This is a genomic window from Sphingomonas sp. BK036, assembly GCF_004216825.1.
Lineage (GTDB): Bacteria > Pseudomonadota > Alphaproteobacteria > Sphingomonadales > Sphingomonadaceae > Sphingomonas.
Genome location: NZ_SGXR01000004.1, coordinates 454,843 through 565,994 on the forward strand (window position 1 = coordinate 454,843; position 111,152 = coordinate 565,994).

114 protein-coding genes, 2 tRNA genes and 2 other RNA genes (2 of these 118 only partly in view) are annotated in these 111,152 nt (G+C 67.0%); 76 read left to right on the top strand and 42 right to left on the bottom strand.

The window, feature by feature from the left end; genetic code table 11:
- From EV283_RS09160 to EV283_RS09175, 4 genes are all read right to left on the bottom strand, one after another.
- Window positions 1–1,692, bottom strand: the 5' portion of a protein-coding gene (locus EV283_RS09160; protein WP_130324614.1) for a xanthine dehydrogenase family protein molybdopterin-binding subunit. The gene continues 513 nt to the left of window position 1, outside the view; the window shows 1,692 of its 2,205 coding nt (coding positions 1–1,692); its start codon is at window positions 1,690–1,692; its stop codon lies beyond the left edge, outside the window.
- Between the two features lie 299 nt (window positions 1,693–1,991).
- Window positions 1,992–4,223, bottom strand: coding sequence for a xanthine dehydrogenase family protein molybdopterin-binding subunit (locus EV283_RS09165; RefSeq protein ID WP_130324616.1), 2,232 nt, complete (start codon window positions 4,221–4,223; stop codon window positions 1,992–1,994).
- 2 nt (window positions 4,224–4,225) lie between these two features.
- Window positions 4,226–5,206: a xanthine dehydrogenase family protein subunit M gene (locus EV283_RS09170; RefSeq protein WP_130324618.1), complete on the bottom strand. Its 981-nt coding sequence runs from the start codon at window positions 5,204–5,206 to the stop codon at window positions 4,226–4,228.
- A complete protein-coding gene (locus EV283_RS09175) occupies window positions 5,203–5,766 on the bottom strand; it encodes a 2Fe-2S iron-sulfur cluster-binding protein (RefSeq protein ID WP_130324620.1) in 564 nt (187 codons plus the stop codon). Before EV283_RS09175 ends, EV283_RS09170 begins: the two co-directional genes overlap by 4 nt.
- 139 nt (window positions 5,767–5,905) lie before the next feature.
- On the opposite strand from EV283_RS09175, the gene EV283_RS09180 reads away from it, so the two are divergent.
- Both EV283_RS09180 and EV283_RS09185 read left to right on the top strand, forming a co-directional pair.
- Window positions 5,906–6,922 (top strand): glycerophosphodiester phosphodiesterase, encoded by a 1,017-nt coding sequence (locus EV283_RS09180; protein WP_130325090.1) that lies wholly within the window; start codon window positions 5,906–5,908, stop codon window positions 6,920–6,922.
- Window positions 6,923–7,201, top strand: coding sequence for a hypothetical protein (locus EV283_RS09185; RefSeq protein WP_056417775.1), 279 nt, complete (start codon window positions 6,923–6,925; stop codon window positions 7,199–7,201).
- A 214-nt stretch (window positions 7,202–7,415) separates the two neighbouring features.
- Here EV283_RS09185 and EV283_RS09190 read toward each other — a convergent pair whose 3' ends face one another.
- Window positions 7,416–8,081, bottom strand: coding sequence for a TIGR02117 family protein (locus EV283_RS09190; RefSeq protein ID WP_242615885.1), 666 nt, complete (start codon window positions 8,079–8,081; stop codon window positions 7,416–7,418).
- Window positions 8,082–8,103: 22 nt separating this feature from the next.
- On the opposite strand from EV283_RS09190, the gene phhA reads away from it, so the two are divergent.
- Window positions 8,104–8,982, top strand: a complete 879-nt coding sequence (gene phhA, locus EV283_RS09195) for a phenylalanine 4-monooxygenase (protein WP_130324622.1) — start codon at window positions 8,104–8,106, stop codon at window positions 8,980–8,982.
- Between the two features lie 242 nt (window positions 8,983–9,224).
- On the opposite strand, the gene EV283_RS09200 is transcribed toward phhA, so the two are convergent.
- From EV283_RS09200 to EV283_RS09215, 4 genes are all read right to left on the bottom strand, one after another.
- Window positions 9,225–10,172, bottom strand: coding sequence for a 50S ribosomal protein L11 methyltransferase (locus EV283_RS09200; RefSeq protein WP_130324624.1), 948 nt, complete (start codon window positions 10,170–10,172; stop codon window positions 9,225–9,227).
- Complete coding sequence (locus EV283_RS09205) at window positions 10,162–10,866, bottom strand: SDR family oxidoreductase (RefSeq protein ID WP_130324626.1); 705 nt, start codon at window positions 10,864–10,866, stop codon at window positions 10,162–10,164. Before EV283_RS09205 ends, EV283_RS09200 begins: the two co-directional genes overlap by 11 nt.
- 79 nt (window positions 10,867–10,945) lie before the next feature.
- Complete coding sequence (ggt, locus tag EV283_RS09210; RefSeq protein ID WP_207223067.1) at window positions 10,946–12,685, bottom strand: gamma-glutamyltransferase; 1,740 nt, start codon at window positions 12,683–12,685, stop codon at window positions 10,946–10,948.
- 149 nt (window positions 12,686–12,834) lie between these two features.
- On the bottom strand, window positions 12,835–13,866 hold the full coding sequence (locus EV283_RS09215; RefSeq protein ID WP_130324628.1) for a quinone-dependent dihydroorotate dehydrogenase: 1,032 nt from the start codon (window positions 13,864–13,866) through the stop codon (window positions 12,835–12,837).
- A 158-nt stretch (window positions 13,867–14,024) separates the two neighbouring features.
- Here EV283_RS09215 and EV283_RS09220 point away from each other — a divergent pair, with 158 nt between their 5' ends.
- From EV283_RS09220 to mtnP, 10 genes are all read left to right on the top strand, one after another.
- A complete protein-coding gene (locus tag EV283_RS09220) occupies window positions 14,025–14,546 on the top strand; it encodes an SUF system Fe-S cluster assembly regulator (protein WP_130324630.1) in 522 nt (173 codons plus the stop codon).
- The gene (sufB, locus tag EV283_RS09225) at window positions 14,546–16,036 is read left to right on the top strand and encodes a Fe-S cluster assembly protein SufB (RefSeq protein WP_130324632.1); all 1,491 of its coding nucleotides are present in this window, start codon (window positions 14,546–14,548) and stop codon (window positions 16,034–16,036) included. The genes EV283_RS09220 and sufB overlap by 1 nt, the downstream gene beginning before the upstream one ends.
- Window positions 16,036–16,410 (top strand): hypothetical protein, encoded by a 375-nt coding sequence (locus EV283_RS09230; protein WP_130324634.1) that lies wholly within the window; start codon window positions 16,036–16,038, stop codon window positions 16,408–16,410. The genes sufB and EV283_RS09230 overlap by 1 nt, the downstream gene beginning before the upstream one ends.
- Complete coding sequence (gene sufC / locus EV283_RS09235; RefSeq protein WP_130324636.1) at window positions 16,397–17,140, top strand: Fe-S cluster assembly ATPase SufC; 744 nt, start codon at window positions 16,397–16,399, stop codon at window positions 17,138–17,140. The genes EV283_RS09230 and sufC overlap by 14 nt, the downstream gene beginning before the upstream one ends.
- 2 nt (window positions 17,141–17,142) lie before the next feature.
- Window positions 17,143–18,213, top strand: a complete 1,071-nt coding sequence (locus tag EV283_RS09240) for a SufD family Fe-S cluster assembly protein (protein ID WP_130325096.1) — start codon at window positions 17,143–17,145, stop codon at window positions 18,211–18,213.
- A 146-nt stretch (window positions 18,214–18,359) separates the two neighbouring features.
- Entirely contained in the window at window positions 18,360–19,538 is a 1,179-nt protein-coding gene (locus EV283_RS09245) for a cysteine desulfurase (RefSeq protein ID WP_242615886.1), read from the top strand.
- A complete protein-coding gene (locus EV283_RS09250) occupies window positions 19,535–19,996 on the top strand; it encodes an SUF system Fe-S cluster assembly protein (RefSeq protein ID WP_130324640.1) in 462 nt (153 codons plus the stop codon). The genes EV283_RS09245 and EV283_RS09250 overlap by 4 nt, the downstream gene beginning before the upstream one ends.
- A gap of 118 nt (window positions 19,997–20,114) precedes the next feature.
- Complete coding sequence (locus EV283_RS09255) at window positions 20,115–20,468, top strand: iron-sulfur cluster assembly accessory protein (RefSeq protein WP_130324642.1); 354 nt, start codon at window positions 20,115–20,117, stop codon at window positions 20,466–20,468.
- 287 nt (window positions 20,469–20,755) lie between these two features.
- Window positions 20,756–22,147, top strand: a complete 1,392-nt coding sequence (locus tag EV283_RS09260) for an amino acid permease (RefSeq protein WP_130324644.1) — start codon at window positions 20,756–20,758, stop codon at window positions 22,145–22,147.
- Window positions 22,144–23,016, top strand: coding sequence for an S-methyl-5'-thioadenosine phosphorylase (gene mtnP, locus EV283_RS09265; RefSeq protein WP_130324646.1), 873 nt, complete (start codon window positions 22,144–22,146; stop codon window positions 23,014–23,016). The genes EV283_RS09260 and mtnP overlap by 4 nt, the downstream gene beginning before the upstream one ends.
- A gap of 131 nt (window positions 23,017–23,147) precedes the next feature.
- Here mtnP and EV283_RS09270 read toward each other — a convergent pair whose 3' ends face one another.
- On the bottom strand, window positions 23,148–23,483 hold the full coding sequence (locus EV283_RS09270; protein WP_055878170.1) for a DUF6481 family protein: 336 nt from the start codon (window positions 23,481–23,483) through the stop codon (window positions 23,148–23,150).
- Between the two features lie 295 nt (window positions 23,484–23,778).
- Here EV283_RS09270 and EV283_RS09275 point away from each other — a divergent pair, with 295 nt between their 5' ends.
- Together EV283_RS09275 and EV283_RS09280 are read left to right on the top strand one after the other, a co-directional pair.
- Window positions 23,779–25,377: a hypothetical protein gene (locus EV283_RS09275; RefSeq protein ID WP_165391736.1), complete on the top strand. Its 1,599-nt coding sequence runs from the start codon at window positions 23,779–23,781 to the stop codon at window positions 25,375–25,377.
- Between the two features lie 85 nt (window positions 25,378–25,462).
- Window positions 25,463–28,168, top strand: a complete 2,706-nt coding sequence (locus EV283_RS09280; RefSeq protein WP_130324648.1) for a TonB-dependent receptor — start codon at window positions 25,463–25,465, stop codon at window positions 28,166–28,168.
- Between the two features lie 69 nt (window positions 28,169–28,237).
- Here the strand turns inward: EV283_RS09280 and EV283_RS09285 are convergent, their stop codons facing one another.
- Complete coding sequence (locus EV283_RS09285; RefSeq protein ID WP_130324650.1) at window positions 28,238–28,894, bottom strand: 2OG-Fe(II) oxygenase; 657 nt, start codon at window positions 28,892–28,894, stop codon at window positions 28,238–28,240.
- Window positions 28,895–29,073: 179 nt separating this feature from the next.
- Between EV283_RS09285 and EV283_RS09290 the strand changes: the two genes are divergently transcribed.
- The 20 genes from EV283_RS09290 to EV283_RS09385 all read left to right on the top strand — a co-directional run bounded on the left by EV283_RS09290 (window position 29,074) and on the right by EV283_RS09385 (window position 46,651).
- Window positions 29,074–29,847 (top strand): type II secretion system protein N, encoded by a 774-nt coding sequence (locus EV283_RS09290; RefSeq protein WP_347400214.1) that lies wholly within the window; start codon window positions 29,074–29,076, stop codon window positions 29,845–29,847.
- Between the two features lie 10 nt (window positions 29,848–29,857).
- Window positions 29,858–32,065: a type II secretion system secretin GspD gene (gspD, locus tag EV283_RS09295; protein WP_130324654.1), complete on the top strand. Its 2,208-nt coding sequence runs from the start codon at window positions 29,858–29,860 to the stop codon at window positions 32,063–32,065.
- Window positions 32,062–33,699: an ATPase, T2SS/T4P/T4SS family gene (locus EV283_RS09300; protein ID WP_130324656.1), complete on the top strand. Its 1,638-nt coding sequence runs from the start codon at window positions 32,062–32,064 to the stop codon at window positions 33,697–33,699. Before gspD ends, EV283_RS09300 begins: the two co-directional genes overlap by 4 nt.
- Before the next feature lie 189 nt (window positions 33,700–33,888).
- Window positions 33,889–35,115 carry a type II secretion system inner membrane protein GspF gene (gene gspF, locus EV283_RS09305; RefSeq protein WP_056418524.1) on the top strand — a complete coding sequence of 409 codons (1,227 nt, stop codon included), beginning with the start codon at window positions 33,889–33,891 and terminating at the stop codon, window positions 35,113–35,115.
- Window positions 35,116–35,123: 8 nt separating this feature from the next.
- The gene (gene gspG, locus EV283_RS09310) at window positions 35,124–35,564 is read left to right on the top strand and encodes a type II secretion system major pseudopilin GspG (protein WP_031395041.1); all 441 of its coding nucleotides are present in this window, start codon (window positions 35,124–35,126) and stop codon (window positions 35,562–35,564) included.
- Window positions 35,539–36,009, top strand: a complete 471-nt coding sequence (locus tag EV283_RS09315) for a GspH/FimT family pseudopilin (RefSeq protein ID WP_130324658.1) — start codon at window positions 35,539–35,541, stop codon at window positions 36,007–36,009. Before gspG ends, EV283_RS09315 begins: the two co-directional genes overlap by 26 nt.
- Entirely contained in the window at window positions 35,999–36,385 is a 387-nt protein-coding gene (gene gspI, locus EV283_RS09320) for a type II secretion system minor pseudopilin GspI (RefSeq protein ID WP_130324660.1), read from the top strand. The genes EV283_RS09315 and gspI overlap by 11 nt, the downstream gene beginning before the upstream one ends.
- Entirely contained in the window at window positions 36,385–37,065 is a 681-nt protein-coding gene (gspJ, locus tag EV283_RS09325; protein WP_130324662.1) for a type II secretion system minor pseudopilin GspJ, read from the top strand. Before gspI ends, gspJ begins: the two co-directional genes overlap by 1 nt.
- On the top strand, window positions 37,052–38,059 hold the full coding sequence (gene gspK, locus EV283_RS09330; protein ID WP_278044208.1) for a type II secretion system minor pseudopilin GspK: 1,008 nt from the start codon (window positions 37,052–37,054) through the stop codon (window positions 38,057–38,059). The genes gspJ and gspK overlap by 14 nt, the downstream gene beginning before the upstream one ends.
- Window positions 38,056–39,144: a type II secretion system protein GspL gene (gene gspL, locus EV283_RS09335; RefSeq protein WP_130324664.1), complete on the top strand. Its 1,089-nt coding sequence runs from the start codon at window positions 38,056–38,058 to the stop codon at window positions 39,142–39,144. Before gspK ends, gspL begins: the two co-directional genes overlap by 4 nt.
- Entirely contained in the window at window positions 39,141–39,617 is a 477-nt protein-coding gene (gene gspM / locus EV283_RS09340) for a type II secretion system protein GspM (RefSeq protein ID WP_055878142.1), read from the top strand. The genes gspL and gspM overlap by 4 nt, the downstream gene beginning before the upstream one ends.
- Window positions 39,614–40,339: a type II secretion system protein N gene (gene gspN / locus EV283_RS09345; protein WP_130324666.1), complete on the top strand. Its 726-nt coding sequence runs from the start codon at window positions 39,614–39,616 to the stop codon at window positions 40,337–40,339. The genes gspM and gspN overlap by 4 nt, the downstream gene beginning before the upstream one ends.
- A gap of 64 nt (window positions 40,340–40,403) precedes the next feature.
- Window positions 40,404–40,480: transfer RNA gene (locus tag EV283_RS09350), tRNA-His, on the top strand.
- 112 nt (window positions 40,481–40,592) lie between these two features.
- Window positions 40,593–41,642, top strand: coding sequence for a Glu/Leu/Phe/Val dehydrogenase dimerization domain-containing protein (locus EV283_RS09355; protein ID WP_107957423.1), 1,050 nt, complete (start codon window positions 40,593–40,595; stop codon window positions 41,640–41,642).
- Between the two features lie 227 nt (window positions 41,643–41,869).
- On the top strand, window positions 41,870–42,595 hold the full coding sequence (gene ccmC / locus EV283_RS09360) for a heme ABC transporter permease CcmC (protein ID WP_130324668.1): 726 nt from the start codon (window positions 41,870–41,872) through the stop codon (window positions 42,593–42,595).
- Window positions 42,596–42,692: 97 nt separating this feature from the next.
- Entirely contained in the window at window positions 42,693–43,139 is a 447-nt protein-coding gene (gene ccmE / locus EV283_RS09365) for a cytochrome c maturation protein CcmE (RefSeq protein ID WP_056417840.1), read from the top strand.
- Window positions 43,136–45,049, top strand: coding sequence for a heme lyase CcmF/NrfE family subunit (locus tag EV283_RS09370; RefSeq protein ID WP_130324670.1), 1,914 nt, complete (start codon window positions 43,136–43,138; stop codon window positions 45,047–45,049). The genes ccmE and EV283_RS09370 overlap by 4 nt, the downstream gene beginning before the upstream one ends.
- On the top strand, window positions 45,046–45,573 hold the full coding sequence (locus EV283_RS09375) for a DsbE family thiol:disulfide interchange protein (RefSeq protein WP_130324672.1): 528 nt from the start codon (window positions 45,046–45,048) through the stop codon (window positions 45,571–45,573). The genes EV283_RS09370 and EV283_RS09375 overlap by 4 nt, the downstream gene beginning before the upstream one ends.
- A 41-nt stretch (window positions 45,574–45,614) precedes the next feature.
- A complete protein-coding gene (locus EV283_RS09380) occupies window positions 45,615–46,010 on the top strand; it encodes a cytochrome c-type biogenesis protein (RefSeq protein WP_130324674.1) in 396 nt (131 codons plus the stop codon).
- Entirely contained in the window at window positions 46,010–46,651 is a 642-nt protein-coding gene (locus tag EV283_RS09385; protein WP_130324676.1) for a tetratricopeptide repeat protein, read from the top strand. Before EV283_RS09380 ends, EV283_RS09385 begins: the two co-directional genes overlap by 1 nt.
- 51 nt (window positions 46,652–46,702) lie before the next feature.
- On the opposite strand, the gene EV283_RS09390 is transcribed toward EV283_RS09385, so the two are convergent.
- Both EV283_RS09390 and ald read right to left on the bottom strand, forming a co-directional pair.
- Window positions 46,703–46,921, bottom strand: coding sequence for a DUF3072 domain-containing protein (locus EV283_RS09390; RefSeq protein ID WP_130324678.1), 219 nt, complete (start codon window positions 46,919–46,921; stop codon window positions 46,703–46,705).
- 50 nt (window positions 46,922–46,971) lie between these two features.
- Entirely contained in the window at window positions 46,972–48,078 is a 1,107-nt protein-coding gene (gene ald, locus EV283_RS09395) for an alanine dehydrogenase (protein ID WP_130324680.1), read from the bottom strand.
- A gap of 126 nt (window positions 48,079–48,204) precedes the next feature.
- Here ald and EV283_RS09400 point away from each other — a divergent pair, with 126 nt between their 5' ends.
- The 4 genes from EV283_RS09400 to EV283_RS09415 all read left to right on the top strand — a co-directional run bounded on the left by EV283_RS09400 (window position 48,205) and on the right by EV283_RS09415 (window position 51,543).
- On the top strand, window positions 48,205–48,648 hold the full coding sequence (locus EV283_RS09400; RefSeq protein WP_130324682.1) for an Lrp/AsnC family transcriptional regulator: 444 nt from the start codon (window positions 48,205–48,207) through the stop codon (window positions 48,646–48,648).
- A gap of 171 nt (window positions 48,649–48,819) precedes the next feature.
- Complete coding sequence (locus tag EV283_RS09405) at window positions 48,820–50,718, top strand: potassium transporter Kup (protein ID WP_242615901.1); 1,899 nt, start codon at window positions 48,820–48,822, stop codon at window positions 50,716–50,718.
- 154 nt (window positions 50,719–50,872) lie between these two features.
- Window positions 50,873–51,400, top strand: a complete 528-nt coding sequence (locus EV283_RS09410) for a 2'-5' RNA ligase family protein (RefSeq protein WP_165391737.1) — start codon at window positions 50,873–50,875, stop codon at window positions 51,398–51,400.
- 66 nt (window positions 51,401–51,466) lie between these two features.
- A tRNA-Met gene (locus EV283_RS09415) sits at window positions 51,467–51,543 on the top strand.
- A gap of 15 nt (window positions 51,544–51,558) precedes the next feature.
- Here EV283_RS09415 and fdhD read toward each other — a convergent pair.
- Genes fdhD through EV283_RS09430 form a run of 3 tightly spaced genes read right to left on the bottom strand, consistent with a single transcriptional unit; the run spans window position 51,559 to window position 55,150 of the window.
- Window positions 51,559–52,353 (bottom strand): formate dehydrogenase accessory sulfurtransferase FdhD, encoded by a 795-nt coding sequence (gene fdhD, locus EV283_RS09420; protein ID WP_130324686.1) that lies wholly within the window; start codon window positions 52,351–52,353, stop codon window positions 51,559–51,561.
- On the bottom strand, window positions 52,350–52,838 hold the full coding sequence (locus EV283_RS09425) for an NTP transferase domain-containing protein (protein WP_130324688.1): 489 nt from the start codon (window positions 52,836–52,838) through the stop codon (window positions 52,350–52,352). Before EV283_RS09425 ends, fdhD begins: the two co-directional genes overlap by 4 nt.
- A 23-nt stretch (window positions 52,839–52,861) precedes the next feature.
- The gene (locus EV283_RS09430) at window positions 52,862–55,150 is read right to left on the bottom strand and encodes an FdhF/YdeP family oxidoreductase (RefSeq protein WP_130324690.1); all 2,289 of its coding nucleotides are present in this window, start codon (window positions 55,148–55,150) and stop codon (window positions 52,862–52,864) included.
- 126 nt (window positions 55,151–55,276) lie between these two features.
- Here EV283_RS09430 and trxB point away from each other — a divergent pair, with 126 nt between their 5' ends.
- Window positions 55,277–56,245, top strand: coding sequence for a thioredoxin-disulfide reductase (trxB, locus tag EV283_RS09435; RefSeq protein ID WP_130324692.1), 969 nt, complete (start codon window positions 55,277–55,279; stop codon window positions 56,243–56,245).
- A gap of 59 nt (window positions 56,246–56,304) precedes the next feature.
- Here trxB and EV283_RS09440 read toward each other — a convergent pair whose 3' ends face one another.
- From EV283_RS09440 to EV283_RS09450, 3 genes are read right to left on the bottom strand one after another with little or no spacing between them, the layout of a single operon-like run.
- Window positions 56,305–57,111: a hydrolase 1, exosortase A system-associated gene (locus EV283_RS09440; protein WP_130324694.1), complete on the bottom strand. Its 807-nt coding sequence runs from the start codon at window positions 57,109–57,111 to the stop codon at window positions 56,305–56,307.
- The gene (locus EV283_RS09445; protein ID WP_130324696.1) at window positions 57,108–57,764 is read right to left on the bottom strand and encodes a hypothetical protein; all 657 of its coding nucleotides are present in this window, start codon (window positions 57,762–57,764) and stop codon (window positions 57,108–57,110) included. The genes EV283_RS09440 and EV283_RS09445 overlap by 4 nt, the downstream gene beginning before the upstream one ends.
- 11 nt (window positions 57,765–57,775) lie before the next feature.
- On the bottom strand, window positions 57,776–58,054 hold the full coding sequence (locus tag EV283_RS09450; RefSeq protein WP_107957435.1) for an acyl carrier protein: 279 nt from the start codon (window positions 58,052–58,054) through the stop codon (window positions 57,776–57,778).
- Window positions 58,055–58,148: 94 nt separating this feature from the next.
- Here EV283_RS09450 and EV283_RS09455 point away from each other — a divergent pair, with 94 nt between their 5' ends.
- The 12 genes from EV283_RS09455 (at window position 58,149) to EV283_RS09510 (ending at window position 73,391) form a co-directional block, all read left to right on the top strand.
- Complete coding sequence (locus EV283_RS09455) at window positions 58,149–59,675, top strand: acyl-CoA ligase (AMP-forming), exosortase A system-associated (protein WP_207223069.1); 1,527 nt, start codon at window positions 58,149–58,151, stop codon at window positions 59,673–59,675.
- Window positions 59,672–60,898, top strand: a complete 1,227-nt coding sequence (locus tag EV283_RS09460) for a pyridoxal-dependent decarboxylase, exosortase A system-associated (protein ID WP_130324698.1) — start codon at window positions 59,672–59,674, stop codon at window positions 60,896–60,898. Before EV283_RS09455 ends, EV283_RS09460 begins: the two co-directional genes overlap by 4 nt.
- Before the next feature lie 159 nt (window positions 60,899–61,057).
- The gene (locus tag EV283_RS09465; protein WP_130324700.1) at window positions 61,058–61,702 is read left to right on the top strand and encodes an XrtA/PEP-CTERM system exopolysaccharide export protein; all 645 of its coding nucleotides are present in this window, start codon (window positions 61,058–61,060) and stop codon (window positions 61,700–61,702) included.
- A gap of 10 nt (window positions 61,703–61,712) precedes the next feature.
- A complete protein-coding gene (locus tag EV283_RS09470; RefSeq protein WP_130324702.1) occupies window positions 61,713–63,236 on the top strand; it encodes an XrtA system polysaccharide chain length determinant in 1,524 nt (507 codons plus the stop codon).
- A gap of 5 nt (window positions 63,237–63,241) precedes the next feature.
- Window positions 63,242–64,234 (top strand): AAA family ATPase, encoded by a 993-nt coding sequence (locus tag EV283_RS09475; protein ID WP_130324704.1) that lies wholly within the window; start codon window positions 63,242–63,244, stop codon window positions 64,232–64,234.
- Complete coding sequence (locus tag EV283_RS09480; protein ID WP_130324706.1) at window positions 64,231–65,865, top strand: hypothetical protein; 1,635 nt, start codon at window positions 64,231–64,233, stop codon at window positions 65,863–65,865. Before EV283_RS09475 ends, EV283_RS09480 begins: the two co-directional genes overlap by 4 nt.
- Window positions 65,866–65,878: 13 nt before the next feature.
- A complete protein-coding gene (locus EV283_RS09485; RefSeq protein WP_130324708.1) occupies window positions 65,879–66,949 on the top strand; it encodes an AAA family ATPase in 1,071 nt (356 codons plus the stop codon).
- A gap of 34 nt (window positions 66,950–66,983) precedes the next feature.
- Window positions 66,984–67,811, top strand: a complete 828-nt coding sequence (locus EV283_RS09490) for an XrtA system polysaccharide deacetylase (RefSeq protein WP_130324710.1) — start codon at window positions 66,984–66,986, stop codon at window positions 67,809–67,811.
- Entirely contained in the window at window positions 67,808–68,848 is a 1,041-nt protein-coding gene (locus EV283_RS09495) for a FemAB family XrtA/PEP-CTERM system-associated protein (protein WP_130324712.1), read from the top strand. Before EV283_RS09490 ends, EV283_RS09495 begins: the two co-directional genes overlap by 4 nt.
- Window positions 68,845–70,032 carry a TIGR03087 family PEP-CTERM/XrtA system glycosyltransferase gene (locus EV283_RS09500; protein WP_130324714.1) on the top strand — a complete coding sequence of 396 codons (1,188 nt, stop codon included), beginning with the start codon at window positions 68,845–68,847 and terminating at the stop codon, window positions 70,030–70,032. The genes EV283_RS09495 and EV283_RS09500 overlap by 4 nt, the downstream gene beginning before the upstream one ends.
- A complete protein-coding gene (gene xrtA / locus EV283_RS09505; protein WP_130324716.1) occupies window positions 70,029–71,504 on the top strand; it encodes an exosortase A in 1,476 nt (491 codons plus the stop codon). The genes EV283_RS09500 and xrtA overlap by 4 nt, the downstream gene beginning before the upstream one ends.
- Window positions 71,505–73,391: an XrtA/PEP-CTERM system amidotransferase gene (locus EV283_RS09510; protein ID WP_130324718.1), complete on the top strand. Its 1,887-nt coding sequence runs from the start codon at window positions 71,505–71,507 to the stop codon at window positions 73,389–73,391.
- Here EV283_RS09510 and EV283_RS09515 read toward each other — a convergent pair.
- The 5 genes from EV283_RS09515 to EV283_RS09535 all read right to left on the bottom strand — a co-directional run bounded on the left by EV283_RS09515 (window position 73,384) and on the right by EV283_RS09535 (window position 77,824).
- Window positions 73,384–73,581 carry a hypothetical protein gene (locus tag EV283_RS09515; protein WP_056417909.1) on the bottom strand — a complete coding sequence of 66 codons (198 nt, stop codon included), beginning with the start codon at window positions 73,579–73,581 and terminating at the stop codon, window positions 73,384–73,386. The two genes, EV283_RS09510 and EV283_RS09515, sit on opposite strands and share 8 nt — an antisense overlap.
- Before the next feature lie 69 nt (window positions 73,582–73,650).
- Entirely contained in the window at window positions 73,651–74,655 is a 1,005-nt protein-coding gene (locus EV283_RS09520; RefSeq protein WP_130324720.1) for an alpha/beta hydrolase, read from the bottom strand.
- Window positions 74,656–74,740: 85 nt separating this feature from the next.
- Entirely contained in the window at window positions 74,741–75,166 is a 426-nt protein-coding gene (locus tag EV283_RS09525) for an MAPEG family protein (RefSeq protein ID WP_130324722.1), read from the bottom strand.
- 208 nt (window positions 75,167–75,374) lie between these two features.
- On the bottom strand, window positions 75,375–76,436 hold the full coding sequence (locus tag EV283_RS09530) for a deoxyhypusine synthase (RefSeq protein ID WP_130324724.1): 1,062 nt from the start codon (window positions 76,434–76,436) through the stop codon (window positions 75,375–75,377).
- 152 nt (window positions 76,437–76,588) lie between these two features.
- Window positions 76,589–77,824: a type III PLP-dependent enzyme gene (locus EV283_RS09535; protein ID WP_130324726.1), complete on the bottom strand. Its 1,236-nt coding sequence runs from the start codon at window positions 77,822–77,824 to the stop codon at window positions 76,589–76,591.
- 137 nt (window positions 77,825–77,961) lie between these two features.
- Between EV283_RS09535 and EV283_RS09540 the strand changes: the two genes are divergently transcribed.
- The gene (locus tag EV283_RS09540) at window positions 77,962–78,924 is read left to right on the top strand and encodes a threonine/serine dehydratase (RefSeq protein WP_207223071.1); all 963 of its coding nucleotides are present in this window, start codon (window positions 77,962–77,964) and stop codon (window positions 78,922–78,924) included.
- Complete coding sequence (locus EV283_RS09545; protein WP_130324728.1) at window positions 78,921–79,100, top strand: hypothetical protein; 180 nt, start codon at window positions 78,921–78,923, stop codon at window positions 79,098–79,100. Before EV283_RS09540 ends, EV283_RS09545 begins: the two co-directional genes overlap by 4 nt.
- Before the next feature lie 149 nt (window positions 79,101–79,249).
- Here the strand turns inward: EV283_RS09545 and EV283_RS09550 are convergent, their stop codons facing one another.
- Window positions 79,250–79,906 carry an alpha/beta hydrolase gene (locus EV283_RS09550; protein WP_031395613.1) on the bottom strand — a complete coding sequence of 219 codons (657 nt, stop codon included), beginning with the start codon at window positions 79,904–79,906 and terminating at the stop codon, window positions 79,250–79,252.
- 81 nt (window positions 79,907–79,987) lie between these two features.
- Here EV283_RS09550 and EV283_RS09555 point away from each other — a divergent pair, with 81 nt between their 5' ends.
- From EV283_RS09555 to EV283_RS09590, 8 genes are all read left to right on the top strand, one after another.
- On the top strand, window positions 79,988–81,031 hold the full coding sequence (locus tag EV283_RS09555; protein ID WP_278044210.1) for an aminotransferase class V-fold PLP-dependent enzyme: 1,044 nt from the start codon (window positions 79,988–79,990) through the stop codon (window positions 81,029–81,031).
- Entirely contained in the window at window positions 81,028–82,113 is a 1,086-nt protein-coding gene (locus tag EV283_RS09560; RefSeq protein WP_130324730.1) for a cysteine desulfurase family protein, read from the top strand. The genes EV283_RS09555 and EV283_RS09560 overlap by 4 nt, the downstream gene beginning before the upstream one ends.
- Window positions 82,110–82,415: a 2Fe-2S iron-sulfur cluster-binding protein gene (locus EV283_RS09565; protein ID WP_130324732.1), complete on the top strand. Its 306-nt coding sequence runs from the start codon at window positions 82,110–82,112 to the stop codon at window positions 82,413–82,415. Before EV283_RS09560 ends, EV283_RS09565 begins: the two co-directional genes overlap by 4 nt.
- Window positions 82,416–82,525: 110 nt before the next feature.
- Window positions 82,526–82,858: a hypothetical protein gene (locus EV283_RS09570; protein WP_207223072.1), complete on the top strand. Its 333-nt coding sequence runs from the start codon at window positions 82,526–82,528 to the stop codon at window positions 82,856–82,858.
- Between the two features lie 78 nt (window positions 82,859–82,936).
- Window positions 82,937–83,176, top strand: coding sequence for a hypothetical protein (locus EV283_RS09575; RefSeq protein ID WP_130324734.1), 240 nt, complete (start codon window positions 82,937–82,939; stop codon window positions 83,174–83,176).
- A gap of 44 nt (window positions 83,177–83,220) precedes the next feature.
- Window positions 83,221–83,318, top strand: an RNA gene (gene ffs, locus EV283_RS09580) — signal recognition particle sRNA small type.
- Between the two features lie 277 nt (window positions 83,319–83,595).
- Entirely contained in the window at window positions 83,596–85,254 is a 1,659-nt protein-coding gene (locus EV283_RS09585; protein ID WP_130324736.1) for a DNA polymerase III subunit gamma/tau, read from the top strand.
- Entirely contained in the window at window positions 85,251–85,574 is a 324-nt protein-coding gene (locus tag EV283_RS09590) for a YbaB/EbfC family nucleoid-associated protein (protein ID WP_055878059.1), read from the top strand. Before EV283_RS09585 ends, EV283_RS09590 begins: the two co-directional genes overlap by 4 nt.
- Before the next feature lie 80 nt (window positions 85,575–85,654).
- Here the strand turns inward: EV283_RS09590 and mtgA are convergent, their stop codons facing one another.
- The 4 genes from mtgA to EV283_RS09610 are packed head-to-tail and all read right to left on the bottom strand — an operon-like array spanning window position 85,655 to window position 89,519.
- Window positions 85,655–86,329, bottom strand: a complete 675-nt coding sequence (gene mtgA, locus EV283_RS09595; RefSeq protein ID WP_130324738.1) for a monofunctional biosynthetic peptidoglycan transglycosylase — start codon at window positions 86,327–86,329, stop codon at window positions 85,655–85,657.
- Between the two features lie 9 nt (window positions 86,330–86,338).
- A complete protein-coding gene (locus tag EV283_RS09600) occupies window positions 86,339–87,610 on the bottom strand; it encodes an NAD(P)/FAD-dependent oxidoreductase (protein WP_130324740.1) in 1,272 nt (423 codons plus the stop codon).
- A 1-nt stretch (window position 87,611) separates the two neighbouring features.
- Window positions 87,612–88,514 carry an RNA polymerase sigma factor RpoH gene (rpoH, locus tag EV283_RS09605; protein ID WP_056417940.1) on the bottom strand — a complete coding sequence of 301 codons (903 nt, stop codon included), beginning with the start codon at window positions 88,512–88,514 and terminating at the stop codon, window positions 87,612–87,614.
- Window positions 88,515–88,571: 57 nt separating this feature from the next.
- Window positions 88,572–89,519, bottom strand: coding sequence for an RluA family pseudouridine synthase (locus tag EV283_RS09610; protein ID WP_130324742.1), 948 nt, complete (start codon window positions 89,517–89,519; stop codon window positions 88,572–88,574).
- A 17-nt stretch (window positions 89,520–89,536) separates the two neighbouring features.
- Between EV283_RS09610 and EV283_RS09615 the strand changes: the two genes are divergently transcribed.
- The 10 genes from EV283_RS09615 (at window position 89,537) to EV283_RS09660 (ending at window position 99,374) form a co-directional block, all read left to right on the top strand.
- Entirely contained in the window at window positions 89,537–89,929 is a 393-nt protein-coding gene (locus tag EV283_RS09615) for a M67 family metallopeptidase (RefSeq protein WP_130324744.1), read from the top strand.
- 235 nt (window positions 89,930–90,164) lie between these two features.
- Window positions 90,165–90,809 carry a histidine phosphotransferase family protein gene (locus EV283_RS09620; RefSeq protein ID WP_130324746.1) on the top strand — a complete coding sequence of 215 codons (645 nt, stop codon included), beginning with the start codon at window positions 90,165–90,167 and terminating at the stop codon, window positions 90,807–90,809.
- Between the two features lie 90 nt (window positions 90,810–90,899).
- Entirely contained in the window at window positions 90,900–93,185 is a 2,286-nt protein-coding gene (locus EV283_RS09625; protein WP_130324748.1) for a chemotaxis protein CheA, read from the top strand.
- Window positions 93,182–93,610, top strand: a complete 429-nt coding sequence (locus EV283_RS09630) for a chemotaxis protein CheW (protein WP_130324750.1) — start codon at window positions 93,182–93,184, stop codon at window positions 93,608–93,610. Before EV283_RS09625 ends, EV283_RS09630 begins: the two co-directional genes overlap by 4 nt.
- A 75-nt stretch (window positions 93,611–93,685) precedes the next feature.
- Window positions 93,686–94,051, top strand: coding sequence for a response regulator (locus EV283_RS09635; RefSeq protein ID WP_056417956.1), 366 nt, complete (start codon window positions 93,686–93,688; stop codon window positions 94,049–94,051).
- Window positions 94,052–94,064: 13 nt separating this feature from the next.
- Complete coding sequence (cheB, locus tag EV283_RS09640; protein ID WP_130324752.1) at window positions 94,065–95,213, top strand: chemotaxis-specific protein-glutamate methyltransferase CheB; 1,149 nt, start codon at window positions 94,065–94,067, stop codon at window positions 95,211–95,213.
- Window positions 95,214–95,239: 26 nt separating this feature from the next.
- The gene (locus EV283_RS09645) at window positions 95,240–96,091 is read left to right on the top strand and encodes a protein-glutamate O-methyltransferase CheR (RefSeq protein WP_207223093.1); all 852 of its coding nucleotides are present in this window, start codon (window positions 95,240–95,242) and stop codon (window positions 96,089–96,091) included.
- 107 nt (window positions 96,092–96,198) lie between these two features.
- On the top strand, window positions 96,199–96,888 hold the full coding sequence (locus EV283_RS09650) for an N-acetylmuramoyl-L-alanine amidase (RefSeq protein WP_235516951.1): 690 nt from the start codon (window positions 96,199–96,201) through the stop codon (window positions 96,886–96,888).
- Window positions 96,889–96,899: 11 nt separating this feature from the next.
- Window positions 96,900–97,288: RNase P RNA component class A (gene rnpB / locus EV283_RS09655), an RNA gene on the top strand.
- Between the two features lie 49 nt (window positions 97,289–97,337).
- Window positions 97,338–99,374 (top strand): hypothetical protein, encoded by a 2,037-nt coding sequence (locus tag EV283_RS09660; RefSeq protein WP_130324756.1) that lies wholly within the window; start codon window positions 97,338–97,340, stop codon window positions 99,372–99,374.
- Between the two features lie 46 nt (window positions 99,375–99,420).
- Here the strand turns inward: EV283_RS09660 and EV283_RS09665 are convergent, their stop codons facing one another.
- Window positions 99,421–100,059 carry a carbonic anhydrase gene (locus EV283_RS09665; RefSeq protein ID WP_130324758.1) on the bottom strand — a complete coding sequence of 213 codons (639 nt, stop codon included), beginning with the start codon at window positions 100,057–100,059 and terminating at the stop codon, window positions 99,421–99,423.
- Entirely contained in the window at window positions 100,056–101,636 is a 1,581-nt protein-coding gene (locus EV283_RS09670) for a SulP family inorganic anion transporter (protein ID WP_130324760.1), read from the bottom strand. The genes EV283_RS09665 and EV283_RS09670 overlap by 4 nt, the downstream gene beginning before the upstream one ends.
- Before the next feature lie 217 nt (window positions 101,637–101,853).
- On the opposite strand from EV283_RS09670, the gene EV283_RS09675 reads away from it, so the two are divergent.
- Together EV283_RS09675 and EV283_RS09680 are read left to right on the top strand one after the other, a co-directional pair.
- Window positions 101,854–102,393 carry a J domain-containing protein gene (locus EV283_RS09675; protein ID WP_130324762.1) on the top strand — a complete coding sequence of 180 codons (540 nt, stop codon included), beginning with the start codon at window positions 101,854–101,856 and terminating at the stop codon, window positions 102,391–102,393.
- On the top strand, window positions 102,390–102,689 hold the full coding sequence (locus EV283_RS09680; RefSeq protein ID WP_130324764.1) for a (2Fe-2S) ferredoxin domain-containing protein: 300 nt from the start codon (window positions 102,390–102,392) through the stop codon (window positions 102,687–102,689). Before EV283_RS09675 ends, EV283_RS09680 begins: the two co-directional genes overlap by 4 nt.
- A 110-nt stretch (window positions 102,690–102,799) precedes the next feature.
- On the opposite strand, the gene EV283_RS09685 is transcribed toward EV283_RS09680, so the two are convergent.
- The 9 genes from EV283_RS09685 to EV283_RS19130 form a co-directional block, all read right to left on the bottom strand.
- The gene (locus tag EV283_RS09685; RefSeq protein ID WP_056417969.1) at window positions 102,800–103,207 is read right to left on the bottom strand and encodes a SufE family protein; all 408 of its coding nucleotides are present in this window, start codon (window positions 103,205–103,207) and stop codon (window positions 102,800–102,802) included.
- A gap of 71 nt (window positions 103,208–103,278) precedes the next feature.
- Window positions 103,279–103,518, bottom strand: a complete 240-nt coding sequence (locus tag EV283_RS09690) for a hypothetical protein (RefSeq protein ID WP_130324766.1) — start codon at window positions 103,516–103,518, stop codon at window positions 103,279–103,281.
- 12 nt (window positions 103,519–103,530) lie between these two features.
- On the bottom strand, window positions 103,531–103,779 hold the full coding sequence (locus tag EV283_RS09695) for a hypothetical protein (RefSeq protein ID WP_130324768.1): 249 nt from the start codon (window positions 103,777–103,779) through the stop codon (window positions 103,531–103,533).
- Window positions 103,776–104,081, bottom strand: a complete 306-nt coding sequence (locus EV283_RS09700; RefSeq protein WP_130324770.1) for a hypothetical protein — start codon at window positions 104,079–104,081, stop codon at window positions 103,776–103,778. Before EV283_RS09700 ends, EV283_RS09695 begins: the two co-directional genes overlap by 4 nt.
- Window positions 104,082–104,093: 12 nt before the next feature.
- Window positions 104,094–104,390, bottom strand: a complete 297-nt coding sequence (locus EV283_RS09705) for a hypothetical protein (protein WP_130324772.1) — start codon at window positions 104,388–104,390, stop codon at window positions 104,094–104,096.
- Between the two features lie 37 nt (window positions 104,391–104,427).
- Entirely contained in the window at window positions 104,428–104,811 is a 384-nt protein-coding gene (pspC, locus tag EV283_RS09710) for an envelope stress response membrane protein PspC (protein WP_130324774.1), read from the bottom strand.
- A gap of 1 nt (window position 104,812) precedes the next feature.
- Window positions 104,813–105,109, bottom strand: coding sequence for an envelope stress response membrane protein PspB (gene pspB / locus EV283_RS09715; protein ID WP_056417988.1), 297 nt, complete (start codon window positions 105,107–105,109; stop codon window positions 104,813–104,815).
- Window position 105,110: 1 nt separating this feature from the next.
- Entirely contained in the window at window positions 105,111–105,776 is a 666-nt protein-coding gene (gene pspA / locus EV283_RS09720; RefSeq protein WP_055878009.1) for a phage shock protein PspA, read from the bottom strand.
- Between the two features lie 52 nt (window positions 105,777–105,828).
- Complete coding sequence (locus EV283_RS19130) at window positions 105,829–105,972, bottom strand: hypothetical protein (protein ID WP_165391738.1); 144 nt, start codon at window positions 105,970–105,972, stop codon at window positions 105,829–105,831.
- A gap of 172 nt (window positions 105,973–106,144) precedes the next feature.
- On the opposite strand from EV283_RS19130, the gene pspF reads away from it, so the two are divergent.
- A complete protein-coding gene (pspF, locus tag EV283_RS09725) occupies window positions 106,145–107,185 on the top strand; it encodes a phage shock protein operon transcriptional activator (protein WP_130324776.1) in 1,041 nt (346 codons plus the stop codon).
- Between the two features lie 99 nt (window positions 107,186–107,284).
- Here the strand turns inward: pspF and EV283_RS09730 are convergent, their stop codons facing one another.
- Window positions 107,285–108,493: a cation:proton antiporter gene (locus EV283_RS09730; protein WP_130324778.1), complete on the bottom strand. Its 1,209-nt coding sequence runs from the start codon at window positions 108,491–108,493 to the stop codon at window positions 107,285–107,287.
- Window positions 108,494–108,732: 239 nt separating this feature from the next.
- Between EV283_RS09730 and EV283_RS09735 the strand changes: the two genes are divergently transcribed.
- Window positions 108,733–109,653, top strand: a complete 921-nt coding sequence (locus tag EV283_RS09735; protein WP_130324780.1) for a right-handed parallel beta-helix repeat-containing protein — start codon at window positions 108,733–108,735, stop codon at window positions 109,651–109,653.
- A 142-nt stretch (window positions 109,654–109,795) separates the two neighbouring features.
- On the opposite strand, the gene EV283_RS09740 is transcribed toward EV283_RS09735, so the two are convergent.
- Window positions 109,796–111,152, bottom strand: partial view of an alkaline phosphatase family protein gene (locus EV283_RS09740; RefSeq protein WP_130324782.1) — the 3' portion only. Its footprint extends 287 nt past the window's final position; the window shows 1,357 of its 1,644 coding nt (coding positions 288–1,644); its start codon lies off the right edge, out of view; it ends in the stop codon at window positions 109,796–109,798.

The following is a 111,152-nucleotide window of genomic DNA, read 5'->3' on the forward strand; positions in this document are numbered from 1 at the left end:
GACGAGATCGGCCAGAGCCACCTGTCGCCCGCCGGCGCTCACGCAGCCGTCGTGCAGGCTCAGCTCTTCGGGCGCCGCGTTCATCCGCAGCGCGAGTTCGCCGAGGATATCCTCGCAGGCGAGCATCACCGCGGACGCAGCACTCCCCGCGCCGAACGACCCACCCGAGCCTGCGCTAGGCGGTAAATCCGTATCGCCCAGCCGCACGGTTACGTCAGCCACCGGCAGGCCGAGCATCTCGCCCGCGGTCTGCGCGAGGATCGTGTACGTCCCCGTGCCGATATCGGTCATGTCGCACTCGACCGTCGCGCGGCCATCCGCCTCCAGCCGCACCCGCGCCTGCGCCTCGACGGTGAAATTGCCGCGCAGGCTTGCCGCCATGCCGATCCCGATCAGCCATTCGCCCTCGCGCACCGATCCCGGCGCGGGCAGCGTGGCGGGCCAACCGAACCGCGCGGCACCCTGGTCATAGCAATCGAGCATCCGCCGCGTGGAGAAGGGCTTGCCGCTGACCGGATCGGTCTCGGGTTCGTTGCGGCGGCGCAGTTCGACCGGATCGAGCCCGAGCTGCTCGGCCAGCTCGTCCATCGCGCACTCGATGCCGAACGTGCCGACCGCCTCGCCTGGCGCGCGCACCGCACCGCTCGCGGGCAGGTCGACGCGAACGAGGTCGGTCTTGAACCGCCGCGCCTCGCCCCGGTACAGCGGGAGCGTCCCGAACGGCACCGGCTCAAGAAACTCGCCATCGTCGTTCTGTGCGACGACGCTTTCATGCCCCATCCCGAGGATCACGCCGTCCTTGTCCGCGGCGATCCGGATACGCTGCGTGGTGTGCGAGCGGTGGTGGACCATGTACGCGGTCTGGCGGCGCGGCAGCGCGATCTTCACCGGTCGCCCGACGACCTCTGCCGCGATCGCCGCGAGGATCGCCTCGGCACCGACGCCGGTCTTCCCGCCGAACCCGCCGCCCACATAAGGTGCGAGCACGCGCACCGAGTCCGCGTCGATCTTGAGCGCCTTGGCGATCGTCTTGCGCGCGCCGCCGATCACCTGGTTGCTGGTACGCACCGTTAGCTTGCCGTCCTCCCACCACGCGGTGGTCGCATGCGGTTCGAGCGCAGCGGGGAAATGCACCGGCGTCGTGTAGGTCCGGTCGAACGTCACCGCCGCACCCGCCATCACCGCGTCGAGATCGCCGTTGTCGACGGGGGCGAGGAAGCCGATCTCGGGCTTGGTATCGACCGGCTGCGCCTCGACGTCGAAGCGGTCCTCGCCCGCTTCCGTACGGACCATGACTAGCGCGGCAGCGTCGCGCGCGATCACCTGATCCTCGGCAACGACGATCGCGACCGGCTGGCCGAGGTGGAGGATAACGTCGGTATCAAACAACGGCATCGCGCGCGAATTGGACTCGCCCGCGGGCATCCGCGGGTCGCCGTAAAGGACCGCGATGACGCCGGGCGACGCCTCCGCCGCGCTCACGTCGATCCCGAGAATGCGTCCGCTGCCGACCGGCGTGCCGACGATCGCGGCATAGGCGATGCCCTCGGGTGTTCCTTCATATGCATAATCGGCAACACCGGTGACCTTTGCGGGCCCTTCGATCCGGTCCAGTCCCAGCCCAAGAACGCCCTGCTTCGCGCGGCCAAGCCCCGCAGGCCGAAACGCCGCATCCATCACGTGTTCGTTCATTCTGGCATCCTCGGGTGGAGTGCTTGAGATAGGATCGGGCGGCGCGTTTGACGAGGGGCGTTGCCCATCACCCAATACAACCCCGGCGAAGGCCGGGGCCCAATCGGGGGACGACAATAACGACGTGCTGAAAGCCGTTATCAAAGCCTTGCCAATTGGGCCCCGGCCTCCGCCGGGGAAGTAGTTTTATAGGTCAACGCCGCCATCTCTGTTTCCCCGCGGAGGCGGGGATCCAGAGTTACAGCCGGAGGCGTTCGTGGCTCCTGGACCCCCGCCTCCGCGGGGGAACAGGCCTCGCCTCAAACCGCCGGCAACTGATCCAGCAGCCTGTCGAGCGTGATCGGGAACTCGCGCACCCGGATCCCGGTGGCGTTATACACCGCGTTCGCCACCGCGGCGCCCGCACCCGAGATCCCCAGCTCGCCAATACCCTTCGCGTGAATGGGGTTCGCATGGATGTCGCGCTCGTCGACGAAATGCACGTCCATCTGCGGCACGTCCGCATTGGCCGGCACGTGATATTCGCCAAGATCGTGGTTCACCAGCTTGCCGGTCCGCGTGTCGTGGATCAGGTCCTCGGTCAGCGCGGTACCGATCCCGAAGGTCATCCCGCCCAGGCACTGCGACCGCGCGGTCTTCGCGTTGAGCACACGCCCCGCCGCGAACGACCCCAGCATCCGCCGCACGCGTGTCTCGCCGGTGATCACGTTGACCGCGACCTCCGCGAAATGCGCGCCGAACCCCGCCTGCGACGTTTCCTTCTCCTGCTTGCCCGGCTTGATGTGTCCGGTCGCCTCGAGACCCTTGCCGACCAGCTCGCCGATCGGGGTCGAGCGGTTGTCACCGATCGCGTTCCCGTCCTTCAGCGTCAGGCCGTCTTCCTCGACGTCCATTGCCTTGGCGAGCTTGCCGCGCAGCATCTCGCAGGCGAGATACACCGCGGTGCCCGACGAGGCCGCGCCCCACGACCCGCCCGAACCTGCCGCGGGGGGATCGTTGGTATCGCCCAGCGCCATCGTGATGTTCGCGACCGGGATACCCAGAATCTCCGACGCGATCTGCGCCAGGATCGTGTAGCTGCCCGTACCGATATCGGTCATCGCCGACGACACGGTGGCCGAGCCGTCGGGATGGATTTCGACCTTGGCGGACGATTCCATCATCATGTTGCCGCGCACCGCGGACGATACGCCCATGCCGATCAGCCACTCGCCTTCGCGACGCGTGCCGGCCTTCTGGCGCTTGTCCCACCCGAACTTCGCCGCACCTTCGTCGAGCGCGCGGGTCAGGTTGCGCGACGAATAAGGGACGTCCTTCTCGGGGTCGATCTTAGGATCGTTGCGCTTGCGCAGCTCGATCGGATCCATGCCGAGCTTTTCCGCCAGCTCATCCATCGCACCCTCGAGCGCCAGCATCCCGACCGCTTCGCCCGGCGCACGCATCGAGCCCGACAGCACGAGGTTCACATCGACCAGATCATGCGTGATCAGCCGGTTCTCGCCGCCGTACAACAGGTGCGTGCCGATGCCGGCGGGCTCGAAATAATCCTCGGTCGACTGGTTCGATGCGAGCGTCTCGTGCCCGATCGCGGTCAGCTTGCCCTCGGCATTCGCCGCGAGCCGCACGCGCTGCTCGGTATTCGAGCGACGCACGGTTGCCTCGAACACCTGCGGACGCGACATCACCGCCTTGACCGGACGGCCAAGCTGCTTGGCGGCGATCGCCGCCGCGACGCTCTCGGGCGCGATGCCGAGCTTCGACCCGAACCCGCCACCGATATACCGCGCGACGATCCGGACCTTCTTCGCCGACAGGCCAAGAGACTTGGCGAGCTGCTGCGCATCCGACGTCGGCATCTGGTACGCGCCGTACAGCGTCAGCGAGCCATCCTCTTCCCACACCGCGGTCGAGGCATGCGGCTCCATCGCCGCCGAATTCTGGCTCGGCGTGACATAGGTCGAGTCAACCGTCACCGCCGCATCGGCCATCGCCGTGTCGACATCGCCCTGCTTGAAATGCGCAGGCGCTGCGTCGTCGGGCGGAGTCCGCGTCTCGTCGCGGTGCGCCGCGAAGTCATACTGGCCCCCCGCCTCGTCATACACGATCGGCAGCCGAGCCGCTGCATCGCGCGCAACCTCGAAGCTCTCGGCGAGCACGATCGCGACGATCTGGCCGAAGAACGCGACGTCCTTCACGCCCTGAGTCGGCGCATCGGTCGCGCCACCCTGTGCGGACACGCGGATGAACTGGTCGAAGTCGGTGACGACGTCGAGCACGCCTGGCATGCTCTTCACGGCATCGACGTCGATCGAGACGATCTTACCCGCGGAGATCTTCGTGCCGACGAGCACGCCGTATGCCATGTCGTCGAACTGATATTCCGCCGCATAGGTCGCGGTGCCGGTGACCTTCAGCGGACCGTCGATCCGGTCGAGCGGCTTGCCGATAACGCCCTGAACGCCGGTATCCAGAAGACTGTCCGGATGCGGCTTGTCCATCGTCAGGCTGTTGGTGGTTCCAAAACCGAACATGCTTATGCTCCCGTTACGGTGCGCAGCGCCGCGATCAGCGTGCGACGGGCGAGGGGGATCTTGAAGTCGTTCGAGCCATAGCCCTTGGCATCGGCGAGCAGGGCCGTGGCCGCAGCCTCGAACGCCTCGTCCGACGGTGCCTTGCCGACCAGTGCGGCCTCGACCGCGGGATTGCGCCACGGCATCGGCCCGAGCCCGCCGAACGCGAGCGAGGCGGACGCGATCACGCCGTCCTGCACGTCGACGACGGCGGCCACCGACACGAGCGCGAACGCATAGGACGCACGATCGCGCACCTTGCGATATTCCTGCTTGCCCTTCGGCGGCGCGGGAAGCTCGATATGCGTGATCAGTTCACCCGCCTCGAGCGCATTCTCGATCTGCGGCGTGTCGCCCGGCAGGCGATAGAACTCATGGATCGAGATCCGTCGACGATCGCCATCCGCCTTCAGCGTCACGATCGTCGCGTCGAGCGCGCGCATCGCCACCGCCATGTCGCTCGGATGAGTCGCGATGCACTGCTCGCTGGTGCCGAGGATCGCGAGGATGCGGTTGAAGCCGCCGATCGCCGAACAGCCGCTGCCCGGCTCACGCTTGTTGCACGCCGCCGCGGTGTCGTAGAAATAATAGCAGCGCGTCCGCTGGAGCAGATTGCCCCCGGTCGACGCCTTGTTGCGCAACTGCCCCGACGCGCCGGCGAGCAACGCGCGGCTCAGCACCTCGTACTTGGCGACGACGCGGCGGTCGGCGGCCAGATCGCTGTTCGGCACCAGCGCGCCGATCGTCAGCCCGCCATCCTCGCGCTCCTCGATCTTTGCAAGATCCAGGCGGCTGATGTCGACGAGCTTATCGGGCGTCTCGACCTGCAGCTTCATCAGGTCGAGCAGGTTGGTCCCGCCCGCGATGAACTTTGCGCCGGTCGTGCCGGCGTCCTGCGCCGCAGCCTCGGGCGTGGCGGGCTTTTCGTAGGTGAAGGTCTTCATGCTACAAGCTCCCCGCGCGCATTGGCGTCCATCGCCGCGTCCTTCTCGTCCGCGGACCGGCCTTTGGGCGCGGTGTCGCCGACTTCGCGGATCGCATCGACGATGTTCGGATAAGCGGCGCAACGGCACAAATTGCCGCTCATCCGCTCCGAAATCTCGGCATCGTCGAACTGCGGATCGGTCAGGTCGCCCGAGGCGTGGCTGGCCCAGCCCTTCTTGACCTCGTCGAGCATACCGACTGCCGAGCAGATCTGCCCCGGCGTGCAATAGCCGCACTGATAGCCGTCATGCCGCACGAACGCGTCCTGCAGCGGATGGAGGTTGCCCGGCTGGCCGATGCCCTCGATCGTCGTGATCTCGTCGTCCTGGTGCATGACGGCGAGCGTCAGGCACGAATTGACCCGGCGCCCGTTGATCAAGACGGTGCACGCCCCGCACTGGCCATGGTCGCAACCCTTTTTCGAGCCCGTCAGCCCGAGATGTTCGCGACATAGATCAAGCACCGACGTACGAATATCAGGCTCTGCGTCATATGATTGACCATTGATCGTGAAATGCATGGGAGGACCCCTAGTTTAGCGCTGGGAATTTCGGAAATACGAGGACTGAACGCCGATGCGACCAATGGTTTCCTATTGCGACTGGCTCTCACGCCTTGGTACGCTGGCGTTCATTGCCGCGAGCGGGCAAGCTGCTGCCATGACCCCGGACCTGCACCCCTTGTCGCCCCCGATCGTGCCCCCGATCGTCATCGCGCACCGCGGCGCGAGCGGGTTGCGACCCGAGCACACGCTGGCCGCCTACTCGCTCGCGATCGACCAGGGGGCGGACTTCATCGAGCCCGATCTGGTCCCGACCAAGGACGACGTGCTCGTCGCGCGGCACGAGAACAACATCGCGGACACGACCAACGTCGCCGATCATCCCGAATTCGCCGCCCGCAAAACCACCAAGACGATCGACGGCCAGGCAATGACCGGCTGGTTCGTCGAGGATTTCACGCTCGCCGAACTGAAGACGTTGCGCGCGAAGGAACGCCTGCCCAAGCTACGTCCCGCGAACACCGCCTATGACGGCCAGTTCGAGATCCCGACGCTCGCCGAGATCATCGCGCTGGCAAAACGCCGCTCGAAGGAGACGGGCCGCACGATCGGCATTTATCCCGAGACGAAGCACCCTACCTATTTCGCGAGCATCGGCCACCCGACGGACGCTAAGCTCGTCGCCGAACTGCGCGAGGCGGGCTGGGATTCGGCCAAGGCGCCCGTCTTCATCCAGTCGTTCGAGGTGAAGAACCTCCAGCGGCTCCATACGATGACCAAGGTCCGGCTGATCCAGCTGATGGACGGGCAGGGCGCCCCCGCCGATCGCGCGCAGCCGAGCTACAAGGCGATGATCACGCCCGACGGCCTGAAGGCGGTTGCGGCCTATGCCTATGGGATCGGCCCGGGCAAGGAGATGCTCTGGTCCGGCGCGACACCGACGACGCTGGTCGCCGACGCGCATGCGGCGGGTCTGCGCGTCCACCCCTGGACCTACCGCGCCGAAAATTACTTCGAACCCGAACGCTTCCGCCGCGGCGCGGACCCGGCGGCCCACGGTGACATCGCGGGTGAGATCGACGCCGGCCTCGCCCAAGGTATCGACGGATTCTTCACCGATTTTCCGCTATACGGTGCCCAGGCGCGCGACAGGGTGCGCACAGGAGTGAAGTAAATGCGTAAAGTCCTTCCCGTGCTGGCTGTCCTGCCGTTCCTCGTCAGTGGCTGCATCAGCACCGCTACCTCGATCGTGAAGGCGCCGTTCCAGGTCGCCGGCAAGGCGGTCGACTGGACGACGACAAGCCAGGAGGAATCGGACCGCAATTACGGCCGCAAGATGCGCAAGCAGGAGGCCGAGGAGGGCAAGCAGCGCAAGGAACTCGCCAAGCGGTGCAGGAAGGACCCGCAGCGCTCGGAATGCGGGCAGTATCAGGGCTATCGCGCGGGGAACTAAGCGGCGCGCCAACCCCTCGACACCACCCCGGCGAAGGCCGGGGCCCAGTTGGGAAACAGAGGTAACGGCGCTCAGTCCTCTGTCAGCAACGTCCTCTAACTGGACCCCGGCCTCCGCCGGGGTGGTGGCCCGGGATATGGTGCTTTTCACGGCCTTGTTCTCCCGCGAAGGCGGGAGCCCAGTCTGGACTCCCGCCTTCGCGGGAGAACAGTCTTCAGAACCACCCCATCACCGTAACCGGAAACGGCGTCCAAGCCCCGACCCGTACCCCGGCGAACCGAAGCGCATCCCCCGTCCAGCTGTTGCAAGTCCGGACCGCATCATACCGGCCGTTCGCGTCGTAAAATGCGTCATACCCCGCGTAGCCCCAATACCGCGCGCGCCCGTCGCGAAAGCTCGCCCGGATATACGCTGCCAGCCGCCGATACTGCGCCGGCGTCACCACGATCTCCCGAGCGCCATCCCCCGCCCGCGGCACCGGCAGATGCTCGACATGCATCAACGTCCGCGTGCTTCCGGTCGCCGCCGCCAGCACCGTGCGCAGCTTCACCTCGGCCCAGGTCGGCGTCTCGAGGTAGAACGTCTTCTCCCCCCATCCGAACGACACATGATCATAGCCCGCAAACCGCGGATCGCGCAGGTCCTCCGCGCGTGCGACGCCGCGCCAGTCCACACCCGCCGCGACCTTCGGCACGATGATCCCGGTATGCACCCCGTTGCTTTCGACGAAGATGCGGATCCCGTGCGCAGGCGGCGCCCAGTCACGATTGCTCGGGATCGCACCTCCCACCAGACCCGCGACGGCATAGCTCGCGACCAGCACCAACACTGCCGCGATACCCCCTAAAATCAGCCTGATCGCGCGCATTTCCGTCTTCATTCCGTCATGCTAGACGATGCGCATGGCAGAAGAAACGCACGTGCTGAGCACGCCGCCCGAAGGCGCTCCCGACTGGACGATCCCGCAAAACTGGGCGGCCTATACCGCGGAGGATCACGCGACCTGGGACACGCTGTTCGCGCGCCAGTCGAAACTGCTCCCCGGCCGCGCCTCGAACGCGTGGCTGCGCGGGCTCGACGTGCTCAAGCTCTCGAAACCCGGCATCCCCGATTTCGAGGAGCTGTCCGAACGCCTGATGAAGCTCACCGGCTGGTCGGTCGTCGCGGTCCCCGGCCTCGTCCCCGACGACGTGTTCTTCGATCACATGGCCAATCGCCGCTTCGTCGCAGGCAATTTCATCCGTCGTCCTGACCAGCTCGATTATCTCCAGGAGCCCGACGTCTTCCACGACGTCTTCGGCCACGTGCCGATGCTCGCCGACCCGGTGTTCGCTGATTACCTCGCCGCCTATGGCCGCGGCGGCCAGCGCGCGCTCGGGCTCGACGCGCTGAAATATCTCGGGCGGCTCTACTGGTACACGGTCGAGTTCGGCCTGATCGCCGAACCCGAGGGCCTGCGGATCTATGGCTCGGGGATCGTCTCCAGCTATGCGGAAACGCGGTTCGCGCTCGACGATCCCAGTCCCAACCGCATCGCGCTCGACCTCGCGCGCGTGATGCGGACCGAGTATCGGATCGACGATTTCCAGCAGAACTACTTCGTCATCCCCAGCTTCGACGAGCTGTTGCGGCTGACGGTCGAGACCGACTTCGCGCCGTTGTACGAGGAACTGAAGGCGCTGCCGGACATCCCCGTCGCGCAGATCGAGCCGGGCGATGTCGTGCTGACCGAGGGAACGCAGCACTACGCGACCGCGAAGCTAACAACGCTCACCGCATAGCATCCACCACCCCGGCATAACACCACCACCCCGGCGCGCTCCCCCCCCACCCCGGCGAAGGCCGGGGCCCAATTGGGCGAACCTCTGGAATAGAGCCGCACCGCCATCCCAATTAGCCCCCGGCCTCCGCCGGGGTGGTGTTGGGGGTGAGGGGAGGGCACCCTTACCAACCTGTTCCCTCGCGAAGGCGGGGGCCCAGACTGGACCCCCGCCTCCGCGGGGGAACACGCCTCCGGCAGCCGTTAAATATCCAGCGCCCACCCATCGCGCCCCTTCGGATCGAACGGCCCATCGGCCACGAACCGCTCAGCCCCCGCCTTCAACCGAAGCACACTCCAATCCCCGCGCCGGTCGACCGCCTCGAGCGAACACCCGCACGCCTCATACGCCGCGACCACGCCACTGCGCTGCGTCTCCAGCAACCCCGCCAGCACGATCGTCGCCCCTGATTCGGCGATCGACGCGATCTCGGGCGCCATCGACACCAGCGGCCCCGCCAGGATATTCGCGATCACCAGGTCATACGGCGCCGCCGCCACGATCGCATCGTCGAGCGTGCCATCCGCCACGATCAATTCGATCCCGCAAACCCCGTTCAGATCCGCGTTCTCGCGCGTGACGTCGATCGAGACCGGATCGATATCCGTCCCCATCATCGCTGCCTCGGGCCACAGATGGGCCGCCGCGAACGCGAGCAGCCCGGTCCCCGTCCCGATATCGATCACGTTCGCGAACGTCGCGTCCGCCATCCCGTCGAGCATCGCAAGACACCCGCTGGTCGTCTCGTGATGCCCGGTCCCGAACGCGCGGCTCGCCTCGATCAGGAACGCGCGCTTGTCCGCCGGCGCCGCGCCCGCATGCGCGCCGGTATGCACGAAGAACCGCCCGACCGACAAAGGCTCGAGCCCCGCCTGGCTCATCGTCACCCAATCGGCATCGCCCAACCGCTCGACCGCGATCTCGGCGCCCGCCGCACTCGGCACCAGCGCGCGCACCGCCGCGACCGTGTCGGCCGCCGGCTCATGCTCGAAATACGCATCGAGCCGCCACGATTCGACGTCGTCCTCGATCTCCTCGGTCGTCATCAGCACGGCGTCGCCCGGGATCGCGTTACCGAGGTCGTCGCTTGCATCGATCGCCTCCGCCTCCGCGCGCGTGCAGGGCAGAGTCAGCTTCCAACTATCGGACATAGCTCGCTCCATTCACGTCGATCACCGATCCCGTCATCGAGGCCGGCGCCTCCAACGCGAGAAACTTCGCCGCCGCCGCCACCTCTTCAGGCGCCGCAACCCGGCCCAGCGGAATTTCCGCCAGCAACGCATCGCCCCCGCGGCTCGACAGATAGTCGTCTGCCATCCCGGTCATCGTGAACCCCGGACACACCGCGAACGCCAGTATCCCCTCGCGGGCATAGCCTCGGGCAATGGTCTTGGTCATTGCCACCATTCCGGCCTTCGACGCGGCATAATGCCAGTGCGAGGGCGAATCGCCGCGATAGGCGGCGCGGCTGGCGATGTTGACGATCCGGCCACCCCCCTTCCAGCCCTGGCGTCCCCGCGATTGCCAGTGCAGCACCGCCAACCGGCACAGTTCGGCGGACGCGGTTAGGTTGATCCGCATCGTCCGCTCCCACTGCGCGGTCCAGTCGTCGTCACCGAGCGGACTGGCCTCGAACACGCCCGCATTGTTGATCAGCACGTCGATCGTCCCGCCCGCCTGCTCCAGCGCAGCGTTCCACAACGCCGTGGGGCCTGCGGGATCGGCGAAGTCGGCGGGGATGCCGCTCGCGGTCCCGTGCCCGATGACGGAGGCGCCGGCGTCGGTCAGCGCCAGATGGATCGCCGCGCCGATGCCGCGGCTGGAGCCGGTGAGTAATATGGTCATGCGCCGCCCTTAGCGTCCGGTTTCGTGTCGCGTCACCCCATGCCGAAGCCCGCTGGCTAACGGAACGATGCGCCGATCGTCATTCGGGCGCGCGCTGCAGCTTGCCGACACGCTGGATCTGCGAGACGGTGCCGTCCTGGCTGATCGCCACGCCTTCGCTGCGCGGATCCGCCGCGCCGACCCATTTGCCACCGACGCGTTCGATCGCGTTTGCTTTCAGGCCGAGTGCCGCGACCTGCACGGTTTCGCCGAGCGCCTGCAACGCCGGGACCATCGCCTCGCGCTCGGTGCCCTTCTCGACCGCGGCGACATGGCCGGGGGCATAGATCAGGCCGAGCGCGATCGAGTCCTGCGCCGACAATTTCCAGTCGACCACGCCGATGATCGCCTTGGCCACCTGCGCGATGATCGTCGAGCCGCCCGCGGCGCCGACCGCGAGCCGGACCTTGCCGTCGGGGCCATAGACGATCGTCGGCGACATCGAGCTGCGCGGCCGCTTGCCGCCCTCGACCCGGTTGGCGACCAGCGCGCCGTTCTTCTCGGGGACGATGTCGAAATCGGTGAGCTGGTTGTTGAGGACCGTGCCGTCGACGCTGATCCCCGAACCGAAATACCCTTCGACCGTGGTCGTGACCTCGACGACGTTGCCGCGCGCATCGGAGACTGCAAGGTCGGTGGTGCCGGGAACTTCGCTGACCGGCGCGCGGACGCGGGCAGGGGCGCCGGGAGGCGTGCCGGGCGCGACGCTCGCCATGGTCGTCGTGGGCGAGATCAGCGCCGAGCGCGACGCCAGGTAACCCGAGGAGAGCATGCCCGTAACCGGCACGCGGACGAAATCGGGATCGCCGACGTACAGGTCGCGATCGGCGTAAGCGAGCCGCGAGGACTCAGCGAACAGATGCCACGCCTGCGCGCTGTCCTTGCCGAGCTTGCCCATGTCGAAGCGTTCGAGCTGCTTGAGGATCATCAGCACGGTGATGCCGCCCGACGAGGGCGGGCCCATGCCGCAGACGCGGTAGACGCGATATTTGATGCAGACGGGCGGGCGGTTCTTGGCGTCGTAGCTGGCGAGGTCGCCGGTCGTCATCTTCGACGGGTTGCGCGCAGCGGTGTTGACCGCGGTGACGATCTTCTGCGCCTGCGGACCGACATAGAAGCTGTCGGGGCCCTGGGTCGCGATCCGCTGGAGGAGCGCGGCCTGTTCGGGGTTCTTGATCGTCGCGCCGATCGCAATCGGCGTGCCGTCGGGCGCGGAGAAGAGTTTGCGCGTCTCGGGCGTGATGTGGTCGCCATAGGCCGACATGCCGTTGACGAGGCGCGGCGAGGCTTGGAAGCCGTTGGTCGCAAGGCGGATCGCGGGCGCGAACAACTGCGCCCAGGGGAGCTTGCCCGAGGCGCGGTGCGCGAGCGCCATGCCGCGCAGCGCACCGGGGATGCCGACGCTGCGACCGCCGGGGACCGCATCTCTATGGCTGAGCGGGGTGCCGTCGGCGGCGTAGAACCAGCGCGCGTCGGCGGCGGCCGGCGCAGTTTCGCGTGCGTCGATCGTGCTGAGCGCGCCGCCGGCCGCATGGCTGATCCAGAAGCTGCCGCCGCCGATCCCCGAGCTCTGCGGCTCGACGACGTTGAGCGCGAGCATCGTCGCGATCGCCGCATCGGTGGCGCTGCCGCCTGCACGCAGGATCTCGACGCCGGCCGCCGCCGCGCGCGGGTCGGCGGCGCTGACCATGCCTTGGTCTTTCGCCGGGGCGGGGGTGGATTGGCGCGCCTCGGTGGCGGCGGGGACGAGGAGGGCGAGCGCTAGGAGAGAAGTCTTCATCGCGCGTGAACCTAGCGCGGTTCGAATAGGAGGCAAGGCGTCGTCGTACATTCCCCCGTCATCCTGGGCTCGACCCAGGATCCAGAGCCACACAGGGCGACCCGCGCGGCTCTGGATCCCAGCTTTCGCCGGGATAACGGAAGGGGGTGTCAGCTTGCGTCGACCCCTACTGCGTCTCCAACGCTCGCGAACCCGTCTCGCGTAAGCAGCGCGTCCAGGTCGCGCAGCATCCGCGCGGGGAGGCCGGGGCCTTCGTACACCAACGCCGTGTAGAGCTGGACGAGGCTCGCGCCCGCACGGAGGCGGGCATAGGCCTCCGCACCGCTACCGATGCCGCCGACCGAGATCAGCGGGATCGCCGCGCCGGTCGCCGTGCGGAAGTCGGCCAGGCGCTGGCGGGCGAGGGGGGCGAGCGGGGCGCCGGACAGGCCGCCGGTTTCCTTCGCATTGGCCGAGCGCAACCCGGGGCGGGTGATCGTCGTGTTGTTGACGATCAGCGCGTCGATGCGGTTGTCGATAGCGGCGCGCGCGATGTCGTCGATGTCCGCAGGCTCGAGGTCGGGCGCAACCTTCAGGAAGATCGGTGTCCGGCCCTTCGCAGCGGTGCAGGCAGCAAGCAGGTCGCGCAGCGCCGCGCCATGCTGCAGGTCGCGCAAGCCCGGCGTGTTGGGGGAGCTGATGTTGATCGTGATATAGTCTGCATGCGTCGCGGCGCGCGTGACGCCATGGACGTAATCCGCGGTGCGGTCGGCCGCGTCCTTGTTCGCGCCGACGTTGATGCCGAGCACGCCCTTGCCGCGCTTATGCTCCTTCGCCCGGTCGAGCGCCGCGTCGAGGCCGCCATTGTTGAAACCGAGCCGGTTGATGACCGCGCGGTCCTCAGGCAGCCGGAAAATCCGCGGCTTCGGGTTGCCGGGCTGCGGCACGGGGGTGAGCGTGCCGATCTCGACGCTGCCCAAGCCCAGCCCGAAGAACCCGTCGATCGCGCGCCCGTCCTTGTCGACGCCCGCCGCGAGCCCCACCGGATTGGGAAACGCGATCCCCGCCACGGTTGTGGCAAGCCGAGGAACGCTGGGGGCGAGCGGTGTGCCCGCCTTGCCCCACGCAGCGAGCGCGGCAATCGTCAGGCCATGCGCGCGTTCGGCGTCGAGGCGGAAGAGAAGCGGGTGGTAGAAGGCCATGCGCGCTCTTCGCACCGGTTCGGCCTCAGGTCAAAAAGCGCCTAAAACCCCCACCCCAGTTGCGAGTCGTTAGCACGTGCCGACGGGTTGACGATGACTCCCGCAACGCCCATTTGTGCAATCGGATCATATCGGTCCGATTGGACTCACGAAGCACCATGCGTCTTTCCAGCCTAGCCGACTATGCGGTCGTGATGATGAGCGCCGCCGCGCGTCATTGCGGTGGTATCGCGCGGCTGAACGCGACGCTGCTGAGCGAGGAGACCGGGGTGCCGCTGCCGACCGTGCAGAAGCTGGTCAGCCGGTTGTCGGCGGCGGGTCTGATCGAGAGCACGCGCGGCACCGGCGGCGGCTTCCGCCTGTCGCGACCGCCCGCGTCGATCTCGCTGGCCGACATCATCGAGGCGGTCGAGGGCCCGATCGCGCTGACCGCATGCGTCGACGGCGCCGCGCAGGATTGCTGCATCGACCAGACGTGCAAGGTGAAGCCGCACTGGAACGCGGTCAACGGCGCGGTCCGCGGCGCGCTCGCCGGCGTGACGCTCGCGTCGCTGTCCTCGCCCCACCCCGGCGAAGGCCGGGGCCCAATTGGGGATCATGCATTGGCGGAAGACGGCGCGCAACTACATCAACCTATCCAATTGGACCCCGGCCTTCGCCGGGGAGGAGTTTTAGCGTAATGGCTACCCGGAACGCAGAGGCCTATGCCGCCGCGAACAAGACGTACGAGTGGGGCTTCTCCTCGGACATTGAACAGGAATTCGCGCCCAAGGGCCTGTCGGAAGACACGGTGCGCTTCATTTCCGCCAAAAAAGGCGAGCCGCAGTGGATGCTCGACTGGCGGCTGAAGGCGTTCGCCTTGTGGCAGACGATGGACGCGCCCGACTGGTCGAAGCTCAACGTGCCGCCGATCGATTACCAGGACGCCTATTATTACGCAGAGCCCAAGGCGAAGCCGAAGCTGGGCTCGCTCGACGAGGTCGATCCCGAGATCCTGCGCGTCTACGAAAAGCTCGGCATCCCGATCGGCGAGCAGAAGATGCTGGCCGGCGTGGTCGAGGATCTGCTGAACGAGGACGGCACGCCCAAGCGCCGCGTCGCTGTCGACGCGGTGTTCGACAGCGTCTCGGTCGCGACCACGTTCCGCAAGGAATTGGAGGCCGCGGGCGTGATCTTCCGCTCGATCTCCGAGGCGATCAAGGAATATCCCGACCTCGTGCGGAAGTGGCTCGGCAAGGTCGTGCCGCAGCGTGACAATTACTTCGCGACGCTGAACTCGGCGGTCTTCTCCGACGGCACGTTCGTCTACATCCCCGAGGGCGTGCGCTGCCCGATGGAGCTGTCGACCTATTTCCGGATCAACGCCGAGAATACCGGACAGTTCGAACGTACGCTGATCGTCGCCGACAAGGGGTCGTACGTCTCCTATCTCGAAGGCTGCACCGCGCCGATGCGCGACGAGAACCAGCTGCATGCTGCGGTCGTCGAACTCGTCGTGCTCGACGATGCCGAGATCAAATATTCGACCGTGCAGAACTGGTATCCGGGCGACGAGAACGGCGTCGGCGGGATCTACAATTTCGTCACCAAGCGCGCACTGTGCCAGGGGAAGAATTCGAAGGTCAGCTGGACTCAGGTCGAGACCGGCAGCGCGATCACGTGGAAATATCCGTCGTGCGTGCTGGCGGGCGATGGCTCGGTCGGTGAATTCTATTCGGTCGCGGTGACGAACAATCGCCAGCAGGCCGATACCGGCACGAAGATGATCCACCTCGGCAAGAACACGCGCTCGACGATCGTGTCGAAGGGGATTTCGGCGGGGCGGTCGGACAACACCTATCGCGGGCTGGTGCGCGTCGCGCCGACCGCGGAGGGCGTGCGCAACTTCACCCAGTGCGACAGCCTGCTGCTCGGCGACCAGTGCGGCGCGCATACCGTGCCGTATATCGAGGTCCGCAACCCCTCCGCGCAGATCGAGCATGAGGCGACGACGTCGAAGATCTCCGAAGACCAGCTGTTCTACGCGATGTCACGCGGGCTGGATGCGGAGGCCGCGGTCGCGCTGATCGTCAACGGCTTCGCGCGGGAGGTGTTGCAGCAGCTGCCGATGGAGTTCGCGGTCGAGGCGCAGAAGCTGCTGGGGATCAGCCTTGAGGGGAGCGTGGGGTAGTGTTCGAGCGGACTCGCGCCGATCTGATCGCCAGACTCGAAGTGCTCGCACCTCGTTTTGGACAGATCGGTCTTCGCGCCGTCAGCCGAACCGATGAGGCACGGCTTGCAATAAAATCGAGCTTGGGCGGTTCCGCCGACCTTTACCTAGAGATAGCCGATAAAGCTTTTGAGAAAGCTACGCTGTGTCGAGAATCAATTACCTTGCTCGCCATACAGAAAGCATGGCCACTTACGTTCAAGCGTGGAGTGAAACGGGCAGAGAAATTCGCGCAAACTTGTGAATCTCTTTTGAATGACGCGGACGCGGGCGCCGCCGCCGGCAAGGCAGCATTCAGAGAAAAATATGGTGATGTTACAAATGCTAAAAATTGAAAACCTTCATGCCGAGATCGACGGCAAGGAAATCCTCAAGGGCCTGTCGCTCACCGTCAACGCGGGCGAAGTGCACGCGATCATGGGGCCGAACGGCGCGGGCAAGTCGACGTTGGGCTATGTGCTCGGTGGGCGGCCCGGCTACGAGGTCACCGCGGGGTCGATCACGTTCGACGGCGTCGACCTGCTCGAGCTCGAGGCGCATGAGCGCGCCGCGGCGGGCGTGTTCCTCGGCTTTCAGTATCCGGTCGAGATCCCCGGCGTGTCGAACGTCCAGTTCCTGCGCGAGGCGCTCAACGCACAACGTGCGACGCGGGACGAGAAGGCCCTGTCCGGCGGCGAGTTCCTGAAGCTCGCGCGCGCGCAGGCGGATCTGCTCGGCATGGATTACGACATGCTCAAGCGGCCGGTGAATGTCGGCTTTTCGGGCGGCGAGAAGAAGCGCAACGAGATGGTGCAGATGGGCATCGTCAACCCGAAGTTCGCGATCCTCGACGAGACGGATTCGGGCCTCGACATCGATGCGCTGCGCGTCGTCGGCGACGGCATCAACCGCATCATGCGCGCGCCCGACAAGGCGGTGCTGCTGATCACGCATTACCAGCGGCTGCTCGATTATGTGGAGCCGGACTTCGTCCATGTGCTGGCCGACGGGCGCATCGTCCGCTCGGGCGGCAAGGAACTCGCGCAGCAGCTCGAGAGCGAAGGCTATGTGGGGATCGCCGCGTGACGATGCTGCTCGACCTTCCCTCGACGCGCGAGGAATCGTGGCGCTGGGGTGATCCGGCGGCGATCGCCGCGGCGGCCGGCCTGCCGCGCGGCGAGGCGCTCGCGGGCGCGTGGTTCCTCGATCTGGAGGGGGCGCGCGCGGTGTTCGTCGATGGCGTGCTCGATACGGCGCGGAGCGATCTGCGCCATGTCGCGATCGCGCCGCTCGAGGGTGGCGAGCATGTGCTCGGCCGTCGCACGACCGGCCACGGCTGGTCGCTGCGTGTCGACGCGAACGCGTCGGCCGAGCTGATCCAGATCGTCCACATCTCGACCGGGGGCGACAACCAGCTTCCCGCCGAGATCGTGCTGGCGGGTGGTGCGCAGGCGTCGGTTGTCGAGACCTATGTCGGCACCGGCTGGTCCAACCGGTCGACGCGGATCACGTTGGGTGCGGGCGCGAAGCTGACGCGCTCGGTGCGGTTGCTGCAGGCGAGCGGGTTCGTGTCGTTGCGCGACGAGGCGGATGTCGGCGCGGAGGCGAGCCTGATCGTGACGGTGCTCGGCGCGGGCGATGCGGGGACGCGGATCGACGGTGCGGTCACCGTGTCGGGCGACGATGCGTTCGCCGAATATGGCGGCGCGTTGTTGACGCGGAAGGCGCAGAAGCAGGAGTGCGCGCTGTCGGTGCGGCATGCCGCGCTGAACGGGCAGAGCAAGCAGATCTGGCGCGCGGTCGCCGCGGATACGTCGACGGCGAGCCTTGCGGCGCGCGTCGAGGTGGCGCGCGATGCGCAGAAGACCGACGGCGTGCAGTCGTTGCGCGGGTTGCTGCTCAAGCGCACCGCGACGGTCAATCTGAAGCCCGAGCTCGAGATCTTCGCCGATGACGTGAAGTGCGCGCACGGCGCGACGGTCGGCGAGCTCGATCAACGTGCGCTGTTCTACATGCAGAGCCGCGGCATCCCGCATGCCAAGGCGCAGGCGCTTCTCACGCGCGCGTTCGTCGGCGATGCGTTCGCGCAGATCGCCGACGAGACGGTGCGCGACGCGTTCGTTGCGGACGCGGATGCATGGCTGGAGGCGGCATTATGAGTATCCTCCCCGGCACGGGGAGGGGGACCAGCGCAGCTGGTGGAGGGGGTTCTCCACTTGGCGCCGCGTCTGTGGAAGCCCCCCTCCACCCCGCCGCTTCGCGTCGCGGTTCCCCTCCCCGTGCCGGGGAGGAGTGTCTTGATCGTGTGTCGGATTTCCCGGCGATCCCCGAGGGCTGGGCGTATCTCGATACCGCCGCGACCGCACAGAAGCCGCAGGTCGTGGTAGACGCGATCACGCGCGCCTATGGCGAAACCTACGCGACCGTGCACCGCGGTGTGTACCAGCGCTCGGCCGACATGACGGTCGCCTATGAACAGGCGCGCAAGGCCGTCGCGCGGTTCATCGGCGCGGGCTCGCCCGACGAGATCGTCTTCGTCCGCGGCGCGACGGAGGCGATCAACCTCGTCGCGACCTGCTGGGCGGGCACTCAGCTAAAGGCGGGCGACCGCATCCTGCTGTCGATGCTCGAGCATCATTCGAACATCGTGCCGTGGCAGATGATCGCCGAGGCGCGCGGCGTCGCGATCGACGTGCTGCCGCTGACCGCGGACCATTGCATCGATCTCGACGCGATGGAGCGGATGATCACGCCGGCGCACAAGCTGGTCGCGCTCGGACATGTGTCGAACGTGCTCGGCTCGGTGCTCGACGCCAAGCGCGCGACCGACATCGCGCATTCGGTCGGTGCCAAGCTCCTGCTCGATGGCTGCCAGTCGGTCCCGCGGATCGCGGTCGACGTTCAGGCGATCGGCTGCGATTTCTACGTCTTCTCCGGGCACAAGCTATACGGTCCGACCGGGATCGGCGTGCTGTGGGCCAAGCCCGAACTGCTCGAAGCGATGCCGCCGTACCAGGGTGGCGGGTCGATGATCGACAAGGTGTCGTTTGCGAAGACAACCTATGCGCCGCCGCCGGGACGGTTCGAGGCGGGGACGCCGCATATCGTCGGCGCGCTCGGGCTTCACGCGGCGATCGATTATGTCGAGAGCATCGGGCTTGGCGCGATCCACGCGCACGAGACCGCGCTGGTGACCGCGACGCGCGAGGCGCTGTCGGGGATCAATTCTGTGCGGCTGTATGGGCCGGCGGACTCGGCGGGGATCGTCTCCTTCACGATCGAGGGGGTTCATCCGCACGACATCGGCACCATATTGGACGAAGAGCGCGTCGCGATCCGGGCCGGCCATCACTGCGCACAGCCGCTGATGGAGGCGCTGGGTGTCGAGGCAACGGCACGCGCGAGCTTCGGGGTCTATAACGGGCCAGCCGACGTCGATGCGCTGGTGCGCGGTATCGCGCGAGTAACGAGGATATTTGGATGAGCGATCGGTTCGAGATCGAGGAAGTCGAAGCGGTGCAGTCGCCGCCCAAGGCACGCGTCGTACTGGACACCGACGGCGATGCGGAGCGCAAGCGCGATTATCTCGCCGGGTTTCTGGCGCAGAAGCCGCAGGTCGATCTGGCGGGCGAGCCCGGTGGCGCGGTGTACGATGCGATCATCGATGCGCTGAAGGATATCTATGATCCCGAGATCCCGGTGAACATCTACGACCTGGGGCTGATCTACGGCGTCGAGGTGACCGGGGACGGGCATGCGGTCGTCACGATGACGCTGACCACGCCGAACTGTCCGGTCGCGGAATCGATGCCGATGGAGGTCGAGATGCGCGTCGGCGCGGTGCCGGGTGTCGGCGTCGCCGAGGTGAACCTGGTCTGGGATCCGGCCTGGGATCCGCAGAAGATGTCCGACGAGGCGAAGCTCGAACTGGGCATGCTGTAGGTCATTCCCCTCCCGCGTGCGGGAGGGGCTAGGGGAGGGAAGAGCGGAGCATTGCCGTTCAAGCCCTCCCCCGACCCCTCCCGCAAGCGGGAGGGGAGCAGAAGGAAGGACGACGATCATGGCGACGACATTACGAGCACGGCCGGCGGCGCTGAACCTGACGGGGACGGCGTATGCGCGGATCGCGGACCTGATGGCGCGCGCTCCGGCGGATGCGATCGGGGTTAAGCTGTCGACGCCCAAGCGTGGGTGTTCGGGGCTGGCCTATTCGGTCGATTACGTCACCGAAGCCCAACCGTTCGACGAGCGGATCGACACGCCCGGCGGCACGCTGTTCGTCGATGGCGGGTCGATCCTGTATCTGATCGGCTCGACGATGGACTGGGTCGAGGACGACTTCACCGCGGGCTTCGTGTTCCAGAACCCCAACGCGAAGGGCGCATGCGGCTGCGGCGAGAGCTTTACCGTCTGAGCGTACGAGGGGCGTTCCTCCGCCTATGACCGTCATCCCCGCGGAGGCGGGGATCCATACTGGCGGCGCGTGGTGACCGATCGCGAGGGCTGTCAGTCTGGATTCCCGCCTGCGCGAAAATGACGGGGTTTTTACCGCATAAAGGCGATGCCGGCCCGGCCAGGGCAAAGGTTGCCCACGGGACGGACCTCGCTACAAGGGCGGCGCCAACTGGACCCCGGCCGTGCGCCGGGGTGGCGCGCTGGACCGAACGGAATGATCCGCGTCCAGATGACGAGGGGATCAATGTGGCCAGTCTGTTTCGCCGAAAAATCGTCACCGAGCAGCCGCCCGAGCATCAGCTCGCGCGAACATTGTCGTGGCCGCATCTGGTCGCGATGGGCGTCGGCGGGATCGTCGGCACCGGCATCCTGACGCTGATCGGCGTCGGCGCAGGGCTCGCCGGCCCCGCCGTCATCCTGTCGTTCGTCATCGCCGGCGGGATCTGCGCCTGCGCCGCGCTCGCCTATGCCGAGATGGCGACGATGATCCCCGCGTCGGGCAGCGCGTATACCTATAGCTATGTCGTGCTCGGTGAGCTGATCGCCTGGGTGATCGGCTGGAGCCTCATCCTCGAATATTCACTCGTCGTGTCGACCGTCGCGGTCGGCTGGTCGGGCTATGCCGCGCCGCTGCTACGCGGCGCGTTCGGCTTTCCCGAGGCGCTGACGCTCAGCCCCGAACTTGGCGGCATCCTCAACGTCCCCGCGATCGTCATCATCGCGGTCGTCGCGGGCGTGCTGTCGTTCGGCACGCGCGAGAGTGCGACGCTGAACGCGGTACTGGTGGCTGTGAAGATGATCGCGCTGACCGTGTTCGTGTTCATCGCGCTGCACTATTTCAACAGCGCGAACCTGCACCCGTTCATGCCCTACGGCTTCCCCAAGGCGGTCCAGCCCGACGGCGCCGAGCGCGGCGTCATGGCGGCGGCGGCGATCATCTTCTTCGCCTTTTACGGCTTCGACGCGATCTCGACCGCGGCGGAGGAGACCAAGAACCCCGGCCGCGACCTCGCGATCGGCATCCTCGGGTCGATGGTGGCGTGCATCGCGATCTACATCCTCGTCGCGGTCGCGGCGGTGGGCGCGCTCTCGTACACCCGGTTCGCGGGCAGCGCCGAGCCGCTCGCGCTGATCCTTCGCGAGATCGGACGGCCGGGGTTCGCGACCTTCCTCGGCGCCTCCGCGGTCGTCGCATTGCCGACCGTGCTGCTCGCCTTCCTGTTCGGCCAGAGCCGGATCTTCTTCACGATGGCCCGCGACGGGCTGCTCCCGCTGAGCCTCGCCAAGGTCTCCAAGCGAGGCGCCCCGGTGCGCATCACCTGGATCACCGCCGCGATCGTCGCGGTGATCGCAGGGCTGCTGCCGCTCGCCGAAATCGCCGCGCTGGCCAACGCCGGAACGCTCGCCGCATTCGTCGCGGTGTGCGCCTGCATGCTGGTGATGCGCCGCCGTGCCCCCGATGTGATCCGCACCTTCCGCGCACCGGCAGCGACGCTGGTCGGGACGATCGGTATCCTCGGCTGCCTGTATCTGTTCTTCAGCCTGCCCTCGAAGACGCAGCTCTATTTCGGCCTGTGGAATCTGCTCGGGCTGGTGATCTACTTCGTCTACGCCCGCCCACGGGCGCTCGCCGAATGACCGGCTGGACGATCGGGATCATCGGCGGCTCGGGGCTGTACGCGGTCGACGGGATCGAGGACGGGCGCTGGCAGACGGTGGACACCCCCTGGGGCGCGCCGTCGGATGCGATCTATACCGGCCGCGTCGGTCGTGTCGGCGTGGCATTCCTCCCGCGGCATGGACGCGGGCACCGCATCTCCCCTTCCGACCTGAACGCCCGCGCGAACATCGGTGCGCTCAAGCGGCTCGGCGTCACCGACGTGCTGGCGGTGTCGTCGGTCGGCTCGCTGGTCGAGCAACGCCCGCCGGGCAGCTTCACGATCGTCGACCAGTTCATCGATCGCACCAAGGGACGCCCGTCGAGCTTCTTCGGCACCGGGCTGGTCGCGCACGTCTCGATGGCGGATCCCGTCTGTCCGCGCCTGTCCCGCTACGCCGCCGACGCCGCGCGCGAGGCCGGCGCGCAGGTCGACGACCGCGGCACCTACCTCGCGATGGAAGGCCCGCAATTCTCGACGCGGGCGGAGAGCCTGCTCTACCGCCAATGGGGCTGCGACGTGATCGGCATGACCGCGATGCCCGAGGCGAAACTCGCGCGCGAGGCGGAGCTGCCCTACGCGCTGGTCGGCATGGTCACGGATTATGATTGCTGGCGAGAAGGCGAGGCCGGAGTCGACGTCGCGCAGGTCCTCGCGCAGTTGGACGCCAATGCGGCCAAGGCGCGTGCCATGGTCATGACGCTGTTGCGAGCGCTGCCAGAAGCACGCGCTGGCTCGCCGATCGACACCTGCCTGGACAGCGCGATCATTACCGCGCGCGGCGCACGCGATCCCGAACTCGTCGCCAAGCTCGATGCGGTCGCCGGTAGGGCGTTCTCGAAACTGTAGAAGGGAAGTGCGGCGTGGGCTTCGCGCCCGGGGCCGAGGGTGCGTGCATCGCGAAATGCACGGGCGATCGCGCGATGCGATCTTGAACCGACTTGGAACGATGGGCCCGCCGCAGCAGGCCCATCCGCGCCTTACTTCTTCTTGTTCTTGCGCGCCGCGTATTTCGCGTCGCGAATCGCCTTCTTCTCGGCGTCGGTCAGCTCGACCTTGGCTTCGGCTTCGCGCTTCTTCGCAGCAGCCGCTTCGGCCTCGGCCTTCTTGGCGGCCTTGGCCGCGTCCTCGGCAGCCCGCTTGGCGGCGCGCTTCTCGCGCTCGGCCAGTTCCTTGGCTTCGCGCGCGGCAAGGCGCTCGGCGACGACGGCTTCGTCGATCGGCGGCTTGGCGCGCAGCGCTTCAAGCGCCTTCTGCTTGGCGGCGGCTGCGCTGCTCGTGCGGTCCTGGAAACTGGGGTCCTTGAAAGAGGCCATTGTCGTCGAATAATCCCGTAATGATGGTTTGGCCGCGCGGTCGCAGGGATGCGTCGCCGGTCATTCTGGCAGCGCCTGTAAATCATCGCGCGCCGGATCGGAAGAGATGTGTTCGCGCACGCCGATTTCAACCCGCAGCGAGTGTCGCTGTCACCGATACGTCACATCCTAGTCACGCAAGCGTCATCCGAATCGCATCGTAGCGTCACGCATCCCGCATAGTCGCCTAATCGAGGTCGGCAGGGGGGAGCCTGAGTCGATCCATCAGATAACGATCCGACCGGGAGTCTCTTGAATGACCATCGTCAAGCGCATGAGCTTTATCCTGCTGGCCAGCACCGCCTGCGTCGCGCTGTCGGCATGCGACGGCGCGGACAGCGTCGGCTCGCCGGGCGAAGGCGTGATCGTCGTTCCCGCTACGCCGACGCCGAGCCCGACTCCGTCGCCGACGCCCACGCCGACCGCGGGCACGCCCGCCACGTCGTGCCCGACCGGCACCACCGATGTCGGCATCATCGGCAACTACCGCTCGTGCCGCCTGCCATCGGCGATCACCTCGGCGCTCAGCCTGCCGAAGGTCGCGGGCGTCGCCTATGAGATCAACGGCCGCGTCGATGTCGGTGTCGATGTCGGCGGCGCCGGCAGCGCGCTCGGCGGTATCCCGACGACGCTGACGATCGCCGCGGGCTCGCTGATCTATGCCAACACGACGAATTCGGACAACGACTTCATGGTCGTCAACCGCGGGTCGAAGCTGATCGCGGAAGGCACCGAGACCCAGCCGATCATCTTCACCGCGCAGGCCAATTTGACCGGTGGCGTGAACGATGAATCGCAGGGCCTGTGGGGCGGCATCATCCTGGCCGGCCGCGCACCGATCTCGAACTGCAACACGACCGTCACGGGCGGTTCGGCCGCGTGCGAGAACGTCGTCGAGGGCACCAGCACGGCATTGTACGGCGGCGCCGTGCCGACCGACAGCAGCGGCACCGTCCGCTACGTCCAGATCCGCTATTCGGGTACCGTCATCAGTCCGAACAACGAGCTGCAGGGCCTGACGCTGGGCGGCACCGGTTCGGCGACCGTGCTCGACCATATCCAGATCCACAACAGCTCGGACGACGGCATCGAGATCTTCGGCGGCCGCAGCAACCTGCGCTACCTCGCGATCACCGGCGCGGACGATGACGGCCTGGATACCGATGTCGGCTGGCAGGGCTTCGTCCAGTTCGTGCTCGCGATCCAGAAGCCGAGCAACACGACCGGCGACAATTATTCGACCGAGATCGATTCGAACAATAACGAGGATGCGCTGCCGCGTCAGCGTTACAATCTAGCGAACTTCACCTTCGTCCAGACCTCGACCGCGACCAACGCGGCGATCCGCCTGCGCGGTGGTGCCGATGCGGTGTTCGTCAACGGCATCGTCAGCAATCCGGGCGGCGCGTGCCTGAACGTGATCGCCGGTGCCGATGCCGGCGGCAAGACCACGATCCGTCCCGCCAATGCCGCGCTCGAGGACAACGGCCCGCCGGTGTTCAACTCGGTCGTGTTCAGCTGCACCACGCCCTATGCCGAGACCGCGGTCAACGGCATCACGGTGACGACCGCCGAGCAGCAGGCGCTGTTCCGCGCCGGCAGCAACAACACCGAGGCGGCGGCTGCCGGTTCGGTCCTGACCGGCACGTTCCTGCCCGCCGGCGTGGCCTCGACGACGACCGCGTTCAACGCCTCGACGCTCAACCCGTCGGGCACCGCGTTCCTGGTGAACACCAGCTATGTCGGCGCGGTCAACGGCAGCACCGACACCTGGTATCGTGGTTGGACGTGCAATTCGAACCGCGCGAGCTTCGGCACGACCAGCAGCGCCTGCACGGCGCTCCCGACGAGCTGATTTCAGCACGTCGGACACTGCGCGGGGGGCGGGGGCCCTCCGCGCAGTCTTCCTTACCAGAATTCCTCTTGTTGCCGGGGCATCCATGAAGTCATCCGTTCTCGTCTCCGTCCTGCTTGGGACGACGACACTCGTCCCGGCGCAGGCCCTCGCGCAGTCTGCCCCGGCCGGCAGCGTGGTGTCGCCGCAAGCCGGCACGCCGCTCGAACAGCGCGCCGATCCGCAGGCCGCCCAAGAGCAGCAGCAGGAGCAGGTCGACGTCTCGACGCCCGGCGGCAACGCAGGGGGCGAGGACATCGTCGTGCTCGGCCGCAACGTGCCCAACGCGGTCCGTGCCACCGCGGAAGTCGTCAACGTCCTGTCGAGCGCCGACATCGCGCGCACCGGCGAGGGCGACATCGCCGGGGCGCTCCAGCGGGTCACCGGCCTGTCGGTGGTCGGCAATGGCTTCGTCTATGTCCGCGGTCTCGGCGATCGCTATTCGTCGTCGCTGCTCAACGGATCGCCGCTGCCCTCGCCCGAGCCGCTGCGTCGCGTCGTGCCGCTCGACATCTTCCCGACCAACGTCATCGCCTCCGCGCTGGTCCAGAAGAGCTATTCGGTGAACTATCCCGGCGAATTCGGCGGCGGCGTCATCAACCTGACGACCAAGGCCGTGCCCGAAAAGTCCTTCTTCCAGATCGGCGGTTCGCTCGGCGCGGACACCGTTACGACCAGCGAACTCGGCTATGTCTATGATGGCGGCAAGAACGACTGGGCGGGCTTCGACAGCGGCGAACGCAAGGTGCCCGGCTTCATCAAGCAGGCAGGCAAGGCCGGCACGTCGCCGAGCTCGGCCGATCTGACGACGATGTCGAACGCGAAGACCACCTTGCTCCAGCGCAACAACCAGCTGCCCGCCAACTGGTCGGGCGAGGCGAGCTTCGGCACGTCGACCGATATCGGCAGCACCCGGCTCGGCGTGATCGCGGCGGGCGGGATCAGCAACACGTGGCGGACGCGCGACAACCGCCAGCAGCAGACCGACGACATTGACGGCGGCCTGACGAACGATTTCCGCACCGTCCTCACGGACAACCGCTCGGTCGTGAACGGGCTGCTCGGCTTCGGCGCGGAGTTCGGCGAGAACAAGATCCGCTGGACCAACCTGTATATCCACGACACCGTCAAGCAGGGCCGGCTGAGCGAGGGCAACACCGCGAACATCGGCATCCCGTCGCCCTATGACGTACCCGCGTTCATCACACAGAACACCAGCTGGTTCGAACGCCAACTCATCGACACGCAGCTGACGGGCGAGTTCAAGTTCGGCAATTTCGCGTTCGACACGCGTGGCAGCTATGCGAAAACCGAGCGCAACTCGCCGTACGAGCGCCAGTTCACCTACGAATACAGCCCGACCGTGAAGGACTATGTCAACAGCCTCGCAGGGCTCCAGAGCGCATCGGTAGCGTTCAGCGAACTAAGCGAACAGCTCTGGTCGGGGCAGGCGAGCCTCACCTGGAACGTGCCGTTCGACCGGCCGTTCGCGCTGTCCGCGGGCTATGCGTATAACGACACGACCCGCGATTCGAGCCGCTACACCTTCCAATATGCCGGCGCGAACAATGCCGGGCTGTCGCTGGCGGTGTCGCAGCTGCGCCCCGATTACCTGCTGTCCGATTACACCGTGCAGACCAACGGCATCTATCTGCGCAACACCTCGTCGGACCAGGGCGCGGCGACCTATGATGCCGCGCTCAAGGTCCACGGCGTCTACGGCCAGCTCGAGGGCGAGATCCTCGACGGGCTGCGCGCGACCGTTGGCGTGCGGTACGAAACCGCGAAGGAGAGCGTGACCGCATCGGCGAACCGCGGCAGCACGCGCCTGAACAACGACTATTTCCTGCCGGCGGTGACGGTCACCTATAATTTTGCCGACGACATGCAGGCGCGTCTGCACTTTTCGAAGACGCTGGCCCGTCCTCAGTTCCGCGAACTCGCGCCGCAGCTGTACCAGGATTTCGACTCCGATCGACTGTTCATCGGCAACGCGTTCCTGCAGGATTCACAGCTGTATAACGCCGAGGCGCGCTACGAATGGTATTTCGCGCGCGACCAGAAGTTCAGCCTGGCCGGCTTCTACAAGCGCATCGAGAACCCGATCGAGGCGGTCGCGTTCTTCCCCGGCGGCGATCGCCTGCAGACCGGCTTCGCCAATGCGCCTGAGGCCAAGCTGTATGGTGGCGAGACCGAGTTCCAGAAATACGTCAATCTCGATGGGCTCGGCGGCGACTGGCTGGCGACGCGCCGGCTCGTGCTGATCGCGAACTATACCTACACGCACTCGGCGATCAAAGCCGACGACACGCTGATCGCCAGCCCGATCCAGTCGGGGGCGCAGGTCCAGACGCTCCCCGCCAACGTGCTGTTCCAGGACGGCGCACCGCTGGTCGGCCAGTCGGATCACCTCGTCAATCTGCAGCTCGGGATCGAGGACAAGTCGAGCCTGTCGCAGCTGACGCTGTTGTTCAACTATGCCAGCAACCGCGTGACCAACCGCGGTCCGGTCGGCGGCGGCAGCGGCCTGCGCCTGCCCGACTTGATCGAGAAACCCGGCATCCGCTTCGACGTCGTCGCGCGCCAGGGGATCGAGTTCGACGGCAAGCAGATCGAGGTGAAATTCGAGGGCCGCAACCTGACCGGCACCGGCTACCGCGAATATCAGTCGTTCGACAACGGGACCCAAGTCGACATCAACCGCTACAAGCTGGGCCGCGTCTTCACGCTGGGCGCAAGCGTCCAGTTCTAAGGCGGGCTTGTACTGCTACACCACCCCGGGTTTGCCGGGGTGGTGTAATTCGGTGAGCGCCGCTGCGCGTCACCGCCATTCCTTCTCCCGAAACCATTTCGTGATGACGTATTTGACCCCCGCGCGTACCTTCATTCCGTGATGCAGCGTGGCCGCGTTGAGCGATCCGTCCGCACGTCGGTTGTTCCAGGCCAGCAGCTTGCCCGTCTCCGGCTGGATGATCTTGTCGATCGCCTTGAAGCGTGTCGCGCCGCCCGCCTCGGGCTGGTTGAGATAGACCATGACGGTCCATGTCCGGTTGCCCGCAACCCCGCAATAACGCTGATAGTCGACGCCGTTCGGCTCGAAATAATCGGTGTGTCCCTTGAACTCCTGCCCGACCGCGTAGCGCTGCCCCTGCAACGGCTCGCCATGCGCCGGGTCGAGCCCGGTCAGCGCGAGGATCCGGCGTTCGACCTCGATGACCACCGGGTCGGTCGCGGACAGGTCGCCCGTCTCGCTCGTCCGATAGCTCGCATCGCCGTTCGAATCGGAGATCGTCGACGGTCGTCGCACCGCATCGATCCGCTCGATCAACGCCGCGCACAGGTCCGCCGGCAGGAAATCGCGGCGCACGAACAGGTCGAGCTTCGCGCTCGGCACGCGTTGCACGCCCGGTACGGACAGTCGTGCGATGATCGGTTCGGGGGGCAGGCCGGAGCCGCTGGTGGGAAGATGCTCGGACATCCGCGTCTTCTGCCAAGCCGGACGGCATTGCGCCACCCCGCGGAATCGGCGCCGACGACGCGCAAGGCATTGACGCGGAATTGTAACATGGCATGCCTACGCGACGAGATGCGGGGAATTGGGGTGGATCGCGCATGCGATTGAAGCTGGACGCGCGGGCGCGCCGTATCTTGCGGCGTATGCCGGTCGTGAATGTCTATAGTGTCGTCGAACTCGCGCTGCTGGCCGGGCTTGCGGTGCAGTGCGCGCGGCTGGCCTGGACGATCGTGACACCGATCACGCCGCTCGGCGACTGGCGCCCGGCCACGCCGATGGTGGTCGGTGCGCCCGCCGACATCCTGCGCGGCTTCGATCCGTTTTTCCGTCTCGGGGGTGCCGCGGGTCAGCCCGCCACCGTAACGTCGCTGCAACTCACGCTGTTCGGCACGCGCATGGACGAGGCGATGGGGCGCAGTTCCGCGATCATCGCGGGCCCCGACGGCGTCCAGCAGAGCGTGGCGATCGGCGACGAGATCCAGCCCGGCGTGCGCCTCAAGGCGGTCGCGTTCGATCACGTCACGATCGATCGCGGCGGCGCAGACGAGGATCTGTTCCTTGACCAGTCCGGCGCCGTCACGCCGGTCGTCCCCGGTGCAGCACCCGCTGGGGCTGCATCCCCCGCAATCGGTATCCCGGTCGCGCAACTGCGCACCGAGATCGGGTTCATCCCGCGCATCGATGGCGGCCGGATCAGCGGGCTCACCGTCCGCGCGCAAGGGTCGAGCGCCGCCTTCCGCGCGGCGGGGCTCAAGGACGGCGACGTCGTGACCTCGATCGGCGGTCGCCCCGTCTCGGGCCCCGGCGATCTCGACCGGATCGCCAAGGATTTCGCGGGCGGCGGCAACGTCCCCATCACCGTAGAACGCGGCGAGGATACCCTGCCGCTCGCCATCACGATCGCGCCCCCCAAATGAAAACGGCCCAATGAAAAAGCTTCTTCTCGGTCCGGTCGTCGCGCTCGCGTTGGCGGCTGGCGTCCATGCGCAGACCACGCTCAACGTTCGCGACGCGGATATCCGCGCGTTCATCGCCGATGCCGCGAAGGTCACCGGCCGCACGTTCATCATCGACAACCGCGTCGCGGGCAAGGTGACCGTGGTCACCGATCGCCCGCTGTCGCGCTCCGAATATTTCGAGGTCTTCCTCTCGACGTTGCGCGCCAACGGCCTGATCGCGGTGCCGACCTCGGGCGGTGCCTTCCGCGTGCAGCCGCTCGACAACGCCGCGTCGCAGCCCAGCCGGATCGGCGTCGCGGGCGCCGCGCGCAACAGCTATGTCACCGAGATCGTCCGCCTCCGCGCGATCGATGCGCAGTCCGCGGTCGAAACCGTCCGCCCGCTCGTCAGCGCGCAAGGCTCGGTCAGCGCGAACCGCGGCGGCAACAGCCTCGTCGTCGTCGATTTCGCCGATAATATCCGCCGGATCCGCGAGGTCCTGCGCCGGATCGACGCCGACACCTCGTCGACCCGCGTCGTCGCGCTGAAGAATGCGAGCGCGAAGGAAATCGCCACCGCGCTCCAGGGGCTGATCGGCACGGGCACCGGCGGCGGGCAGGGCGGTGCCGCCGCGACCGGCCCGAGCGCCTCGGTCGTCGCGGTCGAGGGCTCGAACGCGGTCGCGCTGCGCGGCGATCCGACCACCGTCGCGCGCCTCGCGCAGGTCGCCGCCGACCTCGACCAGAAGGCGCGCAACGGCACCGAGATCAAGGTCGTTTTCCTCGAGAATGCCGATGCGGAACAGTTGCTGCCGGTCCTCCAGGAACTCGTCGGGCAGACCCCGACGCAGCCCGTCCAGACCGCCCTGTCGCGCTCGAATTTCGGATCGAACAGCACCAACGGCGCATCCGGTGGCCAGTCGAACATCTCGCAGCCACAGATCAATCAGCAGATCCCGAGCTCGGGCGGCTCTGCGGGCTCGGGCCAACCCGCGATCACCGCGGCCGGGGGCAAGACCGCCGCGGTCGTCACGCGCTTTGCCGGCGCCAACGCGATCGTCATCGCCGCCCCCGCCGAGATCCAGCGCCAGCTCAACGAGGTCGTCCGCCAGCTCGATACCCGCCGCGAACAGGTGCTGGTCGAGGCGATAGTCGCGGAGGTTTCCGATTCGACCGCCAAGACGCTCGGCGCGCAGTTCATCGTCGGTGATCCCAGTGGCGGCGCGTTCGGCGCGTCGACCTTCTCGAACTCCGCGCCCAACATCCTCCAGATCGCCGGCGCGATCGGCGCGACGCAGCTCAACACCTCAAGCACGACGACTACCAATACCGATGGCAGCACGACGGTTACCGAAACGACGAGCCCCGCCGCCGAGACGCTGCAACAATCGGCGATCGCCTCGATCCTCGCGGCAGCCGGCGGCTTTGGCGGTTTCGGCGGCAAGATCGGCAGCACGTTCTTCGGCGCGATCATCAACGCGGTGAAGAGCGACACGACCTCCAACCTGCTCCAGGTGCCGCACCTCGTCACGCTCGACAATCAGGAGGCGCACAGCCTGGTCGGGCAGGAAATCCCGATCACCACGGGGCAGGCGCTCAGCACCAATTTCGACAACGCGTTCCGCACCACGCAGCGCCAGAATGTCGGCATCGAGCTGACCGTCCGGCCGCAGGTGAACTCGAGCGGCACGGTCAAGCTCAACCTGCGCCTCGAAGTCAGCTCGATCGCGGGGCCGGTATCGAGCGACAATAGCGACCTGATCCTCAACAAGCGCGAGGTCGAGACCGTCCGCACCGTCGACGACGGCCAGATCGCGGTCATCAGCGGCCTGCTCGACGACAATGAGCGCCGCACGATCGAGAAGATCCCGCTGCTCGGCGATCTGCCCGTGCTCGGCCATCTGTTCACCTCGAAGGCGAAGCAGCGCTCGAAGACCAACCTGATGATCTTCATCCGCCCGACGATCCTGCGCACCGCGGAGGACAGCCGCAAGCTGACCGAGCAGCGTTACGGCTATGTCCGCCTGCAACAGGGGTTGCAGGATCCGGGTGCCGAGCCGTCGATCGACCAGCTCGTCCGCGATTACATGGGCGCTGCGCCGCCGATCCCGTCGGCGCCGATCCCCGGCAACATCGAGGACCCCCGCGTCGCGGTGCCCGTGCGCACGTCGACGATGGTCGTGCGGCCGAAGAAATGATCATCCGCGAAGGCTTTCCCGCCGATCTCGACACCCCCCCGGCGGAGGCCGGGGCCCAATCGGGCGAACCTTTCGCCTCGATCGAACCCGTTGCCCAATTGGACCCCGGCCTTCGCCGGGGGGGTGATGCGGTCGACCTCCCCCAGATTACCATCCCCTACGCCTTCGCCCGAAAGTTCGGCGTCGTCGTCGACCACACCGATACCGATTCGCACCTGACGATCGCGATGCGCGCGGGCGCGGACCCCAAGGTGCTGCTCGAACTCCGCCGCTATCTCGGCCGGCCGTTCGACGTCGGCTTCGTCGAACAGGTCGCGTTCGATCGCCTGCTGTCGAACGTCTATGCGATGGACGGCCAGGCCAATGCGCTCGCCGCAGTCGGGATGGGCGACGAGCTCGACCTGCTCGCGGGCGACATGCCGACCGCGGAGGATCTGCTCGACACCGCCGACGATGCGCCCGCGATCCGGCTCATCAACGGCATCATCGCCGACGCCGCGCGCAACGGCGTGTCCGACATCCATATCGAGCCGTACGAAAGCGGCCTCGTCGTCCGCATGCGGATCGACGGCGTGCTGCGCGAGACGCTGCGCATGCCGCCCAACGTCGCGCCCGTCGTGGTCAGCCGCATCAAGGTCATGGCGCGGCTCGACATCGCCGAGCGCCGCGTGCCGCAGGACGGCCGCATGGGGCTGACGCTGGGCGGCAAGCTGCTCGACGTCCGCGTCTCGACGCTGCCGAGCCGCGCCGGTGAACGCGTGGTGCTGCGTATCCTCGACAAGGAGAACGCCGGCATCGACCTCGAAGCGCTCGGCCTGCCGCCCGCCTTGTTCGCGCTGCTCAACGAGGCGCTGAGCGAGCCCAACGGCATCATCCTGGTCACCGGCCCGACCGGGTCGGGCAAGACCACCTCGCTCTACGCCGCGCTCCGCCTGCTCAACGACGGCAGCCGCAACATCCTGACCGTCGAGGATCCGGTCGAGTATGCGGTCGACGGCGTCGGCCAGACTCAGGTGAACCCGAAGGTCGGGCTGACGTTCGCGGCGGGGCTGCGCGCGATTCTGCGTCAGGATCCCGACGTCGTCATGGTCGGCGAAATCCGCGACCGCGAAACGGCCGAGATCGCGGTGCAGGCGTCACTGACGGGCCATCTCGTGCTGTCGACGGTCCACACCAACGACGCGATCGGCGCGATTACGCGGATGCGCGACATGAAGGTCGAGAGCTTCCTGCTCGCGTCCACGCTGCGCGCGGTAATCGCGCAGCGCCTCGTCCGGCGGCTGTGCCCCACCTGCCGCAAGGCCGTGCCCGCGTCGGACACGGTCGCGCCGCTGCTCGGTATCGCCCCGGACGCGGTCGTCTACGTCGCGCAAGGCTGCGAGGACTGCAACCAGACCGGCTACAAGGGCCGCATCGGCGTGTTCGAGGCTGTTCGCATCGACGACACGATCCGCCGGCTGATCAACACCGACGGCCACGAGTCCGACATCGTCGCGCACGCCTTCGCCAAGTCTCCGAACCTCGCTCAATCCGCGCGCGACCTCGTCCTGTCCGGCCAGACCACAGCCGAAGAAGCCGTCCGCGTATCCCGCCGCGACACCACCGAGGTCGTCGAGGAAACAGCCAGTGCATAGCGCCCGGCAAATCCTCCCCGGAACGGGGAGGGGGACCAGCGCAGCTGGTGGAGGGGGCTCACCCCGCGCGCACCGCCAGCCGTATACCGCTACCACCGTAAGCCCACGGCCACAACAGCCGGAACGCGCGGGGCACGCCCCCTCCACCACCGCTGCGCGGCGGTCCCCCTCCCCGTGCCGGGGAGGATGATGGCTGACTTCGACTATCTCGCGATCGATACGAAGGGCGCCGAACGCCGCGGCCACGTCGCCGCGGCCGACATCGACGTCGCGCGCGCGACGCTCGACGCTCGCAAGCTGTACGTCGTCAAGATCACCCCCGGCGCCCCGCCACAGGCGACCAAGGGCCGCCCGCTGTTCGGCCTCCAGCTTGGCACGCCGAAGATGTCGGGCAAGAACCTCACGCTGTTCACGCGCCAGCTCGCCACGCTCAACCGCGTCTCGCCGCTCGAGGAATCGCTCCGCACCATCACGCGCCAGACCGAGCAGGACAGCGTCCGCGCGATCGTCCAGCACGTCCATGCCGGCGTCGTCGAAGGCCGTCGCCTCGCCGACGCGATGGCGCGCGAACCGAAAAGCTTCCCGCCACTCTACCGCGCGATGGTGTCGGCAGGCGAAAGCTCCGGCTCGCTCCCGACGATCCTCGACCGGCTGGCCGCCCTGCTCGAACGCCAGGCCGAGATTCGCGGCAAGCTGATCACCGCGCTCGCCTATCCCGCGATCCTCGCGCTGGTCGCACTGGGTGTCGTCACCGCGCTGATGATGTTCGTCGTGCCGCAGGTCGTCGAGCAGTTCGACACGGTCGGCCAGCAGCTCCCGCTGCTGACGCGGATGGTGATGGCGTTCTCGGCGTTTCTGGTTGGCTATTGGTGGGTGATGCTGCTGGTCGTCGGGCTCGCCGCGCTAGGCGGGTGGCAGGCGCTCAAGGATCCGACGATCCGGCTCGCCTTTGACGGCTGGCTGCTGCGTATCCCGTTGCTCGGGCGGCTGCTGCGCGATCTTCACGCGGCGCGCATGGCGCGCACGCTGGGCACGATGGTCGCCAGCCGCCTGCCGCTGCTCGACGGACTCAACCTCACCGCGAGCACGATCCACAATCGCCGCCTGCGGCTCGCCTCCGACCAGATCGTCGAGGCGATCCGCGGCGGCGGCAGCCTGTCCGCCGCGATGCGCCGCGCGGGCGTCTTTCCGCCGCTGCTGACCTATCTCGCAGCATCGGGCGAAGCGGCGGGGCGCCTCGACGAGATGCTCGAGCGCGCCGCCGACTATCTCGAACGCGAATTCGATCGCTTCACCGCCACCGCATTGTCGTTGCTCGAACCGCTGATCATCGTCGTGATGGGCGGCATCGTCGCGACGATCGTGCTATCCATCCTTCTCCCGATCCTCCAGCTCAACACGCTGGCAGGCCAATGAGGTTTCGTATGCGTCCGGAAGAGAAAAAGAAGCGTCGTGAAGCGGGTTTCACGCTTGTCGAGCTGATGGTGGTGATCGTCATCATCGGCCTGCTTGCGACCATCGTCGCGCTCAACGTGCTGCCCTCGGGCGACACTGCGCGGATCCAGAAGGCGAAGGCCGACATCGCGCAGATCGAGGGCGGACTGGAGCTCTACAAGCTCCAGAACATGACCTTCCCCAACACGTCGCAGGGGCTGAACGCACTCGTCACCGCGCCCGCCGGCCTCACCGATCCCTCGCGCTATCAGCGTGGCGGGTATCTGAAAAAGCTGCCGAACGACCCCTGGGGTCGCCCGTATCTCTATGCGTCGCCCGGCACGCACGGCGAGGCCGACGTCTGGACCTTCGGGGCGGACGGCAAGGAAGGCGGCGAGGGGATCGATGCCGATATCGGCAGCTGGCAGTAATCGGGAGACGGGCTTCACGCTCGTCGAACTGATGGTCGTGGTCACCGTCATCGGTCTTGCCTCGGCCGTGGCGATGCTCGTCATGCCGGACCCCCGCGGCCGCGTCCTCGATGAGGCCACGCGGTTCGCGCTGCGTACGCGCGCCGCGCACGATTCCGCAATCGTCGAGGCACGCCCGGTCAGCGTCTGGGTCAGCGGCGGCGGCTATGGCTTCGACCGGCGTCTGTCCGGCGGCTGGACCCCGATCGCCGAGAAACCGCTGCGCGTCGAGCGCTGGAACGAGGGTACGCGCGCTAGCATCGGTGACAGCAGCGGCCGGATGCGCGTGACGTTCGATCCGACCGGGCTGGTCGATCGCCCCGCCGAGATCCGCCTCGATCGCGGCGGCGTCGCGGCGACCGTGCATATCGACGCCGACGGCAGCGTAAGAGCTGATGCGGGCTGAGCCCCATCCGGGCGAGAGGGGCTTTACCCTCATCGAGATCATGGTCGCGCTGGCGGTGTTCAGCCTGGCCGCGATGGCGCTCGTCCGTCTCGAAGGCACGACGATCCGCGGCGCATCGATTCTCGACGAGACGCTGGTCGCGCAGATGGTCGCGCGCAACGTCGCGATCGACGCGGTGACCGACGCACAGCCCCCGACCGCGGGGCGAGTCACCGGCGTCGAGACGAACGGCGGCCAGCCCTGGACCTGGACCCGGCAGGTCAGCGCGCTCGGCGGATCGCGCGTGCTCCGGATCGACGTGTCGGTCGCCGATCGGTCGGGTACGCAGCTCGGTCGCCTGACGATGGTCCGCCCCGCTCCCCGGACCGCGACGTGATGCGACCACGCAATGAAGCCGGCTTCACGCTGATCGAGGTGATGGTCTCGCTGATGATCTTCGGCATGATCGCCGCGGCGGGCGTCGCGATCCTGTCGTTCAGCGTCCGGGCGCAGAGCAGCACCGGCGCCAAGCTCGACGATATCGGCGCGCTCACCCGGACGATGTCGATCCTGTCCGCCGATCTCGCCCAAGCCGCCAACCGCGCCACCCGCGACGAGGCCGGGACTCGCGTCCCCGCGTTCGTCGGAGAGAGCGGATCGGGCGTCACGCCGATGCTCCGCCTGGTCCGCGCGGGCTGGAGCAACATCGACGGCGCGCCGCGGCCCAGCCTGCAAAAGATCGCCTACCGCGTCGACGCCGGCAGTCTCCAGCGGATCGCCTACCCGATGGTCGACGGCGCGCAGGGCCTCCCCCCCGCCGCGCTCCTGACTCGAGTCCGCCAGATCGCGCTGCGCTACCGTATTGCGGGCGCCTGGAGCGATCGCTGGGATGGCGCGAGCGGCACGCCCTTGCCCGACGCGATGGAGCTCCGCATCGTCCGCGACGACGGCACGCAGTTCCGCCAGATGTTCCTCGTCGGCACCGGCTATGTCCCGGCACGGACCGAGGACACCAGCCCATCCGTGACACCGCCAGCCGGCACCCCCTCGCAGGAGACGCCCGGTGCGCGCACCTGACCGCGGCGGCATCCCGCGCGGGCAGGAACGCGGCGCCGCGCTGCTCACCGTGCTCATGCTCGTCGCTATCATCGCGGTGATGGCGGGCGCCGCGCTCGAGAAGCTGCGACTGTCGACCCGGCTTGCGGGGAATGCTGCGACCGGCGAACAGGCGCGCGCCTATGCGTTTGCCGCCGAGACGATGGCGCTCACTCGCGTCTCCAACCTGCTCGGGCAGAGCCCAAAGCGAGTCACGCTCGCCGGCAACTGGAGCAACACGCCGTTCGGCCTGCCAGTCCCCGGCGGCTTCGCGACCGCGCGCGTGCGCGACGGCGGCAACTGCTTCAATCTTAACGGGCTCGTGAAACAGGTGCAGGGCGCGCCGGGCACGTATCTCACCAATCCCGAGATCCGGCCGCAGTTCGTCCGGCTGATGCGGTTGCTCGACGTCCCCGTCCAGGTCGCCGAACAGATCGCGTCGGGCACCGCGGACTGGATCGACAGCGATCAGGACCAGCAGGCGATGGGCGCGGAGGACGGCGCGTATCTGGGGCGCGAGACGCCCTATCGCACCGCCGGCACGCTGATGACCGACCCGAGCGAACTCCGCCCGGTCGCAGGCATGACGCCCGTGATCTACGCGACGCTCAGGCCCTGGATCTGCACCCTGCCGATCGCCGCGCCGTCGCCGATCAACGTGAACACGCTGCTTCCCGAACAGGCGCCGCTGTTCGCGATGCTCTATCCCGACACGCTCCAGGTCGGCAGCGCGCAGCAGATGCTGCTCCGTCGTCCGCCGCAGGGCTATGAGGACGTCGGCGCGATTACGAAGGCGGCGGCATTACAGGGGGCGGCCAACCTAGCCCCCGGTGCCGTCGCCACGGTGAAGTCGACATGGTTCACGCTCGATATCGACGTGACCCTGGGCAGCACGCAGATGCAGGAACGCGCGCTTGTCGATGCGAACCGGCTTCCCGCGCAGCTCGTATCGCGGCAATGGGGCGAGCCATCATGACCACGCTGTTATTCCTTCCCGCCGGCGAGACCGGATATCGCTGGATGCGCGTCGTCGACGCGCGCGTGGTCGGGGAGGGGGAGGGCATCCCCGAGACCGACGACGCGACGATCGCGGCGGCGCCCGCCGATGCGGTCACGCTGCACTGGGCGGAGCTGCCGTCGCGATCGGTGGCGCAGGCGACCGCGGCCGCGCGCATCCTGGCGAGCGAGGCGAGCGCATCGCCGCTCGCCGAACTCCATGTCGCGGTCGGCGACGAAGGCACGAGCGATCGGCCGATCGGCGTGGTCGGCGTGGCGACGATGCGCGACTGGCTGCGGATGCTGGCCGACGCAGGTGTCGATCCGGTCGCCGTCATTCCCGTGCCGATGCTCCTCCCGCGGCCCGAAGAGGGGTATGCGCGGGCGCAGCTTGCTGGCAGCGGCGTGGTGCGCGGCACCTCCAGCGGGTTCGCCGACGAAGCCCGGCTGACCGAGCTGGTGACGGGCGGTACCGCGCCAGCGACGATCGACCGCGACACGCTGGAGGCCGCGATCGTCGCGGCCGTCGCGTCGCCACCGCTCGATCTGCGGCAGGGGCCGTTTGCGCGCCGTCGCCGGTTCACGATCGACTGGGCGCTGATCCGGCGGCTGGCGCTGCTGTCGCTGACGATCCTGGCGGTGACGCTGGCGATCTCGCTCGTCCGCATCGCCAAGTTCAGCTTCGGTGCCGATGCGCTGGAGGCCGAGGCGGACACGGTCGCGGTGACGGGATTGCCGCGCGGCGAGACGGTGGTCGATGCCGCCCGCCAGCTCGACGAGCGTCTCTCGCGCGTCCGGGGGCCGGGGCTCGGCTTCACCACCACGACCGCCGCTGTCTTCGCCGCGGTCCGCGCGACGCCCGGCACCGAAGTGAACGCGCTCGATTTCCAGGCGAACGGCGATCTGCGGCTGTCGGTCGCGGTCGAACGCGAGGCGCTGGCGACCGATCTCAAGCGTGCGCTTGAGGCCGCGGGCTTCGATGTCCGCGCGGGCGTGTTCCAGGCGGTGGCCGGCCGCGTGACGGGTGAACTGACGATCAGCCCAGGGCCGGGAGGTGGACGATGACCGGACTTCGTAACTGGTTCGAGGGCCGCTCGCTGCGGGAGCGGCGGTTGCTGCTCGTCATGGCGGCGCTCGCGGTGCTGACATTGCTGTGGGCGCTGATCATCCGTCCGGTCGGCGACGGCCTGTCGAGCGCGCGCGAACGCCATGCCAACGCCGTCACGCGGCTCGGCGAGACTCGCGCGCAGGTCGCGACGTTGCGCGATATCCAGCGGAACCGCGCGACGCCGCTGACCGGCACGCTCGCCGACGCGGTGCGGGCGGAGGCCGATCAAGCCGGTTTCGCGCTCGCCACGCTCGATCAGGACGGGGCAGACCGGGTGCGCATCGGTATCCAGTCGGCGCGTCCCGGCGCGCTCGTCGCGTGGCTGGCGCGGCTCGAACGCCTCGGCATCCTCGTCGATTCGGTGGCGATGACCGACAAGGGCGACAAGACCGTCGGCGTCGCGCTCACGCTGAAGGCGCGCGCGGCATGAGGCGGATTCGTTTGCGCACCGGCCCCGCCGCGCTGTTCGGGATGATGCTGCTCATCGCGCTGATCGTCTTCCTGCCGATGCGCGCGGTGCTCGGCTGGACCGGGATCGGGGACGAGGGACTGGTCGCGCGGCGCGTGTCGGGAACGATCTGGGGCGCCACGCTCACCGAAACACGGTTCGGCGATCTCGCGCTGGGCGATCTCCACGCGCGGCTTTCGCCGCTGCCGCTGCTCGTCGGCCGCGCGACCATCGTCTTCGCGGGGCCGGACTCGGTGTCGGCAAAGCCGCTGCGCGGGTCGGCGAGCGTCAGCCGGCACGGCTTCGGCGTCGACCACATGACCGCGTCGGTCGCGACCGGACGGCTGTTCGCACCGGTGCCCGTCGCCGCGCTCGATCTCGACGACGTGTCGGTCCTGTTCCGCGACGGCCAGTGCGACGCGGCCGAGGGTCGGGTCCGCGCGACGCTGGCGGGCGACGTCGGCGGGATCGCGTTGCCGCAATCGGTCAGCGGCACCGCGCGCTGCGACGGCACCGCACTTCTGCTGCCGCTGGCAAGCCAGGCCCGGACGGAAAGCATCGCGCTGCGGATCGAGGGTGCGGGCACCTACCGCGCCGAATTGTCGCTGCGTCCGTCCGATCCCCTTGCGGTCCAGAAGCTCGAACAGGCCGGGTTCGTGGCGGGGCCAAACGGGTACCGGCTCGCGATCGAAGGACGTTTTTGACAGATTTGTGCAAGTCGGCGGTTGACGGATGACGCCGACCCCCGCTAGGGGCGACGCCTACGCGGCGGTCGTAGTTCAATTGGTTAGAGCGTCGGCTTGTGATGCCGGATGTTGCGGGTTCAAGTCCCGTCGGTCGCCCCATTTTTTGCAGTATTTTCAATGAAGCCCCCATCGCGGGCGCTTTGGGCTGGTAAAACGCCCCAGAAAATAATATTTCGCTCCCCGGTAATTTTATTCTCCTCAGGAGCCGGCGATGACAGCGGTTTGGGACCTTCCCGATTTCGACGACCACGAAGGCGTTCATGCCTTCACCGATCCTGAATCGGGTCTGCGCGCGGTAATCGCGCTCCACTCGACCAAGCTCGGGCCTGCCGCGGGCGGCACGCGTTTCTGGCATTACGCCGATAACGGTCGCGCGGTGACCGACGCGCTGCGCCTGTCGCGCGGCATGAGCTTCAAGAACGCGATGGCCGGGCTCGAGCTCGGCGGCGGCAAAGGCGTGGTCCTCGCGGCCAAGCCCGGCGACGTGATCACGACGGCGCAGCTCGAAGCGTTCGGCCGCGCGGTTGATTCGCTCGGCGGACGCTATGTGACGGCGGAAGACGTCGGCATGTCCGAAGAGCGGATGAAGGTGATCGCCACGCAGACGCGCTACGTCTCCGGCCTGCCGGTCGCGAGCGGCGCCGCCGGCGGCGATCCCGGGCCGTACACCGCGCTCGGCATCTATCTCGGCGTGAAGGCGGCCGCACAGCGTGGCCTCGGCGCGACCGACATGAAGGGCGTGCGCGTCGCGATCCAGGGCGTCGGCTCGGTCGGCGGTGGTCTGGCGCGGTTGCTCGCCAAGGACGGCGCAGTGCTGACTCTGGCCGATGTCGACGAGGCGCGCGCGCAGAAGCTCGCCGATGAACTCGGCGCGACCGCGGTCGCCGCAGAGGCGATCCTGACGACCGACGCGGACATCTTCAGCCCGAACGCACTGGGCGCGATCCTGACCGAGATGTCGATCGCCGCGCTCAAGGCCAAGGTCGTCGCCGGCGGCGCGAACAACCAGCTCAGTGTCCGCGAGGACGGCGCGCGTCTGCATGCGCGCGGCATCCTGTATGCGCCGGACTATGTCATTAACGCGGGCGGGATCATCAACGTCGGCCTTGAATATCTCGGCCATGGCGACGAGGCCGAGGTGAAGGCGCGGATCGCGCGCATCCCCGATCGCCTGATCGAGGTCTGGAACGAGAGCGACCGTTCGGGTGAGCCAGCCTCCGACGTGGCGGACTCGATCGCAAAGCGCCTGATCGGCCGCTAACCCGGGCGACCATTCTTCCTGCCAAAGGGCGGTGCTTCGAATACCTCCGTCATCCTGACGAAAGTCAGGATCCAGAGTGACGAAGCACTGCCCTATGCGGCTCTGGATCCTGACTTTCGTCAGGATGACGGGGTGTGACGGGAATGGCCCCATGCCTCTACTCTGCAAGGCGCGAGGCTTAAGTCCGAGGTGACAGCCTCGTAATGTTGCCATATTGGGTATGCCCAGTGGCCACCCTACACGCCTTCGCCAATCCTGCGCGCTTCCTGAAGATCGCCAAGCCGATGACGGCTGCGCTCTTCTGGACCGGCGTCGCGCTGGTCGCTCTCGGCTGCTGGGCGGGCCTCACGCAGACCCCGCCCGACTATCTCCAGGGCGAAACCGTCCGCATCCTCTATATTCACGTTCCCGCCGCCTGGCTCGGCATGGGCGGGTGGAGCGGGATCGCGATCTCCAGCATCATGTTCCTCGTCTGGCGCCACCCGCTCGCCAGCGTGGCGGCGCGCGCGATCGCGCTGCCCGGCGCGGTGTTCGCGGCACTCTGCTTGACGACCGGATCGATCTGGGGGCGCCCGACCTGGGGCACGTGGTGGCAATGGGACGGCCGGCTGACCTCGATGCTGCTGCTGTTCTTCGTCTATCTCGGCTACATGGCCCTCGCCAAAGCCGATGCGGACCGCGGCGGCGACGGGCGGATCCCTGCGCTGTACGGGATCGCCGGGTCGGTGCTGCTGCCGATCATCCGCTATTCGGTGGTGTGGTGGAACACGCTGCATCAGGGGCCGAGTATCGGCCTGACGCAATCGACGATCGCCGGCTCGATCCTGTGGCCGCTCCCGATCATGCTGGCTGGCTTCACGTTCGTATTTGCTGGGATCGTCTTGATGCGGATGCGCACGATACTTGCGGTCGCCAAGACCGAAGCCCGCATGCGGCGGATGGCCAGACCATGAACCCTTGGCCGTTCGTGACTGCCGCCTATGTCGTGACGCTGGGCGGCGGCGCCATCATTGCGTTGATAAGTTATCTGGCGATGCGAAAGGCCGAGAAATGAAGGCCAAGCATCAACGCCTGACGCTGGCGCTGCTGGCGCTCGGCGCAGTCGTGGTCGCGGGTCTGCTCGCGCTGTCCGCGCTCAAGGATCAGGCCGCGTTCTTCTATGCGCCGTCCGACGTGCGTCGTGACGGTTTGCCGCTCGGCCGGGCGGTGCGGCTTGGCGGCATGGTGGAGGGCGGTTCGGTGAAGCGCGCCGCGGATGGCGTCACCGTGCACTTCGTCGTCACCGATGGCCAGGCGACCACGCCCGTCGTTTTCGCCGGCATCGTCCCCGACCTGTTCCGCGAGAAATCCGGCGTCGTCGCCGAAGGCCGGTTCGAGCCGAACGGTCACTTCGTCGCATCGAACCTGCTCGCCAAGCACGACGAGAAATACATGCCGCCCGAAATGGCGGGCAAGATGCACGAGACCAAGACGCTCGAGCCGGACGCCAAGCAATGATCGCCGAAGCAGGTCTGGCCGCGCTTTGGTTCGCCAGCGCACTGGCGGCGTTGCAGCTTGTGATGGCGGCGATCGGCATCGCGCGCGACCGTGACGCGGTCGCTGCGGCCGTGCGGCCGGTGGCGATCGTCCAGGGGCTGCTCGCGTTGCTGGCGATGGCCTTGCTGATCGCGCTGTTCCTCGACTCCGACATGTCGGTGAAGCTGGTCGTCGAGAACAGCCATTCGGCCAAGCCCTGGCTCTACAAGTTCGCCGGCGCATGGGGAAACCACGAAGGCTCTATGCTCCTCTGGGTGGCGATCCTCGGGCTGGCCGGTGGAGCGGTCGCGATCTTCGAGCGCTCGCTGCCCGAACGCACGCTCACCGCGACGCTCGGCGCGCAGGCGGCGATCGCGCTCGGCTTCTACGCGTTCCTTCTCTTCTCCTCGAACCCGTTCGCGCGTCTGAACCCGGCTGCGGCCGATGGTCTCGGCCTCAATCCGCTGCTGCAGGACCCCGGCTTGGCGTTCCATCCGCCGACGCTCTACACCGGCTATGTCGGCCTCTCGGTCGCCTTTTCGTTCGCGGTCGGCGCGCTGGTCACGCGCGACGTGGGGCCGGCCTTTGCCAAGGCGATGCGGCCCTGGGTGCTGATCGCCTGGATCTTCCTCACGCTCGGCATCACCGCGGGGTCGTATTGGGCGTATTACGAATTGGGCTGGGGCGGCTGGTGGTTCTGGGACCCGGTCGAGAACGCCTCGCTGATGCCGTGGCTCGCGGCAACCGCCTTGCTCCATTCGGTGACCGTGCTGGCGACGCGCGACGGGTTGCGCGCGTGGACGATCATGCTTGCGGTGGTCGCGTTCTCGATGTCGATGATCGGCACGTTCCTCGTTCGCTCGGGCATCCTGACGAGCGTCCACGCCTTCGCGGTCGATCCCGAGCGCGGCGCGTTCATCCTCGCCTTGCTCGCGCTCTATATCGGCGGCGCGCTGGCGCTGTTCGCCGCGCGGATCGGCACCGTCCGGGCCGGCACGACGTTCGATCCGGTCAGCCGCGAGGGTGGGCTTGTCGCGAACAACCTGCTTTTGTCGGTCATTCTCGGCATCGTCCTGATCGGCACGCTCTACCCGATCGTCGCGGCGAGCTTCGGTGTACAGCTGTCGGTCGGCCCGCCCTTCTTCAACAAGACGGCCGGGCCGATCGCGTTGCTGCTCGTCGCCATCATGGCAATCGGGCCGTTGCTCCGCTGGCGGCGTGACGATGCAAAGGCCGTGCTGCGCCGCGTGATGCTGCCGATCGGCGCGACGCTGGTGGCGGCGATCGCGCTGCTGTTCATCTGGCCGGGCGTGCTGCCATGGGCGGGACTGTCGCTGTCCGCCGGTCTTGCGGTCGCCAGCGTGGCGCCGCTGTGGAAGCGCAAGCTGACGCGCACCCCGCTGTTCACCTATGGCATGGTCGTCGCGCATCTCGGCATCGCGGTCAGCCTCGCCGGGATGGCGTCGGACAGCGCGTTCACCAGGGAAACGCTCGTCGCCGTGCGCAGCGGCGAGCCCGCCCGGATCGGCCCCTACACGGTAACGCTCGACGGCATTTCGCCGGTGATCGGCGAGAACTGGTCGGCACTCGAGGCGCGGTTGACCGCCACGCGCGGCGGCAGCGAGACCATCCTGCACCCGCAGCTCCGCTTCTTCGCCAACCCGCCGACCAGCACGAACGAATCCGCCATCCTGACGGCACTCGACGGGCAGCTCTATACCGTGCTCGGCCAGCCTGATGGGCAGGGGCGGTGGCAGCTCAGGCTCTGGTGGAAGCCGTTCGTGACGTTGATCTGGTTCGGCGGCGTGCTGATCGCGCTGGGCGGCGCGTTGTCGCTGCTCGGCCGCGTGCGGCGCGAGCGCCGCGCCGCGATACGGAGTGAATGGGCATGAAGCGGTTCGCACTCTGGGCGCCGCTTGCGATCTTCGCATTGCTGTTCGCGGTGGTGGCGAGTGGGTTGTTCCGGCCGGCGGAGAAGGTCGTTCGGTCGGCGATGGTCGGCAAGCCGATCCCCGACTTCGCGCTGCCGCCGATGGTCCCGGGCAAGCCGGGGCTGACCAGCGCGTCGTTCCGGCAGGGCCAGCCGCGCCTGCTCAACGTGTTCGCGAGCTGGTGCATCCCCTGCATCGCCGAGGCGCCGCAGCTGATGCGGCTGAAGGCGATGGGCGTACCGATCGACGCGATCGCGATCCGCGACACCGCACCGGCGATTGCGGGTTTCCTGCGCCGCAACGGCGACCCCTATGCGCGGATCGGCAGCGATCGGGCCAGCCAGGTCCAGCTCGCGCTCGGCTCGTCGGGCGTTCCCGAGACGTTCGTGATCGACGGACGTGGAATCGTCGTGAAGCAGATCATCGGCGATATCCGACCGGAGAACATCGCCGAGATCGCCCAGGCCGTGAAGGACGCACGGTGAACGAGCGCAACCGAGTTCCCCTTCCGCTCGCAGGAGGAGAGGTGCTTGCGGCACTTTTGCTTTGCATTGCGCCAGCCGCCGCGCAGGCCGTCACCCCGCCGGCCCATTACGCGAACGTCCAGCTCGCCGACCCCGCAAAGGAACAGTCCGCGCGCGCGCTCATGGAGACGCTGCGCTGCCTCGTCTGCCAGGGGCAGTCGATCGCGGACAGCGATGCCGACATGGCCGCGGACATGCGCGCGCTCGTTCGCGAGCGGATCGAGCGGGGGGAGAAGCCCGCGTCGATCCGCGACTGGTTGATCGCGCGCTACGGCGATTACGTGACCTATGATCCGCCGCTGTCGGGGCTGACCTGGCCGCTGTGGCTCGCACCGATCCTGCTGCTCGGCATCGGCGGCTGGATCGCACGGTCGAGCTTTCGGCGGAGGACACGCTGATGGGATATCTCTGGCTGGCCGTGATCGCGGCGGCGGTCTGCGCGCTGCTCGCCGCGATGAAGGTCGATCGCCTGCTATGGTCGATGGTCGCCTCCGCGCTGATGCTGGGCGCGGCGGGCTATGCCTGGCAGGGTCAGCCGGCGCTTGCCGGGCACCCGGCGACGCCTGGGTTGGCGCCGACGCCCGACGACAGCGCGATGCTCGATCTGCGCGATCAGATGCTCGAACGCTATACAGGCGCCGCGGCCTATCTCGTCGCTGCGGATGCGATGACCCGGATCGGCGATCGGCGGGCTGCGGTGCAAGTGTTGCTGGGCGGGATCCGGATCGCGCCGAAGAGCCTGGTCCTGTGGACGGGGCTGGCCAATGCGCTGTCCGCGCATGATGCGAACCAGGTATCGCCGCCGGCGTTGTTCGCGTTCCAGCAGGCTATGCGACTGGCGCCGAAGCACCCGGCACCGCCGTTCTTCCTGGGACTGGCATATGTGAGGGCAGGCGATTTCGCGAAGGCTCGCCCCTATTGGGCAAGAGCATTGGCGTTGACGCCCGCTGACATTTCGTATCGTGGCGAGATCGCCACCCGGCTGGCGCTCCTGGACCGGTTTCTGGCGATGCAGGACGCTGGAGCGGTACAACCCTGACCCCGTCAGCTTGGGCGTGGCCCAGGATGACGGGGAGGGAATTCGGTGGGGTTACTGGCCCCGGCCGGTTTTCGACTGCAACTCGTCGATCTTCAGCGACGCATCGGCTTTCGTCAGCGACTCGTCGAAGTCCTCATGCGCTTCCTCAGACAGCGTCTTGAGGTAGCTCGCCTGTGCACCGGTCATCTTCTCGTCGCCGGTCGTCCAGTCGTGCGGATCCTTCTCGGCGTTCGAGAAGGGTTCGGACTTGGGGTTCGGGGTGTCGGACATTGGAAATTCCTTTCCTTTGTCCAACACCCATGTTCCGTATCCGTTCCCGATCAGCCGACCCAAGCTTCGTAAGGTAAACCTAGATCATCTGCGACCGCCTTATAGGCGATCTTGCCCTTGTAGACGTTCAGCCCGTTGGCGAGATGCGGGTCCGCCTTCATCGCCGCCTCGGCACCCAGATTGGCGAGCTTCAGCGCGAACGGCAGCGTCGCGTTGTTCAGCGCGAACGCCGAGGTCCGCGCGACCGCGCCGGGCATGTTGGCGACGCAATAATGGATCACGCCGTCGACCTCGAACACCGGATCCTCGTGCGTCGTCGCGTGGCTCGTCTCGAAGCACCCGCCCTGATCGATTGCGATGTCGACCAGCACCGACCCGCGCTTCATCGTCTTGAGCATTTCGCGCGTGACGAGCTTGGGCGCCGCCGCGCCCGGGACCAGCACCGCGCCGATCACCAGATGCGCATTCTTCACCGCCGCGGCGATCGCCGCCTTCGATGCGTACGCCGTCTTGATCTGGCTGGAGAAGAACATGTCGAGCTCTGCAAGGCGATCGTTCGAGATGTCGTAGATCGTCACGTCGGCGCGCATGCCGACCGCCATCTGCGCGGCGTTGACGCCCGAGACGCCACCACCGAGGATCGCGACCTTCGCCGGCGCGACACCGGGGACGCCGCCGAGCAGCACGCCGCGTCCGCCCTGCTCCTTTTCGAGATAATGCGCGCCGACCTGTACCGACATGCGGCCCGCAACCTCGGACATTGGCTTGAGCAGCGGCAGACCGCGGCGATGGTCGGTGACCGTCTCGTAGGCGATGCACGTCGCGCCCGACTTCATCAGTCCCTCGGCCTGCGGCTTGTCGGCGGCGAGGTGGAGATAGGTGAAAAGCAAATGGCGCGGCTCGAGCATCGCGATCTCGACCGGCTGCGGCTCCTTCACCTTCACGATCATGTCGGCGCTGGCGAACACCGCGGCGGCGGTCGGCAGGATCGTCGCACCCGCGTCGATATAATCCTGGTCTTCGAAGTCGATCCCCGAGCCGGCCTGCGTCTCGACGACGACCTCGTGCCCCGCGGCGACCAGTTCGGCGACCGATGGCGGCGTCAGGCCGACGCGATATTCGTGATTCTTGATTTCCTTGGGGACACCGACGCGCATTGATTCCACTCCATTATCGTTGCCGCAATTTAGCGTGCATCGGACGGGAAGGGTTCGCAAACTCGTCGCAAGCCAGTATCGGATTCACGAGATTATTGCATCCAGCATCGATAGAGCGGGAAAATCTTGAACAACACAATCGAACGCCGCATCTTGGACCTGCTCGCCGCCAATTCGGACCTCACCAGCGCCGAACTCGGCGACGCGGTCGGCCTGTCGGCAAGCGCCGCGCATCGCCGCGTCGCGCAGCTTCGGGAAAGCGGCGCGATCACCGGCTATCGCGCCGTGTTGTCGAGGGCTGCGCGCGGTGACCCGAGCATCGTCCTGGTCAACGTCACGCTCCGCGACCAGCGCAAGGAAACGATGGCGGCGTTCGAGGCGGAGATCGTCGAGTGCCCGCAGGTCATGCAATGCTTCCTCATGAGCGGCGAGGCGGACTATATGCTCCATGTCGAGATCCGCCACGGCGAGACGTTCGAGCGAATCCACCACGAGACGCTGTCGCAACTCCCCGGAGTCACGCGGCTCGCCTCGCATTTCGTCATCCGCGAAGTCGTCACACGCGTATGATCAGCATGGGTTAATCCACGTTGCCGGCGCCGCCGTTGCCGCCCTCTACCCCTCATGCTAAATGCGCGCGCTTGGGGCACAGGGTGAAATCGGAAATTCGATGATGATTGCTGCACTTCCGGTTCGATTCACCGTCCAGTGAGCGTCGACCAGACCGCCGCGGCGTCGACCGTGCCACCCGCAGGCCTCGATCCAGAAACGGGGCATCATCATTCCGACGGCATGCTGAAGCTCGCCTTCGGGGCGATCGGCATCGTGTTCGGCGATATCGGCACGAGCCCGCTTTACGCGTTTCGCGAGACCTTTGCCGGCCATCACAAGCTCGCGCTCGATTCGGCGCACATCATGGGCGTCATCAGCCTGATGTTCTGGTCGATGATGATCGTCGTGACGGTCAAATACGTCATCATCATCATGCGCGCCGACAATAAGGGCGAGGGCGGCAGCCTTGCGCTGCTCGCGCTCGTGTCGGGCAAGACCAAGACCCGGCGCTGGAGCAAGGGCATCATCCTGCTCGGCGTCTTCGCGACCGCCTTGTTCTACGGCGACAGCATGATCACCCCCGCGGTGTCGGTGCTGTCCGCGGTCGAGGGCCTGGCCGTGGCCGCTCCCGCGTTTGCGGGGCTGGTCCTCCCCATCGTGATCGTCATCCTGATCGCGCTTTTCTGGGTGCAGAAGAGCGGGACGGCGCGGATCGGGCTCGTGTTCGGGCCGATCATGCTGGTCTATTTCAGCGTCATTGCGGTGCTCGGCATCCTTAGCATCGTGCAGACCCCCGGCGTGCTCTGGGCGCTGTCGCCGCATTTTGCCGTCGAGTTCTTCCTCATCGACCCCGAGCGCGCCTTCCTGGCGCTCGGCTCGGTCGTGCTCGCGGTCACGGGTGCCGAGGCTTTGTATGCGGACATGGGCCATTTCGGGCGCAAGCCGATCGGCCTGTCCTGGCTGTTTTTCGTCCTGCCCGCGCTGATCCTCAATTACATGGGGCAGGGCGCATTGCTGTTCCGCGACGGCCAGGCCGCACTCGTCAGCCCGTTCTACAATCTCGCGCCCGAGAGCCTCCAGCTCCCGCTCGTCATCCTCGCGACGATGGCCGCGGTGATCGCGTCGCAGGCGGTGATCTCCGGCGCGTTCTCGGTCACGCAGCAGGCGATCCAGCTGGGCTTCATCCCGCGTCTCCGCATCGAGCATACCAGCGCATCGACCGAGGGGCAGATCTACATCCCGCTCGTCAACGGCGCGCTGATGGTGATGGTGATCCTGCTCGTGCTGTTCTTCCGCACCTCGTCGAACCTGACTAGCGCCTATGGCATCGCGGTGACCGGCGCGATGTTCATCGATACCTGTCTGCTCGGTGTCGTGCTGTTCCGCCTCTGGAACTGGCCGAAGATCGCCGCGATTCCGCTGCTGGCGATCTTCTTCACCGTCGACGGCGCCTATTTCGCGGCGAACCTGACCAAGGTCCCGGCGGGCGGCTGGTTCCCGCTGCTGGTCGGCTTCATCATCTTCACCTTCCTGACGACCTGGTCGAAGGGGCGGCAACTGATGATCGACCGGATGCATGAGGCCGCCATGCCGATCAAGGTGTTCATCGGCTCGGCCGCCAGCTCCGCCTCGCGCGTGCCCGGCACCGCGGTGTTCATGACCTCGACCGCGGACGGCGTGCCGCACGCGCTGCTCCACAACCTCAAGCACAACAAGGTGCTGCATGAGCGCGTGATCCTGCTGACGGTGAAGATCGTCGGCCAGCCTTACTGGCCCGCCAACGACCGTGCGGTACGCGAGGAGCTCGGCGACGGCTTCCACCGCCTCGTGCTGCGCTACGGCTTCATGGAGGACGCCGACGTGCCCGCAGCGCTTCGCCAGGTCCATAATTGCGGCGCGGACTTCAAGATGATGGACACCAGCTTCTTCCTGTCGCGCCAGACGCTGCTCGCGTCGGACAAACCCGGCATGATGATCTGGCGCGAGAAGCTGTTCGCGTGGATGCTGCGCAACGCCGAAAGCGCGATGGAGTTCTTCCGCCTGCCGACCAACCGCGTGGTCGAGCTCGGCAGCCAGATCGAGATCTGAGCAGCGTCGTAACGCCACCGCTCACTGCCGATCACATGCACCTCCCCGGCGAAGGGCGGGGCTCAGGTGGAAAGGTCGCAGTGACGGAGCGCGGCGGACGTCAGCAACGTTTCCCCACTGGACCCCGGCCTCCGCCGGGGAGGGATTGAGTATAATGGGAAATACCATTCAAGTGACCGAAGTCGCCCCGATCATCGTCACCGCTTTGTTCGGCCGGCAGGACACCGCGTTCTTCGATTCGATGCGCCGCGAGCACTTCCCGCCCGAGCGCAACCAACTCGACGCGCATCTGACGCTGTTCCATCACCTGCCGCCGTCGGGGCTCGACGAGCTGAAGCACCGCCTCAACCAGGAGACGCGCGGCATCCGTGCCCCGCAGGCGCGTGTCGGCGGGCTGATGTCGCTCGGCCGCGGCGTCGCCTACCGGATCGAGTCCCCCGACCTAGTCGGCATCCGCGCGCGGCTTGCCGACGCGTTCACCGGCATGCTCACTCCGCAGGACGCCGGCGGCTGGCGTCCGCACGTCACGATCCAGAACAAGGTCAGCCCGCAGGTGGCCAAGCTGCTGCTCGGCAATCTGCAACGCGATTTCTCCCCGAAGGACGTCGAAATCGCCGGTCTGGGCGCGTGGTGGTATCGCGGCGGACCCTGGGAAGCGATTTCTCGGCATATGTTCGCTTGACCGCCTCGAATCCGCTTCCTATAGGCCGCGCCTCGCAGGGAAGAACGCTTCCCTGACGGACGGTACGGCGAAGTAGCTCAGTTGGTTAGAGCACGGGAATCATAATCCTGGGGTCGGGGGTTCAAGTCCCTCCTTCGCTACCATTCTCAGACACAGTTTCAGTTGCTGAAGACGGCCCATGGGTCGTTGACGACCAGGATCGCATCGCTCCGCGCGAGCGCGAGCAGCGTCAGTCCGTGTGCGCGCGCGTGATCGATCGCCAGGCTGGTCGGCGCAGAGATCCCCACCAGCATCGGCGCGCGCGCGATCAGCGCCTTGTCGACCATCTCGAAGCTGATTCGCGACGTCACCAGGATGAACCCGTCGACCGGCTGCCGCGCGATCGCCAGACCGCCGACCAGCTTGTCGAGCGCGTTGTGGCGGCCGACATCCTCAAAGGCTGCGGTAATTCGCCCGCTGCGATCGCACGCAGCGGCGGCGTGGATAGCCCCGGTGGCGCTGTTGAGGGGCTGGTGCGCGCGCAAACCGCCGAGCGCGGCAAACAGCGCCTCGACCGGCGTGTCGGGCCTTGGCGGGGTGCTGGGGACCGGTTTGCGAAGCTGTTCGAGCCCAGAGATGCCGCACAGCCCGCAACTGGTGTCGCTGGTCCGGTGGCGGACTCGGTCGTGGATCCGCCCCTTGCACCGATCGGACAGCCCGACCCGGACGATCCAGCCTGCCTCCGCCTCGAAGATGTCGATGTCGCGCACGTCGTCGGCGCTGTCGGCGAGCCGCTCGGTCAGCAGGAAGCCGGTGGTGAATTCGGCGAGGTCTGCCGGGGTCATCATCATGACCGCATAGCCGAGCCCGTCAATCTCGATCGCGACCGGGACCTCGACCGCGATCGCACGTTCGCCCGCGGTGATCGAGTCAGGCCGCAGGATCTTGATCGCTTGCGTGCGCGAGATGCTCATAGGGTATTGAGGTCCTGCGGTGTATTGACGTTCGGGATGGGCGCCCCCGCCGGAATAGGAATAGCACCGACGGCTTCCGCCCACCCCCGCACCGAGCGGCGTGGCACGGTCTCGATATGGGTCAGCAGGTGCCCGAGCAACCGTGTCTCCCAATGCCCGAGCACCGGCGCATCCGGGCAATAGGACGACGCTCTGCGCGCCAACGTTGCGAGCAACCCCTCGGGTAGCCGGGGCATGTCGCACGCGATCGTCAGCACCGAGGTGAAGCCCAGCCTGGCGCCCTGGTCGAGCGCGCCGGCAATGCCGCCTAAAGGTCCGACCCCCGGACCTGGCAGGTCGGGGATCGCCCCGTCGCGCCCGGCGATCACCGCGCGCTCGACATGCGGGGACAGCAGTATGCGCGCGTGCTCGGCGAGCGCGCGCCCGTCCAGCACAGCCTGCGCCTTGTCGGAGCCGAAGCGCGACGACTGCCCGCCGGCGAGCACGACGCCGAGGATGCGCCGGTCGGTCAGCGCGTCTTCTCGATCCGCACCGGCACCGACTTGCCCGCCGGAACATGGCTTTCGCGCGCGTGATGCGCGACCGGCATGAGCAGGTTACACTCGGGGTAATAGGCCCCCAGGCAGCCCTCGGGGATCGAATATTCGACCACGCGGAGCTTGTTCAGGCGACGATCCGAATTGCCGCCGGCGTCGCCGACCAGATCGACGTCGTCACCATCGGTGATGCCCATGCGGATCATGTCGCTGCGGTTCATGAACACGATGTCGCGCGTGCCCTTCACGCCGCGGAACCGGTCGTGATAGCCATAGACGGTCGTGTTGAACTGGTCGTTCGAGCGCAGCGTCATCAGGCGGAAGCGGCCTTCGGCTTCCTCGAATCCCGTGACGTTCAACGCCTGCGGGATGTTGATCTCCGCCTTGCCGCTCTCCGTCTTCCACTCGCGATGCGCCGCCGGCACGCCCTTCCAGAAGCCGCCGGGCGTGAACATCTGCGCGTTGAAGTCCTTGAACAGATCCGGATACGTCACCTCGATCGCATCGCGAACGCGCGCATAGTCGCGCACCCAGGCATCCCAATCGAGTTTCGGATTGGGCGCGAGCGTCGCCTTGGCGATCCCGGCGACGATCGCCGGCTCGGACAGCAAAGTCTCGGCAGCAGGCGTCGCCTTGCCCTTCGAGCCATAGATCTGGCTGAACGAATCCTCGATCGACACGCTCTGCGGGCCGGTGCCCTGCATGTCGGTCTCGATCCGGCCGAGGCAGGGGAGCAGGTACGACGTCTTGCCGGGCAGCAGGTGCGAGCGGTTGAGCTTGGTCGCGATGTGGACGGTCAGGTCGAGCCCGCGCCATTTCGGCTCCATCCGCGCATGATCGGGGATCGCGCGCACGAAATTACCGCCAAGACCGATGAACGCCTGCGCGGTGCCGTCCAGGACCGCCTCGCACGCCTCGACCGTGTCCCAGCCCTTTTCGCGCGGCGGCTCGAAGCCATATTGCTCGGCCAGCAGGTCGAGCGGGGCGAGTTCGGGCTTCTCGGTAATCCCGACGGTGCGCTGGCCCTGCACGTTCGAATGCCCGCGGACCGGGCCCATGCCCGCGCCTGGCTTGCCGATGTTGCCGCGCAGCAGCATCAGGTTGACGACCATGTGGACGTTGTCGATCCCGCCGACATGCTGCGTCAGCCCCATGCCGTAGACCGCAATCACCGCCTTCGACTTGGCATAGACCTTCGCCGCCGCCTCGATCTCGGTGCGCGCCAGCCCGCTCTCATGCTCAATCGTCGCCCAATCGGTGCCGCGTGCGACATCGGCGAACGCCTCGAACCCGGTCGTGTGCTCGGCGAGAAACGCGTGGTCGAGCACGGGTAGGCCGTTGATCCGCTTCGCATTGTCGTCGGCTTCGATCAGGTATTTGCACATCCCCATGATCGCGCCGACGTCGCCGCCGGTCTTCAGCTGGTGATATTGCGAGGCGATCGGGGTCGACTTGCCCGTCACCATCTCGATCGGGTTCTGCGGATCCTGGAATTTCTCCAGCCCGCGCTCCTTGAGCGGGTTGAATACGACGATCTCGGCGCCGCGCTTCGCGCAGTCGCGCAACGGGTGCAGGAAGCGCGGGCTGTTCACGCCGGGGTTCTGCCCGAAATAGAAGATCGCGTCGCACTTCTCATAGTCCGACAGGTGGATCGTCCCCACCGCCGAACCGATCGCCGACTTCAGCCCGACCGACGTGGTCTCGTGGCACATGTTCGAGCTGTCGGGCAGGTTCTGGCTGCCGTACATCCGCGCGAGCAGGCTATACATGTACGACGTCTCGAGGCTGGCGCGGCCCGAGGCGTAGAAGATGACCTTGGTCGGATCATAGGTCTTCAGCTTGGCGCCGATCCCGGCGAACGCCTCGTCCCAGCTGCACGCGGCATATTTGTCCGTCGCCGCATCATATTTCAGCGGGTGCGTGAGGCGTCCGGCCTGTTCGAGATCGTAATCCTTCCAGCCGATCAGCTCGCTGACGGTGTGCTGTTCGAAAAAGGCGGGCGTCACGCGGAACGAGGTCAGCTCCCACGCAGTCGCCTTGGCGCCATTCTCGCAGAACTCGGCAACATGCGGATGTGCGGGTTTGCCCCAGGCGCAGCTGACGCACGCAAAGCCGTCGGGCTTGTTCTGGCGGGCGAGTTCGCGGACGACCTCGGGCCCGACCTTCTCGCGCGCGGATATCTCCACGAGCGACTTCATCGATCCCCAGCCGCCTGCTGGTGCCGTGTAGTTCTCGATCTCTACGGTCCGGTCGTCGCTCATGCTCATCTCCGCTTTTGGTACACGAACGAAGCGGCAAAGCTTTCGATGCAAGGCCAACAGATTTACCGACGGTTCAAATCCCGATGCCGATCGCCTAGATGGGGTTGGAATCTCCAAGGAATCACGATGACTACGCACACGACCCGCATGCTTATCCTCGGCTCGGGCCCGGCCGGCCTCTCCGCCGCGATCTATGGCGCGCGGGCCGGGATGGCGCCGATCGTCGTGCAGGGCATCCAGCCCGGCGGCCAGCTGACCACGACGACCGACGTCGAAAACTACCCCGGCTTCAAGGACGTCATCCAGGGCCCGTGGCTGATGGAGCAGATGCAGGCGCAGGCCGAGCATGTCGGCACGCGGATGATGTGGGACACGATCGTGAAGCTCGACCTCACCAGCCGCCCGTTCCGCCTGATCGGCGACAGCGGCGACGTGTATGAGGGCGACACGCTGGTGATCGCGACGGGTGCGCAGGCCAAGTGGCTCGGGATCGACAGCGAGGAGCCGATGAAGGGCAAGGGCGTCAGCGCCTGCGCGACCTGTGACGGCTTCTTCTACCGCGGCAAGAAGGTCGCGGTGATCGGCGGCGGCAACACCGCGGTCGAGGAGGCGCTCTACCTCACGAACCATTCGCCCGACGTGACGCTGATCCACCGCCGCGATTCGCTGCGCTCGGAGAAGATCCTCCAGGAGCGGCTGTTCGCGCACAAGGGCGTGACGGTGCTGTGGAACAAGGAAGTCCGCGAATTCGTCGACGGCGGCGGCAATGCCGGGCTGGTCGCGCTCGAGCTCGAGGACACGGTGACGGGCGAGCGCTCGCGCCTCGCGGTCGATGGCGGCTTCGTCGCGATCGGCCATCATCCGGCGACCGAGCTGTTCCGCGGCCACCTCGAACTCGATTCGGATGGCTATATTGCGGTCGAGACTGGTTCCACGCGTACGAACGTCGAGGGCGTGTTCGCCTGCGGCGACGTCGCGGACAAGGTGTACCGCCAGGCGGTGACTGCCGCGGGGACGGGCTGCATGGCCGCGCTCGACGCCGAGCGCTTCCTGGCTGCGGCCGAGTTCGCCGAGATGGCGGAGGCCGCGGAATAACTCTGACCTTCTTCGTCATCCTGACGAAAGTCAGGATCCAGGGTTCCAAGCGATAGCGCTCACCGCTCTGGATCCTGACCTTCGTCAGGATGACGGAAAGCAACTGCGGTGGCGATCGCAGCGTACAGTGCCGCTGCGTTCTCCGCCCCCGCAAAGCTGTGGGACGCCGTGGCGAGCCGCGTCACGCTTGCCCCGCCGCGATACGCAGCGGCAAACCCGATCGCGGTCGCGTCCCCGCTCGCAAGGACGATCACGACATCGTCGCGCCAGTCATCCAACGCGCTGAGCACTTGCGTCGCAAGCGGCGCCTGTGTCTCGGTCTTCGCAGCAACGACCCGTCTCAAACCCTTGAAAAGCTTAGTCAGGCTGACCTGCCCTGAGACGGCCCGCCGCCACGTTGCAGGATCGCGCAACCGTTCGGCATAGCGCGCGCGGATCGCCGCGGCGGGGGGCAGGTCGTCGACCGGCTCGATCACCCAGGGATTGGCGAGAATGATCCGATCGATCCCCGCCGACCGCCCGAACAGCGCAAGCGTGCTGGCCGCATCGCAGTTGCCGAAGCCGACGACGCGCGTGAGATGCGGTGCCGCGCTCCGAAACGCGGCGGCGGCCGCGACCAGATCGGGCTCGGCGCTGAGAAATCCGCTGTTATCACCCGACGAATCGCCGACGCCGCGCCGGTCGTAACGAAATACCGGCGTGCCCGTAGCGGCAAGCCTCTGGGCGAGATCCGCCATCCCACGATGCGCGCCGCTACGGATCTCGTTGCCGCCGGATACGATGAGCAGCCCCGTCGCCCCGTCCGCCTCGTCCAGCGTGGCGCCAAGCGTCTCGCCCTCGCACGCGACCGAGATGAACCGCCTCACCCTGCGATCCAGTGCGCGATATCGGCAGCAAGCTTCTGGGCAAGCTCGATATTGTTGTCCGGTTCGGACCGGCGCCAGAGCGGCGCGCCGGGATAGGTCGCATCCGCCGCCCGCGGGTCGGTGTCGAGGCGTACGATTCGGCATCGTCCGTCGCCCCGCGGCACGGCCTCTCGCAACGCGGTGAGCTGCTCGAAGGACAGGCGATTGCCCGCATAGTCGCTTTCGGGTTTGCCGGCCGCGGCTCGTGCGCGTTCGAGGTCGCGGACAAGCTCCTCGCCGGATTGCGGTGACAGGTGCCAGCGCGCGGCCAGCGTCGCGTCGCCCTCAAGCAAAGCGCCGCTTCTTATCGAAAGCGCATAGGTATCAGCTCCAAGCACCTGTGCCAGCGCGACATAAGCCCGGCGCTGGTCGGCGAGCGTCGCGTCGGCCGTAGCGACGAGACTTTCACCGGTGCCGGGAAAGTCCGGAAGGACGCTGCCGATCCCATGCCCAGCAAGCGCGCGCAGGATCGTGCAGACGAATTGTCGCGTCCGGTTCGCTTCCTCGAACAGCGGCAGCGCGGCGAGGACGATCGGGCCGGTCTCGGGGCCGAACCGCAGCATCGCCTCGCGGCCACCCGCCCAGTCATAGTGATCGAAGCGGATACCGGTCATCCCGGCAGAGGCTAGACCAGCGCCTTGCCCGCGGCAAACGTCACCAGCGCGCCGAACGTCTCAAGCATCTCGCCGTCGATCTCGTCGTCCTCGATCAGGATGCCGAGCCGGTCCTCGAGTTCGGTCAGCACGCTCGCCACCGCCATCGAATCGAGCTCGGGCAGTGCGCCGAACAGCGGCGTATCGGCAGTGAACGCGGCGACGCGGTCGGCGCTCAGGCCGAGGATATCGGCGAGGACGGCGCGTACCGTCGTTTCGACTTGGGAAGTACCTTCGAAGATCACGAGCATCGCCTGAACCGTTACGAACCGGGCCCCGCTAGCGTGTGGGGCCGAATTCGGCAACGGCTTCGCGCCATGCGGGCTTGCCGCTATGAGGGCGGTCATGATCGTGCTCGACCCCGTTCCATACCCCATCGACCATATCGCGCGGCGCGGCGCGGCGCAGGACGTCGCGCTGATCGACAAGGCGGGGTCGATGACGTTCGCCGAGCTCGAGGCGGGCGTCGCCCGGTTGGCGGGATGGCTCGCGGGGCAGGGACTCTCGGCAGGGGACCGCGTCGCGACGTGGTTGCCCAAGACCCGCGCCGCCTGCTTGATGCCGCTGGCGGCGGCGCGCGCGGGGCTGGTGCATGTCCCGGTCAATCCGCTGCTCCGGCGTGCGCAGGTCGCGCATATTCTCGGCGATAGCGGCGCCCGGCTGCTGGTGACGCAGCCCGTGCGCGCCGGGACTCTGGACGATGGCGACGTGCCCGATGGCTGCGCGATCGCGGACGAGGCTGAAGCTCTCGCCTGGAACGGCTCAGGGATGGAGCCGTCGGACGCGGATCCCGATGGTCTGGCGGCGATCCTCTACACGTCCGGCTCCACGGGGCGGCCGAAGGGCGTGATGCTCAGCCATGCCAATCTGTGGCTCGGTGCGATTTCGGTCGCGCACTATCTGAAGCTCGTGCCCGCCGACCGCGTGCTCGGCGTGCTGCCCCTGTCGTTCGACTATGGCCAGAACCAGCTGTTTTCGACCTGGGCGGCGGGCGCCTCGGTCGCGCCGCTCGACTATCTGGTCGCGCGCGACTTGGTGAAGGCGGTCGAGCGCTTCGGAGCGACGACGCTGGCGGGGGTGCCACCGCTCTGGGTGCAGCTGCTCGAAGCGGAGTGGCCGACAGAGACCGCCGCGAAGTTGCAACGGCTGACCAATTCGGGCGGCGCGCTGATGCCGCAGCTGGTGCGGGGCTTACGCGCGCGCTTCCCGGCGGCGGACGTCTACGCAATGTACGGGCTGACCGAGGCGTTCCGGTCGACCTATCTCGACCCGGCGCTGATCGATACGCATCCCGATGCGATGGGGCGGGCGATCCCGTTTGCAGAAGTCTCCGTCGTGAAGCCCGATGGCACGCGCGCCGCGGCCGGCGAGGCGGGCGAGCTCGTGCACGCAGGGCCGCTGGTGGCGCAAGGCTATTGGCAGGATGCGGAACGGACGGCGCAGCGGTTCCGGCCGGCGCCGGACGGGCGCGGCATCGCGGTGTGGTCGGGCGATACCGTGACCGAGGGGGCGGACGGCCTGCTCCGGTTCGTCGGACGCGACGACGAAATGATCAAGAGCGCGGGGAACCGGATCAGCCCGCTCGAGGTCGAGGAGGCGGTACTGGCCGGCGGCGAGGCGCGCGAAGCGGTCGCGGTCGGCGTGGCGGACGCGCGGCTCGGGCAGGCGATCGTCGTCATGGCAGCAGGCGATGCCGGCGGCGAGGCGGCGATACGCGCGCGACTGCGGACGACGTTGCCGAGCTTCATGCAGCCCGGCCATTATCTGTGGCGCGAGGAATTGCCGCGCAATGCCAATGGGAAACTCGACAGGTCTGCCATCGCGATGGAGGTGCGACACTGGTCGCTGGGCAATGAGGAGCACGTGCGATGAAACCGATGGGCGCTCTTCCACCGGAGTTCGCAGGCCAGTCGGGATCGCTGTCGATCGCCGGGCAGTCGGCCGACGACTGGGCACGGCAGGCGGGCGATACGCCGCTGTTCGTCTACGACATGGCGATCGTCGCCGCCCGCATCGCGCGGTTCCGGGCCGCGATGCCGGCGATAGATCTGCATTATGCGATCAAGGCCAATCCGCATGCCGATCTGCTCGCAGCGATCGCGCCGCTCGTCGATGGGCTCGATGTCGCCTCGTCGGGCGAGCTCGCCCACGCGCTGACCGTGAAGCCCGCCGCCGCGATCAGCTTTGCCGGCCCAGGCAAGCGCGACGACGAACTTGCCGCCGCGATCACCGCGGGTGCTACGCTCAACGTCGAATCGGAAGGCGAGGCGGCGCGTGCGTTCGCGATCGGCGATCGGCTCGGCATTACACCGCGGATGGCGGTGCGCGTGAACCCCGACATCGAACTGCGCGGATCGGGCATGCGGATGGGCGGACGCGCGTCGCCGTTCGGCGTCGATGCGGTGGGTGCCGCGGCGCTCGTGACGGCGATCGTCGGCGCCGGGGCGGACTGGCGGGGCTTTCATATCTATGCCGGCAGCCAGGCGCTCGATCCCGGCGCGATCATCGAGACGCAGGCCGCAACGCTCGCGCTCGCCGCGCGGCTGGCCGACGAAGCAGGCGTGGCGCCACCGCTCGTCAATTTGGGCGGCGGGTTCGGCGTGCCCTATTTCGCCGGCGACGTGGCGCTCGACGTCGAGCGGGTCGGCGACGCGCTGGCCGAGGCGATCGAGGCGCGCGCGGCCATTCTCGGCGAGACGAGGTTCGCGATCGAGCTCGGCCGTTGGCTGGTTGCCGAGGCCGGCGTCTATCTCACGCGCATCGTCGACGTGAAGCAGAGCCAGGGCGAAACCTTCGTCGTCGTCGATGGCGGCCTCAACCACCAGCTCGCCGCCAGCGGCAATTTCGGCACCGTGGTGCGTCGCAACTATCCGATCGCGGTCGCGGCGCGCATGGGTCATGAAACCACGATAACCGCCTCCGTGGTCGGTCCGCTCTGCACCCCGCTGGACCGGCTGGGCGACAAGGTCGCGCTGCCCGCGGCCGACGTCGGCGATCTTGTCGCGATCTTCATGGCGGGAGCTTATGGGGCAAGCGCCAGTCCGTATGCGTTTCTCGGGCATCCACCCGCGATCGAGATCGTTACTCAATCATAGCCTGTCGTCGACTGTCCCATTCTGGGGCCGGTACCGGCCGGGGGCATGGTTACGGGGCGCTCCTAACGCTATCTTCACCTGTTCCCGGCATAGCCGAGGCTGAGTTTAGCCGACCGTCGGGCAATCGACGGACGGTGTGGCGCCAGGAGAAAAGTGCCCATGCGTTCCGGACCCGTTGCGAAATCCCTGCTGACCCTCGGCCTTGTTGGTGCCACCGTGTCCGCGTGCACCAGCACCGGCGGACGCCCCGAACTGCCGCCTGCCGCCTATGTCGCGAACCAGGAATTGCCGGGCGAGGAATATGTGATCGGCCCGCTCGATCAGCTCAATATCTTCGTCTGGCGCAATCCCGAACTGTCGTCGAAGGTCCAGGTGCGCCCCGACGGCCGGATCACCACGCCGCTGATCAACGACATGCCCGCGGTCGGAAAGACCCCGGCGATGCTCAGCGACGACATCAAGAAGGCGCTGGGGGCCTATATCAAGGACCCGATCGTCTCGGTGATCGTCGAGAATTTCAGCGGCACCTACAGCCAGCAGGTCCGCATCGTCGGCGCGACCGAAAAGCCCGCATCGATCCCGTACCGCGCCAACATGACCCTGCTCGACGCGATGATCGCGGTCGGCGGGCTCAGCCAATATGCGGCGGGCAACAAGGCGCGGCTGGTCCGCTACGACCGGGCCACCGGGAAGCAGACCGAGTTCGCGCTGCAGATCGGCAACCTGCTCAAAAAGGGCGATTCGTCCGCCAATGTCCGGCTCGAACCCGGTGATGTGATCATCATCCCCGAATCGATGTTCTGAGGCACGCGCGATGAACGGGATCTACGACGAGGTGCGAATCGCGCTCCATGCGATCTGGACGCGGCGCTGGCTGGCGCTGGCGGTGGCGTGGGGCGTCTGCGTGCTCGGCTGGCTGGTCGTGTCGCAGATCCCGAGCCGCTACGAATCGACGGCGCGCGTGTTCGTCCAGATGCAGACGATCCTGCCCGCGGGTATGGACGGCGTGCCGCAGAGCACGCCGATGACCGTCGACACGATCCGCACCACGCTGATCTCGGCGGTGAACCTCGAAAAGGTGGTGCGCGGCACCGACCTGGCGGCGACCATCTCCAGCGATCGCGACGTCGCCGACCGGGTCGCAAGCCTGGCGCCCAACATCAAGATCGCGTCGCAGCAGGACAATGTCTTCCAGATCACGACGAGCGCCTCCAGCCCCAAGCTCTCGCGTCAGATCACGCAGAAGCTGATCGACCTGTTCGTCGAGCAGAATCTTGCCGGCGACCGGTCCAAGACGACGCAGAGCCTGACGTTCCTCGATCAGCAGCTCGCAGCCCGGCAGAAGCAGCTGGCGGATGCCGAGGCCAAGCGCGCCGATTTCCAGAACCGCTATCTTGGCAGCCTCCCGGGGACGGGTTCGGTCAGCGACCGGATCAGCGCGGCGCGGTCGCAGATGTCGCAGGTCGACGGTGATCTCGCCGCCGCGCAGTCGAGCCTGTCCGCGGTGCAGGGGCAGATGGCCGGCACGCCGGCGACCGTCGCGGGGGCAGGGGGTGTCGCCGGCGCGATCGGCCCGGCGCGCGCGCGGCTCCAGGCGATCCAGGGGCAGCTCGCCGATGCGCGGGCGCGGGGCTATACCGAAAACCACCCCGATGTCGTCGCGCTCAAGAGCCAGCTGGCGGCCGCGACCGCAGCGGCGCGTAGCGAGCCCCTGTCGGGCGGCAGTAGCGGCAGCAGCGCGCAGAACCCGCTTTATGCCTCGCTCCAGTCGATGGTCGCGGATCGCACCGCGACGGTGGCGTCGCTGCGCATGCGACGCAGCCAGTTGCAGGGCGATCTCGACCTGCTCAACTCGAAGCTGACGGGCGATCCCGAGGTCGCGGCCGAGCAGGGCTCGATCGATCGCGATTACCAGGTGCTCAAGGATCAGTATGACGCGCTGCTGAAACAGCGCGAGCAGACCGCGATCGTCGGCCAGGCGCAGTCGCAGAGCGATCACGTCAAGTTCAGCGTGATCGATCCGCCGACGATGCCGAGCAAGCCCAGCGCGCCCAACCGGATGCTGCTGCTCACGGGCGTTTTGGTCGCCGGGCTCGCGGCAGGGATCGGCGCGGCGTTCGCGATGGGCCAGTTGCGCGCGACGTTCGCGACCAGCAGCCGGCTCGAGAAGGTCGCGGGCATGCCGGTCATCGGCTCGATCGGCGAAGTCGTTACCCGCATGCAATCGAACCATCGCCGCCGTAAGTTCAAGATGTTCCTGGGCGGCACCGCCGCGCTGGGTGCCGCCTATGTGTTGCTGCTGGGGGTAGAGATCCTCCAGCGCGGCCTGGCGGCCTGAAGGGTATGACCGTGACGAAACCAGATCGCGAACCCTCGCTGCTCGAACGTGCGGCCAAGGTGTACGACTTCTCCGCCCATGCCCGCGCGCGAAGTGATGCTTTGCCGCCGGTCGTCGATACGCCGGTCGCCGCGCCGGCGCCCGCCGCGGCACCAGCACCTGATTTCACCGACGCGACCTTCCTTGCGATCCCCGAGGAACTGCGCGCGCCGATCGGCGACGAGTTCGGCGACGAGGTCTATTATCCCGAGGACCCGGACGACACCGCACGGATCGATCGCGGTATGCTCGCCGCCAACGGCATGATCGTGCCCGGCGCACCGGTCGGTCCGCTCGCGGAGGAGTTTCGCCTGATCAAGCGGCAGCTGCTGATCGCCAGCGCGCGGATCGCCGAGAGCGAAAGTGCGGACAAGGCGCGGATGATCCTGGTGTGCTCGGCCCGTCCGGAGGATGGCAAGACGTTCTGCGCGATCAACCTGGCGCTCTCGATCGCGGCCGAGCGCGATACCGAGGTCCTGCTCGTCGATGCCGATGTCGCAAAGCCCGATATCGTCAAGCAGCTGGGCCTGATCGACGGCCCAGGCCTGCTCGACGCGCTGAGCGATTCGCGGATCGACGTCGAGGATCTCGTCATCGCGACCGACGTGCCGCATCTGTCGATCCTCCCCGCGGGCACGAAGACCGCGATGGATACCGAACTCCTTGCCAGCGCACGGACCCGGGCGGTCATCGCGCGGCTGCTCGCCGCCAACCCGCGCCGGATCATCATCATCGATTCGCCGCCTGCACTGGCCGCATCCGCCGCGTCGGTGCTGGCGATGCGGGTCGGCCAGGTGATGCTCGTCGTCCGCGCCGATCGCACGCCCGAGAGCGAATTGCGCGCCGCGGTCAACATTCTCGACGGATGCGAGCATATCCAGCTCGTCCTCAACGCCGTCGCGTACGTCCAGGGCGGCGCGCGCTTTGGCAGCTATTACGGTCAGGACAGCGCCCAATGATCCGCCACGCCTCTCGCAGCCTCGCATGCGTTGGCGGTGCGGCGACGCTCGTCGCGCTCGCCTTGCCGGCCGCGGCGCAGGACGCGCCCCGAGTCACCATCAGGCCCTATATCGAGGCCAGCCAGATCCTCGACGCCGATCTTAGCGGCGGCGACACGCTGACCTATACCAGCCTCGCGGCTGGCGTCGACGCGGCGATCGCGACGCCGCGCGTGGCAGGGCAGGTCAGCTATCGCTACGAACGCCGCTTCGCCTGGAACGACGATGTCGGCGACAGCGATATCCATTCGGGGCTGGCACGCGTCGACGCCAAGCTCAACCGCAACCTGACGATCGAGGCGGGCGGCATCGCCACGCGCACCCGGTCGGATATCCGCGGCGCGGCGCCCGGCCTGCTCGTTGGCAATGTCGACAACGTCTCGCAGCTTTATGCGGTCTATGCGGGCCCCAGTTTCACCGGCGTCGCCGGCCCCGTCACGTTCAACGCCAATTACCGGCTCGGCTATACCAAGGTGGAGACGCCGACCTTCGCCGATACAAGCATCGGCGGGCAGCGGCTTGATTATTACGACGATTCGATCGGCCACACCGCGACTGCCAGCGCGACGGTCGCCCCCGGCATGATCGCGCCGTTCGGCGTCACGCTGAGCGGTGCCTATGACCGCGAGACCGCCAGCCAGCTGAAACAGCGCTACGAAGGCTATTACGGCCGCGGCGACGTGCTCCAGCCGATCTCCCCCTACGTCGCGCTGTCCGCGGGCGTCGGCTATGAGAAGATCGAGACCAGCCAGAAGGACGCGCTGGTCGACGCGACCGGTGCGCCAGTCCTCGACGAGGACGGCCGGTTCGTCACCAACGCCGCATCGCCGCGCCGGATCGCCTACCGCACCGACGGCATCTATTACGACGCGGGCGTCGTCTGGCGTCCCAATCGCCGCACCTCGGTCGAGGGGCATATCGGCAAGCGCTATGGCTCGCTGAGCTATACCGGCACCGCGACCTATCAGGCGTCGCAGTCCGTCGGGCTCGCGGTCAACGTCTATGACGGCGTCCAGACGTTCGGCCGCCAGCTCCGCACCGGGCTCTCCAACCTCCCGACCAGCTTCGTCTCGGGCCAGCAACAGGGCTTTGGCCAGCAGTTCAACGGGTGCGTGTTCGGCTCCAGCGGCGCGCAGCCGGGCGCATGCCTCAACGACGTGTTCCAGTCGATCTCGACGTCGAGCTATCGCGCGCGCGGGATCGATGGCGTGCTGATCGCGACTCGCGGGCGCTCGACCTGGGGCGCGGGCATCGGCTATGCCAGCCGCAAGCTCTATTCGCCGCGGCTCGCGCCGGGCCTCGTCGTCAGCGGCCTCGACGATCAGAGCTATTACGGGCAACTTTTCTACGCACGTTCGTTGACCCCGGTGTCGGGCATCAACACCGATCTGTTCGTGAATTACTATGACAGCGGCGTCGAGGATATCACGGGCGACACCAGCGTTTGGTCCTATGGCGGGACCGGAACCTATTATCGTAATTTCGGACGGCTCGGCACGACCGCGTCGCTCGGACTTTACAGCTTCAAGGTCGGTGATCTCGATAGCGACTGGTCGGCGCAGGCGCTGATCGGTGCGCGGTACCAGTTCTGAAGGCGAGCAGCTTATGTACGACGAACATTATGGACTGACGGGGCGCCCATTCCAGCTGACCCCCGATCCCAAATTCTGGTTCGAAACCGGCACGCACCGCAAGGCGATGGCGTATCTCGGCTATGGCCTTGCGCAGGGCGAGGGCTTCATCGTCATCACCGGCGATATCGGCGCGGGCAAGACGACATTGGTCGGTCACCTGATGGACACGATCGATCACCAGCAGCTCAACGCGATCAAGCTGGTATCGACCGCGATCGAGGCGGACGACCTGCTGCGCATCGTCGCGACCGAGCTTCAGGTGGATCCGTCGGCGCTGACCAAGGCCGAACTGCTGACCGCGATCGAGCGCGGGCTGCACGCGGTCGCGCGCACCGGCAAGCGCACCTTGCTGATCGTCGACGAGGCGCAGGCCTTGCCCGTGTCCGCGCTCGAAGAACTGCGGATGCTGTCGAACTTCCAGGCGGGCGGCCATGCGCTGCTGCAGATCGTCCTGCTCGGCCAGCCTGAGTTCCGCGATCGGCTGCACGGCTCCGACCGGCTCGAACAGCTCCGTCAGCGTGTGATCGCGATCCACCATCTCGATCCGATGGAGGAGCATGAGGTGTCCGACTATCTCGCGCACCGCCTGACGGTGGTCGGCTGGACCGGCAACCCCGACTTCTCCGACGATGCGTTCGCGGCCTTCTATGCCGCCTCGGCAGGCGTCCCGCGCCGCCTGAACCTGCTCGCCGGGCGCGTGATGCTCTACGCCGCGATCGAGGATCTGCGCGTCATCGACGCCGCCGTCGTCCGGTCGGTACAGCGCGATCTCGAAGGCGATCTGCCGACGCTCGCCACCGATACGGGGAAGGGCGCCGCTACGCCCGCGGCATCGATCGCGCAGCCTGCGCCCGTCGCCGAAGCACCCCGCACCGATCCGGCGATCGAGGATCGTATCGCCGCGCTCGAGGCGCGGTTGGAGGTGCAGGACAAGGCGCTGCGCCGCGTCCTGACCCTGCTGGTCGACTGGGTTGAGAGCGATACCGACAAGCCCGACTATACGCCGGTCCGCGGTGTCGCTGCCTGGCATGATGCCGCGTAGGATGGCGGGCGTAAAAGCGCCTGTCCTCAACGGCATGTCTGTCGATGTTGAGGACTGGTTTCAGGTCGGCGCCTTCGAAAAGGTCATCGACAAGGCGGACTGGGACTCGCTGATGCCGCGAGTCGAGGCGAACACCGACGCGGTGCTCGCGTTGTTCGCCGAGCGCGATACCAAGGCGACGTTCTTCACGCTCGGCTGGGTCGCGCACCGCTACCCTGCGTTGATCCGCCGGATCGTCGATGCGGGGCATGAGATTGCGAGCCACGGCTGGGATCACCAGCGCGTGTTCACGATGACTCCGGACGTCTTTCGCGCCGACCTGATCCGCGCGCGGGCCGCGATCGAGGATGCGGCGGGCACGGCGGTGACGGGCTATCGCGCGCCGAGCTTCTCGATCGATCAGCGGACGCCCTGGGCGCATGTCGAACTCGCGGACGCGGGCTATGCCTATTCGTCGAGCGTCGCGCCGGTGAAGCATGATCATTATGGCTGGCTCGACGCACCCCGTTATGGCTTCAAGCCGCTCGCCGACAGCGCGCTGATCGAGGTGCCCGTGACGGTCGCCAAGTTCGGCGAGCGCAAGCTTGCGACCGGCGGCGGCTTCTTCCGCCTGTTGCCCGCCGCGATCACCGATTTCGCGGTGCGTCAGGTCAACCGCGAAGATCGCCCGGCGATGTTCTACTTCCACCCGTGGGAGATCGACCCGTCGCAGCCGCGCGTCGATGCCGCACCGATGCGTTCGAAGATCCGCCATTATTCACGGCTTGGCGCGATGGCCGGCAAGCTGCGTGGGTTGCTCGGCCGTCATGCCTGGGGCCGCGTCGACGCGGTCGTCGCGCGCGAAGCGGCCCGGCTGGCGTGACCGCACCGATGCCCGTCGGCGTGCGCGAGGTAGACCTTCGCGATCCGGCCGAGTGCGCGCGGATCGCGGCCTTCGTCGCGGTGACCGAAGGCGCCACGCCATTTCATCTGCCGCAATGGAGCCGCGCGGTGCAGGAGGGGTGTGGCCAGCGCGCGCACTATCTGCTGTCCGAGGATGCCGGCGGTGCGATTATCGGCGTGCTGCCGTTGACCGAGATGCGTTCGCTGCTGTTCGGGCGGGCGCTGGTGTCGACCGGATTCGGCGTCGATGGCGGCGTGCTGGGGGCATCGATCGAACCGCTCGCGGCGGGGGCGTGGAACCTGGCGCTGCGATTAGGCTGCCCATCGGTCGAACTGCGCGGCGGCGCGGCGCCTGACGGCTGGGCCAGCGACGACACCAGCTATCTCGGATTCGCGCGCGATCTCGCGGTGGACGAGGCGGCGGAACTGCTCGCAATCCCGCGCAAACAGCGCGCCGAGGTCCGCCGTTCGCTCGGGCTCGATCTTGAGATCGTGACCGGCAACGACCGTGTGCTACTCGCCGAGCATTATCGGATCTACGCGGAATCGGTTCGCAACCTCGGTACGCCGGTCTTTCCCGCGAACCTTTTCCGATGTGTTGCGAGCACGATGGACGCCGATGTTCTCACCGTTCGGCATCACGGCGTCGCAGTCGCCAGCGTGCTAAGCCTGTATTTCAACGGCACCGTCTATCCCTATTGGGGCGGCGGGACCGATGCGGCGCGCGCGCTGCGCGCCAATGACCGTATGTATTTCGCGCTGATGGCGCACGCGCGCGCAAAAGGATGCACGCGGTTCGATTTCGGGCGCTCGAAGACCGATACGGGCGCGGCGGCGTTCAAGAAGAACTGGGGCTTCACGCCAGAGCCGCGGCTCTATGCGAAGCGCAGCGACGGTCCCGCGCGCGAGGTGAACCCGCTCAATCCCAAATACGCGCTGATGGTGCGGACATGGAAGCGGTTGCCGCTCTGGGCCGCCACCGCAGCCGGGCCGTGGATCTCCCGAGGCCTGGGGTGAGCCTGCTCTTTCTCGCGCACCGGATCCCTTTCCCACCCGATCGCGGCGACAAGATCCGCGGCTTCCACATCCTCCAATATCTGGCGAAGCGTACCCCCGTTCATCTGGTGGCCTTTGCCGACGATGCGGCGGACCTCGATCCGCCGGCGGCGTTCACGGACATGCTGGCAAGCTGCACGATCCTGCCCCGCAGCAAATCGCAGAAGCGGGCGGCCGTGGAGGCGTTGGCGAGCGGCAAGCCGGTATCGCTGACCGCCTTCGCCAGCCCGGCGATGCAGCGCGCGGTCGACCGCGGCGTGCCGCAGGTTTCGGGCATCTACTGTTTCTCGGGCCAGATGGCGCAGTATCTCCCCGCTGACGGTCCGCCCGTCGTCATGGACTTTGTCGACATGGATTCGGCCAAGTTCGCAGGGTTTGCAGACGACGCGCGCGGCCCGATGCGCTGGATGATGTGCCGCGAAGCCCGGCTGCTGGGCACGTTCGAGCGTGAGATCGCGGCGCGCGTGTCCGCCAGCCTGTTCGTCAGCGAGGCCGAAGCCGCACTCTTCCGGGATGGCGGCGCGAACGGGCGGATACTTGCGGTCGAGAACGGTATCGATTCAGCGACGTTCGACCCGGCTGCGGCCTTTGCCGACCTAGCGGGCGGCAAAGCGGCAGGCGACGGCAAGACCCCGCTGATCGTGTTCACCGGCCAGATGGATTACCGGCCCAATATCGACGCCGTCACTTGGTTCGCGCGCGACATCCTGCCGCTCGTCCGCCAGCGCCGCGCCGCGCAGTTCGCGATCGTCGGCCGCGCGCCCCCGCCCTCCGTCCAGGCGCTGGCCAGCGATCATGTCATCGTCACCGGGGCCGTCGACGACGTCCGCGGCTGGGTGGCCGCGGCGGACGTCTGCGTCGCCCCGTTGAAGCTCGCGCGCGGCATCCAGAACAAGGTGCTCGAGGCGATGGCGATGGCGCGTCCGGTGGTCGGCTCGACTGCGGCGGCCGAAGGGATCGACCACGCCGACACGATCCGCGTCGCCGGCTCGACACAGGCCTTCGCCGACCAGGTCCTCGCGCTGCTCGAGGCGCCGCAGACAGCCACGCGTCTCGGCAACGCGGCGCGGGCGCAGGTGATCGCGCGCTATGGCTGGGACGCCCGCCTTGCCCCGCTGGATGCGCTGCTCGGTCTGACGGTATGAGCGCGTGGCGCCGTCACGGCATCGCGCTGGCGCTTGTGTCTGCGCTGATCCTGCTGACCTTCCGCAGCGACGTCGGCGATCTGGCGCACATCTGGTGGAACAGCACGACCTTCGGACATTGCCTGTTCATCGGCCCGGTCGTCGCCTGGCTCGTCTGGCAACGTCGCGGCGAGCTGGCCCAGCTGACACCGACCGGTTGGTGGCCCGGCCTCGCGCTCGTCGCGATCGGCGGGTTCGGCTGGCTGATGGGGGACGCCGCCTCGGTCGGCTTTGCGCGACAGTTCGGGCTGGTGATCATGCTGCAGGGCGCGGTCGTCACGATCCTCGGCCCCAACGTCGCTCGCGGGCTGCTGTTTCCGCTGGCCTATGCGGTGTTCCTCGTCCCGTTCGGCGAAGGCCTCGAACCGCCGTTGCAGGCCATTACGGTCAGGATCGTCATGCCGCTGCTCCACCTCGTCGGCGTGCCCGCGGTGGTCGACGGCGTCCTCATCCATGCGGGCCGCTATTATTTCGAGGTCGCGGAGGCGTGTTCGGGCGCCAAGTTCGTCATCGCAATGGTCGCGTTCGGCGTGCTCGTCGCCAATCTCTGCTTCGTGTCGTGGAAACGCCGTGCGGTCTTCCTGGTGGTCTCGGTCGTCGTGCCGGTCATCGCCAACGGCGTCCGCGCGTTCGGGACGATCTGGGCGGCGGACCTGACCTCGGTCGAGGCGGCCACCGGGTTCGACCACATAGTCTATGGCTGGGTGTTCTTCGCGCTCGTCATGGCGGGCGTGCTGGCGATCGGCTGGCGCTGGTTCGACCGGGCGCCCGACGATCCCGCATTCGATCCCGCCCGGCTCCAGCCGATCCCGCGCCACCGGACCGACCTGCTGGTCGCAACTGCGCTCGTCCTCGCGACGGTCGCGCTGTTCCCGGCCTGGAGCGCGGCGGTCGCAGGCCGGGCGCAGCCGCTGCCCGCGCATATCGACCTGCCCGACATCCCCGGCTGGCGCCGCGTTCCGGTCAGCACCGCCGCACCTTGGATGCCCTATTATCCGGGCGCCGACCATTATCTGTTCGGCCGCTATGCCGACGCCTCGGGTGCGACCGTCGACATCGGCGTTGCGGTGTTCGGCAGCCAGTGCGAGGGCAGGGAACTGATCGCCTACGGCACCGGCGTCCTGCGGCAGGAGGATCGCTGGGTCCGCGTCGCCGATCTGCCGGCCATCGCTGGTGGCTCGGCAATGCGGATCACCGCGCCGGGGCCCGTAGAGCGGATCGTCGCAACGTGGTACCGGGTCGGCGACGTGACCACGCAGGACGAGACGCTGGTGAAGATCGAGACGATGAAGGCGCGGTTGCTCGGCGGCCCGCAACGCGCGGTGGCGATCCACCTCTCGGTAGAGGGCGCCGATCCGCGTCCGATCACGCGCTTCCTCGCCGCGCTGGGGCCCATCGACGCGGTGGCCGATCGCGCTGCGGGGATGCGCTAGATGTGCGGCATCGCCGGGATCTTCCATCCAGGCACGCCCAAGCCGGTCGAGCCCAACCGCATCCTCGCGATGATCGCCGCGCAGGCGCATCGCGGCCCCGACGGCGACGGCATCTGGACCGCGCCCGGCGTCGGCCTGGGGCATCGCCGCCTGTCGATCATCGACCTCGAAGGCTCGCCGCAGCCGATGTCGGACGGGTCGCTGACGATCACCTATAATGGCGAGGTCTATAACTTCGCCGAACTGCGCGACGCGCTGATCGCCAAGGGCGCGATCTTCCGGACGACGGGCGATACCGAGGTGCTGCTCCACGCGTGGCGCGCCTGGGGCCCGTCGATGCTCGACCGGTTGAACGGCATGTTCGCATTCGCGATCCACGATTCGGCCGCGCACACGCTGTTCCTCGCACGCGACCGGCTTGGCGTGAAACCGCTGCACTATGTCGAGCTGGCGGACGGCTCGCTCGCCTTCGCCTCCGAGCTCAAGGGCCTGCTCGCGCATCCGCAATTGCGGCGCGTCCCCGATCTCCACGCGGTCGAGGATTATCTGGCGCTCGGCTACGTGCCCGATGACGCCTGCATCGTCGCGGGCGTGAAGAAACTCGCCGCGGGCCATTTCCTGCTGGTCGAGCGCGGTCGGCCGGTGCCGCAGCCGCGCCGATGGTGGGACATCGATTTCTCCAACCGTTCGACCGGCTCTGCCAAGGCGCTGGGCGAGGAACTCGTCGATCGGATGCGCGCGGGCGTGCGGTCGCGGATGGTCGCCGATGTGCCGCTCGGCGCGTTCCTGTCGGGCGGGGTCGACAGCTCGGCGGTCGTCGCGCTGATGGCAGAGGCGAGTCCCAAGGCGGTCCGCACCTGCACGATCGGGTTCGACGAGGCCGGCCATGACGAGCGCGGCTTTGCCACCACGGTCGCCCGCCGTTTCGCCACCGATCACCGAGAGCGCGTCGTCGCGTCAGGCGACGTCTCGCTGATCGACACGCTCGTCGCGAGCTTCGACGAACCCTTCGCGGACGCGTCCGCACTCGCAACCTATCAGGTCTGCGCGCTCGCCCGCGAAAGCGTCACCGTCGCGCTGTCGGGCGATGGTGCGGACGAGGCGCTCGCCGGCTACCGCCGCTACAAGTTCCAGTCCGCCGAAGAACGCATTCGCAGCCTGCTCCCCGCGCATCTGCGCGCGGACGTCTTCGGGACGCTCGGCCGCTGGTACCCCAAGGCCGACTGGGCGCCGCGCCCGCTCCGCGCACGCTCGACATTGCTCGCGCTCGCCCGCGACGGTGGCGAGGCCTATGCCCGCTCGGTCGGCGTCACCGCGCCCGAGCTCCGCACGCAGCTCTTCACGCCAAGCGCGCGCGCTGCGCTCGGCGGCTATGCTGCGGAGGATCGTTATGTCGCGACGATGGCGAACGCGCCTGCGCGCGATGCGATCGACCGCGCGCAATATGCCGACATCAAGCACTGGCTGCCCGGCGACATCCTGACCAAGGTCGATCGCACCAGCATGGCGGTCGGGCTCGAAGCGCGCGAACCGTTGCTCGACCACCGCCTGATCGAGTTCTGCGCCACGCTGCCGGCAAACATGCGGCTGCGCCACGGCGAGGGCAAATGGCTGATGAAGAAGGCGATGGAGCCGTATCTACCGCGCGAGATCCTCTATCGCCAGAAGATGGGCTTCGTCACGCCGATCAGCGCCTGGTTCCGCGAGGCGCTGGCCGGCGAGGCGATCGCGCTCGCCAAGTCGCGGACGCTCGGCGAGATTGGCTGGTTCGACATGGCGACGATCGCACGGATCGCGGACGAGCACCGGATGGGCAGGGCCGAGCACGGCCGGACTCTGTGGCAGTTCGTGATGCTGGAGCGATCGATGCGGCGGATGTTCAGTTAGGACGAAGCGGCGTCTTGGCGTCGATCTGCGCACGCGCGATCAACTCGTCGAGCGCGGCTTCGTCGAGCCGCCCCGCCGTCCGCAGCGCGGCTTCGGGAGTCATCGCGATGACGGTGCCGTTAGGCCCGTCAATGATCACCTCGCCGTTTTCGTGGAAGACGTCGCGGGGTTCGGCATGCGGACGGGTCATCGCGCTCTCCTGAGTTGCAGGTTAAACGTTACGGCACTGATATTAGGTCCGTAAGCCTGACTCGCATCGTCATGGCGAGACCAGCTCGCCCATCCACCGATCGAACAGCTGCGGCCACAAGGATCCCGGCGACCGCGGCGACAGGCGCGTGCCAAAGCCGTGTCCGCCGCGTTGGAGGAAGTGCGCCTCGGCGGGGATAGCGGCGCGGCGCGCGGCGGCAAGCGTCTCGACGCTGTTGGCGACCGGCACGGTAGTGTCGTCCTCGGCATGGACGAGGAACAGTGGAGGGGCACCGGGCCGCAGCTGGCGGTCGATCGCATAGCGCGCCTGGACCGTGGGCAGCGGATCGGGGCCGAGCAGGTTGGCACGCGATCCGCCATGGCTGCGCCCGGGATCCATGTTCGAGACGGCGTACATCAGCCCGGCCCAGGCGGGGCGTGCCGAATGCCGGTCTGCGGCATCGACCGGGCGATACACGTTGAAGTCTGGCAGCACGGTCAGCGATCCGGCGAGATGACCGCCGGCGGAGAAGCCGAGCACGCCGAGCTTGTCCGCGCGGATGCCATAGGTGCGCGCATTGGCGCGGATCAGCCGCATCGCCCGCTGCGCGTCGGCGAGCGGCACGTCCGCCCGGTCCGCCCAGCCTTCGCCCGGCAGGCGATAGCTGAGAACGAACGCGGTAATCCCGAACGCGTTGAGCGCACGCGCGACGTCGATACCCTCGTTGCGGAGCGAGGTGATCGCATAGCCGCCACCGGGGACGATCAGCACCGCGCGGCCATCGGGTCGCGCTGCCCGGAACACGCCGACCTCGGGACGCACCACGCCGCGCATCTGGAAATCGCGATAACCGTCGGGATAGCGCGGCATCGTCGGATGCGGCGTCGGCAGTGGGTTCGGGGCACCCTGCGGCATGCCGGGCCAGAGCGCGAACCGCTCCGCGGGCGGCCAGACCGGCAGGTCCGTCTCGCGCGGCTGGCCGCCGCCAAGCTGCGCCCCGGTCCGCGCGAATGCGGCGGGGGCGACTCCGGCGACGAGGGGAATGGTGAGGAGCGAGCGGCGGTCGAAGGTCATGCCGGACTGCTAGCCGATCCAACCCCGTTGGGGGAGGGGAGCGCGATGCGACGGGCGTTTTTTCCCGGCAGCGGTCCCAAGATCCTCAAAACACTGCCAATGCCGCGTGCAGCGTAAGCGCCACCAGCGTCAGGCTCGACAGCATGAACACCACGAAACGGTCGCGGACGCGGTTGCTGGTCGCCTGGATCAGGCTGTGCACGATCCGCAACCCGACATAGGCCCAGGCAATCCAGGCGTTGGGTCCGTCGCCCGCGCCGCTCAGCGCCAGCACGGTGCAGACCGCGTAGAACAGCGTCGGCTGTTCCATCAGATGATTATAGTTGTGGACCTTCCACTGCGCCTGCGGGGGCAGCGACCGGTCGGCGTCGGACCCTTTGGTGCCGACGAGCGTGCGCAGGTCGACGCCCGCCGCCTTCATCGCCGGCAGCCGCGTGGCGAGCATCCAGCCCAGCATGACGAGCGTCCACGCGATCAGCACGACCATTGGCCGCAGGATGTCGCTGTGCATGAAAAAACCTCCCCCGGTTATCCCCAGGAGAGGCTGCCTCAATTGCCCAGTCGGGGCAATGGTATCTTTGATCCTCCCCCGCCAGGGGGAGGTGGCAGGCTCTTGCCTGACGGAGGGGGAGGTAAGCGATCACGCCTGCTCCGTGTCCGCCCCCTCCGTCACCTTCGGCGCCACCTCCCCCTAGCGGGGGAGGATCAGCGCACCTGCCTCACGCCTTGTCGAAGCTCGCGCCCCACTTGCGGACCGGGCGATCCTTCCAAAGCCCGCGGTGATACGCGTCAGACGCCAGCAGCGGCATGACCGACCCCGCTTCGGCGAACACCATCTGCTCGATGCCGGTGTTGACCTTGCCCCACGAGGCGGCCTCCTGGAGCGTCGACGACGAGCACGCACCGTCGCGCACGTCGGCGACGGTGATCTGCACCGCGTACTTGTGGACCTGGACGTCGTCGTGGCCGAGGATCTCGGCGCACACCACGGTGTCCTGGATGAAGTTCTTCGGCACGCCACCGCCGATCATGAGAAGCCCGGTGGTGCCCGCCTTGATCTTGATCTCGGTAAGCTCGCGGAAATCGGCGATCGCGTCGAGGACCATGTAGGGCTTGCCCGCCTTCGCCGCGTCGACCTGATGCTTGACCAGACCGAAGCCTGCCGAGCTGTCGACGAACGCCGGGCAGAAGATCGGCACGTCATGCTCATAGGCGAGCTTGACGAGGCTGTTCTCCTTCTTGCCGTGCTCGACGAGGTACTTGCCCATCTCGCGGATGAATTCGCGGCTCGAATAGGGGCGGGCTTCCAGCGTCTCGGCGATCTCGAAGATCGTGTGGTCGACGTGCTGGAGCTCTTCCTCGTCGATATAGGTATCGTAGATCCGGTCGATCATCAGCGAGCGCAGCACGTCGTCGTGCGGCACTTCGAGCGCCTGGTAATGCTTGTGGCCGAGGCCCTCGAAGAAATCCATGTCGACGATCGTCGCGCCGGTCGCGACGATGCCATCGATCATGTTGTTGCGCAGCAGCTCGGCATAAAGGTCCATGCAACCGCCGGCGCTCGTCGAGCCCGCGATCACGAGGAAGATCGTGCAGTCCTTGTCGGCGAGCATCTGGTTGTAGATGTCGGTCGCGCGGCCGAGGTCGCGGCTGGTGAACGACATCTTCTTCATCGCGTCGACGATCGGCCGCGCGTCGAAGCTGGTGATGTCGATATGCTCGACGGTGGTGGACAAGAGCTCAGCCTTGCGCTGCGCGTCGATGCGGGTGTCTTCGGTCATGTCTGAATTCTCCAGAAACTCCCCTCTCGCTTGCGGGAGGGGTTAGGGGAGGGGCTGAACGATCCGCGAACGCCATCGCTCGCGGACAAGCCCTCCCCCGACCCCTCCCGCAAGCGGGAGGGGAGGAAGAAGGGCGCGGTACTAAAGCTTGGTTACAGCTTGACGACGTTGGACGCGAGGTCCTGATACCGCTCGACGTACAGCGAGACCATCGGCTCGTCGGTGACGATCACCGTCTCGTCCGATCCGAACCCGTTGAACGCGGTCCGCATCGCAGAGCCGTATGCGCCGAGCATGCCGATCTCGATATAGTCGCCGGCCTGGATGTCGGCGGGCAGCAGGAACGGCCCGACCATGTAATCCATGTCGTCGCACGTGGGCCCGTAGAAGCTGAACTCCATGTCCTTCGCACGGCTGTCCGGCTCGCGGAGCAGCTCGACCGGGAAGCGCCAGCCGATATGCGCCGCATCGAACAGCGCGCCATACGCACCGTCGTTGATGTACAGCTCGGTCCCGCGGCGCTTTTCGACGCGCACGATAATCGACGAATATTCCGCGCACAGCGCCCGGCCCGGCTCGCACCACAGCTCGGACGAATAGCTGACGGGCAGCGACTCGAACGCACGGTGGATCGTCTCGAAGAAATGCTCGAGCGGCGGGGGCTCCATGCCCGGATAGGACGACGGGAAGCCGCCGCCGACGTCGATCACGTCGACCGTGACCGCCGCCTCGACGATCGCCGCACGGACGCGCTCCATCGCGTTCGAATAGGCCTCCGGGGTCATCGCCTGCGATCCGACATGGAAGCAGATGCCCAGCGCGTCCGCCGCCTGGCGGGCCGCGAACAGCAGCTCCTTCGATTCGCCGGGGGCGACACCGAACTTCGACGCGAGGCTCAGCTTCGAATGCTCCGACGACACGCGCAGCCGGACGCATAGCGTCAGGTCGGTTGCGTCGTTGGTGGCACGAACGACCTTGTCCAGCTCTTCCAGGCTGTCGAGGCTGAAGGTCCGTACGCCATGCGTGAAATACGCCTCGCGGATCGCTTCCTCGGCCTTGACCGGGTGCATGAAGCACAGGGTCGCCTGGGGCAGCGTACGGGCGACCAGGCGCACCTCCGCGATCGACGCCACGTCATAATGCGTGATGCCATTGTCCCACAAAATCTGCAGGAGTTCGGGGCTCGGGTTCGCCTTCACCGCATACATCGAGCGGCCCGGAAACTTCTCTGCGAAGAATCGGGCGGCGCGCGCAGCGGCGTGCGGTCGAACGAGCGTGACCGGATCAACCGGGCGCCCCTTAGCGATGTCGATGCCGCGCCCTGTGTTGGGGGAGACGGCGGTCGAATGGGCTTTCGCTAGCCCCAGCGCGTTATGATGCTTGTGCAATTCAAGGGACCTCCAATGTCCTGAGACAAATTACGAAAACACTGCCTTGCGGTTGGAAGTCCCATGGGGCAGCGGAAGCGCGATTTAGGATCGCTTGCCCCCCATGTAAATAGGGTTGGCTGCATAGGAGCCAGTGTGTGACGATTTTGCGACAGCCGACACGGGCGGGGGTCCGCGATGCGGCGGAGAACATTGCGCGGATCCTCCCGCCGACCCCGCTATTTATGTGCGAAATCAAAGGTGTACCGGTCGCTTTCAAGGCTGAATCGTTGCAACCAATCGGCGCGTTCAAGATTCGTGGCGCGTGGCATCGGCTGACCGCACTCGACGAGGGCGCACAGAAAAAAGGTGTCGTCGCGTTTTCCTCGGGCAATCATGCGCAAGGGGTGGCCTGGGCGGCGAAGCGGCTCGGGATTTCGGCGACGATCTTGATGCCCTCGGACGCGCCGCGGCTGAAGCGCGAATCGACGCTGGCGCTGGGTGCTGAGGTCGTCACCTACGATCGCGCCACCGAAAGCCGCGAGGCGATCGCCGCGCAACTCGCGGCAGCGCGCGGCGCGACGTTGGTGCCGAGCTTCGACGACCCGTGGATCATCGAAGGGCAGGGGAGCACCGGGATCGAGGCGGCCGCGCAGATGGCGGCGTTGGGCATGGGCGCACCGACCTGCGTCGTCATTCCGTGCGGCGGCGGCGGTCTGTCGGCGGGCATCGCGCTGGCGTTGAAGGACAGCGCGATCACCGTCGTCGAACCCGAAGGCTGGGACGACATGCGACGGTCGCTCGAGGCGTCTTGGATCGAACCCGTCGGTCCCAACCCGCCGCCGACCGCGTGCGATTCGCTCCAGACGTTGCGCGTGTCACCGCTGACCTTCGACGTCCTCTCCCGCCGCGATGCTACGGGCGTAGCGGTCCGCGAACCGGAGATCGCCGCCGCGCAGCGCTGGGCGGCGGAGAAACTCCGGCTGGTGATCGAACCCGGCGGCGCGGTCGGGTTGGCGGCAGTGCTCGCCGGCAAGGTGAAGCTCGAACCGGGGCTGCTCGTCATCCTGTCGGGCGGCAATGTCGATCTGGCCGCCTATGCCAAGGCGATGGCCGCATGAACGCCGCACTGACCTCGATCGCCGCCGTGGCGCCCGCGATCGCCATGCTGGGCATGTTCGCCTGCCTGATCGGCGGCACGATGCTCATCGCAAAGAAGCGCGACACGAAAAAGGGCGTGCTGATGCTGGTGATGGCCGCAGTCCTGCTAGCCAACGTCGCGATCTGGACGCTCTAACTTAAACCCTCTCCCCTCGGGGGAGAGGGAGGGGCCCGCCGCGCTTGCGGTGGGAGGGTGAGGGGGCGTTGGGGAGAGCTGAGTTTCCCCCAACTCCCCCTCATCCGGCGCTTCCGCGCCACCTTCTCCCCGAGGGGAGAAGGGAAAGCTCACCTAATCGGCGAGTTCGGGTCGAGCCGCATGTCGAGATATTTGTCCACGCTACCCATCAGCTCGGGCATCTCGTGCTCGAAGAAGTGGTTCGCCTTGGGGATCGTGTCGTGATGGATCGTGATGTGCTTCTGCGTGCGCAGCTTGTCGACCAGCTTCTGCGTGGCACCCGGCGTCGCGACCTCGTCGCCTTCGCCCTGGATGATGATCCCGCTCGACGGGCAGGGCGCGAGGAACGTGAAGTCGTACAGGTTCGCCGGCGGTGCGATCGAGATGAACCCGCGAATCTCCGGCCGGCGCATCAGCAGCTGCATGCCGATCCACGCGCCGAAGCTGACGCCCGCGATCCACGTCGTCTGCGCCTCGGGGTGGAAGCTCTGCACCCAGTCGAGCGCGCTCGCCGCATCGCTCAGTTCGCCGACGCCGTTGTCGAACACGCCCTGGCTCTTGCCGACACCACGGAAGTTGAACCGAAGCGTCGCGAAGCCGCGGCGCTGGAACGTCTTGTACAGCTGCTGCACGATCGCGTTGTTCATCGTGCCACCCGCCGACGGATGCGGATGCAGGATCATCGCGACGGGTGCGCGCGGGCGCGGACCCGGCGCAAAACGACCTTCGAGACGGCCTTCGGGACCGGGGAAAATGACTTCTGGCATGGGCACTCGCGAGCTGGACTATGCACTCGGGTGGAGTGCCGGACTATGCGCGCTATATAGGGTTCGAGCCTCTTTTCGCAATTGGAACCGACCCTGAGCCGCAACACGCCCCGCATCTACCTCGATCACGCCGCGACCACGCCGATGCGACCCGAGGCCATCGCGGCGGTGATGGAGGGCATGGCGCGCTGGGCGAACCCGTCCTCGCCGCATGCCGAGGGGCGCGCGGCCCGCGCTGCGCTGGAGGATGCGCGAGCGCGTATCGCCACGGCGCTCGACTGGCCGCATCACGTGATCCTGACCAGCGGCGCGAGCGAGTCCGCGGCGCTAGCACTGCGCCGCCGGCCGGGCGCTGGTGTGGCGGCGGTGGAGCATGACGCGATCCTGCGCGCCGCCGAGACTCCGGTCATGCTGCCGGTCGACCACGTCGGGCGCATCGACACGGCAAACCTGCCCGCCGTCGCGGCGGTGCAGTCCGCGAACAGCGAAACCGGCGTCCTCCCCGGTATGCCGGAGCGCAGGGCGACCGACGTCTGGATCGCCGATTGCTCGCAGACCGCCAGCAAGCTCGCGCTCCCCGACGCGGACCTCGTCATCGTCTCGGCGCACAAGCTGGGGGGGCCGCCTGGCATCGGCGCATTGCTGGTCCGCGACCTGGGGTTGCTCGACCCGACCGGCGGACAGGAGCGCGGCTATCGCGGCGGCACCGAAAACCTCCCGGCCGCGCTCGGTTTCGCCGCCGCGCTGGAGGCACCGCGCGACTGGTTCGCCGCCATGGCAGACCTCCGCGCCACCCTCGATGCCGCCGTTCTCGCGAGCGGCGGCGAGATCGTTGCGCACCACGCCCCTCGCATTTCGACGATCGCCGCCTATCGTATGCCCGGCATAAGCTCCGCAGCGCAGCTGATCCGCCTCGACATGGCCGGCTTCGCCGTCTCCGCGGGCAGCGCATGTTCGTCGGGCAGCATGCGCCCAAGCCACGTGCTCGCCGCGATGGGCTATACCCCCGAAGCCGCCGCCGAAGTCGTCCGCGTCAGCTTCGGCTGGACGACGACCTCGGACGACGTCGCGAAATTCGCCGAGGCTTGGACCCGGATCGCGCAAGACATAAAGCGATCCGCATGAGCTATCTCGATTACCAGGCGACCACCCCGCTAGCGCCCGAAGCGCTCGCCGCAATGCTGCCGTGGCTCGAATCGCAGCACGCCAACCCGCACTCCCCGCACCGCGAAGGCCGCCGCGCGAAGGCCGCAGTCGAGGTCGCGCGCGATCAGGTGGCCGCGCTGCTGCCCCCTGGTGGCCGCGTCGCCTTCACCAGCGGCGCGACCGAGGCGCTCAACTGGGCGATCAAGGGCTCGACCGGCCCGATCGTCACGCTCGCAACCGAACACGCCGCCGTCCTCGACACGGTCGCAGCCGAGGCGGCGAGGGGGCGTCAGGTCACGGTCCTCCCGGTCGGCCCCGACGGCGTGGTCGATCTCGACGTGGCCCGCGCCGCAATCCTCCCCGGCACCGGTCTCGTCGCGGCGATGCTCGTCAACAACGAGATCGGCGTGACCCAGCCGGCCGCGGCGCTCGCCGATCTCGCGCATGCAGCCGGCGCGCTGATGCTCTGCGACGCGGTCCAGGGCTATGGCCGCGTACCGATCCCCGGCACCGTCGACCTGATCGCGATCTCCGCGCACAAGGTCCACGGTCCCAAGGGCATAGGCGCACTCTGGATCCGCGACGGCGTCGACCTCGCCCCGCTGTTGCACGGCGGCGGGCAGGAAGCACCCGGTCGCTCCGGCACGCTCTCGCCCGCGCTCTGCGCAGGCTTCGGTGTCGCGGCCAAGCTGATGGCCGCGCGGACGATCGAAGACGCCGCGCATGTCGACCGCCTCAAGTCGCTCGCGCTCGACCGTCTCCGCCCCGACTGGATCGTCAACGGATCGACCGAGCACCGGTATCACGGCAACCTGAACGTCCGCCGCGACGGTCTCGACGTGAACCGGCTGATGTCGGACCTGCGCGACATCGCCTTCTCCGCGGGCTCGGCCTGTGCGAGCGGATCGGGTCGGTCCAGCCACGTCCTCCGCGCGATCGGCCTGACCGAGGCGCAGGCGCGCGCCAGCATCCGTCTCGGCTTCGGCCGCTACACCACCGAAACCGAACTGCGCGATGCGATCGACGCGATCGTCGCCGCTGCCGAAGGACAATGGCCATGATCGTCCGCTTCATCGCCCGCGACGGCAGCATTACCAGCGTCGCAGTCAGCCCGGGCGACCGATTGCTCGACACCGCGCAGGCGCATAATCAGCCGCTCGAGGGCACCTGCGAAGGCCAGCTATCCTGCGCGACCTGCCATGTCGTCGTCGACCCCGCCGACTTCGCGCGCCTCCCGCCGGCGACCGAGGACGAGGAGGATATGCTCGATCTCGCGCAGAACGCCACGCGGACCAGTCGGCTCGCCTGCCAGATCCGCCTGACCGACGCGCTCGACGGACTGACCGTTCGGATTCCGGGGTAGGTCAGCAAAGCTTACAGGAAGACAACGCGCGGTTCAGGGAACGTCCACGCCCGCAAGCCGATTATCCGCTCATCGCCTCAATGTACGAGGTCTTGAGAGGAGTACCGGACATGAAGATCATCGCAATGTTCGCCGCTGGCGCCTTGGCCACGGGAACCCTGTTCGCCGCGGCGCCCGCCGATGCGCAGCGCTACGGTTGGGATGGCTCGCGCGGCCATCATGACTGGCACGGGCCGCGTGGCGACCGGGGCTGGCATGGCCGCCGCGGCTGGGACGACCGCCGTGGCTGGGACGGTCCGCGGCGTGGATATGGCGGCTATCGGGGCGGCTATCGCGACAGTGGCTATGGGTATCGCGGTCCACGGGGTTACGGCCGGTCGCGCGTCGTATGCCGGATCGATCGTGGCTATTACGGCCCGGTCCGCCGCTGCTTTCGTCGATAATACGGAACCGTAACGACTCCCGCTCTGTTTAACATAGGTTGCCAGTCCATCGGGACTCGCGTCACGTAGGAGACCCCCATGAAGTTCTTTACCATCGCCGCAGCAGGCCTCGTCGCGCTTACCGGTCTCGCGCCCGTCGGGATCGCCGCAGAGGCATCGGCGCAGCGCACCGTCGTCCATGAGCGTACGGTCGTCCGCCACAATGATCGCCGCCCGGGCTATGGCCGCCACGCGGTCCGCACGCGCCAGGTATGCCGCAACGTGGTGCGCAACCATCACCGCCAGCGCGTCTGCCGCACGGTCCGCTACAACCGCTAACGTTAAAGCGGCTTGATCATCCCGTCCGACCCCGCCATATGCGCCGCGGGAGTCGGGCGGACGTGGTCGTCGCCAACTTGGTCAGATCCGGAAGGAAGCAGCCACAACGATTTCGCCACGGGTCGTCCCGGCTCCCACCGCGAACATGGCGTACCGCCATCTGAGCGCGGCCAGCGGCGCAAAGCGCCAACTGACGATGCGGCTAAGCCGCAGCGCACTTCTTCTAAATTCGTCGAAGATCCCGAACCGGTGTCCTACACGCCGCCGCCGTGGCACCATCCGCCGATGACCCACGCCCGCTCCTTGATCGGCCCGTTACACCACCCCGCCAACCCAAGTGCAGACCCTTCCCAGCGTCTATACTTTCTATACTTCACTCCCCTTCGACAGCGCGCGTCACACCCGCTATGACGCCGGCAATGTCAGATACCTTCGACCTGGGCGAACCCCCGCAGCCGACCGCCAAGGCCGACGTCGCCTACCGCGTGCTCGCGCGCAAATATCGTCCGCAGACCTTTTCCGAACTGATCGGGCAGGATGCGATGGTGCAGACGCTGGGCAACGCGATCAAGCGCGACCGGCTCGCGCATGCGTTCCTGATGACCGGCGTCCGCGGGGTCGGCAAGACGTCGACCGCACGCCTCATCGCCAAGGCGCTCAACTGCATCGGTCCCGATGGGCAGGGCGGCCCGACGATCGACCCGTGCGGCGTCTGCGAACCCTGCCGCGCGATCGCCGAGGGCCGCCATATCGACGTGATCGAGATGGACGCCGCCAGCCACACCGGCGTCGACGACGTCCGCGAGATCATCGACGCGTCGCGCTATTCGGCGGTCACCGCGCGGTTCAAGATCTACATCATCGACGAAGTCCACATGCTGTCGAAGAACGCGTTCAACGCGTTGCTCAAGACGCTCGAGGAACCGCCACCGCATGTGAAGTTCCTGTTCGCTACCACGGAAGTGAACAAGGTGCCGGTGACGGTCCTGTCGCGCTGCCAGCGTTTCGACCTTCGCCGCATCTCCGCGGAACAGCTCGCCAAGCATTTTGCCTGGGTCTCGACCGAAGAAGGCGTCGTCGCCGATCCCGAGGCGCTGATGCTGATCGCACGCGCCGCGGAAGGCTCTGCGCGCGACGGGCTATCGATCCTCGATCAGGCGATCGCGCATGCCGGGCTCGAAGGCGGCGGCGTGACGGCGGATGCGGTCCGCCAGATGCTCGGCCTGTCCGATCGTGGCGCGGTGCGCGATCTGCTCACGCTGATCCTCGCCGGCGACGGGGCAGGGGCGCTCGCCGCGATGCGCCGCCAATATGATTACGGCGTCGACCCGCTGTCGGTGCTCCGGTCGCTACTCGAAACCGTCCACGGCATCACGCTGACCAAGGTCGGCACGCCGCCCGACGCGGCGCAGCCGGCCGAGGAACGCGCCGCACGCGAGGACTGGGCGGCATCGCTCGGCTATCCCGCGCTACACCGCCTGTGGCAGCTGTTCCTCAAGGGGCATGACGAGGTCGCCAAGGCGGCGCTGCCGATCGAAGCCGCGGAGATGGCGCTGTTGCGCGCGATCTACGCCTCGACGCTGCCCGATCCCGGCGAACTCGCCCGGCAGATCGCCAGCGGTGCGGCCCCTGCCGCCGCACCGTCGCTGCCGACCCCGGCCAGCCAGCCCGCGCCCGTTGCGACGGCACCCGAACCAACCGGCCCGATCCTGCCGCCGACGTTCGAGGCGCTGGTCGATTTGCTCGACGAGCAAGGCGGTCTCGCGATCGCTGCGCGGCTGCGGCACGGCGCGCGGATCGTCAGCTATGCGCCACCCGAATTTGCCCTCAGCGGCAGTCGCCCGGTGTCGGCGGACACGTTGGCCGAACTCAACACGCTGTTGAAGACGGTGACGCGGACCGCGTGGAAAGTGACGATCGTCGACGCGCCCGGCGAGCCGACGTTGAAGGAACAGGCCGACTCCGCCGAAGAGGCAAACCGTTTGAAATATTGGGACTCGCCATTGGTCCGGGCAGCGCGCGAAGCGTTCCCCGATACCAGAATGGAAAATTGGCCCGGTCAAAGGAGCAACGCATGAAGAATATCGATGAAATCCTCGCCATGGCGCAGAACGTCCAGAGCGAACTCGAAAAGGCGCAGGCCAATCTCGACACGATCGAAGTCGAGGGCGCATCGGGCGGCGGGCTCGTCAAGGTGAAGGCGTCGGCGAAGGGCCGGATCATCGGCATCGCAATCGACGATTCGCTGATCCAGGTCAGCGAGAAGCAGATGCTCGAGGATCTGCTGACCGCGGCGTTCAACGACGCGCGCGCCAAGGCGGACGCGGTGTCGGGTACCGAGATGTCGAAAATGACCAGCGGACTTCAGCTGCCCCCGGGCTTCAAGCTGCCATTCTGAGTCGATCTAGGCGCCAGTAGGCGCCGGCCACCCCAAGTCCGTCATCCCAGCGTTCGCTGGGGTGACGGATGCGGTCTGGTTCAGGGTCGCAGGCAGCTGTCCAACCCATCGTTCCGTACCACCGAAACCCGCCGCGACAGCGTGTTGCCATGCTTGCGCACGAACCCATGCGGACTGATCGCCGCGCGCTTCTTGGGCAACGGCAGCACCGCCGCAATCCGCCCCGCCTCGGTCGGTGACAGCTTCGACGCATCATGGTTGAAATAGCGGATCGCCCCGGCGTTCGCGCCGTACGTCCCGATCCCGGTCTCGGCGATGTTGAGATACACCTCCATGATCCGCCGCTTCGGCCACAGCGCCTCGATCAGCACCGTGAAATATGCCTCGAACGCCTTGCGGACATAGCCGCCGCCCTGGAACAGGAACGCGTTCTTCGCGGTCTGCTGGCTGATCGTTGAGCCGCCGCGGATCCGCCCACCCTGCGCATTGCGCGCGGCCGCCCCCGCGATCGCCTTGAAATCAAAGCCATGATGCGAACAGAACCGCGAATCCTCGCCCGCAATCGCCGCGCGCGCCATGTCCGGATCCATCTCGGATAGCGGCATCCAGTCCTTGGTGACGCCATGACCGCTCAGCACGTCGCCCATCATCGTCCAGGTGAACGGTACCGGCACGAACCGATAGATGCCGACCCATGCGACCGTGATCAGGACGAATCCGAAGACGATCTTGGCGAAAATGCGGAAGAAGCCCATTGCCGCTCCTTATGCGATCGGCGCGGCCTCGCCAATGATCGCACGCGCGGCGGCGACGCCCGTCTCGTACGCGCCGTGCGCGGTCGAGAAATCATACGGGTGGCAGGCTTCCCCGGCAAAACGGATGCGGCCATCGACCGGCGCCGCGAGGACGCCACGCTGTGCCGCTTTACCAACCCTCGCATGGCTGTAGCTGCCGCCGATATAAGGTTCGTGGCGCCACCGCGTCGCGGTGAGCGGCGTGAGGCGGTTGCGCCAGTCGCTACCGAGCAATTCGACAAGCTCGTCGATCGCGAACTGTGCGGCGTCGCGGTCCTCGAGTATCTCCGCGCAGTTGCCGCCGAAGAAGCTCTCGACGATCGGCCAGCCGAACGGCGACAGGCGGTGGCTGGCGGTGCAGGCGATGTACGGGTTGCCGATCAGATGCGCGTTGGTCGGCCATTCGGGGCGATCGACATGAAGGAACACCTTGTCGGCAAGTCCAAGCGGGAGGTCGGCAGCGGCGGCATGTTTATCGGGGAGGGGCGGGTCGAACACGATCTGCGCCGTGGCGAGGACCGTCGTGGGGACGCAGACGATGACATGGTCCGCCTCGATCATGCCCGCGGGGGTGTCGAGTTTGAGGCGAAGGCCGCTGTGATCGATACGCGTGACGGGTGTCGAGAGGCGGACGGCCAGACCCGCGGCGTGGCTGGTAACGAGCGTGCCGTAGCCTTCATTCACTGTCCAATTGTCGTCGGTCGCGGCGTCTTCGTACGCGGCCCAGTCGTGAAGCGAGACCCGGGTAAGATTCGCGCCATTGGCGTAGCCGGAGATCGCGTCGATCTTGGGACGCCATTTATCGTCCGCATCGATGAAGTCGGAAAGGGGGCGGTCTGGGCCGTCCAGCGCGGCCAGGGCTCGCGCATTCCAGGATGAGTACGCCTCTGAGGAGGCTGCTTGGTCTTCAGGCGGAAAGCCGAGGTCGCGCCATTGCGTGCGCCAGTTCGCGTCGGAGCGATCTATGGAAAAGCCCGTCGCCTGTGCGATCGAAGTCCAGGGATTACGCTGGCCGGAGTGAAGCCAACCACAGCCGGAGTCGACGTGGTTTCCCGCGAAGGCGAAAAGCTGGTCTCGGATTGCGCCTTGGCGGGACAACAGGCAGGCGAGAGGAATACTTCGGGCTCGGCCGCCGAGGCGGTCGCTGGCCTCGACCAGCACCACATCGTACCCAGCATCATGCAGCGTTCTTGCCGCAGCGATACCAGCCGCACCGCCGCCGATGACGACGGTGCGTGCCACCTTATGCCGCCAGCAGGCGCTTCTCGCCGGCGATTCGCATCATTGCCTTTTGCAACTTCTCGAACGCACGAACCTCGATCTGGCGCACGCGCTCGCGCGACACGTTGTACACTTGCGACAGCTCCTCGAGCGTCTTGGGATCGTCGGTCAGGCGACGCTCGGTGAGGATGTGCTGCTCACGCTCGTTGAGGTCGTCCATCGCCGACACCAGCATCGAGTGGCGAACGTCCGCCTCCTGTGCATCGGCAACGATCTTGTCCTGCAACGGCGCGTCGTCCTGCAGCCAATCCTGCCACTGGCCTTCGCCGTCTTCCCGCATCGGCACGTTGAGCGATGTATCGCCGCCCATCGCCATGCGCCGGTTCATGCTGACTACGTCGGTTTCGGCCACACCAAGATCTGTTGCAATTTTGGTGACGTGTTCGGGGCGCAGATCGCCGTCCTCGAATGCATCGAGGCGGCTCTTCATGCGGCGCAGGTTGAAGAACAGTTTCTTCTGTGCCGCCGTCGTCCCCATCTTCACGAGGCTCCACGAGCGCAGGATATATTCCTGGATCGATGCACGAATCCACCACATCGCATAGGTGGCCAGACGGAAGCCGCGCTCGGGCTCGAACTTCTTCACGCCCTGCATCAGGCCGATATTGCCTTCGGAGATCAGCTCCGACGTTGGCAGGCCATAGCCGCGATACCCCATTGCGATCTTCGCCACGAGGCGCAGATGCGAGGTCACGAGCTGCGCCGCCGCCTCCGTATCGCCATGCTCCTGGAAACGCTTGGCGAGCATATATTCCTGCTCGGGTTTGAGCAGCGGGAATTTCTTGATCTCAGCGAGATAGCGATTGAGACCCGCCTCGCTGCCGAGCGCAGGAATCGTCGCTGGAACGTTGGAGCGGGCTGCCATAGTCGTAATCCCTTTCTGCTGACCCCGATTGCCGCACTGCGGCATGGTGTCGATTATCTATACGTCAAGCTGGGTGAACAGTTCCTGCATGTCTGCGGGCATTTCGCTTTCGAACGCCAAAGCGATGCTATTCACCGGATGGATGAACCCCAGATGCGCGGCATGCAACGCCTGGCGACGGAACCCGAGCGTATCGAGCAGCGACTTCTGAGCTTGCTTTGTTCTACCATAGACCGGGTCGCCCAACAAGGCATGGCCGATCGACGCCATGTGCACGCGCACTTGGTGCGTGCGACCGGTCTCGAGCCGACATTCGATCAGCGCTGCAGCGCGTAGTGTCTTTATAGTCGAGAAATGCGTCACTGCGCGTTTGCCGCCCTCGACGATCGCGATCTTCTTGCGGTTCTGCGGACTGCGCGCGAGCGGCGCGTCGACGGTACCGCTGGATGGACGGGGGATGCCGCCGACGATCGCCTTGTAGCGGCGATCGATGCTGTGATCGTGAAACTGCTTGGCCAGACCTTCGTGCGCGCGGTCGGTCTTCGCCGCGATCATGAGCCCCGACGTGTCCTTGTCGATACGGTGGACGATACCGGGCCGCGCGACGCCGCCGATCCCCGACAAATTGCCAGCGCAGTGGTGGAGCAGCGCGTTGACGAGCGTCCCGTCGAAATTGCCCGCCGCCGGATGGACGACCAGCCCGGCGGGCTTGTCGATCACGATCAGGTCGTCGTCCTCATAGGCTATGACGAGCGGGATATCCTGCGCTTCGTTGTGCAAAGGGGTCGGCGGCGGGATCGCAATCGCGAACATCTGGCCGGCTGCGGCCTTCTTCGCCGAATCGCGCCATTCGCGGCCGTTGAGCGTCACCTGCCCCGCGGCGATCAGCGCCTTCAACCGCTCGCGCGACATGTCCGGGAGCAGTTCGGCCAGCGCACGATCGAGCCGCCAGCCATCCGTGGCCGGCGTGATCGATGCTTCGACGATGGAAACCCCCCGGTCCATGTCGTAGCGATGTGGCGATGACCGTGACAATTTCAAGCGAAGTGCTGCAGCGAATGTTCGCGCAGGCGGCGGCGTCGCCCGAGGCGGAGATCTGCGGGCTGTTGCTGGGCGGCGGAGATCGGATCGAGGCGGTGGAGGCGTGCACGAATGTCGCAACGGATCCGGCGCGCGCGTTCGAGATCGATCCGACCGCGTTGTTCGCGGCCCATCGCCGGGCAAGGGCTGGTGGCGCGGCGGTGATCGGCCATTATCATTCGCACCCGTCTGGCCAACCGATCCCATCGCCGCGCGATGCGGCGCAGGCGATGGGGGACGGGGCGATATGGGTGATCCTCGGTGGCGGTGTCGCGCGGGCCTGGCGGTCGGTCGCGCTCGGCGGGTTCGTCGAGGAGGTGATCGGCTGCGTTTGACACACGACATACCGACGCACCACGAACGTGACAAAAGTCGGGATGCAAAGCCAAGAACGTTGCGCTGGATACCCTGGATCCTGACTTTCGTCAGGATGACGGAGGTTAGGCAGGTCAGGATGACGGAGGTCGGGCAGGTCAGGATGACGGAGGTCAGGCAGAGACGTGTCGTACCTCCACCCTTGCGCGCCGCCGATGTCACCGCCAGAAGACACGCCGTAAATAGGGGATTTTCATGACGGTCAGCCCGGTCGATTTCGCGAGCCTGCTGTGTTCGCGCCTGTGCCACGACCTGCTGTCGCCGGTGGGGGCGCTCAACAACGGGTTGGAGCTGCTTGCCGACGAGACCGATCCGGCGATGCGCGAGCGCGTCATGCAATTGCTGGCCGACAGCGCGCGCGCATCCGCCAGCAAGCTCAAATTCTTCCGGCTCGCCTTCGGAGCCGCGGGCGGGTTCGGCGAGCTGGTCGACACGCATGAGGCCCGCAACGCGATCGAGGGGCTGGTCGCGGAAAACAAGCGGATCACGTTCGTCTGGGGGGTCGAGGCGTCGGCAATGCCCAAATCGGCGGTGAAGGTGCTGCTCAACCTCGTGCTCGTCGCGACCGAATCGTTGGTGCGGGGCGGGACGATGGAGGTCGGCGGCGAGGAGAATGACGGGCAGCTCGAGATCGTCGTGAAGATCGAGGGTGCGCGGATCGTCCTCGACCCCGAGATCCGCCGCACCCTGGTCGAAGGTGAAGGCGCCCAGACCGTCACGCCGCGGGCGGCTGCGGCCTATCTGATCAACACGGTGGTCGCCGAGGCCGGCGGGACGGTGATCATGTCCGAGCCGGCCGAGGGGATCATGATCTTCGGCGCGGTCTTCGCGGCGCGCTGACCCAGCGTTCGCTGTTCCCGGGCTCGTGCGCCAGAGCTAACGCCCTCTTAACCTCCACCGTGCATGACAGGCCTCGAACGCGGGGCTCGCATGGACGATCTTTTACAGGAATTCATTGCCGAGACGCGCGAAACGCTGGAAGCGATTGCCGGCGAGATTGTCGCGTGGGAGGCCGAACCCGCCGATAGCGCGCGGCTCGACGCGATCTTCCGCTTCGTCCACACCGTCAAGGGAAGCTGCGGGTTTCTCGACCTGCCGAGGCTCGCACGCCTGAGCCACGCGGCGGAGGACGTGCTCGCCGCGGTTCGCGACGGTAAGCGCACGCCCGATACCGCGCTCGTCAACGCAGTGCTGGGGATCGTCGATCGGATCGCGGCGATCGTCGAGGCGATCGATGCCGGCGCATCGCTCGACGATGCGGACGAGGACGTGCTGATTGCCGCCCTCGCGCCCGATGCGCAGCCGCGCGCACAGATCCAGGCAGCGCCGCAGAACCGCGCCGCAAGCCGCAGCGTCCGCCTGAACGTCGACCTGCTCGATCACATGATGAGCGGCATGTCCGAGATGGTGCTGGCGCGCAACGAACTCGCGCGCAGGTTGCGCGACAGCGACGTCGATCCGCAGGTCGAGGCGGCGCTCGAGCGGCTCTCGCTCACCGTCGCCGACATGCGCGACACCGTCACGCGTACGCGGATGCAAAAGGTCGATGCGCTGTTCTCGGCACTGCCGCGGATGGTCCGCGACACCAGCGCCGAGCTAGCCAAGAGCGTCGACCTGGTGATCGAAGGCGCCGATGTCGAGCTCGATCGCGAGATGATCGAGCTGATGCGCGATCCGCTCGGCCATATCATCCGCAACGCGATCGACCATGGCATCGAGACACCGACGGAGCGACGTGCGGCGGGCAAGCCGTTGACCGGACGCCTGATCGTGTCGGCGCGGCAGTCGGGCAACCAGATCCTCATCGAGATTGCCGATGACGGCAAGGGCATCGATGTCGCGCGGATCGTCGCCAAGGCGGCCGAAAAGCGGCTGTACGGCGTCGCCGAACTGGCCGCGATGAGCGAGGCCACCAAGCTCGACCTGATCTTCGCGCCGGGTCTGTCGAGCCGCGACACGGTCACCGCGATCTCGGGGCGCGGCGTCGGCATGGATGTCGTGCGCGCCAATATCGAACAGATCGGCGGCCGCATCGTTCTGACGAACGATCCGGGCCGGGGCTTGCGGATCGTCATCCATGTGCCGCTGACATTGTCGATCCTGTCGACGATCATCGTCGGCGTGGGCGCGCAGCGGTTCGCCTTGCCGCGCCAGGCGATCGAGGAGATCGTCATGGTTCGCGGCAACCAGGTGCGGATCGAGACGATCGGCGACGCTGCCACGGTCACGGTGCGCGGCAAGCGGATGCCGCTGGTATCGCTGGGCGAACTGCTGGATCTGAACGGCGACACGCCCCCGACGCTGGTGATCGTCTCGACGCGCGAGGGCGATTATGCGCTCGGCGTCGATACCGTGCTCGACACCGAGGAGCTCGTCGTCAAGCCTGCGTCGCCCGCGGTGATGGCGACCGGCGTCTATGCGGGCAAGACCTTGCCCGACAACGGCTTGCCGATGCTGTTGCTCGATGCCGCCGGGATCGCCGCGGTGGCCGGGTTGCGGTTCACGCCCGTCGTCGCGGCGGCGGCGGCGGTCGAGGAGGTGGTGCCGGGGGTGCCCGCGTTGCTGTTCGACGATCTCGACGGCCAGCGCCGGGCGATCGCGCTGGCGGTGATCGACCGTGTCGAGCCGGTGCCGACCGAGGCGATCCGCTGGTCGGGCGGGGCGCTGCGCCTGTCGATCGGCGAAACGATCATTCCGCTCCACGCGGTCGCCGAACTGGGTGCGCGCACCGAGGTGGCGGTGTTGCGCCTGACCGATGGCGAAAGCGAAATGGCCTATGCGATCGCAGAGGCGATCGAGATCGTCGCGCTGCCGACGGATATGGCGCCCGCACGCGGCACCGGGCCGATCGCCGGCGTGGTCATGATCGCGGGCGAGCAGATCGAGCTGGTCGATCCGCATGCGCTGTTCGCCGGGCAGCCGGTGACGCTCGGGTCGCTGCCGGTATGCCTGTTGCAGGTCGACGGATCGGGCTGGATGGAGACGTTCCTGAAACCCGCGCTCGAAGCGTCGGGTTATCGCTGCGTGACGGCGCTGGCGGCGGGCGAAACGGCGGCGGTGGCGCTGGCGATGGAGGACGCGCCGGTTCGCGAGACGCTGGCACCGGTCGTGACGCTGCGCCGGATGCCGACCGCCGAGCGCGACGACGATCCGAGCATCTATCGGTACGACCGGCCGGCGTTGATCGCCGCGCTCGCAGCACGGAGGGCGATGTGAGCGAATTGTTCCTGGTGGCGCATGTCGCGGGTCGCGGCGTCGCGATCGCCGCAACCCAGGTCGAATCGGTGGTCGATATCGGCGAGATCGTCGCGGTCCCGCGTGCGGAGGCGTTTGTCCGCGGACTGGCGGCGTTGCGCAGCCGGGTGGTGACGGTGATCGACACCGGCACCGCGCTGGGGCTGGCGCCGACCCCGGATGACGTCAGGCGCGCGGTCATCACCGTCTTCGAAGGGCATCATTACGCGATCCTGGTCGACTCGGTCGAGGACGTCGCGCCGTCCGAGCGCTTGCCGCTGTCGTCGGGCATGGCGCTGCATCGCGGCTGGGCGTCGGCGGGGATCGGTATCGTCGAGCGTGACGGCGAACCGCTGCTGATCCTCGATCTCGCCGCCATCATTTCGGACACCGCCTTGGCCGCCTGAATCTTCCCCTGTTTAACCCGGTGCTTACGCTTTCCTGCGCAGACCGGTTTCACGATTTTCCCCGGAAGGCTTTCCATGAAGACCTGTCTCGTCGTCGATGACTCCAAGGTGATCCGCAAGGTCGCGCGCCATATCCTGGAGACGCTCGACTTTACCGTGACCGAAGCCTGTGACGGCCGCGAGGCGCTGGCTGCGTGCATGGCGTCGATCCCCGACGTGATCCTGCTCGACTGGAACATGCCGGTCATGAGCGGGATGGATTTCCTCCGCGCGCTGCGCGAGGCCGATGTCCCGAGCCGGCCGAAAGTGGTGTTCTGCACGACCGAGAACGGCATGGCGTATATCCGCGCGGCGATTGAGGCCGGGGCGGACGAATATGTCATGAAGCCGTTCGATCGCGAGACGCTCGAATCGAAGCTCCAGATCGTCGGCATGGCCTGATCCGGTCCGGACGATGGCCAGTCGGTCCCCTCCCGTGCCGCGACCCGATCGTGCCGGCCCCCAGGCGGACGGTTTCGCGCGGGTCCTGATCGTCGATGATTCGGTGGTCGCGCGCGCAGTGATCGCGCGGCTGATCGATGCGAGCGACCGGTTCTCGGTGGTGGGCGCGGTCGGCACGGCGCAGGCGGCGCTGGAGTTTCTGGCGCGCGCGACGGTCGAGTTCATCCTGCTCGACATCGAGATGCCGGGCGTCGACGGGCTGACCGCGCTCCCCGACCTGATCGCGGCGGGGCAGGGGGCCAAGGTGCTGATCGTGTCGTCCTCCGCCGACGATGGCGCGGCGGCCTCCGTCCAGGCGCTTGCGCTGGGGGCGGCGGAGACGTTGATCAAGCCGTCGGCGGGGGCGCTGTCGGGGCGGTTCGGCGCCGCGCTCGTGGGCAAGCTCGAACGGCTGTGCGAGCATCCGGCGCTGATGCCGCCGGCGATCGTCGTCCGTCCGCCGGCTGCGGCGCCGGCGCCGGTGCCGTCCGCGCAACCGGTACCACGGCCTGCGCCGACGACGCATCGCACCCGTGCGGCGAGCGACGACTATGACATCGTCGCGATCGGCGCCTCGACCGGCGGCATCCATGCGCTGAGCCAGGTCTTCCGCGAACTCCCGGCCGGATTCCGGTTGCCGATCGTGATCACGCAGCATCTGCCCGCATCGTTCATGCCCTATTTCGCGGCGCAGATCGCGTTGCTTGCGGGACGTCCCTGCGATGTCGCGACCGATCGGCTGCGTGTGCGTCCGGGGCGCATCATCGTCGCACCGGGCGATGCGCATCTGAAATGCGTCGCGCTGGGCGAGGACGGGGCCGCATTCCGCCTGACCCATGAGCTTGCGGGCAGCGGATGCATGCCGTCGGTCGATCCGATGCTCGCGTCGATCGCCGAGGTCTATGGCGCGCGAATGATCGCGATCATCCTCAGCGGGATGGGGCGCGACGGTGCGGAGGGCGCGCGGCGCGTGCGCGATCGCGGCGGCTGCGTCATCGCGCAGGACCAGAAGAGTTCGGTCGTCTGGGGCATGCCGGGCGCGGTGGCGGCCGCGGGAGTCGCCGATGCCGTGCTGCCGCCCGATGCGATCGGCCGCCTCGTCGCGACTCGGCGCCGGCCATGACGCTCGCCAAATCGCCCCCCGTCGCTATGCCGGTCGTTGGGCCGGTCGCGGCATCGCAGACCGCGATCAGCGTGCTCACCGCACTGCTCGAGGCGCGGACCGGCCAGCAGATCGCGGCGTATCGATCGTGGCGGCTCGATACCGCGCTGAAGCCGCTGTTGCGCGACCGCAAGCTCGACACGCTCGACCAGCTGGTGACGCAACTGCTCGAAGGCAGCGATCGCCTGATCGGCGACCGGATCGTCGACGCGCTCGTCAACCAGGAAACCTCGTTCTTCCGCGACGCGCAGGTCTTCGAGCTGCTCGTCGAGGCGGTCGCGGCGGCGCAGGCCGAGCGTCGCCGGGTCCGGATCTGGTGCGCGGGATGCTCGACCGGGCAGGAGCCGCTGTCGCTGGCCATGGCGTTTGCCGAACGGCACCAGACGAGCGGTGCGCCGATGCCCGAGATCGTTGCGACGGACGTATCCGAAGCCGCCTTGGCGCGCGCCCGCGCGGGGCGCTTCTCGCAATTCGAGATCCAGCGCGGCCTGCCCGTGCGACAGATGATCCGCTGGTTCGACACGACGGGCAGCGACTGGGTGGCAAAACCGGAACTGGTCAAGCTGGTCACCTTCCGACGGATGAACCTGGTCTCCGATCAACCCCCGCCGGGGCGGTTCGATATCATCCTGTGCCGCAACGTCCTGCTGTACCTGTCCACCCAGACCAAGACGCATGTGTTTCCGAAGCTGGCGGACGCGCTGAACCCAGGCGGCATGCTGGTGCTCGGCGCGGGCGAGACGGTCATCGGCCAGACCAGCGCGTTCGAACCCAGCAAGGGGTTTCGCGGCTTCTATCAGCTCCAGGGCGAAGAGGGGCGCAGCCAAGCCGTCGGTTGAGGCGCCGCGGCGATCACCGCGTTGTTTTCCGCAGCCTATTACCTCGGCGGTCGGTTGTCGCTAATGCTGTAGCCAGGCATTGCCGAACGGCTTGAAGGGAAGCTGGCTTGAAGTTTATCGAGACTCCGTCACCCAATTTCGACGACCGTTCGCTGCCTGTCACGATGGTGGTGTTGCACTATACCGGCATGCAGGACGGCGCGTCGGCGATCGCGCGGCTCCGCGATCCCGAGGCGAAGGTCTCATCGCATTATCTGGTCGAGGAGGACGGCACCGTCCTGCGGATGGTCGCGGAGGACAAGCGTGCCTGGCATGCCGGGCGGTCGCACTGGCGCGGGGTCGAGGACGTCAACTCGGCGAGCATCGGCATCGAGATCGTCAATCCCGGGCACGAGTTCGGCTATCGCCCATTCCCGCCCGAACAGATCGCATCGGTCGTGGCGCTGGTGGCCGAGATCAAGGATCGCCACGAAATCACCCGCGGCAATATCGTCGGCCATTCGGACATCGCGCCGACGCGCAAGCGCGATCCGGGCGAGCTGTTCCCATGGCACGAGCTCGCGCGGCGGCGGCTCGCGCTGCCACGCCCGACCAAGAACCTAATGGATCCCGGCTGGACCGAAGGCGGCTTCTGTCTCGCGCTCGAACGCTTCGGCTATGATGTCGAGAACCGGATGGCGGCGACGATGGCGTTCCAGCGCCGGTTCCGCCCCGAGCTGGTCGATGGCGAAGTCGATGCGGAATGCCGCTGCATTCTTCTTGCTTTGCTGCTTCCCAAACCGATGGGCGACGACTAGGGGTCTGCGCGCCAGAGGGTCGGGCGGCCGCGGGGGTGTCGTAATGGCATCCGCGAGGAAAGTCCGGGCTCCGCGAAACGACGGTGCCGGGTAACGCCCGGCGAGGGTGACCTCAGGGAAAGTGCCACAGAGAGCAGACGGCCAACCCTCGGCGCAAGCCGGGGCGGTCAGAGTGAAAGGGTGCGGTAAGAGCGCACCGCGCGCCTGGTAACAGGGGCGGCACGGCAAACCCCACCGGGAGCAAGATCGAATAGGGGTGGCACATGGGCTTCGTTTCAGCTCGTCACCCGGGTTGATTGCTTGAGGCGGCGGGCAACCGTCGTCCTAGAGGAATGGTCGCCTAACTTTCGACCGAAGGGTCGGAAATGGACAGAACCCGGCTTACAGACCCTCTGGCATCCTTCTCCGAACCATTGCAGACTGCCGGTCAATAACACCGGGGGGGCTGGATGCGTTTCAAGAGTATAGTTTTGCTGGGCGCTTGCGTTGGCGCTCTGTCGGTCGGCGCGGTGCATGCGGTGGCACAGGGTCCCGCCGCCAGTGCGCCGGCGACGACGGTTCAACAGGATTTCGATGCCGCCGCGGCGCTGGACGCGACGAACGATCGCGCCGCATCCTTGGCGGCCTGGACCAAGCTCGAGGCTCGAACCAAGCCCGGGTCGCGCAGCCGCGGCATCGTCCTGGTCCGCCAGGCCCCCATCTTCTTTTCACTCAACCGCGCGGACGAGGCCGTCGCTGCGGCGCGCGCGGGCCTGGCGCTGCTGCCCGAGGGCGATCCGACATTGGCGGAAGATCGGACGCGGGCCTATCTGATCATCGGTCGGATCGCGACGGATACGCTGGACTATGCCGGTGCCGTTGCCGCGCTCGAAAAGGCGGAAGCCGGCGCGGTCAGCAGCGGGGACAAGCTGGGTGCGATGCTGGCCTTGGTATCGGTGCAGATCTTCATCGACCCGGTCGCGGCGGCCGCAACGCTCGGCCGCAGCGATGCGCTGGCGGCGACACTGAAGCTCGAAAAGTCAGTGACCGCGCAATTTGGCCGGCAGCGGACGGTGTTACGGCTCAACACCGGCGATCTGGCCGGCGCGCGTGCCAGCGCATTGCGCACGATCCAGTTGCTGGGCGGTCTGGAAACGTTGAAGATCGACACCACCGACGTTGCCGCGCGCTCCGATGCCGCGATCGCGTTCCTGCTCAGCGGCAATGCGGACGAAGCGCGGCGCTACATGGCGCTTACCGGTGCCGGCCGTATGGTGAAGGGGTCGTTCGACCCCGCCGCCGAGATGCGATCGCCTGATTGTGGCGGCGAGGCGGGGTTAAAGCCGCAGGACGTCGCGGTCGTCGACTTCACCATCGCAAGCGACGGGACCATCGCGCAGGCGACTCCGGTCTACGCGGCCGGCGGCGGCAGGGTGGCGATCGAGTTCGCGCGAGCGGTCAAGGGCTGGTCGTGGCCGATCGATAGCGTCGCGGCGATCCCTACGTTCTTCCGCTATCATGCCCGCGTCGAGATGCGCTGTTCTACCGCCTTCGAGCGTCCCTCCGTTAGCGACGGCCTGGACGGCGTGCTCGAACAATGGCTGATGTCGAAGGGGGTGGCGATACCGCCCGAGGCTACCGGATCGCAGGCCGCCGCCGTCACGGCGCAACGCGCTGCACTGGCCGCGGCCATGGCCCGATCGCCGAATAGCCTTGAAACGCTTGCGGCCATCCAGCGGTTGAACAGCAACCCGGTCGTGCCGCGCGAAGAGAGGGCAGCCTTATACTCTCGAGGGCTCGCGATCGCGATTGCCAATGGTGTACCGGCCAGTGCGCGGCTGGCGCTCGACCTGCCGGGGCGCCTCAGCGCGGTTACCGATCTGTGGAAGCCCGGGGTCTACGAGAATGCGCTGACGCCGATGGTGTCCGAACCCGCTTATGTAAACGATCCGCAGGCGCGTGCCGCTATCCGGCTGATGATCGTCGATGGCGCAGTCGCACGGGCGCGAAAGTCGGAGAAGAACGACGCGGCGATCGTGACGCTGCGACAGGTCGCCGACGACAAGGCATTGCAACCCAACGATCCGTTGCGCGTCGGGGCACTGATCCGTCTCGCCTCGATCGAGGAACGGTCCGGGCAGATCGATGCAGCGCGCGCGACATTCGCGTCCAGCGGTCTTACCGCCAACCAATGCGCGATCATGGATGCACCGCCCAAGATGGTGTCGATGCCCGGCGCCGAAGCGTTCCCCATGGAGGCGCAGCGCTGGGGGTTCGAGGGCTGGACCCAAGTCCAGTATGATATCGGTGCCGACGGCAATGTGGTCAACCAGCGCGCGCTGCTGAGTTATCCGCCCTTCATCTTCTCGGAGGCGGGTACGAAGTTCTTCGACAAGGCGAAATACGCCAAGACGTACAGGCCCGATGGTGGCCTTGGTTGCGGTGCCACGACGACGCGTGTCAGATTCCTGCTGCCGGGCTCGCCACAGCGCCCCTCGTCCAGCTGAACCAGGCCCTGCTTCCCGCGTCTGGCGGGAAGCAGGGGCCAAACACTTACACCAGCACCTTGTCCGGTCGGCCCACGTCTTCGAGGACCGTGCTCGCGTCGATCTCCATCATCGGTTTGATCAGCCCGTCGCGGATGTCGTAGACCCAGCCGTGCAGCAGCACCTGCTGGCCACGCGCGAACGCACCCTGGATCGTCGCGGTGCGCGCGAGCCGGACGAGCTGGTCGCGGACGTTGACCTCGACCAGCCGGTTGACCTTCTGCTCGCGGTCGGGCTGTGCGTCGATCTCGTCGGCATGGTCGTGCATCACGCAGCGCGCGGTCGACAACCAGTCGTCGACCGGGCCGGTCGTGCCGCCGTCGAGCGTCGCGCGGATTCCGCCGCACGCGTAATGGCCGCAGATGATGATGTGCCGCACGCCGAGCACGTCAACGGCATATTGCAGCACCGACATCAGGTTCGTGTCGTCGTCCTTGACCAGGTTGGCGATGTTGCGGTGGATGAACATGTTGCCCGGCGGCGTCATCGTCATCTGTTCCGGGCTGACTCGGCTGTCCGAACAGCCGATCCACAGGAACTCGGGGTTCTGGCCGACGAGCTGGCGCTGGAAGAAGTCGGGGCTCTCCTCGATGATCTCGGCCGACCACGCCTTGTTGGCGAGCAGGAGCTGTTTGTACTGCCTCATGCGAAACGGACCTCGGTCTGGGGGGCGTTGATCAGTTTCACCGTGCGCAGTGCCAGGTCACCGCGGATCAACACGGTGATGCCGCGATACTTGGCGCCCTTGATGAAGGCGTTGATGATGTCGATGTTGTCGAGATCGACATAGCTAGTCGACGACAGATCGATCAGCAGGTTCGCGTTGTCGGGCACCCGGTCGAGCGATTTCTGCAGCTCGTATTTATGGATGAAATACAGGTTGCGGCGCGCGCGGACGAGGCAGTCTTCGTCGTCGCAGGCGAAGGTGATCGCAGTGCGGAAGTTGCGCGCCACGACGAACACGAAGCCGACCGCAAGGCCGATCACGATACCCTCAAGCAGATCGGTGAACAGGATCGCGCCGACCGTGACGACGAACGGGATGAACTGAGTCCAGCCCTGCTTGTAGCGTTCGGTGAACAGCTTGGGCTTGGTGAGCTTGTAGCCGGTCGCGATCAGCACCGCGGCGAGCGCGGACAGCGGGATCAGGTTGAGCACCGCCGGGATCAGCGCGACGCTGACCAGCAGCCAGAAGCCGTGCAGCATCGTCGACAGCTTGCTCTCGGCCTTGGCGTCGACATTGGCGGACGAGCGCACGATCACCGAGGTGACGGGGAGGCCACCGATCAGCCCGGACAGGATGTTGCCGCCGCCCTGCGCCATCAATTCCCAGTTCTTGTCGGTCGAGCGGCGGCGCGGATCGATCTCGTCGACCGCCTTGACGCTCAGCAGCGATTCGAGGCTGGCGACGATCGCGAGCGTGACCGCGCTGCTCCAGACCACGCCCATCGTGATTCCGGAGAAATCGGGAAAGGTGAACAGCGATGGAAATTGCGACAGAGTCTGCGTGACCGGCACCTGGACCAGATGCGTCGCCTTGAGGTGCCATTCGGGCTTTACCGCACCGAGCAGCATGTTGCCGAAGATCCCGATCAGCACGACCACCAGCGGGCCGGGGACGAAGCGCAGCGGGCCGTTCTTCGGCTTGGCGCCGTCCCACCAGAACAGGAAGGCGAGACTGACCGACGCGATCAGGATCGCGCCCGGGGTCACCGCGGCGCTGAGGCTTTCGAGGATCCGCGAAAAGGTGTTGATGCCGTTTGCCGTGCTGAATTCGAAGATGCCCTCGGCTTCGCGATCGAAGCCGACTGCGTGCGGGATCTGCTTGAGGATCAGGATCAGGCCGATCGCCGCGAGCATCCCGGTGATGACCGAGGACGGTACGAATTCGCTGAGAATGCCCGCGCGTGTCAGCGAGAAGCAGATCTGCAGCACGCCGGCGAGCACGACCGCCATCAGGAACATCTGGTAGCTCGGCATGCTCTCGATCGCGGTCAGCACGATCACCGTCAGGCCGGCGGCGGGGCCGCTGACCGACAGCGGCGATTTCGAGAACAGCCCGACGGCGATACCCCCGACGATCCCCGAGATAATGCCGGCGAACAGCGGTGCGCCAGACGCGAGTGCGACGCCGAGACAGAGGGGAAGCGCGACCAGCGCGACGACGATGGAGGCGGGAAGATCCGCGCGCCATGTGGTAAGCTTGGGGATTAAAGTCGGCACCAGGGCTCCTGTCGCTGAGGTGTCGGCTGGGAATACGTCCGACCCGGACGCATCTATCCATGCCACATGACAAATAGTTCATGTTCACTAATCGATGAACGGTGACTGACTCAAGGTGGAATGTTGCGGCGCGAAATATTGTCCATAGCGCGGGAGTTTGGGCCGCTATGACGGCATGCGGTTGCGTTGTCCGTGCGGACGCCTATCTCGGGCCGCTATGGCGAGAAGCACGACACGATCTTCCGACTGGGGTTTTCCACGCTGGCGCGCTTATGGCGCAAGCACGGAGGCGGTGACGGTCCGGCTGTGCGATCGGCATGGTTGCAACGAGCCCGGCAACTGCCCCGCGCCGAAATCGCCCAACAGCCCGGACCGCTGGTATTTCTGCATGAACCATGCGGGCGAGTATAATCGCGGCTGGAATTACTTCGAAGGCTTGAGCGCGGAGGAAGCCGCCGAGCGCGAAGCCGCGGAGACGCGGACCGCCGACGGCTATGCCGATCCGAAGCATTATGCCTGGGCGGGTTCGGGCGACGGCAGCCGCTCGCGCGACGAGATGCGCGCGCTGGAGGTGTTGCAACTCGAGCCGGATGCGACGTTCGAGGATGTACGCGCAGCGTGGCGGCGGATGGCCAAGGCGAACCACCCCGATGTGCGGCCCGGCGACAAGGACGCGGCGTCGCGGTTCCAGGGCGTACAGGCAGCGTATGAAGTGCTGCGTGCGGCCGAAGACGCGCGGACGTGGAAGCCGGCATGATCCGCGTGCTTGCCAGCCGGTGGCAGGGAAGCGTGCTGGTCTGCGGCAAATGCTCGAAGAAGCTCGGCGGCGGGTTCGGCGAGAAGGGGCGCACGCCACTCGCCAAGATGCTGCGCGCGGTGCTTGGGCTGAAGAAGGGCCGGAAAGCGGAGCGCGGCGTGGTCGAGGTGAAGTGCCTTGGGGTTTGCCCGAAGAACGCCGTGGTGATGGTCGACGGTGCGCGACCCAATCGGTGGCTGCTCGTTCCGGCAGGCGCGGATGCGAGCGAGGTTGTCGCGACCCTTACCGAACGCTAGCGTGCCCTCACCCTCGCCGCCTTCGGCGTCTCTCCCTCTCCCCGATGGGGAGAGGGAAGGGGCCCGCGCGACGCTTGCCGCGTGGGAAGGGTGAGGGCGCGGTTTTCGCGTTAAGCCGCGTAGCGCTCTGCGGTTTCACGGATGAGCGCGATCATGTTCGGGATGCCTTGCGTGCGGTTCGAGCTCAGCTGCTTGCTCAGATCGAAGGGTTCGAGTTCCGCCTTGATGTCGGTCGCGACGATCGCGCCTGGCGCCTGATCCTGGACCGTCAGCAGCACCAGCGCGATGATCCCCTTGGTGATCGCGGCATTCGAGTCCGCGAGGAAATGCAGTCGGCCGTCGTCGGTCGTGGTCGGATACACCCACACCGACGCCGAACATCCGCGCACCAACGTCGCATCGGTCTTGAGCGCATCGGGCATCGGTTCGAGCTCGCGCCCCAGATCGATTAGCAGGCGATAGCGATCGTCGGGTTCGAGGAAGTCATATTCCTCGCGGATGTCGGTGAGAGTGGCCATGGCGCGGATCGGTAGCGGGTCGACGGTGGCGCTTCAACAAGATGTTCCCCCGCAAAGGCGGGGGAGGGGCCTCAGAGATCGACCCCGGCGGCGATCGCCTCGAGCTTCTTGATGCGCTCCTTCAAGTCCGCGATCTCGATCCGCGATCCGGTCGACACCGCGACGGGCATGCGCCCATCCTGCGCGTGGTCCAGCTCCAGCCGCCGCAGCGACAACCAGCCGCGCCATCCGGCCAATCCGGCGCCGACGATCATCGCGAGGCCCGCAAGGCTCGCCAGTGCAAGCGTGATATAGACGTTGGGTTCGATCATGTCCGCCTCCTCTTAGCGGTCGCGAAGCCGCTCGATCTCTCGGTCGAGATCGACGCTCTTGTGGTTGTCGGTGATCACGCGCTCCAGCACCTGGATACGCTCCTTCATCTGCTTCACTTCGTCGCGAAGCCGCGCCGCCTCGGGATCGTTCACCAGCGAGACGCCCTCGCCGCGCCGGACGCTTTTGTGACGCGCCTTGAAGAGGCTGGTGACCATCACGATCAGGACGATCATCACGACCATCACCTGTCCACCATTCATGATCTCATCTCCTGTGTCGTCTTGGTTCCGTTGAGCGGGCGATCGTCGCGGAGCAGTTCGATCTCGTCCGACAGTTCGATCCCGCGGTCGGTGACGATCCGTTCGAGAACGCGGACGCGCTGTTCGAGACGTTCCGTGTGAGCAGCATACTGCGCCGCCTTTTCCGCGGTCTGCGCATTCAGCGCGGTGGCCATCGTTTCCTTGTGCCGCAACCAGCCCTTGAACATCCCGCTGCCGATACCGAGCGTGACTGGCACGCCGACACAGACAATGGCGAGCATGAAAACCGTGAATCCATCCATGACCGATGTTCCTCAGCGATTGCGGAGCGCTTCGATCTCGCGGGCGGTACGCTCGGCGGGATCGGTGGCGATGCGTTCGAGGACCGCGATCCGTTCCTCGAGCCGCGAGACCTGACCGGTCAGGCGCTCATTTTCGCTCGCGAGCAGAGCGACCTTGCGGTTCCCGTCGGGATCGCCCGGGTGGGTCTTGCCGCTCCATTCGTCCTCCAGCGCATAGCCATGCTTCGCGCGGATCCATGTGTTGATCACCCATCCGATCGTCGAGATCGCGATGATCGCGAGCACGAATCCAGGTCCACCCCATCCCATCTCACTTCTCCTTGAACCCCTGTTCCGGGGGTGCGTCTCAGCGCAGGCTGTCGATCTCTGCCGCGAGGCTGTTGCTTGAGCGGCTGGTGTAGTGCGTCTCGATGTCGGCGAGGCGGCGGTCGATGTCGCGGAACTTGCTGCGGACCTCGGCGGTCGACCGCTTCGGGTTCGAGCGGACGCCCTGCCAGAACTTCGCGTCGTCGGGCGTCTCGTACAGGCCGATCGGCTTGGCATTTCCCATCCAGGCGACCATCCAATAGGCGATCAGCGTCCAGGGAAAGCCTCCGGCAAGCGTGAGCACGACCACGGCGACCCGAACGAAGAGTACGTCGATCCCCGTATAATCGGCGATCCCGGCGCAAACGCCCTTCCACTTGGCATTCTGCTTATCGAGATAAAACTGGGTGCGGCTACCAGACATTTCAGTTCCTCCGATCCAGGGTGCGATCAATGGGGCGTTCGGACTGACGGTCCGACAGATAGGGCGATTGCGTCGTGCCGAGGCCCGGCTTCCAGTCGGGATTGTCCGCGGCGATGATCCGCTCGACGGTCATCACCCGGTCTTCGAGACGGCGGGCGAGCATCTGCATCTCATCGAGTAGCTTCTCGTCTTCCACCGTGATCCGCGGGGCCTGCTTCCACTTGGTGATGTAGTGCAGGATCAGCCAGGGCAGTCCGACAAGCGCGCCAAGGATGGCGACGAGTCCTTCGAAATCCATCTCAATCGTCCTTCTTCATGCGCGCCTTGAGCGCGGCGAGCTGGGCGTCGACCTTGTCGTTGCTGCGCAGTTCGGCGATTTCCTCTTCGAGCGTCTTGACGACCCCGAGCCCCATCGCGTCCGCGCGGCCCTCGGCCTCGTCGACGCGGCGGTCGAGGATGTCGAAGCGGCTGAACGCCTCGTGCGTCTTCGGGCCGTTGTACATCTCGCGCAGCCGGGTGCGGTTGTTCGCGCTCTCGAGCCGGGTCTGCACCGCGTTCTGCTTGGTGCGCGCCTCGCGCAGCTTGGTCTGCAGCTTGGCGATGTCCTCTTCGGACGCGCGCAGCGCATCGTCGAGCACGCCGACCTCGGCCTTCAGTTGCTCGGCCATGTCGAACGCCTTCTGGCGCTCGACCAGCGCGGCCTTGGCGAGGTCCTCGCGGTCTTTGCTGAGCGCCAGCTCGGCCTTTTCGGTCCAGTTGTCCTGGAGCTGTTCGAGCTTCGAGATATGGCGGCGCATCTCCTTCTGGTCGGCGATGGTACGCGCGGCTGAGGCGCGAACCTCGACCAGCGTCTCCTCCATTTCGAGGATGATCATGCGGATCATCTTCGACGGGTCCTCGGCCTTCTCGATGAGATCGGCGAAGTTGGCGGCGACGATGTCGCGGGTGCGGGAAAAGATGCCCATGTAATTCCTACTCCAGGGGTCGGCCCGACGCTCTTGCGAGTCCGTCGGGATATTATGCCACAATCGCGGTGTGTACCGCGACAGGCGCTGCGGTGGTTGCCGTGGCCGGGCCGACTGCGCCGAGCACGCAGGTGGTGCTGAAGACGATGGTGCAGAGGACGGCGGCGACGGTGCGGGCGATGTCGGTCTTGATCATGGTTGGTCCCCTTTAAGGATGGTCGTTTCCGCGGTTTGGCGGGTTGCCCGAAGCATTGCATCTTGCGTGCCAGTTTTGAAAACGATGCAATTGCAAGGCTTTGCGCGAAAGTGCCGCCGCGCGTTCCGCCGGGAGCTTGCCAAGAGTTGGGAATTCGCGCCACATCTTCGCCATGGAGCGAACCACACAGGTCATCGGCGAGTCCGGCACGTTCATGGCGGCGCTCGAACGCGCGTCCCGCGCCGCCGCGCTCGACCGGCCGGTGCTGGTGATCGGCGAGCGCGGCACCGGCAAGGAACTGGTCGCCGAGCGTCTCCACCGGCTGTCGCCGAGGTGGGATCAGCCGCTGGTCATCATGAATTGCGCGGCGCTGCCCGAGACGCTGATCGAGGCGGAATTGTTCGGGCACGAGGCGGGCGCGTTCACCGGCGCGACCAAGGCACGGACGGGGCGGTTCGAGGAGGCGGATGGCGGCACGCTGTTCCTCGACGAACTCGGCACGCTGTCGATGGCGGCGCAGGACCGGCTGCTGCGCGCGGTCGAATATGGCGAGATCACGCGGATCGGATCGTCGCGGCCGATACGCGTCGACGTGCGGATCGTCGCCGCGACCAACGAGCACCTGCCCGACAAGGTGGACCGGCACGAGTTCCGCGCCGATCTGCTCGACCGGCTGTCGTTCGAGGTGGTGACGTTGCCGCCGCTCAGGGCGCGGGCGGGCGACGTCGTGGTGCTCGCCGAGCATTTCGGGCGGCGGATGGCGTCCGAGCTTGGGCGCGAGCGCTGGGAGGGGTTCGGCCCTGCGGCGATGGATGCGCTGGTCGCGTATCGCTGGCCGGGCAACGTCCGCGAATTGCGCAACGTCGTCGAGCGCGCGGTGTATCGCTGGGAGCAGGCGGGCCCGATCGACGCGATCGAGATCGATCCGTTCCAGTCGCCGCACCGGCCCGGGGCGGCGGCTGCGGCGAAGCCGGCGGCGGTGGTGGCGCCGCGACCGGCCGAACCGGATGACGGCGAAGATCCGGTGGTGGCCTGCGAGGAGGGGCCGTCGGACTTCAAGTCGCGCGTATCGCGGTTCGAACGCGATCTGCTCGCGCGGGCGCTGGCGGAGCATCGGTTCAACCAGCGCGCTACTGCGGACGCGCTGGGCTTGAGCTACGACCAGCTTCGCCACGCCCTGAAACGCCACGACCTGCTCAACGCGGGCGCGTAACGCCAAGCCCGTCATCCTGACGAAAGTCAGGATCCAGGGTTACGGACGCCGTCCTTCTTGGCTCTGGGTCCTGACTTTCGTCAGGATGACGGACCGGGGTTACGCGCTCTTCCGCACCAGCCCCGCCAGCTTCTTCAGCTTCGGCGCGACCATCGGCACGGTCAGCATCGTGCTCGCCAGCGCCATCAGCAGCAGCGCGGTGAACGTCTCGTTGGTGATGATCTTCTTGTCGAGCAGGATGTTGACGAAGATGATCATGATGAGCGCCTTGGTCTGGAGCAGCCAGCCGATCGCCGACGCCTCGCCCGGCCGCCACTTCAGGATGCGCCCGGCGGCATGAACCCCCGCAAGCTTGCCGCCGACCGAGGCGAGCAGCAGCAGCGCCGCCGCGCCGAACACCGCGATTCCGCCGACCGCCCACTGCGTCTTCAGGCCGGTCGACAAGAAGAAGACCGGCATCACCGCGAGCAGCACGAAGTGACGGAACTGGTCCATCCGCGCGGTCGTGAACCATTTCGCATCGAGCACCGCGCCCGACAGGAACGCGCCGACCATGAAGTGCAGTCCCGCCCAGTCCGCGGCGAATCCGCAGCCCGCAAGCCAGATCAGGCTGACATACCAACGGTCACGCTCCTCGATCTTCGCCATGAGCTTGCGCACCAGCAGCGTCGCGATCGCGAACCCGACGAGGAACCCGCCCTGTCGGCCGACCCGCTCCCAGTCGAGCAGGATCAGCGCGAGCACGCCCCAGATCGCGATGTCGTCGAGGCTCGCATAGCGCAGGATCCGCTGGCCGATCGGTTCGCGCAGGATCTCGAGCTTTTCGAGGAACAGCACGAGGATCGGCAGCGCCGTTACCGCGCAGGCCATGCCGATGCCGAGCACCACCTGCCATGTCGCACCGTCAGGCCCGCGCCAGCCAGGATAGCGCAGCATCAGCCCCGCGGCGATGCTGCCGGTCAGGAGCGGTACCGCGAGCGCGAGGCCCGCGGTCACGCCGGTCTCGCCGCGCCGCTTCCACGCTTCGCCGAGATCGAGCTCTATCCCTGCGACCCAGACGAACATCATCACCGCCCACCACGCGATGCCATTCAGCGAACCCAACGTCGCGGGTGTGAAGATCGTCGCATAATAGTCGGGATAGGCCGCGCCGAGCACGCCCGGCCCCAGCAGGATGCCGCCGAAGATCTGTACCACCACCAGCGGCGCCCAGTAATCGGTCCGCCCGAGCCGCCACACCAGATAGGGCACGGTAAAGATGATGAGTATCGCGAGGAGGAAGACCTCCGTCGGCGTCATGGCGTGCATTGCTGATCCCCCGGCACCGATCGGTTCCCCCCGCCGGCTTCGTTTCGGTCGCGGTGATATGGTGCTGCGACCGGCGCGGCAAGATGCGTGGGCGGCGATAGGCCGCTTCCCGACCGGTCTGGCAGCTGCGTCAATTCGGGACACGCCGCCAAAGCCTCGCTGGATCGGCTCGCCGAACGGCGGCGTTCCATGCGATTGAACGCGCGGCGTCGCTGGCGTCGGATGAAGAGGATGTTGGCATGAAACGATCGGTAATCGCGCTCGCGCTGTTCGCGGCACCCGCCTTTGCGCAGGCGTCGGCACCGTTCACGGTGAACGGGCAGGGGTTCGCGACGTTGCAGGAGGCGGTGTCGTCGGTCCGCATGGGCACCGCGACGATCCTGATCGCGCCCGGCACCTACCGGCAATGCGCGGTGCAGGCGGGTGGGCGCATCACCTTCAAGGCAGTCCAGCCCGGCACCGCGATCTTCGAGGGCGTCGCGTGCGAGGACAAGGCCGCGCTGGTGCTGCGCGGGCAGGGCTCGGTCGTCGATGGCCTGGTGTTCCGCGGCTACCGCGTGTCCGACGGCAACGGCGCTGGCATCCGGACCGAGATGGGCGACCTCACCGTCACCAACGCGATGTTCCTCAACAGCCAGGAAGGGATCCTGGGCGGCGAGCCGATCGGCCAGACGATCAGGATCGATCGTTCGACCTTCTCCGGGCTCGGCCAGTGCGACGAATCGCCGAGCTGCTCGCATGCCATCTATCTGGCGAACAAGGGCAGCGTGACGATCACCAATTCGCGGTTCGAGCGCGGGACGGGCGGGCATTACGTCAAGCTGCGCGTGCCGACCGTGACGATCACCGACAATAGTTTCGACGATACGGCGGGCAAGAAGACCAACTACATGATCGACCTGCCCGAAGGCGCCACCGGGCTGATCGCGCGCAACACGTTCGTGCAGGGGAAGCAGAAGGAGAACCACACCGGGCTGATCGTCGTCGCCGCAGAGGCGAAGACGTATCGCTCGACCGGGCTGCGCGTCGAGGACAATGACGCGCGGTTGTCGCCGGGGGATGCGAGCAGCCCGGCGTTCCTCGCCGATTATAGCCATGACCGGCTGGCACTGGGGGCGAACCGGTTGGAGCCTGGGTTGCGGTCGTTCGAGACGCGGTGACGCGCGGGCGGGGCTGCGCGGGGCGTCGAGGTACTGCGTCATCCTGACGAAAGTCAGGATCCAGAGCCGTAGAGGACGGCGCCTGTTACCCTGGATCCCGACTTTCGTCAGGATGACGGGCGGGGGGAGAATTAACGCCGCATCAGTTCGCGCACGTGCTCGCCGCACCCGGATCGAGATCGAGGCAGCGCCCGTCCAGCCCCGAAACGGGCAAGCCGATCGTCGCCGCCAAGGTCGGCACGATGTCGACCGTCTCGACCGACAGCGGCTGTTCGAACCCGGTCATACCCTTGCGCCAGAACAGGATCGGCACGCGGCGATCATAATCCCAAGGGCTCCCGTGCGTCTCGACATAGCCGCCCGCGGGCGACACGATCGTCGTCACGCGCGGCTTGAGCAGCACCACCATCTGGCCCGAGCGCCCCGGATAGAAGGACGCGCGCGCGCGCTCGAGCAGCGTCCAGGTCTCGGGCGGCGTCTTGGCCATCGGCGTCGCCATGATCTCGGCGGCCGAATACGCCCCCGCGATCTGTGGCAGCGCACGGTAGCGGCGCAGCGCCTCCGCCAGCACCTTGGCCTGCGTCTTCGCCGGCAGCGTATCGTCGATATAGACGTCGCCCTCGGTCCCCAGCAGCACGCTGCCCTTGAGACCCAAATCCCCGGCGATCGCGGTGCCGACCTGCTTGGCCAGCACATTCTCGTCCATATGCGCCTCCATCGGCATTGCGCGCTGCTGCTGGCGCTCGGTCGCATCGTGCGCACCGTGATCCGCGGTCAGCACGACCTCGTAATCGACGCCGGTCTCATCCATCACGGCGAAGAAATCGCCGAGCGTCTTGTCGAGCTGCGCCATCTGGATGCACATCTCGGACCCCTGCGTGCCGTAGGTGTGGCCGATATAATCGGTCGCCGATGCGCCGATGTCGATGATGTCCGTCTGCGGCCCCTTGCCGAGCTTCATGTCCTGCACCAGCGCCGCCGCCATCGCGAACACCGCCGCATCGGACGCCGGCGACACGCGGAAGCCCTTGGCGTCGCCCGCCTCGCGCTCGAACCGGCCCTGGCCGTACGTCTTGCCCGCGATCACGATCGGATGGTTCACGCCTGCGCAATAGCCGGGCAGCGGCAGTGCCTTTTGCGGCAGCGCGATCAATCCCGCGACCGCATCGCGCGTGCGCTGCACCGCCGGCGGCACTGCGCGGCCCGCATAGGAGACATAGGTCTTGCCGTCCCACCACCAGAGCTCGTCGACCTTGTGGCCGCCCATCATCACCGCCGCGCGATCCTTGCCCGCGACCGACACGGAGCGCGTCCGCGGATCGCGCGCCTTCATCATCTCGCCCAGCGTCGGCACCTTCAGGTGCATGTCGGACACGGTATAGCTGTCGTGCGTGCTGCCGGTGACGCGCTCGTCCTCCGAGCAATAGACGGTCTTGTCGGGCCGGCCGGCGCGCTGGTCGATCCAGTTGTTGGCGATGATCCCGGTATGCGCGGGCCGC

What these genes read in the sequence shown, in the direction of transcription:
- EV283_RS09215 (WP_130324628.1), bottom strand. Translation starts at nt 13,866, where the DNA reads ATGGCCTTCTACCACCCGCTTCTCTTCCGCCTCGACGCCGAACGCGCG.
- EV283_RS09460 (WP_130324698.1), top strand. Translation starts at nt 59,672, where the DNA reads ATGAAACCGATGGGCGCTCTTCCACCGGAGTTCGCAGGCCAGTCGGGA.
- EV283_RS09565 (WP_130324732.1), top strand. Translation starts at nt 82,110, where the DNA reads ATGATCGTCCGCTTCATCGCCCGCGACGGCAGCATTACCAGCGTCGCA.
- gspG (WP_031395041.1), top strand. Translation starts at nt 35,124, where the DNA reads ATGCGTCCGGAAGAGAAAAAGAAGCGTCGTGAAGCGGGTTTCACGCTT.
- EV283_RS09280 (WP_130324648.1), top strand. Translation starts at nt 25,463, where the DNA reads ATGAAGTCATCCGTTCTCGTCTCCGTCCTGCTTGGGACGACGACACTC.
- EV283_RS09465 (WP_130324700.1), top strand. Translation starts at nt 61,058, where the DNA reads ATGCGTTCCGGACCCGTTGCGAAATCCCTGCTGACCCTCGGCCTTGTT.
- pspA (WP_055878009.1), bottom strand. Translation starts at nt 105,776, where the DNA reads ATGGGCATCTTTTCCCGCACCCGCGACATCGTCGCCGCCAACTTCGCC.
- phhA (WP_130324622.1), top strand. Translation starts at nt 8,104, where the DNA reads ATGGCAGAAGAAACGCACGTGCTGAGCACGCCGCCCGAAGGCGCTCCC.
- EV283_RS09590 (WP_055878059.1), top strand. Translation starts at nt 85,251, where the DNA reads ATGAAGAATATCGATGAAATCCTCGCCATGGCGCAGAACGTCCAGAGC.
- EV283_RS09200 (WP_130324624.1), bottom strand. Translation starts at nt 10,172, where the DNA reads ATGTCCGATAGTTGGAAGCTGACTCTGCCCTGCACGCGCGCGGAGGCG.
- EV283_RS09735 (WP_130324780.1), top strand. Translation starts at nt 108,733, where the DNA reads ATGAAACGATCGGTAATCGCGCTCGCGCTGTTCGCGGCACCCGCCTTT.
- EV283_RS09550 (WP_031395613.1), bottom strand. Translation starts at nt 79,906, where the DNA reads ATGCCAGAAGTCATTTTCCCCGGTCCCGAAGGCCGTCTCGAAGGTCGT.
- EV283_RS09695 (WP_130324768.1), bottom strand. Translation starts at nt 103,779, where the DNA reads ATGAATGGTGGACAGGTGATGGTCGTGATGATCGTCCTGATCGTGATG.
- gspJ (WP_130324662.1), top strand. Translation starts at nt 36,385, where the DNA reads ATGCGACCACGCAATGAAGCCGGCTTCACGCTGATCGAGGTGATGGTC.
- EV283_RS09485 (WP_130324708.1), top strand. Translation starts at nt 65,879, where the DNA reads ATGTACGACGAACATTATGGACTGACGGGGCGCCCATTCCAGCTGACC.
- EV283_RS09180 (WP_130325090.1), top strand. Translation starts at nt 5,906, where the DNA reads ATGACCCCGGACCTGCACCCCTTGTCGCCCCCGATCGTGCCCCCGATC.
- EV283_RS09205 (WP_130324626.1), bottom strand. Translation starts at nt 10,866, where the DNA reads ATGACCATATTACTCACCGGCTCCAGCCGCGGCATCGGCGCGGCGATC.
- EV283_RS09570 (WP_207223072.1), top strand. Translation starts at nt 82,526, where the DNA reads ATGAAGATCATCGCAATGTTCGCCGCTGGCGCCTTGGCCACGGGAACC.
- pspB (WP_056417988.1), bottom strand. Translation starts at nt 105,109, where the DNA reads ATGGATTTCGAAGGACTCGTCGCCATCCTTGGCGCGCTTGTCGGACTG.
- fdhD (WP_130324686.1), bottom strand. Translation starts at nt 52,353, where the DNA reads ATGAGCATCTCGCGCACGCAAGCGATCAAGATCCTGCGGCCTGACTCG.
- EV283_RS09385 (WP_130324676.1), top strand. Translation starts at nt 46,010, where the DNA reads ATGGGATATCTCTGGCTGGCCGTGATCGCGGCGGCGGTCTGCGCGCTG.
- EV283_RS09170 (WP_130324618.1), bottom strand. Translation starts at nt 5,206, where the DNA reads ATGAAGACCTTCACCTACGAAAAGCCCGCCACGCCCGAGGCTGCGGCG.
- EV283_RS09470 (WP_130324702.1), top strand. Translation starts at nt 61,713, where the DNA reads ATGAACGGGATCTACGACGAGGTGCGAATCGCGCTCCATGCGATCTGG.
- EV283_RS09315 (WP_130324658.1), top strand. Translation starts at nt 35,539, where the DNA reads ATGCCGATATCGGCAGCTGGCAGTAATCGGGAGACGGGCTTCACGCTC.
- EV283_RS09430 (WP_130324690.1), bottom strand. Translation starts at nt 55,150, where the DNA reads ATGAGCGACGACCGGACCGTAGAGATCGAGAACTACACGGCACCAGCA.
- gspF (WP_056418524.1), top strand. Translation starts at nt 33,889, where the DNA reads ATGGCTGACTTCGACTATCTCGCGATCGATACGAAGGGCGCCGAACGC.
- EV283_RS09680 (WP_130324764.1), top strand. Translation starts at nt 102,390, where the DNA reads ATGATCCGCGTGCTTGCCAGCCGGTGGCAGGGAAGCGTGCTGGTCTGC.
- gspI (WP_130324660.1), top strand. Translation starts at nt 35,999, where the DNA reads ATGCGGGCTGAGCCCCATCCGGGCGAGAGGGGCTTTACCCTCATCGAG.
- EV283_RS09515 (WP_056417909.1), bottom strand. Translation starts at nt 73,581, where the DNA reads ATGACCCGTCCGCATGCCGAACCCCGCGACGTCTTCCACGAAAACGGC.
- EV283_RS09700 (WP_130324770.1), bottom strand. Translation starts at nt 104,081, where the DNA reads ATGGATGGATTCACGGTTTTCATGCTCGCCATTGTCTGTGTCGGCGTG.
- gspM (WP_055878142.1), top strand. Translation starts at nt 39,141, where the DNA reads ATGACCGGACTTCGTAACTGGTTCGAGGGCCGCTCGCTGCGGGAGCGG.
- EV283_RS09480 (WP_130324706.1), top strand. Translation starts at nt 64,231, where the DNA reads ATGATCCGCCACGCCTCTCGCAGCCTCGCATGCGTTGGCGGTGCGGCG.
- EV283_RS09165 (WP_130324616.1), bottom strand. Translation starts at nt 4,223, where the DNA reads ATGTTCGGTTTTGGAACCACCAACAGCCTGACGATGGACAAGCCGCAT.
- EV283_RS09520 (WP_130324720.1), bottom strand. Translation starts at nt 74,655, where the DNA reads ATGACCTTCGACCGCCGCTCGCTCCTCACCATTCCCCTCGTCGCCGGA.
- EV283_RS09705 (WP_130324772.1), bottom strand. Translation starts at nt 104,390, where the DNA reads ATGGGATGGGGTGGACCTGGATTCGTGCTCGCGATCATCGCGATCTCG.
- EV283_RS09455 (WP_207223069.1), top strand. Translation starts at nt 58,149, where the DNA reads ATGATCGTGCTCGACCCCGTTCCATACCCCATCGACCATATCGCGCGG.
- EV283_RS09585 (WP_130324736.1), top strand. Translation starts at nt 83,596, where the DNA reads ATGTCAGATACCTTCGACCTGGGCGAACCCCCGCAGCCGACCGCCAAG.
- EV283_RS09510 (WP_130324718.1), top strand. Translation starts at nt 71,505, where the DNA reads ATGTGCGGCATCGCCGGGATCTTCCATCCAGGCACGCCCAAGCCGGTC.
- EV283_RS09290 (WP_347400214.1), top strand. Translation starts at nt 29,074, where the DNA reads ATGCCGGTCGTGAATGTCTATAGTGTCGTCGAACTCGCGCTGCTGGCC.
- gspD (WP_130324654.1), top strand. Translation starts at nt 29,858, where the DNA reads ATGAAAAAGCTTCTTCTCGGTCCGGTCGTCGCGCTCGCGTTGGCGGCT.
- EV283_RS19130 (WP_165391738.1), bottom strand. Translation starts at nt 105,972, where the DNA reads ATGATCAAGACCGACATCGCCCGCACCGTCGCCGCCGTCCTCTGCACC.
- EV283_RS09525 (WP_130324722.1), bottom strand. Translation starts at nt 75,166, where the DNA reads ATGCACAGCGACATCCTGCGGCCAATGGTCGTGCTGATCGCGTGGACG.
- EV283_RS09300 (WP_130324656.1), top strand. Translation starts at nt 32,062, where the DNA reads ATGATCATCCGCGAAGGCTTTCCCGCCGATCTCGACACCCCCCCGGCG.
- EV283_RS09445 (WP_130324696.1), bottom strand. Translation starts at nt 57,764, where the DNA reads ATGACCGGTATCCGCTTCGATCACTATGACTGGGCGGGTGGCCGCGAG.
- trxB (WP_130324692.1), top strand. Translation starts at nt 55,277, where the DNA reads ATGACTACGCACACGACCCGCATGCTTATCCTCGGCTCGGGCCCGGCC.
- EV283_RS09675 (WP_130324762.1), top strand. Translation starts at nt 101,854, where the DNA reads ATGGCGAGAAGCACGACACGATCTTCCGACTGGGGTTTTCCACGCTGG.
- EV283_RS09240 (WP_130325096.1), top strand. Translation starts at nt 17,143, where the DNA reads ATGCTGCTCGACCTTCCCTCGACGCGCGAGGAATCGTGGCGCTGGGGT.
- rpoH (WP_056417940.1), bottom strand. Translation starts at nt 88,514, where the DNA reads ATGGCAGCCCGCTCCAACGTTCCAGCGACGATTCCTGCGCTCGGCAGC.
- EV283_RS09410 (WP_165391737.1), top strand. Translation starts at nt 50,873, where the DNA reads ATGGGAAATACCATTCAAGTGACCGAAGTCGCCCCGATCATCGTCACC.
- EV283_RS09220 (WP_130324630.1), top strand. Translation starts at nt 14,025, where the DNA reads ATGCGTCTTTCCAGCCTAGCCGACTATGCGGTCGTGATGATGAGCGCC.
- EV283_RS09275 (WP_165391736.1), top strand. Translation starts at nt 23,779, where the DNA reads ATGACCATCGTCAAGCGCATGAGCTTTATCCTGCTGGCCAGCACCGCC.
- EV283_RS09475 (WP_130324704.1), top strand. Translation starts at nt 63,242, where the DNA reads ATGACCGTGACGAAACCAGATCGCGAACCCTCGCTGCTCGAACGTGCG.
- mtgA (WP_130324738.1), bottom strand. Translation starts at nt 86,329, where the DNA reads ATGGGCTTCTTCCGCATTTTCGCCAAGATCGTCTTCGGATTCGTCCTG.
- EV283_RS09545 (WP_130324728.1), top strand. Translation starts at nt 78,921, where the DNA reads ATGAACGCCGCACTGACCTCGATCGCCGCCGTGGCGCCCGCGATCGCC.
- pspC (WP_130324774.1), bottom strand. Translation starts at nt 104,811, where the DNA reads ATGTCTGGTAGCCGCACCCAGTTTTATCTCGATAAGCAGAATGCCAAG.
- sufB (WP_130324632.1), top strand. Translation starts at nt 14,546, where the DNA reads ATGGCTACCCGGAACGCAGAGGCCTATGCCGCCGCGAACAAGACGTAC.
- EV283_RS09625 (WP_130324748.1), top strand. Translation starts at nt 90,900, where the DNA reads ATGGACGATCTTTTACAGGAATTCATTGCCGAGACGCGCGAAACGCTG.
- EV283_RS09730 (WP_130324778.1), bottom strand. Translation starts at nt 108,493, where the DNA reads ATGCACGCCATGACGCCGACGGAGGTCTTCCTCCTCGCGATACTCATC.
- EV283_RS09270 (WP_055878170.1), bottom strand. Translation starts at nt 23,483, where the DNA reads ATGGCCTCTTTCAAGGACCCCAGTTTCCAGGACCGCACGAGCAGCGCA.
- sufC (WP_130324636.1), top strand. Translation starts at nt 16,397, where the DNA reads ATGCTAAAAATTGAAAACCTTCATGCCGAGATCGACGGCAAGGAAATC.
- EV283_RS09575 (WP_130324734.1), top strand. Translation starts at nt 82,937, where the DNA reads ATGAAGTTCTTTACCATCGCCGCAGCAGGCCTCGTCGCGCTTACCGGT.
- gspN (WP_130324666.1), top strand. Translation starts at nt 39,614, where the DNA reads ATGAGGCGGATTCGTTTGCGCACCGGCCCCGCCGCGCTGTTCGGGATG.
- pspF (WP_130324776.1), top strand. Translation starts at nt 106,145, where the DNA reads ATGGAGCGAACCACACAGGTCATCGGCGAGTCCGGCACGTTCATGGCG.
- cheB (WP_130324752.1), top strand. Translation starts at nt 94,065, where the DNA reads ATGGCCAGTCGGTCCCCTCCCGTGCCGCGACCCGATCGTGCCGGCCCC.
- EV283_RS09530 (WP_130324724.1), bottom strand. Translation starts at nt 76,436, where the DNA reads ATGACCGAAGACACCCGCATCGACGCGCAGCGCAAGGCTGAGCTCTTG.
- EV283_RS09645 (WP_207223093.1), top strand. Translation starts at nt 95,240, where the DNA reads ATGCCGGTCGTTGGGCCGGTCGCGGCATCGCAGACCGCGATCAGCGTG.
- EV283_RS09375 (WP_130324672.1), top strand. Translation starts at nt 45,046, where the DNA reads ATGAAGCGGTTCGCACTCTGGGCGCCGCTTGCGATCTTCGCATTGCTG.
- EV283_RS09390 (WP_130324678.1), bottom strand. Translation starts at nt 46,921, where the DNA reads ATGTCCGACACCCCGAACCCCAAGTCCGAACCCTTCTCGAACGCCGAG.
- EV283_RS09615 (WP_130324744.1), top strand. Translation starts at nt 89,537, where the DNA reads ATGACCGTGACAATTTCAAGCGAAGTGCTGCAGCGAATGTTCGCGCAG.
- EV283_RS09255 (WP_130324642.1), top strand. Translation starts at nt 20,115, where the DNA reads ATGGCGACGACATTACGAGCACGGCCGGCGGCGCTGAACCTGACGGGG.
- ccmE (WP_056417840.1), top strand. Translation starts at nt 42,693, where the DNA reads ATGAAGGCCAAGCATCAACGCCTGACGCTGGCGCTGCTGGCGCTCGGC.
- EV283_RS09635 (WP_056417956.1), top strand. Translation starts at nt 93,686, where the DNA reads ATGAAGACCTGTCTCGTCGTCGATGACTCCAAGGTGATCCGCAAGGTC.
- EV283_RS09370 (WP_130324670.1), top strand. Translation starts at nt 43,136, where the DNA reads ATGATCGCCGAAGCAGGTCTGGCCGCGCTTTGGTTCGCCAGCGCACTG.
- EV283_RS09175 (WP_130324620.1), bottom strand. Translation starts at nt 5,766, where the DNA reads ATGCATTTCACGATCAATGGTCAATCATATGACGCAGAGCCTGATATT.
- EV283_RS09620 (WP_130324746.1), top strand. Translation starts at nt 90,165, where the DNA reads ATGACGGTCAGCCCGGTCGATTTCGCGAGCCTGCTGTGTTCGCGCCTG.
- EV283_RS09490 (WP_130324710.1), top strand. Translation starts at nt 66,984, where the DNA reads ATGTCTGTCGATGTTGAGGACTGGTTTCAGGTCGGCGCCTTCGAAAAG.
- ggt (WP_207223067.1), bottom strand. Translation starts at nt 12,685, where the DNA reads ATGAAGACTTCTCTCCTAGCGCTCGCCCTCCTCGTCCCCGCCGCCACC.
- gspL (WP_130324664.1), top strand. Translation starts at nt 38,056, where the DNA reads ATGACCACGCTGTTATTCCTTCCCGCCGGCGAGACCGGATATCGCTGG.
- mtnP (WP_130324646.1), top strand. Translation starts at nt 22,144, where the DNA reads ATGACCGGCTGGACGATCGGGATCATCGGCGGCTCGGGGCTGTACGCG.
- EV283_RS09560 (WP_130324730.1), top strand. Translation starts at nt 81,028, where the DNA reads ATGAGCTATCTCGATTACCAGGCGACCACCCCGCTAGCGCCCGAAGCG.
- EV283_RS09690 (WP_130324766.1), bottom strand. Translation starts at nt 103,518, where the DNA reads ATGATCGAACCCAACGTCTATATCACGCTTGCACTGGCGAGCCTTGCG.
- EV283_RS09665 (WP_130324758.1), bottom strand. Translation starts at nt 100,059, where the DNA reads ATGAGGCAGTACAAACAGCTCCTGCTCGCCAACAAGGCGTGGTCGGCC.
- EV283_RS09610 (WP_130324742.1), bottom strand. Translation starts at nt 89,519, where the DNA reads ATGGACCGGGGGGTTTCCATCGTCGAAGCATCGATCACGCCGGCCACG.
- EV283_RS09250 (WP_130324640.1), top strand. Translation starts at nt 19,535, where the DNA reads ATGAGCGATCGGTTCGAGATCGAGGAAGTCGAAGCGGTGCAGTCGCCG.
- EV283_RS09190 (WP_242615885.1), bottom strand. Translation starts at nt 8,081, where the DNA reads ATGAAGACGGAAATGCGCGCGATCAGGCTGATTTTAGGGGGTATCGCG.
- EV283_RS09660 (WP_130324756.1), top strand. Translation starts at nt 97,338, where the DNA reads ATGCGTTTCAAGAGTATAGTTTTGCTGGGCGCTTGCGTTGGCGCTCTG.
- EV283_RS09685 (WP_056417969.1), bottom strand. Translation starts at nt 103,207, where the DNA reads ATGGCCACTCTCACCGACATCCGCGAGGAATATGACTTCCTCGAACCC.
- EV283_RS09355 (WP_107957423.1), top strand. Translation starts at nt 40,593, where the DNA reads ATGACAGCGGTTTGGGACCTTCCCGATTTCGACGACCACGAAGGCGTT.
- ald (WP_130324680.1), bottom strand. Translation starts at nt 48,078, where the DNA reads ATGCGCGTCGGTGTCCCCAAGGAAATCAAGAATCACGAATATCGCGTC.
- EV283_RS09450 (WP_107957435.1), bottom strand. Translation starts at nt 58,054, where the DNA reads ATGCTCGTGATCTTCGAAGGTACTTCCCAAGTCGAAACGACGGTACGC.
- EV283_RS09185 (WP_056417775.1), top strand. Translation starts at nt 6,923, where the DNA reads ATGCGTAAAGTCCTTCCCGTGCTGGCTGTCCTGCCGTTCCTCGTCAGT.
- xrtA (WP_130324716.1), top strand. Translation starts at nt 70,029, where the DNA reads ATGAGCGCGTGGCGCCGTCACGGCATCGCGCTGGCGCTTGTGTCTGCG.
- EV283_RS09285 (WP_130324650.1), bottom strand. Translation starts at nt 28,894, where the DNA reads ATGTCCGAGCATCTTCCCACCAGCGGCTCCGGCCTGCCCCCCGAACCG.